We start from the raw sequence: 114,743 nt of genomic DNA, 5'->3' as shown, positions 1-114,743 counted from the left end.
TCGTCGTTGACCCATTCTTGGAAGGGATCGATACGGTCCAGAGCAGCGTCACGTATTCGATCGACAGGACCTTCATCGATCGCCTGACGCTCACGGGAACGGCCGCCATCGATGGCTTCGGCAACGGGCTGAACAATACCCTCACCGGCAACAGTGCCACCAACCTGCTCTGGGGTCTGGCAGGGAACGACACCCTCAACGGTGGGGGTGGCACCGACCAGCTCTTCGGCGGTCTCGGTAACGACGTGCTGAACGGTGGGACCGGCGCCGACATCATGAACGGTGACGCCGGTAACGATATCTATATCGTGGATCATGTGGGCGATAAGACGGTGGAGTTCTTTGCAGAAGATGGCGTGGATACCGTTCAAGCCTCGGTGACCCACACCCTGAACCGGTCGATCGAACATCTCACGCTGACCGGCTCCTCGGCCATCAACGGGACCGGCAACGCCCTGGACAATGAGCTCACCGGCAACAGCGCCAATAACGTGCTTTCGGGTCTGGATGGGGACGACTTCCTCATCGGCATGGATGGGAACGACCAGCTCGTTGGCGGCAACGGCAATGATGATCTCACCGGCGGTTTGGGCACTGATCTACTGAACGGAGGGGGTGGAATTGATACGGCCATGTACAGCGGCCTCGAGATCCTTACTGCGGGCTTCCCCGGTGCGACAGCCGGCGTCACGGTCAACCTCAATCTGGCGGGCGCACAGAACACCGGAGGAGCTGGAATCGACACGCTCGTGAGCATTGAGAATATTACTGGCTCAAAATTCAATGATACCCTCATTGGTAATGGCGCCGACAACGTGCTCTTTGGGCAGTTTGGAAACGATTCCTTGTTGGGCAACGCGGGAAACGACACACTCCTCGGCGGCGAGGGGAACGACCAGCTTATCGGTGGCAGCGGCAACGACCTACTCGTCGGCGGAATCGGAATCGATACCGCCGACTACGGCACGGCAACGGCAGGAGTTACAGTCTACCTCCCTATACCAGAGGCACAGAACACCGGAGGTGCCGGGATCGATACGTTGGTAGGGATTGAGAATCTCATCGGCAGCAATTTCAACGACTCCTTAACCGGCGACTTCGGCAACAACGTGCTGTCCGGTCTGGCAGGGAATGATACCCTTTCCGGCAATGATGGAGATGATGTGCTCACGGGTGGCGCGGGCAACGACACGTTACTGGGCGGCAATGGGAACGACGTGCTCACGGGCGGCAGCGGGCGCGACCAGCTGAACGGAGGCACAGGCAACGATCGCTTTGACTACAACGCAGTCAGCGAGAGTCCCACCAGCACAGGCCGCGATGTCATCACCGGGTTTGCCGGAGCGGGGACAGCGCTGGGCGATCAGATCGATCTGCGAGACATCGATGCCAATACCCTCGTGTCCGGTAACCAGGCCTTTACCTGGAAAGGAGCCACACCCGGCGGCGCAGGTACGCTTTGGTATACCGGTGGCGTGCTGTACGGCAACATTGATGGGGACTCGACCCCAGAGTTCCAGATTCAGCTGGTTGGCAGCCCGGCCCTCTCCGTCGGCGGAGCGGGCACGGATATCTTGCTGTAAAGAGCACGCTTCACGAAAGAAACTGATCCTGTATCGAAAGACTGGGAACGGGTGCCACGTGAGCCGCTCCAACCAAGACGAAGACCCGGGCCGGGATGAGCCGGCCCAGAATACCAGACACATCAAGGAGATTCCATCATGGCAAACATAATCGGCACGAACAGCAACAATACCCTCAACGGCACCGCCAGTGCGGACACCATCATTGGCCGGGCGGGCAACGATACGTTGAATGGCTCGGGCGGAAACGACCGACTGAATGGAGGTACAGGCACCGACATCCTGAACGGCGGCACGGGGATCGACACCGCCGACTACAGCAACGTGGTGATCAACGGCACGACATACATCGGCGCCACCGCCGGCGTGACCGTCAACCTTGGACTGACGGGAGCACAGAACACGGGCGGCGCTGGGACCGACAAGCTCGTCAGCATCGAGAACGTGATCGGGACGAATTTCTCCGACCGCCTCACCGGCAACAGTGCGAACAACGTGCTCTCGGGCTTGGCGGGCAACGATACATTAATCGGAGGTAGTGGAAACGACCACCTGACAGGCGGCAACGGCAATAATCGGTTGGATGGCGGTACCGGAACCGATACTGCCTCGTACAGCACCGCCTCAGCGGGAGTCAGCATTGACCTCAAATATTCGGGTACGCAGAACAACGGCAGTGGCGGCCTCGATACCCTGGTAAACATTGAGAACCTCATTGGCACCAATTTCAACGACAGCCTGTCCGGCAATGGGCTCAACAACATGCTGTCCGGCTTAGCAGGGGATGACGTGCTCCGCGCTTGGGATGGTGGCGAGAATGTGCTAGACGGCGGAGCCGGGGACGACGAGCTTTTCGGAGCTAAGGGGAATGATGTACTCAATGGCGGAGCCGGAACCGATGTCATGAGTGGTGGCAACGGCCATGACCAACTAGACGGTGGGGCCGGAGCCGATATCATGGGCGGCGGGGCCGGCCATGACCGACTCACAGGTGGCAGCGGCATCGATCAGCTCGACGGCAATGAGGGGAACGATGTCCTGCTAGGGGGACTGGGAGCCGATATGCTAAACGGCGGCTCGGGAAACGACATCTTTGATTACAATGCAGCCAGCGACAGCCCCGTTGGAGCGGGCAGAGACGTCATCCAAGACTTTCGCGGAAGCTTTTACTTCGAAGCAGACCGCATCGATCTGCGGGATATCGACGCGAATAGCTTGGTGGCCGGCAACCAGGCCTTTAGCTACATCGGCTTCGATGCCTTTACGGCAGCGGGCCAGCTGCGGTATAGCAGTATTACGGGAATCTTGCAGGGCAATACCGATGCAGATGCGGCGCCTGAATTTGAGATTCAACTCATCGGCGGCCCCGTACTCACCGTTAACAGCGTCGTCACCGACATCCTGCTGTAAGTTCGTGACTCCTCTGCCGGGCGCCTCTGTATAGGGGCGCCCGGCAGCAGGCCGATTCCCTAGCCTCGACATGTCGTGTACGAGCGCCGACGGCACCGGCACGTCCCGTAGGCTGTTTGACCTTCCCTCTTTTTACTTCTTACTTTTTACTTCGCACTCTCCACTTTCCCCTTCTCACCTCCCACGTCTCACTTTTAATTTTTCCCTTCTCACTTTTTACTTCTCCTTTCCCCGTATCCTTTTCGATAGGTCACTTATCCTTTCCGATAAGTCTTTTGAACGCAGTGAGGAACAGATCCGCGAAGGATCACGGGCTCGTAATCATCACATCGTCTTGAAGTAATGCATGCTTTTGCACGTATTGCCTCATTGACTTATCGCGAGATCTCGCATGGCACCGATGTTGCCATACAGATCTGCATCCGGCTGTTGGAGCACACCTGAATCGGAGCGACTCGTCGGTCGACACTCAACCCGGGATGTGGTCGGCCCAGAGGAGCGGGACTCAGGTGAACCAGAGAAGGCTGGAATGAAGTAGGAGTCGAGCGCTGGATGCGCTGGACTCACGAGAATCACCATTACACATCAGCATATGGAGGAGACCATGAACACGTATGGAATGTTAGGAGCGGCGCTCTGCGTTGCCGTAGGCGTGGCCGGTTGTTCAGGCGAGGATCCCACGCCGCCCGTTGCGATCACTCCGGCGGCCGTCACGTTTGATGTGACGGACGAAGCAGGCCACTGGTTCGATCTTGGTGAGGCCAACAAGGTGGGCGGCACCCGATCACTGGCCATTGTGAAACCAGGGGACAAGGTGGCGTTTCTTCAAACGAAGTCGATCCATGGCCCTGGTGGGGCGAACGGCCCGTCCCGTGTGGAGAGTTTTCACACGGTCACCAGCCTGATTTGGCCGGCCGACGCGACGGCTGCGGAACGCATCGATCAAGATAAAGCGAACAGGGACGATCATGAGGTCACCTTGAACGCCAAGGGGCTCTATGTGTTCGTGTGTAAACTGCACCCCTACATGTTGGCCGGCGTGATCGTTGATGATCCTGCGACGACCAAACCCAACTCATCCGTTCCGGCCTTCGACATCGGTGACAAGCTCCATCTCCTAGGCGTCACGCATACCACGGGTGTGAAGGAAGCCGCCGACGCCGGCGCGGCCTTTACCAGCAACTCCGACCTCGGACTCAGGCTGTTGCGGGCGTTCTTCATCGTCACCAGCCCCTCGAACTGGAAGGACTACACCAAGGTGGGACAAGCGTATAGGCCGAGCTATCCGCCGGTGGCGGTGAAAGTGAATCCCGTCGGGGCGCTTCCACTGCCGGACGGGATCGTTCCCGATTTGAATGCAGCTCTGCAATCCTTCTTCGACGGCGACACGATCCCGGCAGCCACCGCCGGCATCCCGGCAAAAGACGGGGTGGGCGAGGTGTGGGTCGACACGCAGTACGAAGTCAGTACGAAAAAAGGCGAGGCCTATCCCAGCACCGTGACCGTCGTGGATGTCGAGGGAACGAAGAAATGGACGGTGACACGGAAACTCGCGTTACCGAACCAAAAGATGAATAACGCCCATAATCTCTGGGCCAGCGAGGATCAGAAGCACATCTATAACACCGAGTGGCACGGCAAGAGCCTGTACGTCCATAACCGGGAAGACGGAAAACTCTTACAGGAGATCGAACTCGGCAACGACCCCGCTCACGTGATGACCCGCGTCGGAAATGCGACCAGGAGGGAGCAGGTCCACGTCGGGATGAACGGGGAAGATGTGGTGGTGGAACTGAACAAGGACACCAACGGGACGCTTTCCATCAACCGGCGGATTCCCGTGCAGCATCCCGGGGAGCACCAGGCTCAGCCTCATGCCCATTGGATGGGCCATGACGGTGAAACGATGGTGACGCCGAACTCCAATACGAACGACTCGACGTTCTGGGATTTCATCACGGACAAGATCAAGGCGAAACCGAAGACCGGAGCCTTGCCGATCGCGGCAGGAATCAACCCGGACTCGACGACCTACTATGTGTCTAACTATCTCGGCCATAGCACGTCCGTGATCAGGATGTCGGATGGCGTCAATATCAACACCATCAACTTGCTTCAGCATTACGATCCTCTGACCGGAGCCAAAAAGGATGCGAATGGGAAGCCGCTTCCGATCGGGGGACTCCCGATCCAGACTCCGGTGAGCCCGGACGGAAAATTCGTGGTGACCGGGAACACCTTGACCGGCACGATCACGATCATTGACACCGCGGCGGACGGCGGGAAAGGGGCCCTCGTTGCGAGCGTCGAGTGCGATCCAGGCTGTCACGGGGTCAACTTTGGCGCCAAGAAGGGCGGCGGGTACTATGCCTATGTCACCAGCAAGTTCTCCAACCGCTTGATCGTGTTGGACTACGATGCGGACAACGACGGCGTGGTGACCCACACCGGCCCTGACGCACCGGTGATCGCCGGCTGGGTCGTGCTGGCGGATGCGACCGCGCCGCTTGATGATCCAGCGGATAGCATTTCCAAGAACCAGGGCATGGGTGGACAGGGATTGCTACCGGTCCCCAATGTCTACAACGGGTGGGTGCAAAAGCTGCCGAAGGGCTGGTGCGATCAACTCAGCGATGCACAGCGAAATCCGGTCGGCGCACCGCTGAGTGCCTGTCCGGAATCTTGATCGGGTGGTCGGGATACCGGAGTCGACCGATTCCGATAATCTGATGATGCGGCGGACCGATGGGCCCGGTGCGGTGGTGAAAACCACCGCACCGGGCCTGCTCATGCCGCCATCTCCCTGATGCTCGTTCCACATCACCCATCACAACTCCGCTGATCGTCTGGCGTTCACCCAGGGATCGTTTCATGTTTCACGTCTCGCCTCCCACGTCCCATCTTTCCATTTTTACCTCTCACTTCTCCCCTTTCACCTCCCACTTCTCACTCCCGGCTTTTTCCTCTTCACGCTTCACTTTTCACTTCTTACCTCTCACTTTTCACTTCCCCCTTCCCCCGTATCCTTTTCGATAGGACCCTTATCTTTTTGGATAGGTCCGGCGTGAGTCGCTGGACAGGAATCGGCGAGAGATTATAGACGCGCATGCTCATATCGTATTGAAGTGACGGATGATTTCGCCCGCAGCAGACTGCCGGCCCCATTGCGGCACCGATGTTGCCATAGACAGCTGCACCGGGTTGCGGGAGACCACCGGAATCGAAGCCGCTCCTCGGGAGCCACTCACTCCGGGATGGGGTCGGTCTAGAGAAGCGGGACTCATGTGAAACAGAGAATGCTGGAATGAACCAGGGGGAACAGCCGGAAAGAAAGCCGATCCCCCTCAACCAAACAAATAACGTGGCCGGAAGATCCTGGTCACCAACACACACTAAAGGAGACGACCATGGCAACCATAAACGGAACACCGTTCAATGACAAACTAAATGGAACGGCGGGAGACGATGTGATTAATGGACTTGCGGGGGACGACATACTCAACGGCCTGGACGGCATCGACCAACTGTTTGGTGGTGACGGAGGCGATGCTCTGAATGGCGGTGCCGGCAACGACATTCTGCGAGGCGAGGGCGGGGGCGACGGACTGTTCGGTGACGGCGGCCAGGACTATCTCATCGGGGGTGATGGTGATGACTACTTGTCCGGTGGGCTCGGGGCCGACGTGCTGAGCGGCGAGAGCGGAAATGACATCCTCGAAGGTGACGATGGTGATGACGACTTGTCCGGTGGGCTCGGGGCAGACATTCTCTTCGGTGGCAACGGCAACGATTTCTATGACGTAGAAGAGGGCGACGTGGTGGAAGAGTTCTCCAACAATGCGGCAGGCGGAGTGGACCATGTGCAGGCACATATAAATCATACCCTGGGTTTCGGGTTTGAGCACCTCACCCTTATTGGGAGCGGCACCATCGGCACGGGTAATGGGAATGCCAATATCATCACCGGCAACGTTTCCAACAATGTTTTGTCCGGTCTCGACGGCGACGATAGCCTCCTCGGCGGCGGTGGAAATGACGTGCTGAATGGAGGGGCTGGTGTCGACACGATGGACGGGGGGAACGGCAGCGATACCTATGTGGTCGACCACCTCATGGATAGCGTCATCGACTTGGGCTCGACCAGTGACATCGATACCGTCCAGAGCAGCATCAGCTATACCCTGGGCGGGACCATCGAACGCCTGACTCTGACCGGGCCAGCCTCAATCGATGGTACAGGCAACGCACAAGACAATCTTCTCACCGGCAACGGAGCCAATAACATCCTCTTTGGGCTATTGGGCGACGACCAGCTATTCGGTGGGGCTGGGACAGACACTTTGATCGGTGGGGTTGGCAACGACCTGCTGAATGGGGGAACCGGTGCCGACAACATGAATGGGGGCGATGGCAACGATACCTATGTCGTGGACCATGTCAATGATGTGGCAGCGGAAACCTTTGCCGAACAAGGGGTAGATACTGTCCAGGCATCGGTGACCCACACGCTGAACAACGCGATTGAACATCTCACCCTGACGGGCTCCTCGGCCATCAATGGCACCGGCAATGGGCTGAACAATACCCTCAGCGGCAACAGCGCCAACAACGTACTTTCCGGCCTGAATGGCAATGACACCCTAAGCGGTGGCACGGGGAACGACACCCTCAATGGCGGCAACGGCAACGACGTCCTCAGAGGTGGCAGTGGGCGCGATCAGCTGAACGGAGGTGCGGGGAACGATCGTTTTGACTACAACGCCGTCAGCGAGAGTCCGACCAGTACGGGCCGCGATGTGATCACCGGATTTTCCGGCGCAGGGACAGCGCTTGGGGACCAAATCGATCTACGGGATATCGACGCCAATGTGTTGGTCACAGGCAACCAAGCGTTCACCTGGAAAGGGTCGACGCCCGGCGGCGCGGGCACACTCTGGTATACCGGCGGTGTGCTGTACGGCAACGTCGATGGCGATGCGACGCCGGAGTTCCAGATTCAGCTTGTTGGGACCCCGGCACTCACCGTCGGCGGAACTGGCACCGACATTCTGCTGTAAACCACCTGCCTTCACCGGAGGCGCTCGTGAAGCAGAGCGCTCTCGGTGGGCCGCAACAGAGATTGAGAATAGCCATGTTACTGAATCCAATACATCCAAATCCGTCTCCTCAGCCGATAAGTCACTCGTCCGATCTGCGCCGAGCCTTGATCGCCTGTCGTGGATCCTTTCTGACCACGGCCTTCTTTAGCCTGTTCGTGAATCTGCTGATGCTGGTGCCGACCCTCTATATGCTGGCAGTGTATGACCGCGTGCTGATGAGCGGGAGTGCCTCGACGTTGCTGATGCTTTCGCTCATCACCGTCTTTCTCTTCCTGGTCCTGGGTGGACTTGAATGGATCCGCACCAGACTCTTGGTGGCAACGAGTGTTCGACTCGACGAACAGCTGGGGGACCGGGTCTTTGACGCGGTCTTCTCCCACTCCCTCAGGAGCAGCGGCGCCGTCTCCACCGCTCAGCCCCTAAACGATCTTCTGCAGATCCGGCAGTGCTTGACCGGCCCGGGATTACTGGCCTTGTTCGATGTGCCCTGGATGCCGATCTATGTCGGACTCATGTTCCTGTTTCATGTGTATTTCGGAACAGTGGCAGTCCTCTCCATCCTCCTGTTAACGGGGCTTGCGATCTGGAATGAACTGGCGACCCGCAGCGATCTGGCAGACGCGAACCGGGACTCGATCGACGCCACCCAGTGTACCCAACGCCAGCTCCGCAATGCCGAAGTCGTCGAGGCCATGGGCCTGCTGCCGCACCTGCGAGCCCGCTGGCGCGCGAAACAGTGCCGCGTCCTCACGCTGCAGAGTCGGGCCAGCACCACGGCCGGCTTGATCAACGCCCTGTCGCGGACGTTCCGGCTGACGATTCAATCCCTGGTGTTGGGACTCGGGGCGTATCTGGCCGTTCAGAAGCAGATCACACCGGGACTCGTCATCTCCGGATCGATTCTGCTGGGACGCGCCCTCGCCCCGCTGGATCACTTGATCGCAGGGTGGCGCGGCGTGCTCGGCGCACGCGAAGCCTATCACCGTCTCGACCACCTGCTCCACACCATTCCGGAACGAATCACCCGCATGCCGCTGCCGCCGTTGCGCGGACACCTCACCCTGCAGGATCTCGTCCTCACGACGCCAGGTCGGAGTGAACCCATTCTCAACGGGATCAGCCTGACGATCGAACCGGGAACGACAGTGGCGTTGGTCGGCCCGAGCGCCGCCGGCAAATCCACCCTGGCCCGGGCGATCCTCGGGTTGTGCCCTCCGGCGCGTGGGCGGGTCTGCCTGGATGGTGCGGACGTCTCCAACTGGGATCGGACACAACTGGGCCCGTCCATCGGCTACCTGCCGCAAGATGTCGAATTACTGGATGGCACGGTGGCCGAGAACATCGCTCGTTTCGGTCCGGTTGAGACGGATCGGGTAGTGGAAGCGGCGCGATGGGCGGGCATCCACGAGATGATCGTGACCTTGCCGCAGGCGTACGACACGCCGCTGATCGGAAACGGTGTCGCCCTCTCGGCGGGACAACGGCAACGGATCGGGATTGCCCGGGCGATCTATGGACGCCCACGCCTGGTGGTGCTCGATGAACCCAATGCGAACCTCGACCAGGCCGGAGAAGCCGCGCTGCTGACCACGCTCCGGCACTTACAACAAGACGGCTGTACGGTGGTACTGGTCACACATCGCCCGCATGTGCTTCAGGCGGTGCACAAGGTCGCGCTGCTCGCCGGTGGCACACTGGTTCGGTACGGGCCTCGTGAAGCGGTGCTGGCCGCGCTTGCTCCGCCGGCTGTCCCACCGCAACAGGCAGGACCAGCACCCGTACCCCGTACGAGGCCGGTCGTCTCAGGCCCTGACAGGGTCACAAGTCTGTTGCGATCAAGTGAGGAGGTGCTCCATGGCTGAACAGGCCCTTGCGGTTTCACACCCAGTCTTGAGCGACGACCGTGCCATCCGCTGGCAAGGCTTGGCCCTGGTGCTGGTGGTCTTCGGCGGATTCGGGACCTGGGCCTCGCTGGCTCCGCTCCACAGTGCCGCCTTAGCCCCCGGCGTCATCACCGTCGAGCACTATCGGAAAACTGTGCAGCATCTCGAAGGCGGGATCATCCGCACGCTGGCGGTGCATGACGGAGACGCCGTGCAGCAAGGCCAGGTGCTGGCCACGCTGGATGAGACCCACGCGCGGGCCCAGTTGGAGGTCTTGCGCGGGCAGCTCTATAGCCGTGTTGCGCAGGAAGCCCGACTCACCGCACAGCGCGATCGACTGCCGGTTGTCCAATATCCTCACGACTTACTCGCGCACCACACGGATCCACGCGCTCAGGACGCCATGCGGGTACAAGATCTCACCTTTCAGGCTCGCCGGACGGCACAGGAGGGGGAGCGCGCGGTGTATCGCCGACAGATCGAGCAACTACGAGCCAAAGTAACAGGCCTCCAGGCACAGCGGTACAGCAAAGACCGCCTGGTGGAGTCCTATCGCAGTGACGTGGCGGACTTCACGATGCTTTTGAAGGAAGGCTTTACCGAGAAACAGAAGGTCGAGGAGCTGAACCGGGCCCTGGCGCAGAGTGAAGGGCACCGTGGCCAACTGGTCTCCGAGATGGCGGCAAGCGAATTACAGATCGCCGAAATCGAACTAAAAATTCTCCAGTTACACAAAGACCTGCAGCGAGAGGTGGCAAAAGAACTGAGCGAGGTCCAGGCAGACCTGTTCGGCCTGCGCGAAAAAGTACAGGCGCTGGAGCGGACGGTCGACCGAACAGTCATCACGGCGCCCGTCTCAGGGATGGTCCTGGGGCTGACGCTGCATACCATTGGGGCCGTCATTCCACCGGGGGGACGGCTGCTCGACATCGTGCCCCACCATCAGAAACTGATCATCGAAGCCCAAGTGGCGCCCATCGATATTGATCGGGTCACGGTGGGTCAGGTGGCGGAGGTGCGCTTCAGCGCCTTCAAGACCCGGGATCTTCCCATGATCGAGGGCAGGCTAATCAGTGTGTCGGCGGATCGGCTGGTGCGAGACCTCAAAGAAAACAATGGCGGCGACAGCGCGTACTACCTGGCCCGTGTGGAGGTCTCTCCCGACGGTCTTCAGGCCTTGCGCGCCGCCGATCTTGCCTTGGTGCCGGGGATGCCGGCGGAGGTCCTCATCCAGACCGGCTCACGGACCCTGCTGCAATATGTGATGAAGCCCCTGACCGATACCTTCAAACGGGCCTTGATTGAGGAGTAAGCCGTGACACAAGACCATCGCTCATACCCACACAGCGGCTGTGCTGACGGCCCGTGCCACCACGAATCTACGACGATGACACCCCTGCTGGTGTGTGTGCTGATCTGTTCGTTCCTCTCTCCGGTGGCCACGGCCGCCGAAGAACCAGCCGCGACGTTGCTGCACCTCTACGATCTCGCGTTGAAGACCAATCCGGTCCTGGAGGGCCGGAAGTATTCTATCGTCCAGGCCGAAGCGCTGCACGATCAGGCGCGAAGCAAGCTCTTGCCGCAAGTATCGGCCACCGGCAATGTGACATGGAACGAATTGACGCAGGACACGTCTAACCTGTTCACCGGGCAGACAAGGGAGCTCACCACGCAGTATGAAGGGTTGCGCGGCGTGGTGCAGGCTCGGCAAGCCCTGTTCGACCTTGCGTCATACCGGGCTTATGAAGGCGCCGGGTTCTCCATCAAACAGGCAGAGCAGGACTTGGCGGATGCTCGCCTGAGCCTCGCCACCGAGCTGGTCGATCGGTACTTGGAATACTTGGAAGCCCAGGATGAAGCCAGCTACGTGCAGAGTGAGCTGGAACTGACCGATGGGGAGACACAACGGATCCGCCGACTGTACGAGCGCACGATGGCCAAGGTGACTGATCTCTATGAGGTGGAGGCATTCTCCCACACGCTCAGAACGCGCGAACTGGAGATCCTCAATGCGAAAGCCGTCGCGTTGGAAAAGGTACGGGAGGTAGTTGGGATTCCGGTCACCGATCTGGCGAGATTCACGAGAGCAGAGTTGCCGCCGGTACCCGGACAGACCGATCAGTGGGTGGCCAACGCCGTCGAGCATCATCCAGCAATCCAGGCCTTGCGGTATGCGCTGGACGCAACCGCCAAGAGCATGGCCAGTCAGTGGGCCAACCATCTGCCGCAAGTGTCCCTCCAGATGTCCGGCATATATGCGAAGAACGGCGGATTCGACAATCGGCAACTGGACCCCTACACGGTCGGAAGCTTAGGCGTGCAGGTCACAGTCCCCCTCTTCTCCGGGGGCAGCATGAAGGCGGGGGAGCGCGAAGCTCTTGCTCGATTTGAAATGACCAGGTACAAGCACCTCCAAAAACAACGCGAGATCGAACGGGAGACGAAGACCGCCTATCTGAATGCGCAGACGGGGTATGCGCGGATGGCCTCAACGGCGCGTGAGGTGGAGGCGCGCATCAAGGCCCGGGATGGCCAGCAACGGGGTTATGAATTGGGCGCGGCGACGATCATCGCGCTGCTGGAGGCGAAAAAGAATCTCCTAAAATCCCGGTTCGCCCATGCCCGGGCCCGTTATGACTACATCCGGTCTTTGGTGGCCTTACGGGTCTGGGGTGGAACGCTCTCGCGAAACGATATCGAAGAAATCAACGGCTGGCTGGCACGGGGCTGACCGCGCTCTCACGAAGGTCAACGCTGTTCACGATCGCATCAATCCTGAATTTGCCCATGAGACCTTCTTACGAAATATTCAGCTGCTTACAGAGGCGGGACAGATAGGTCGGTTGCAGCTGCAACGCCTGAGCCGCCTTGGTCTTGTTGCCCCCGGATTGCCCGATCGCCTCCAGCACGCGCTGACGTTTGAACTCTTCCACCGACGCGTGAAAGGGCAAGTCCATCAGCGGGACCGTCCAGGGCTCACTCGGCTCTCTGTGCTCGAGGGAGAGATCGTCCACGGTAATCACGTCGTCATGGGCCAACACCACGGCGCGCTCGATAATGTTCGCCAGTTCACGCACATTGCCGGGCCAGGCGTAGTGCTGGACTGCTGCGACTGCATTCTGGTGGATGCTCATCCGAGGCCGCTTCAGCTCTTTCGCATACCGGGCGACAAAGAAGGTGACCAGCGCCGGGATGTCTTCTCTCCGCTCCCGGAGGGGTGGGATCATCAGGCTAATGACGTTCAGCCGAAAGTAGAGATCGTTGCGAAATCGTCCATCGGCGATGGCACTGACCAAGTCTTGGTTGGTCGCGGCGATCACACGAATGTCGACCTTGATCGCTTGCGTCCCCCCGACCCGATCAAATTCCCGATCTTGCAGCACCCGGAGCAATTTCGCCTGTAACGCCGGCTTCATGTCGCCGATCTCATCGAGAAACAGGGTGCCGCCCTGCGCGATTTCCAACAACCCCTTCTTCTGTTGATGAGCTCCTGTGAACGCCCCTTTTTCATGCCCAAACAGTTCGCTCTCGAGCAGATGGTCGGACAGCGCCGCGCAATTGACTGCGACGAAGGGTTTGGCCGCGCGCGGACTCCAATTGTGAATCGACCGGGCCAAAATTTCTTTCCCGACGCCGCTCTCTCCGAGGAGGAGCACGGTGCTGTCGCTCTGCGCTGCCCGTTTCGACATCTCCACGACCCGCTGCATCGACGGGCTTTCAGCAATCAACGTACGGTACCGTTCTTCTAGAGAGACTTTCAGCACCTCGCGCTCTTCCTGCATTGACGCCACCAGATTGGCGTTTCGTACTGCCACGGCGGCATAGGAACTGAATGCGGTCAACAGCTCCAGATCGGTCTGATCAAATTGTTTCACCTTGGCCGTATTGAGCGTTTCCAGCACGCCGACGACCTGCTGGCGATCGACAAGCGGCACAGCCAGCACCGACCGGGTCTCAAACCCTGTCGCCTGATCGACCGAGGCCGCAAAACGCGGATCGTGCTGGGCATCGTTCACAATCAACCCCTTCTGATGTGTGGCGACCCAGCCGGCGATGCCTTCCCCCATCTTCAATCGCAGCTCTTTCACCTCGCCGCTCACGGGTCCGGTCGCCACTTTGAGCACTAACTGTTCCCCTGTCGGATCGACCAGAAACAGACTGCTGGCTTCACAGGCCAGCAATTCTCCGGCGGAGTTGACGATCAGGTTCAACAGCGCAGGCAGATCCATCGACGAGGTGAGTAGCCGACTCACAGAAAGGAGCGCCGCCAGTTGTTCCCGAGTGGGTTGAAAAGATAAATCGAGCATCGAGATGCGGTGACACGTTATTGCGGAACATCAAACTAGCGGCTCATCCTATGCCATGGGCCTGGAGGGAGTAAATAGGGTCTCTGGGGTATGAATCTGGATTGGGGTTTCGCTTACACCCACTCGATGAGGGCGATTTCTGGCCGGCAGTTCCATCGAAAGGGGAGAAAGGACCACCCGAGTCCTCGATTGACGTACAGCCTGTGGACACCAGACCGATGCCAGCCTGCAACCCGGCCGCCACATCCCGGCGGGAGCCAGAAGGCCGGAACTCCCGGCACCCGCCACTGCCCACCGTGACTGTGCCCGCACAAGATCAAATCGATGGCATGGTGCGGCTCCACTTGATCCAGAATATTCGGTGCATGGGCCAGCAACAGCGTAAAGCGATGGTCCGCGCGAGGTGGCAGACATCGCAGATCGGCCCGATGGAGCGAAGGATCATCGACACCGACAATCACCAACTCTCCCCCTGCTACTGAGACAACCGCACTCTGGTTCACCAACAAGGTGATCTTGTGCCGATCGGCCAGTTCGGCATACTCTGTCACCGAGACCCCGCTGTAATGATCGTGATTGCCCAGGGTCACATACACTGGCGCAATGTCGCGAAGACGGCTGAGAAACCGGAACAGATGCGGCAGCCCTTCTGGTACATTGAGCAGGTCGCCGGTGATGACAATCCAGTCTGGTCTGAGATCGCCGGTGTTTTGGACAATACGATCATGACGCGGATAATATCGATCGATGTGTAGATCGGTGAGATGGACGGCACGATGCCCGGCAAGCAACCCATGCATATGGGTATATCGTGTCACCTCATAGTCGGAGAGACCAAATTCCCAGTCTGGAGCAAGGCTGAACAGCTGATAGAGAGACTGGCCCATGGCATGGCCGATGGAAGCTCGCAAAAGATCGGGCCATGACGACGTACGTCCCATACTCACCCTATCCTCAATCCTTTTCCCTCCATGGATCAGAAAAAGTATAGCATGCGGTTACTGAGTCGATGCCGTACGGAGAACCGATGGAACCACTGAACGAACCATTTCTGACGAGTGATCTTCCCGGAATCGGTGGACGAATGCGTTCTGTGCCTGAGGACTTTCAGGTTGAAGAGCGCCCCCTCTACCTGCCCTGCGGCGAAGGAGAACACCTCTACATCACGATCACGAAGCGTGGTCTTTCCACGCCCGATCTCGTCCGACGGCTCTCCTCGACATTGGGGATCAAGGCGCAAGCCATCGGGGTCGCAGGCCTGAAAGACGCGCGAGCCGTCACGACGCAAATGATCTCTTTGCAAGGTGTGCCTCCTGAGCAGGTCGCCAGCCTCTCCATCGATGACACCATCCTGAATGTGACCGTCCTCGGACGCCATCGCAATCGGCTTCGCACCGGTCACCATGCGGGCAATCGTTTCCATCTGACCATTCGCGAAGTTACCGGCCACGCCAAGGACACCGTCCCAGTGATTCTTGAGCAGCTCACCAGACGCGGAGTCCCGAACTACTTCGGTCCTCAACGGCAAGGAAAGGATGGGACCAACTACCAAACCGGCGCGGCCTTACTCCACGATGCCCGTCGACGCGAGAAGATGAATCGTAACCAGCGTATCTGGTATCTCAATACCTATCAGTCCTTTCTGTTCAATCGGATCCTTGCCCGCCGGATCGACCAGATTGATCGTCTGTTCATCGGCGACTGGGCAATGAAACAGGACAACGGCGCCTGCTTCCAGGTTGACGATGCGGAGAAGGAGCAACCACGCGCCGATCGCTTTGAGATCAGCCCGACCGGGATTCTCTTTGGGTCACGCGTATCTTGGGCCGGAGGTGAACCCGGTGTGATCGAAGAGACGGTCATCACCGAAGCAGGCGCTACCAAAGACGTCCTCATTACCGCCGCCAAGGCCTGCGGATTTCGAGGAGAACGTCGTGCACTTCGCGTCCCGCTGACCGAACTAGTCTGGTCGTTGAACCAGAATATCCTCACTCTCTCATTTAGCCTGCCTCCAGGTGCTTATGCGACAAGCGTGTTACGAGAATTGATGAAACCATCTCAGCCCACCCCATAGCGGTCAATTCTCATTTTCTTTCTCCTCCTCCTCCGAGTGATACAATACGGCCAGCTGTAACACACGAGGCTATGAGCACGTATCACGAAACTGTCGTTCTGCAAGGACACATCATCGACTCGCTCGTGCTGGCGAAGGTACTGGACCTCATCGTGATGATGGGTGGGACCTTCGACCTTGAAGACGTCTGCATCGGAAAGACGCGTGAAGAACCCTCCAGTGCTCACATCGTTATCCGAGCGACCTCGCGCAGTCTTCTGGATGACATTCTGAACGCGATTCAGCCGCATGGAGCCTTAGTTGAAGGTGAGGCTGACTGTCGGACTGATCAAGCGCCAGCCGATGGCCTGTTACCCGACGATTTCTACGCCACGACCCACTTACCCACTCAGATTCGGCTCAATGGCCGGTGGCTGGATGTCGATCGCATCGAGATGGACCTTGCGATCCTCGTGGATGAACAAGGCATGGCAGCGTGCGCGGTTCCGATGGGCGAGGTTCGCCGTGGCAATCGAGTCGTCGTCGGCCGTACTGGCGTGCGGGTCATTCCCTTGCAGCGTCCGCAAGAGCGGGATGTGTTTGGATTCATGGAGTCGCATGTCTCGGCGGAGCGACCCCATGGGCACGTCATCGCTGATGTCGCGGCTCGGATGAGACGATTGCGCGCTCAATACCAGAAAGGGCAACCTGACTCCAAAGTGTTGCTTGCCGGCGGACCGGCCATCATTCATGCCGGTGGCCGGGAGCCGCTCACGTGGCTGATCGAACAGGGTTTTGTCCAGGTGCTCTTCTGCGGTAACGCACTGGCTGCGCATGACATGGAAGCCGACCTGTATGGCACTTCGCTCGGGTACGGACTCACAGCCGGGCGTGCAGTTCCCCATGGCCACGAACACCATTTACGGACCATCAATCGCATTCGTACTATCGGCAGTATTCAGGCAGCCGTGACTTCCGGTGTGATCACGCAAGGGATAATGGCAGCCTGTGTCCGTCAAGAGGTATCGGTCGTCATCGCTGGGACAATCCGTGACGATGGCCCCTTGCCTGGGGTGATCACGGATTCTGTCGAAGCACAAAGCGCCATGCGAGCTATGATTCCCGGTGTGGGATTGGCGCTGTTGGTTGCGTCCACGCTGCATGCCATTGCCACCGGCAATCTGCTCCCGGCGACCATCCCGACAGTCTGTGTCGACGTGAATCCCTCAGTCCCTACCAAATTAGCCGATCGCGGCAGCTTTCAAGCCGTCGGTCTTGTCATGGACGCAGCATCGTTTCTCACAGAACTGGCTCGGGCTCTGGGAAGGCAAGCATGAGTCGCCTCCTGGTCTGCCCACCTGATTTTTTCGGTATCGAGTATGAGATCAATCCCTGGATGCGCCTCAGCAACCGAGTCGACCACGAGCGAGCCGTCTCACAGTGGCATACCTTGATGGAGATTCTTGAACAGGAATTGGGTGTGATGCTCGAACGAATGCCCCCCATTCCAGGACTACCGGATCTTGTGTTTACGGCGAATGCCGGACTGGTTGTCGGACGCACGGCCGTCGTGAGTCACTTCCGACATCCTGAGCGCCAGCGAGAGGAGGCGCATGTCGAGCGTTGGTTTCGCCGGCAGGGGTATGACGTCATGACGGTGCAGACCGGCCTTCACTTTGAGGGCGCGGGCGATCTCCTGGGATTGTCCGATACCTGGTTCGGTGGGTATCGGCAGCGATCGGATATCGGTGTCTACCCGATCCTCAGCGAGCACTTCCATCGAGAAATCATTCCGCTCGAACTCGTCGACAATCGCTTCTACCATCTCGATACCTGTTTCTGCCCATTAAGCGGCGGCGAGCTGCTGTATTTCCCCGCCGCATTCGATCTGGAAGGTCAAGAAGTACTGGCTACCCGAGTCCCCACCGAGCAGCGTCTGGTGGTCCCTGAACACGAAGCGCTGAGGTTCGCCTGCAACGCCGTCTGTGTGGGGAAGCATGTGGTTCTTCCCGCCGGATGTCCCACGACAGAAGGGTTGCTACGGGAACGGCGATATGACACCCATGCAGTTCAGCTCGATGAGTTCATGAAATCTGGTGGGTCAGCTAAATGCCTGACTTTGGCGTTGGATTGATTGGGCTGCACCCAAGCGGATCCTCATCTCTTTCGATATCTCATCACAATGCTCTTCCCGGACTTTCGGCTTGAGGACGTGACGTTTCGACTGATGAACTTCGTCACACCTTCTTCATGACTTTTTCCGGAACAGAAACGCCCCGTACATCCCGGCAATCGCAACTGTCACCAATTCAATCGTCAGGAGCATGCGACTCATCACGGCATCGGGAGCTGGGGGAGAGAGAATGAAATGCATCCCGAGAAATTCAGGAGTCTGACTTGGCGGCGTTTCCCACGGTGGAAACAGCAGCGCCAGTATCAAAACCACGACCATGCCATAGAGAATGGAAAGGTTGAGCTGATCGGGAGGGGTCACGCGAGATTCAGCGCCCGATGTACGCACTGCGGTCCCATCAAGCCGCCGACCGCACTGAGTACAGAACCGATTGATCTCTGGTTGTGACCGGTCACAAAAAGGGCAGGCTTGCATGTTTGGTCATTCCCGGTATGCCACCTACATACATGGGAATGCCCCGGAGATGCTAGCCCTCCGGACAGCTAGAAATGGTACCCGACGCCAAAGGAAAAAATGATCGGATTATAGGTTGCATCAAAGCCGAACGATCCGGATTCGGTCGCGTCAAAACTGAACCTCGTGTAGTTGTACCGCACTTCTCCATATCCCGTGATATGTTCCGTAAAGAAGTATTCGGCACCAAGCTTTACATTCAGACCCACCTTCGTTGAACTCTGAGTTCCTGCAAACGTCACCTCGGTCGTGTTGATTCGAGACAGAAATATCCCCGGCCCGACCCCGACATAGGGTTGAAAGCGTGCCTTGTTGTAGCGAAACATGAGGTTGAGCGGCGCAATAGTGATGACTCGAAAATAGTCACCTGGAAATACGTTCGTCACACTCCCACTCGCGACTGAACCTCCAACGACGACGGTTCCCGGAAGAATGGTAACCCTTGTCGGTCCTTGTTCGATGTGCGGGGTGGTGTAGTAGGCCTCCAGTTCTACACCGAACCAGCTCATACTTGGGAAGTAGTAGCCGATCTTCCCGCCCCAGACAGGAGAGCTGGCCAGATCGCGACCTGATATTGATCCTCGAGGAGTGAGTAGAGATCCGGGAGGGCCCCCGAGATCGGTCAGATCGACTCTCGTGAGCTTGTTATTATCGCCGAAGAATGTCGTTCCAACTTGTCCGCCAATGTACATTTCTGAATAGGCGCTGGAGACGCTCAGAGACATCAGAACAGCCGTAAGCCACAGGGCTCGCATCCCGATTCCTGATCCATTTCCTTTCACAACCCTTGGTTTCATCACTACTTCCTCCTCCTCACCGTGTTCATTGCTATGCCCCATCCTATGACCTAATTCGGGCCGACCAATACGCTCTTCAAGTCCTCACCAACCAGCACAGCAGATTCCATGCCACGTCACAAGAGATTGATTTCAATGCCCCTCTAGCGGATCTTGAGAATAGGAGCCCCTACCCATTCGTTGACAGGTTCTTGAGCGCGTTCCTATAATCGGCTCCCACAGGTGTTGTTGGTGATCATGTGGAGATCAAACTGATTGTTTATGCCTGGTGCTATCAGCAAGATGTGTGTGATCGGTGCCGGGGCTTGGGGTACGGCTCTGGCCAAACACCTGGCCGAGAAGGGGCTGGAGGTACGTCTCTGGGCCTATGAACGGGATGTCGTTCACGCCATCAACACCTCTCAGGAAAACCCGATTTTTCTCAAAGGCGTTGCTCTCCCGCGTGCATTGATTGCCACTTCATCTTTGGAAGAGGCGTCGAGTTCGTGTGATGGGCTGGTGTTTGCCGTGCCCTCCCATGCCACGCGGCTAGTGCTTCAGAAGCTGAGGCCCTTCTTATCCGACCCCATCCCATTGATCTGCGCGACCAAGGGTATTGAAGAAGAGACGGCCAAATTGATGACCCAAGTGATGGAGGATGAATTACTCCCCTCCATGCACGACGCCCTGATGGTGCTCTCCGGACCCAGCTTCGCCGCTGAGCTTAGCGCGGGTCAGCCCACAGCCGTTTGCCTCGCAGGCAGAAACGCACCGCTGGTCCAGCGCTTTCAGAACGCCTTGATGACGCCGGTGTTGCGCGTCTATGCCGACAGCGACCTACTGGGTGTCCAGCTGGGAGGGGCGTTGAAGAATGTAATGGCGTTGGCTGCGGGCGTTATCGATGGGCTCGAACTCGGGCTGAATGCTCGCGCTGCCCTCATCACCCGTGGGTTGGCAGAAATCATCCGGCTTGGTGTCGCGATGGGAGCGGATCCTCGCACATTTTATGGACTCTCCGGCGTTGGTGATTTGGTCTTGACCTGTACCGGAACACTCAGCCGAAATCATTCTGTGGGTGTACGACTCGGTAAAGGTGAGCGGCTCGAGACAATTGTAACCGGAATGCAGGCCGTCGCCGAAGGTGTCAGAACAGCTCGCGCCGCGCTCACATTGGCCTTGCGTCACCAGGTTGAGATGCCCATCATTCAGGAGATCAACGCCGTCCTCCATGAGAACAAGTCCTGTCGCCAGGCGGTCAGTGATCTCATGGAGCGGGATGCCAAACTGGAAAAGGGTTGAATATGATTACCGAAGGGCTTGAACGATTACTTCAACAGGTTCATATGGGACAACTGACCGTAGAACAAGGGCTCCAGCGCCTGCGATCTCTCCCGTATGAAGATCTCGGCTTTGCCTCGCTCGACCACCATCGGTCGCTGCGGCAAGGATTTCCCGAAGTCGTCCTCTGCGAGGGGAAAACTACGGAACAGGTCGTCGCGATCGCTCGAGCCTTGATTAAAAAAGGAGGCCCATTCCTCGCCACCCGTGCGGAACCGACGGTCGCCCGAGCAATTCGCCGTCTTGATCGTCGCGCGCGGTACTATTCTGACGCACGCCTTGTCGCGATCCATCCGGCACGGCAGAAGGCGCAAGGCCAGATTCTGGTGGTGACTGCCGGTACAGCTGATGTCCCGGTAGCGGAAGAGGCTCGCATCACGGCTGAAGTGATGGGAAGTCGTGTCGAGCGACTGTACGACGTTGGAGTCGCGGGGATCCATCGCCTGCTTGGAAAGAAAGATCGCTTGTTTGATGCACAAGTTATTATCGTGGTGGCTGGAATGGACGGGGTCTTGCCAAGCGTCGTAGGGGGACTCGTTCACTGTCCGGTCATCGCGGTCCCAACGAGCCGAGGGTATGGAGCCAGTTTCGGAGGAGTAGCGGCGTTATTGACGATGCTCAATTCCTGTGCAGCTGGTGTGGGCGTCATGAATATTGATAACGGCTTCGGCGCCGCCTGTCTCGCACATCGGATCAACATGTTAGGTGTGAAAGGTGAGAGGTAAAGGTAGGAAAAATCCCTCGTTTCCCCACTTCACCGTTGACGACATCACTTCACTTCCAGCGTCCCTCGCTTCGGCCAGGCCACCATCATGGTGCGTAGTCCTCGTTCTCCGTTGGCCAGCAACTTTGTCCGAACTTCGTAGGAGTAGGTACCAACGCCCGCAACCTGCTTGCGGTGATCCTGACCGTCCCACACGAGTTCCACCACCACCTTACGACGCTCCTGTTCCCCATTCCGAGTCGAATCGATCTGAACAGGCTGTCGATGCGTGAGAAACCGAAGTGAGGTCTTTGACGGAGAACTGATCAGGGAGGTCACTTCAAGAATCCTCGTTGGATCCACTTCTCTCGGAAGCTGAACCGTCACTGAAAACTGAAGCGGCCCATTGCCTTGCGTGTACGGCATCGGGGCGATATCGAGATCAACAATCTTGAGCTCCGGTTCAGGCCTTGGAACACGAGCTGGCTTTTCCTTTGCGAAACTCTCAGCCGCAGGAAAACCAACCAAACAACTGTATAGGCAGAGAAGCCCGAGCGTCAGTCTTTTACATCGTTGCTGGTGTAATCTCATAAACAACAGAACACCTACCTTCATAGAGATATAGTGACGTAGCCACAGTGACTCACAGTCACCGCAAGTAACTCATCTTTTATGGGGGATAACATAGCCTCCAGGGGCTGTCAACGAAGCAGCAACAATGAACCAATGATTGCCGTTCGGCCAGACCTTCGGTAAGATGTGCGGTCTTTTTCACTGCTGAATAAGGAGAGCCGTGGGCCGACATCTGCATTTCGATTGTTTTTCTGGCGTGAGCGGGGACATGGTCTTGGGCGCATTGGTCAGTGCCGGTCTGCCATGGACAGACCTCGTCAATGGCCTTAATCGGCTGAAACTATCCGGCTACACATTACGCAAGCGAGCGGTGCATCGTGGCGCACTCCATGCCGTGAAAGTAGACGTTCTGATCCAACAGGGATTTCAGCGACCTCTCACGCTCTCCCGGATTCGAAGCATTATTATCCGCAGCACGCTCCCAGAGCCGGTCAAAGCACGCAGTCTGTCAGTCTTCGACCTATTAGCCGACGCGGAAGGACTCGCCCATCAGGTGCCGACGAAAGACGTGCACTTCCATGAAGTCGGCGTCATCGATTCATTCATCGACGTGGTGGGAGGAATCCTGGGCTGCTATCTCCTGAATGTGACTCGTGCGACTTCCTCCCCGATCAATGTGGGAGCTGGTTCGATTCAAACCTCCCATGGTCGTTTACCTGTGCCGGGGCCGGCTGTGACGGCACTGGCCAAAGGTATTCCGGTCTATTCCGAGGGCCCACGGCATGAACTCGCCACACCGACCGGCGTGGCACTCGTGCGGACCCTGGCATCGGGATTCGGCCCCTTGCCGGTCATGCGTAGTCTCGCGGTCGGCTATGGAGCCGGAGACCGCGATCCAGAAGACTGGCCAAATGTGCTGCGCGTCTTTCTTCAGGACGACTCGACACCGGAGACCTATCACACCGAACGCATCATGCAAATTGAGACGAATCTCGACGACCTCAATCCACAAATCTATGAGCACATCATGGATCGACTCTTCGATCTCGGCGCCCTCGATGTTGCCCTGGGTCCTGTTGTCATGAAAAAAAGTCGCCCAGGTGTGTTACTGACCTGTCTCACTCCAAAGGAACAGACCAACGCGGTTCTTGAGATCCTCTTCCAGGAAACGCCCACGCTCGGCGTGCGACTGCAAGAAATCACTCGCCAGATCCTCCCGCGCCGTATCGTCCCGGTCTCAATACAGGGAGGAACCGTTCGCATGAAGGTGGCTGATCTGGGTGCGGGCTGGGACAAGGCAGCACCAGAATATATCGACTGTCAATCTATCGCCAAACGATCCGGTCGTCCGCTGAAGACCGTCATGGAGGAAGCCTTGCACGCCTATCGACAAGCGACCCAGAAGAAACTGCGGGGTCGCGCATGAGCACCCTGTACTATATTCTCCTGTTCCTCGTTTCTGTTGTCGTCACACTGGGTGGATGTGCGCTGTTCACTAATGCGATCGAATGGCTGGGCAAACGGCTCGGGATTTCTGAAGGCGCGGTCGGGAGTATCTTCGCGGCCATCGGCACAACGCTCCCTGAAACCTCGATTCCGATCATTGCCATTTTCTTCGGCGAAAGCGACGAAGAGATCGACGTCGGATTAGGCGCCATCCTCGGTGCGCCGTTTATGCTCAGCACGCTCGTACTGCCGCTCTTGGCTCTGTTGGTGGTGCTGTACGCACGAGCGGGCAAGCGCACCGCGCAATTTCATCTCAATTACCGCGATGTCCTCACGGACCTGACGTTTTTCATGATTGGTTACCTCGTGGCACTGGGGTGCGCCTTTGAACGATCGAGACTGATCCATCTGATTGCCGCCGGAGGGTTGATCTGCTTGTACATTTACTACATGAAACTGAAGTTTGCACCGACTGCTGGAGAGGGCGAAGGCGGTGAGCTGGACCCCCTCATCTTCGACAAAACCGCGACGACGCCCTCGCATCCGATGATTGCATTTCAAGCCCTGTTAGGGCTTGGTGGCTTGATCATGGGTGCTCATTTGTTCGTGTTGGCGGCAGAATCGATGGCGGGATTGTTCTCAATGTCGCCTTTGATCTTGACCCTCCTCATCGCACCATTGGCCACGGAATTACCGGAGATGTCCAACAGCTTTCTATGGTTGTATCGGAAAAAGGACAAGCTCGCCGTGGCCAATGTGACGGGTGCCATGGTGTTTCAAGGCACGCTCCCCGTCTCACTCGGATTGATCGGAACGGAGTGGGTCATCGCCCCCACTGCCTTGACCACCATGGTCTTGGCTGTACAGGCGGTAGGACTCTGCCTCCTCCAGATCCTGATTGGAGGGCGCTGGCGACCGTGGTTACTGGCGGCTGGTGCGCTCTTCTATATCGGCTATACTGTGTACCTCTATGCCAGCTAGAACCCGCCCAATCCGAAAAGCCTCCGCATCGCCATTGCTTCCGTTGCTCGGGATCACGATGGGAGACCCGGCGGGGATCGGCCCGGAAGTGATCGCCAAAGCTCTGTCCGGAGGACGGCTGCACAAGATTTGCCGACCGCTGGTGATTGGAGCGCTTCCCATCATGGCTCGTACCATCAAGGCTCTGCGACTCAAGCTGACGGTGCTCCCCGTGGATGGCCATGACGCAGCAGTACCACGCCCGGGGACTGTGGCCGTACTGGATCCGCTGAGTACCCCATTGGGCCGATTTGCACCAGGCCTCGCAGCAGCAGAAACAGGCGCGGCATCGGTCACCTTCATTGAGAAAGCCGTTGAACTCGCCCAATTGGGTTGTCTCGATGGGATCGTGACGGCTCCGATTAATAAAGAAGCCATCAACATGGCCGGCTGTCGATACCCTGGACACACAGAATTGTTGGCTGACCTGACCCAGGCGAAAGAATCCGGCATGATGATTGTGGGCGGCCCATTACGGATCATGTTTGTCACGACACATGTCGCCATCAAAGACCTTCCAATGCTGCTCACCCAAGCAAAGATTGAAAAAGCGATCCGGTTGGCCCACATGGCACTCACCACTTTATTTGGAATCAAACGACCGAAGATCGGAGTGGCCGCACTCAATCCGCACGCAGGCGAACATGGCCTGTTCGGAAATGAGGAGGCTCGCGTCATTCTTCCGGCAGCTCGGACCGCCCAGGCACGGGGCATTCTTGCCAGTGATCCATTGCCCGCCGACACACTGTTTGGGAAGGCGGCTAAGGGACACTATGACGGAATTGTGGCCTTGTACCATGACCAAGGCTTGATTCCACTGAAGCTGGTGGCGTTCGGCACATGCGTGAATCTTACCGTTGGCTTGCCCATCATTCGCACCTCCGTCGATCATGGAACGGCCTTTGACATTGTGGGTAAAGGGATTGCCGACCCAGGAAGTCTCATCGAAGCAGTCACCTTGGCCGCACGGATCGCTCAGCGAGGTATCAAGAAGGGACGTCCCAGCCATGCCGATTGATAACTCCAAGCAGGTGACTGCCATTCGGCAACAGATTGCGGAACTGGATGCGCTAGCTCAACAGACCTGTCAGGACCTGAATACTGTTGCGGGAACGGAGCGCATAGCCAAATGGAAATCACGCACCGTCACACTCATTACCACCGCTGTCAGCCGTGAAGATGGGGAAAGGTTCGCCCAGATCCAGCCAGGCCCCTCCTTCACCAACGATTTGCTTGAAGAATTTTCCGATCTCGTGGAATGTTACCGTACACCGCTGGTCCGCCTCGCCGACACACTCTCTCGTTTCTCTTCATCCGGGAGTTGAGGGTGGACTCATCACCTCCCCCTGCGGCAATCAAACGGCTGGGCCAAAATTTTCTGATCGATCCGAACATCGTTCGCAAGATCGTCGCACTCGCGGAACTTTCACCCGCTGATACGGTTTTGGAGATCGGCCCAGGCCGAGGCATCCTGACGGAGGCCCTGTGCCGAGCTGTCGGTCACGTGACGGCAATTGAAATTGACCCTCGCCTTTACACGTTCCTCTCCGAACGAGCCGAACGCCTTCCTAATGTCACTCTCGTGCTCGGCGATGCCCTGACTTGTCCCATCGAATATTTACCGATCGGAACCATCGTTGTTGCCAATCTCCCCTATTACATTTCTACTCCGCTCCTCTTTCGGCTCCTTGCTCAGGGCAATCGTTTTGCCCGAATGGTTTTGATGCTGCAAAACGAAGTTGCGGATCGTCTTATCGCAAAGCCTGGGACGTCCGATTACGGTGTCCTGTCTGTCATGGCTCAATACTCCGCGCATATTTCAAAAGCTTTCAAAGTCTCACCACAATGTTTCCGCCCTCGACCAGAGGTTGACTCTTCTGTGGTTCTGCTGCGGGCCTGCGAGCCGAGAGCACGACGGCTTGAAGAAGAACAACGATTCACTGCGCTTGTGCGAGCTGCCTTCGCCCACCGACGCAAGACACTCGTTAACTCGCTCAAGAACGAAGGCTATGATTCGAGACCTGTTGAAACTGCCTTGACGAGACTCCATCTCTCACCCTCGCTTCGTGCTGAAACTCTGACGCTTGAGCAGTTTCTTGAATTGGACCACCTCATGCAAGAACTGACATAACCAGGGGTCATGGCTCATTGAGGTGATGACGTACCAAGGAAGGAAGTATTCTTCTGGGGTAAGACACCTAATCGGGACGATCCAAAGAGTCACATCTGATCTTTCCCATCAGCTACTGAGGGCGCAGATGTATTTTAAACATCACCCGACGGCTCCGCTCACGATCCGGATCTCCTACAGCGTCCCGTAGAAGATTCTGTCTCCCACGACCATTCGCCGTCGCCTTTTGCAGAAAGCATTCATAGGCCCAGGGAAGCCTCTCACGGACCACCTCCACGCTCTTGGCCAATACGGCGAACGAACGCTCCTGGCTCAATCGCAAATTGCGAATGTCGTCTCCAAGATCATCGGTGTATCCCTCTATGACAAAGGCTTCCACCTCTTTGCCCCCTTGCCCACACACCATGGCTGCATAGTGTGGCATCGTCTCCGACAAATAGGCCTCCGCAGGAGGAAGTAATCTGCTTTCCCCAAAGTCAAAGGTGAGCGCAACATCCGGTATATTAACCGCTAAAACCTCTGGCTTACCGTCTTCATGCTTGAGTAGCGAGCGATTGAGTTGTTGTCCTTCTTCCCTTGGAGATGGAGGATCCTGCGCATGACTTTCGGGGCTTTCGTGAACCCGGTTTACATACGCGGCAAACAGAAGGATGAAGATCACGGCGAGCGAGGTCATGAGATCGGTCACCCCACTGGATACAGCAGAAGGTGAAACGGAAGGGTCCTGTGCAATTGGCAATGTGCGATGTCTCATCTGACCACTCTCGCGTTACTCGTGATGAGGCGTGCCGTTCCCACTGCTCCCTGTCTTGACGGAAAGAGTAGTTTGTATAGCCGCTCCATGGGTCTTTAGCTCATGAAATATGGTTTCCATTTCTGATTTCGAGAGCTGGACCGGAAGCGCCTGTCCTTTCATGGTTTGATTGAGGTCCTGAATCGCATCCGCCAACGGCTGAACCGCCCGCTTCAATGCTTTTTGAACCTCATGACCAATCTCTCCTGGAAGATCGTTCACTGTTGAACCATGGTGGGTCGCACTCATAGCTGTGAGCGACTCTGACGCTTTTGTTAAGGCAGCCACTGCCGTACCGAGTCGATGGTGAACGACCTCAGCCAATTGTTTGTCACCGTCGTTTCGAGTGGGACTGACGATGGTTGACACAGGCCTAGTCTGCCCCGCTGAAGACTGAGCATGTTGATCGACAATCCTTTGAGGAAAGACTTCATCGAGCAACGAGAGACATCGCCGATGTCGGTTGCTCAGACGATACCAAACAGAGTTTTCCAGAAGGGTAAACGCATTCGAACAGGCCAAACCGGCAATAGATGTGACAAACTTTCCGGAGAGCCCGTTAATGAGACCTGCGATTCCTTCAACCTGCGAGCCGTTTGCGTGAAGTTTGCTCAGACCGATCAGAATCGCCAGAAATGTGAACATCAGTCCCATACCAGTCAGAAAAGACGGAAGTTGCCGATAGAACCCGACGTTGAGGTATTCCGCCATGGAGGCTTCAAACGAAAAGAATTCCGCAGCCGATTTCTGTGCAGATACCGTCGGCTCAGCAAACCAGGTTGACTGTTCAATCGCGAAGGTCTTTCGGTAAGACAGCCAATCTACGGCAAACGCCCGTTCAACGCGCATGGCCCGATCCAACACGTGGAGATCATCGAGATCGCGTCGTGACTCCTGCGACTCATCCGGACGCGGCCTCGTTCTACCCAACGTCGGTGTGACAATCCAGTCCGTTGACCATTGTCGGCGTGTAAAGAGAAGGCTCGACACCTGTGAATGAACTCGACACAACGCCTGTCGAATCCGCCAGGCTCCATGAAGGAGTACGGCTCCATGCCACACGCACATGGCAAGAATCCCCGCCATGCCGATCCAGCTCAGCATGGGACTGGACAACCCGCCCACGATTGCTACATCCTGAGTGAGGAATTCCCATAGGCCATTCACCGCATTCCACCCATTTGTCGCATCCATCTCGCCGCACCTCTATCCAGACACAGAACAGGGATATACCCCGTCCACTGAGCTCAACTTTCATGCCAGTGCGAAACCACCGTTTATCAGGCATTCTCGTCATAACCTTACAAAACAGTCGGCATTTCCTGCCGAACGGATCGGCACATTCTTCCATGATGCGGCATCTGGTTGAACATCGGGAAGGAGAGTACTCCTCTGCTTCCAGGCAGAGCGACCTTCGTGTATGATTAGCCAGTCGCCTGAGATGAGTGGAGATCAACTATGCATTTTGTCCGTATCGGAAACCGCGCCATCAACCTGGACCTGGTTTCTCATTGTGAGGTTCAAGCCTGGCACGATACGGTTTCCGTCAAGGTATTTATGACTGGCACTGCGAATAATACTCCAGTGGTGCTGAACGAAGACGAAGCGACGCTGTTCTGGAAGTACATGGAATACGTCGCGGAGAAACCGGTCTAACCCGTTGTACCTTTGTTTCGCTGCTCCCGTTTTTCCCTCCTGCCACAAGCATGCAGATTGAGTTTTTCTATCCTTTTCAGCGTTATGAGGAACAGTCGTTGCCCATAAGCGTATTCGTAACATTTCGGAAAGAAACTGATCATGCCCCAAATCGCGCCTGCTCGCAGCTTCATAATTCACAAGTAGGGCAATTCCACTGCATCAAAGATTGACAGGCCTATCTGGTCGCTTGGGACCCTATTTTCGTGGTATGGTTAGACATGAGCGTTGATTTGACCTCTTGTAGAACACGAAGGGACAGCGGATCTCATCGCACGATGGCCTCAGGAACAGTGGTCATTCGCTTCGCTGGTCTTCTCTGTCTCCTTTTTGGTCTGAGCGGATGCATCAACGAATATTCTGTGCTCAGCGGTTCTGGATCCCCATTGCTGATTTCTCGCCGCGGCTACTCCGCGCAGGAATGCACTGAGAAGGTGAAGGACGAAGCGGCTCGTATGGGTACAACGTTGCGATATATTCACATACGAGGAAATGTCTTCGGTCGTTCACTCCTCTGGCCGTTTCAGCCAGGGTATGCCTGTGAAGCGGCATTAGGTCCTGAACAACCCCCGATCGGAGCATACCCCGCAACGATGCCCAGCGGTTCTCATGGATCATGATCGCGCGACTGATCCCTGCGTCTCTATCTCTCTCCAATGCAGCGGTGCTAGCACGGTTGCCAAGTTAATTCACAACTCTGCCTCCTAAGCACCTCCTACCCTCAATCTCTCTTCCATTTCCACGGTCATCTGTGGCCCGTTAGTTCCCACTCTCTAACCAGCTGTTGTGATTGACCAGCTTCCTGTTGCGACAGCCCGATCTCCTGATCATCATGGCGAGTGCTCATTCCTAGAAGCTCCCGCTCGTTCCTGAATCCCGCCCGAAGCGGATCTCCTACTTGAAGAGTCCTGTCGGTCTGAGGCAGGCAATACGATCTGCTCCGTCACCACTTCAACCATTTGCTTGTTGTATCAGAGCCTTACGCTATACTTGATACATATCCACAAAAGAGGGTGTCTTCGATGAGCGACGAGGCTAACCGGACCGGATATGATCAAGATTCTCTTAGTTGAAGACAATGCTGTCGATGCTCGTCTGACGCAGGATATCCTTGCAGAGTGGCAGCTGGAAGAATTCGATATCACTCATGTGACGCGTCTGAGTGAGGCCTTCCGCTATCTCGCTCGCGCTCGATTTGATGCGGTACTCTTGGACCTTTCGCTCCCGGACGGGTATGGGCTCTCAACGGTACGTCAGATTCACGCAGCCAATCCGACCATCGCGATCATTGTACTGAGCGGACTCAGTGATCAGGCGCTGGCTTTGCAAGCCGTCCAAAATGGAGCTCAGGATTATCTCGTGAAGGGAGAAGGTCCGTCGGAATTATTGGCCCGTTCAATCCATTATGGAATTGAGCGGAAACGTGCGGAGGAACGACTCACCTACCTCGCCCAGTACGATCAGCTCACCGGACTCGTAAACCGCAGCCTGTTCCGCGATCGGCTCGTACAAGCCATGGCACGAAGTAAGCGTCTCCAGCAGCCGCTTGGGTTGATGTTGCTTGACCTCGATCGATTCAAACCGGTGAACGATACACTCGGCCACCGTGTCGGTGATCAGCTGTTGAAAGTAGTGGCCGAGCGGCTCTACGAATGTGTGCGCGAGGTGGACACCGTTGCGCGCATGGGAGGAGATGAGTTTACTATCATTCTCGAAGGGTTGATGTGTGAGGAGGATATCTCATCGGTAGCCCAACGAATCACCACCTCTCTCTCGGAACCGTTCATACTTGGAGAACACCATGCCGTGATCAGTGTCAGTATCGGAATCACCATCTATCCGACCGACGACCATGACATCGATGAATTATTAACACATGCGGATGCCGCGATGTACCGCGCCAAACAGCAAGGCGGTAACTCGTTTCAGTTTCACATCCCAAATGATTCACCATCCCCAGCCCGTCAGAATTGAGGGGTTGCCGGCTCTTCCTGGCTCCCGGTCATTCAGGCTCGCTATGGCTCAAACGGTCGTCGCCAAGGGAAGCGGGAGAGGAGTTGAGATCAATCGGGCTCTTAATGGGGAGGCTTGTTGATTGGATCACATACAGGTCAACCCATTCGGAATTAGGAGAAGACAGGAGACCGTTCAGCATGGTGCATGTGCAGTGAGCATGATCCCCTCCAGCCTTTACACTCATAATGAATTGTTGTCACTCGTGCATGCATACCATTCTTGTACAATTCTGTGTCCTGCATAACACGTTGTCCGCAAGGTCCGAGGTTCCCCATGCATGGCCCCCACGTAAGGCCCTGTTATTCCAATGCTTTCCTCTCGCACTTCTCCATACACTTGGCACACTGATTGCGTTACAACCCACTCAACTTCGGTTGAACCGATGGAGGCCTGATATGGTTGGAAGACAGGGTATTGGAATCCTTCTGCTGCTTTTTATTCTTCTCTCTGCGGGTCAGCCATTTGCCGCCCCTGCGCAGCGTCAGGATACAACCCGTCATCTCTATGACCGTATCATGGAGGAGTTTAAACACCGCGACTACGAAGCGGCGATGGCCGGCTTTCGCCTTTTCATTGAGATTCACGGTCAATCGGCACTGGCGGCCAACGCACAATACTGGATTGGAGAATGCCAGTTTCGTACGCGACGGTATCAAGACGCCTTACAGTCGTTCTATGACGTCGTGTCCAATTATCCGCTCAGCCCAAAGTTGGCCGCCTCAACCCTAAAACTCGGTCAGACCTACATTAAACTGAAAGATCAGGATAAGGCCAGGCTGATGTTTGATCGCGTGATCGATCAATATCCAGACAGTCCCGAAGCAGAGGCGGCGCACAAAGCGATCGAGACGATGTCCCCCAGCGAAGAGCCCTCCACTACGACCCCTTAGTTCCAATCTGATGGATCAAAACTTTGGTGCTTCGGAAGTAGGAGTGACCCGCATAGCGATCAAGGCAATACGTACCGGTGAAGATACCTCCCCACCATCACGGTAGCGCCCACCGAGTGGCCTTACTCGATTCATCCAGGTGTTACTGGTCTGCGGTAATTTCTAGTCGAGTGGCAAGATGCGCGAGAGGGTAAGTCCTCTTGGCCTGAAGCTTTCTCAGTTTGATCCCTGCCGTATCAAGCAAGGACTCGATGATTTGTTGTGACTCCTCCTGATGGAGTTCCGGAGATTGAGGCTCAATTTGCACCACCTGCTCAACCTGGCGTGACCCTGGGTGCACCAACGCAAAGTCGACCCGCTTAAGGGCAAGATGACGGAGAACTTGGACCCGTTCCTTCCCCCCCGCATCAACCGTGAGAAATGAGCCGAGCGGCACCTTTGCAAAGACAAGATAGCGCTCTTGGACCACCATTCGCAGGAGGTTATAGAGCGCCACTTCGTCTTCAGCCAAGAGCGGTGTGGGGCTGAGCGTGACGCCAGAAGGCATGACCCTGCGCGATACGTGTTTCTTGCTTCGGCGCGATCGCCGTCGATACCACCAGATGCTGAAGATGATCAGAGTGACGATCGTTACAAGCAGTAGAAGCTTCATTGTTGTTTACTTTCTCCGTCGCCTTGGATGTAATCGCTCATACCAGCCTGGCCCACTTGGAACAATGCACCCCAACAGCCTGGGAGCTGTTGCTCCTGTCACCGCCGGAACGTTCCCACACTGCTCCATCATAGTTTGATAGGCCAGAATCGCGAACGCCACAGACTCCAGCGCCTTACTCTCCCAGCCGTGCGCTTCAAAGGTGGTGACCGGAATTGGAGCAAACACGCCTTTCAGATGTTCCATAATCGCCCGGTTTTTCACTCCCCCGCCACCGACGATCACTTCGTCGATTCCACCCTTGACCCAACGCCGTGCCGTACCAACAGCCTCTGCCGTCCATCTGGTACAGGTGGCCAATAGATCCTCGAGTGATAGTTTGCGCGCCTGTGGCCAGCTAAGTAAATCCCTCTGCATGACTTCGCCAAACATTTCTCGACCGGTCGATTTGGGTGGCGCCTGAGAGAGAAAGGGGTGGGCCAACAGTTTGGCCAATAATCGTGAATCGACCCGCCCCTTTGCCGCGAGGCGTCCATCGCGATCCATGGTAAAACGGCCACTCGTACTCCGAAACATCAGACCATCAAGGACCATATTGGCCGGACCCGTGTCAAATGCGATCACGCCTTCCCCTCCGGCTCCACGCGGCAAGTAGGTGACATTGCTGATCCCTCCAAGATTGACAATGAGTCGCCCTCGACGGTGATGCTGAAACAACAACGCATGGATCCCCGGCGTCAGCGGCGCGCCTTGTCCTCCAGCAGCAATGTCACGGGGGCGAAAATTTGCCACCGTCGTAATTCCGGTCCTCTCAGCGATCACCGCCGGCTCGGCAATTTGGAGGGTGGAGCGAATCGCGCCAACCCGCGTATCCTTAATCCCATTCGGTAGATGCTGGACAGTCTGACCATGTGATCCAATAAGATCAACCTCTTCCGGAGTTAACTGCGCCGCCCGAATCGCTCCCAACGCGGCATCGGCGAACCATTCCCCCAGAAGCGCGTTCAAATGACAGAGATCTGTGACCGTCCCCGATACGGAGGCCGAGAGAAGTCGCTGTTGGAGTGAGCGAGGATAGGGCAGCGAATAGAACGCCACCATCTCTACTTCAAGGCGACTGGCTTTCTGCACAATGGACACCAGTGCCGCATCGACGCCATCAGCCGATGTTCCCGACATAAGCCCAACGACCTTCATCAGCAGTATCCTTTCGTCACCACATTTTGTCTCATGGAGGGGATGTCCGCTACGCTAATCGAACTAGCGCCCATGGTCAAGGAGACGAATGGACAGGGCCGATCAAGAAACTGCAAAAGTCTGTACGGTTGGTTCTCATCTCGCTCGGCTGGTTCCTTCATAACCAGACCATCGCATCATACCTACCTGGCCGACTCTCTACCTGATGGACAGTCCCAAGATAGCGTTGACAGCGCGAAAACATGGATGATACGGTCGCCGCCAATGTTTCCTCTCACCTACAAAGGCATGCGGCATATGAGGTTTCCACTCCTGGCCCTTACCCTATCGTCTCTCTTCTTCACGGCGGCCGCAGAAGCTCGTGAACCGATCCCTATTGTCGTCACCATTCCAGTTTTAAAAGACCTGACCGAGCAGGTTGGTGGGCCATGGGTAGAGGTGAAGTCTTTGCTGAGCGGCTACGAGAACGAGCATACCTACTCCCCGAAGCCCAGTGATCTGATTGCAGTACGGAAGGCTAAGCTGTTATTCGAAGTCGGCCTTGGCCTCGAGGTCTGGGTGGGATCATTGGTGAGAAATGCCGGGAGTGCCAAATTGCGTGTGGTCACAACCTCCCAAGGCGTAGTGCTGCTCCAAGATAGTGGGGATGCCCATGACGACATGCACCACGGTGCACATACGGACGAGTCTCCGGGAAACCCCCATATTTGGCTGGACCCCATGAATGTCGCCATCATGCTGGGCCACATTACCCGTGCGCTCAGCGAGATCGATCCGGTCCACACGGCTGACTTTCAGGCTAAGCAAGAGACATATCTGCAACAGCTCGAGCAAGTACAGCAACAGCTGATGACTCGTACTCAACGCCTTTCGGATCGGCGTTTCATCGCCCATCATCCGGCTTGGCCATACTTGGCCAAGCGATTTGGCCTTGAGATCGTCGACACAATCCATACCCAGTCAGGCACAGAGGCCTCCGCCCTTCACCTTCAGCATTTGATCGCAAAAATCAAGAGCCAGCACATTCGAGTGATCGCCTCAGAAATCCAGTTGAGCCAACGCCTCCCGGAGCTACTGGCACGGGATACGAAAGCACGTGTCGTTGTGCTGACCACCATGCCGGGTGGAATTCCGGGAACTGACAGTTACCTCGACATGCTTCGTTACAATGTGCTCCAATTGGTTGACGCATTGGAGTCCACCTAGCAGCCGCTCAGGAAATCCATTCATGTCTCCGGAAGGAACAAGGGAATCCGTCTCCACAGGTCGCAGTCCGATCATCCGTTTTGATCATGCGTCCTTTGGTTTCCCCGGGCTTATTGCGCTCAAGGATATCACCCTGCCGATCTATGACGGCGAGTTCGTCGGTGTGATTGGTCCAAACGGATCAGGTAAAACGACACTCTGCCGTGCCGTCCTAGGATTGCTTCCTCCGGTAGAAGGTCACCTTCATATTTTTGATTGTGCCTGCAGTGAACTCCGCTGTCACCATCGAGCCCGGATCGGGTACCTCCCGCAAAAAGGCGTGGTCGATCGCAACTTTCCGGTGACGGTCCTCGAGACAGTCATGATGGGGCGTTATGGCGCGCTCGGGCTACTGAAGCGGCCAGGGAAGAAGGACCGCCAGATCGCGATGGAGGCCCTCACCCAGGTTGGAATGGAGTCGCACAAAGATACAGCGCTTGGACATCTATCCGGCGGGCAACAACAACGAGTCTTTATCGCCAGAGCGTTGGCACAGCAGCCCAAAGTCCTGATCCTTGATGAACCCACCACTGGACTGGATATCGCCATGCAACACAACGTCATCGAGCTCGTCCAGCACCTTCATGACGACCTCAAACTGACCGTGCTGTTGATTACCCATGACATCAATATGATCCGTTCTCGAGTAGATCGATTGGTCCTTCTTAAGACCAAGCTCTACGCCGCCGGTCCTCCAGCCGATGTCCTCCAGCCGGAAATCCTTCACCAGGTGTATGGGAAAGAGCTTGTTATCACTGAAAAGGACCTCGTGATCGTCGAAGATTACCATCATCACCACTAATGGCAATAACGGATTATGCTCGATCTCCTCGCTTATGATTTCATGCAACGCTCTCTCCTCGCCGCGGCGATGGTGGGCGGGCTCTGCTCTGTGATCGGCGTGTTTGTTGTCCTACGGGGACTAGCCTTCGTTGGTGCAGGAACGTCCCACGCTGCCTTTGCAGGCGTCGCACTCGGCTATTTGATGGGATGGCCGCCTCTGTTGCTGGCTATTCTATTTGGTCTGGCTACGGTCTGGATTACGGGCTGGGTTGAAGAGCGCGGCAGGATGAAGCTGGACGTCTCGATCGGCATTCTCTATACCACCACCATGGCACTGGGCATCCTCTTTATTGGACTGATGAAGACCTACAATGCCGAGGTATACGGCTATCTCTTCGGCAGCGTGCTTTCGGTCACGCCTGAGGAGCTCCGTATTATCGGGGCATTGAGTGTGCTGGTGTTGAGCCTGCTGCTCTTGTTTGCCAAAGAACTCTATTTCATCGCGTTCGATCAAGAAATGGCTGAAGCATCCGGAGTTCCGGCTCGACAAATGTTTTTTCTATTACTGACCCTCGTTGCACTTACCGTTGTGGTCTCACTCAAGACCGTGGGGGCCATTCTCGTCTTTGCCATGATTCTGATTCCGGCTTCGACCGCCTATCAACTCACCCATAGCCTGAGAACCTTGACCGTGTATTCGGCACTCATCGGAATTACGACCTCGGTATGTGGAGTCTTGATTTCCGCCATCTGGGACATCCCCTCTGGGCCGGCGATTGTGTTGTTAGCGACCGCGATATTTTTTACTGCGATCCTGCTCTCTCCCAAGCGCGTAAAACGTACTGGAGTTGTTCACACTCATTAGCCACCTTGTCATTCTCTTTCACACGATGCCATAAACAATGGGTGAACACAGTCATTCACCTACGGTATTGCGCAGTGGTCTTGTTGGTAGTGTTAGATTGCCGATACTGAAGAATCTTCTTGGGGTAATAGCTCAACGGCTTTCCTCCCAAGAAGGGAACGGAGGTGTTGAATGCGCCAACAACGGTGCAAGGGATTCGCGGCTGGCATGCTGTTTTCTGTGCTTGTCTCGGCCTTCCCCTTTTCAACTCTCACATCTGCACAAGAGTTCGGAGGGATTGAACCTAGCAGGTGGATAGTTGGATTTCGAGCCGGATTTTCGCCACTGACCCAACAGCTGTCGGAAGGGACGTCTACTTCGATTGGTCCGCTGGTAAATTTCCAAGCAATGTACAGCCTCAATACGTGGTTCTTGGTGGGGATGATGCTCGAGTGGGAACGCCATGGGGTGAGTGTGGAACAACCAGACGCAGACCTTGGACAGCAGGATACGGTATCGGTCCTACCGACGTTCGAAATACGTCCAGGCAGATCAGGCCCACTCAGCCCCTATGTGAATATGAGTTTTGGTGTGAACGTCAACAGCTTTGGTGAGGATACCACCCTTCGGATCAGCCCGAGTAATACCTTCGCCTGGCGATTAGGATGGGGGACTGATTATCAGCTCAACGAACGGTTCGCCCTCAATCTGGAGTTGGCCTATAAGCGTAACGACGGGCATACGACCGGCACTGGTGGCCGGAACAACGACTGGAACGCCTCTTCGTTCGGTTTCTTATTTGGTGGAAAGATGTTCTTTTGAGCCTCACCTAGGACGGACAGGACGGCACTGTCTTGGCGTATAGCATGCTCATCTTTTTTCCTACTCACGTCGGCTATTCTTGCTCCGATTCCAGACCATCCCTGTCTGTTCCTTGGAACTGAAGCCAAGCCGCTCATAAAAACCAGGACGCCTGGTACAGAGCCAAAAAAGCTCAACCCGTTGCAATTGTGGGTGGTCGAGAATCCTCTTGACGATCTCGGTGCCAATACCCTGCCCTTGATAGGCCCGATCGACGATCACGTCCCAGATGGTCGCACGGTAGATAAAATCAGTGAGGACGCGCCCAAATCCGATCAGCCGCTTGCCCTCCCATGCACAGATGGTGAGATCTGTACGCTGGAGCATTTCTTTGGCATCATCCAGTGAGCGGTCTTTCGCCCATGGAGCCTGCCGAAAGAGTCCTAGGAGCTGCGAGGCTTCAGGAAGTTCATGATGAGAATAGCTGACAGCAGGCTTGAGGGTTGAAGGCATCTTATACTACAGTATCCCTCGGATTGATCTGAAGTTTACGAGGAAACCAATGTCAACGCAAGTCCGTACCTGTTCTAAATGCTTCCAACTCATGTGGTTACGCGCGGATGAGTATGAAATACTCGACGCTGAAACAGTTCGTGCAAAGTGCCCCCACTGTGGGAGCCTTGCGCGATTCAAGCTGGTCACGGCTGGATCCAATGCCTTAGGACCAAAAATGGGGCACTAGCCGCATCCCTGATTTTTGAGTCATGGATGACAAGCGTGCGCTGCCCCCTCCCCTGCCAAACTTTGGGCTCAGCGCACATGGTTCAACACGGCCCCTTACAAGCCTCGCCCTGTCTCTGCCAGCTCCGGCTGGTTCCCGGGAAGCACTTTTCGTAGGACCACGCGGTACTCCGTGAGTCGCTTCTCGTCCATGCGTCCGGCCTTAATCTCTTGATCTCGATGCATGCGTTCCAGCTGGTCGATTACGGTAAGGAGCGCCTGGACGGCCCCGATCAGATTCCCCTGTTCGAAGGCTTCCAATGAGCAGACCAATGATTCATTGAGCGTTTTGTATGGAGTACCGGCACTTTGACGTTGTGCTCGTGAGACAATCGCCTCATAGCTGTCCATCGCCTCCACAGAAGGTTTCATCCCGGACGGCACTGCCTTCAAATGTACGATGGAGGGAAGAGTCGCCGCATAGCTTTTGACGTGGGCCGTGAGGCCGCCTAACGCATCTAACACCTCCGCGGTCAGCATCGCTCCTCCTCGGCTGTTCCTATCGTCGTTGTACCAGTGGGCATCCGATCCCCCGTCGCATTCAGGTGCTCGAGTGCATGAATGACGCGCTCCATATCCGCAGGGAACGGCCTCGTGAATTCCTCTCTCGCGGCTGACGTTGGATGCGTAAACCCTAATGTCCTAGCATGAAGCATCACACGTGGGATCTCGATATCCGCAAGAACCATCACCCTGTTGCCGCCATAGGTGCGATCGCCCAGAATGGGATGGCCCAATGAGGTGAGATGCACCCGCAACTGGTGCGTTCGTCCGGTTTGCGGATAGAGCAAGACATGTGCGGCTACTTTACCATACCGTCGGGTCACCACATATTCGGTCACAGACTCCTTGGGACTTGTCGTTCTTGAGGAGAACTTCTTTCGGTCTTTACTATCTCGCCCAATGGCGAGATCAATCAACCCTCGCCCTTTTTTGGGTACTCCCCAGACCAGTGCTTCATAGACTCTGGTGATCGTGTGGAGTTTGAACTGGGCAGCAAGAGCCCGATGTGCGGTATCGGTCTTGGTAATCACCATGACACCGGAGGTTTCCTTATCCAAACGATGAACCAGCCCCGGACGTTCCTTCCCACCGATTGTTGAAATAGTCCCGCCGGACGTTTGGAAATGATGCAACAGGGCGTTCACCAGCGTCCCGCTCCAATTACCCGGCGCCGGATGGACCACGATACCGGGTGGCTTGTCTAAGACCAGCAGAGAATCATCCTCAAACAAGACCTCGAGCGGGATCGCTTCTCCTTTCATGGAGAGCGGTTCCGGCTTCGGAACATCCATCGTGATCCGGTCGCCTGGTTTAATTTTGTGGCTGGGTTTCACTACCTGGTCATTGACCCGGATACGGCCCAATTCTATCAACCGCTGCAACGAAGACCGGGAGGCATCTCGCTCTCGACCAACGAGAAAGATATCCAACCGCTTAGGCTGCTCTCCGGCTGTGATGTGAAATTCCGTGATCATATCCCCTGCTAGCTTATCGAATATGACAGGCAATTGACCGGAGCAGCGTTGAGGGACAGGACGAAAAGTCGCCCTGAACCATGGCTCGACTGCAGGAAAAGGGTGTAGAAGAAGGGGCGAGGACAAACCGTGAGATTAGGCGTGGCTTGGTTTCTTGGCGCGCTCGGCAATTTTTTTACGGAGGCGAGCTTTTTCGAGACTCACCTGGGCCTCTTTGACTTCAGACGGCAAGCCACCGGCCTGAAGTCGCCGTTCAGCTTCAGCCACTTTGGCGGTTGCGCGCTCCACATCGATGTCTTCCGCTTTTTCAGCGACCTCAGCCATGATCGTGACTTTAGTCGGAGTGACTTCCGCAAAGCCCCAGAGTACCGCCATCGAATGGGTTTCTTGATCGATCCGATAACGGAGTTCGCCGATCCGGAGGGTCGACAGAAAATGGCAATGCCCTACCAACACCCCGAATTCACCCTCGGAGCCAGGTGCAATGACTTCATCGACCTGCTGACTCAAGAGGAGTTTTTCTGGCGTCACAACCTCTAATAAAAACTTCCCTGGCATCTCGCTCTTCCTTCATCCCACCTTAAGGCGGGAACCGATGTGTCCTCAACTGCGCGCATGCAACGGACGCCTTCCGAGACCGCGCGCTGCGCGAGCACGGAGGGCGCTCGGTTCAGCCGCCTATCTACACTTTCACTCCCATCTTCTCCGCTTTTGCGATGGCTTCTTCGATGGGCCCGACCATGTAAAACGCCTGCTCCGGCAGATGGTCGTACTTGCCCTCAAGGATCTCCTTAAAGCTGCGAACGGTATCCTTGAGCTTCACGTACTTACCGGGTGCGCCGGTAAATGCTTCGGCCACGTGGAAGGGTTGCGACAGGAAGCGTTGAATCTTTCTTGCGCGCGCCACAGCCATTTTGTCGTCTTCCGACAATTCGTCCATCCCGAGGATCGCAATGATGTCTTGAAGGTCTTTATACCGCTGCAAGACGGACTGGACCCCACGCGCCACTTTATAGTGTTCCTCCCCGATGATTTGAGGATCAAGAATACGTGAAGTGGAATCCAACGGATCGACCGCCGGGTAAATCCCCAACTCCGCCAACGATCTGGACAACACCGTCGTGGCATCCAAGTGGGCGAACGCCGTGGCCGGCGCCGGATCGGTCAGGTCGTCGGCCGGCACATAGATGGCCTGGACGGACGTAATGGATCCCCGTTTGGTTGACGTGATTCGTTCTTGCAGGGCCCCCATTTCCGTCGAAAGGTTCGGTTGATATCCGACGGCAGAGGGCATACGTCCCAACAACGCGGACACTTCTGAACCGGCCTGAGTGAACCGGAAGATATTGTCCACGAACAGCAACACGTCTTGATTCTCTTCGTCACGGAAATATTCAGCGACGGCTAACCCTGTCAGAGCCACGCGCAAGCGGGCTCCAGGGGGCTCGTTCATCTGTCCATAGACCAATGCGGCTTTTGACTTGGTGAAATCGTCCGGATCAATGACCTTCGACTCCCGCATTTCGTGCCAGAGGTCGTTCCCTTCGCGCGTCCGCTCACCCACACCGGCAAACACAGAAAACCCACCGTGGTGTAACGCGATGTTATTGATCAGCTCCATGATGATGACGGTTTTACCGACACCGGCACCACCGAAGAGACCGACCTTTCCGCCCTTGCTATAGGGCTCAAGGAGGTCGACCACCTTGATGCCCGTCTCCAGCACCTCTGTTTTTGTTTCTTGGTCTTCCAGTTTGGGAGCAGGGCGGTGAATCGGATAGGTCTTCTTTGCCTTGATCGGGCCCCGTTCATCAACCGGCTCGCCGAGCACGTTGATGAGGCGACCGAGCGTTTCACGACCAACCGGCACAGAGATCGCCGCTCCCGTATCGTCCACATCCATTCCCCGTGTCAGACCATCTGTCGTGGACATCGCGATGCTGCGGACTCGGTTTTCGCCCAAATGCGACGCAACTTCAAGAGTGATTTTGACCGCAGGCTTACCCGCAGCCTTGTTCTCTTCCTGCGTCACTTTGAGGGCATTGTAGATATTGGGCAGCTGACCTGGAGGAAATTCCACGTCCACAACCGGTCCGATGACTTGAATCACTTTTCCTGTGCTCACGAGTTCACCCCTTTTTCTCGAGTGCTAAGTTCTGAGTGCCCAGTGCTGAAAACAGACGACCCGTTATGACTCGGCACTCAGTACAACCTACTTATTTCAACGCTTCGGCACCGCCGACGATATCCATCAACTCTTTCGTAATCGCCGCCTGCCTGGTCTTGTTGTAATACAGCGTCACTTTCTTGATGAGCTGGCCGGCGTTCCGCGTGGCGCCGTCCATCGCGGCCATGCGCGCCCCATGCTCGGCCGCCGCAGACTCCAACAAAATCCGATAGGCCTGGATCTGAAAATGTTTCGGGATCAAGGCCGCCAACAGCTCCGCCTCTTCCGGTTCGTAGAGATAGCTCCCACTCAAAAGGCCTTCACTGGAAGCCGCACTGAACTCCTCTTGAGCGTCGATCGGGAAGAGCTTTTCGACAATCACTCGCTGTTGAATGGCCGACTTGAATTCATTGTAGACCACGTAGAGTTCGTCGAATGTGCCTTTGACGAAATTATCCGTGAGATCGCCGCCGATATCGATGGCATGCTCGAATGTTAATTTATCGAAGACACCGGTCCATTCTTGTCGAATCGGCCACGCACGGCGACGAAAGTAGTCCCGTCCCTTCCGACCGATAATGCTGAGATTCACTTGGAGCCCTCGTGCTTCGCACTGTCGAACGAATTCAGAACTCTTGCGGGCGATATTGCCGTTGAAGCCACCACAGAGTCCTCGGTCGCTCGTCACCACGAGCACTTCGACCTTCTTCCCCTCACGCTTCTGCAGAAGGGGATGAGACGAGCGGTTCACGCGCTGGCTCAGGTTGCTCAACACCCCGCGCATTTTATGCGCATAAGGGCGCGCGGCCAGAATGCGGTCCTGCGACCGTTTGAGCTTGGCCGCAGCCACCATCTTCATGGCCTTGGTAATTTTCTGCGTATTCTTAAAGGCTGAAATCTTGCGGCGTAATGATTGAAGACTTGGCATGTTCTTCTCAGCGTTCAGCAGTTAGCGTTCAGCCTTCAGCGCAAAGCTGATAGCCGAATGCTGCTGACTACTTCCCGCCGTATCCCATCTTTTGCTTGAAGGTCGAGATAATCTCTTTCAACCGGCCACCGACCTTGTCGTCGATCTTGCCGATCGTCGTCACTTCCTTCTTCAGATCCGGATGATTCTGTTGAATATAGTGCAGAAGGTCCGCCTCAAACTGCTGAACCTTGTCCACCGCCACGTCATCCAGGAATCCCTGCGTGCCCGCGTAGATGGAGAGCACCTGATCCGCCACCGGCATCGGCTTATACTGTCCCTGCTTGAGCAACTCCACCATGCGCACACCCCGAGCCAACTGTAGCTGAGTTGCCTTGTCGAGCTCGCTACCGAACTGGGCAAATGCCGCCATTTCACGATACTGGGCGAGGTCCAACCGGAGCGTACCGGCCACCTGTTTCATCGTCTTAATCTGCGCAGATCCACCGACGCGGGAGACCGACAATCCGACGTTGATGGCCGGACGAATACCGGAATAGAACAGATCGCTACCGAGATAGATCTGCCCGTCCGTGATCGAGATGACGTTCGTTGGAATATAGGCCGACACGTCACCCGCTTGCGTTTCAATGATGGGCAAAGCCGTGAGACTTCCCCCTCCAAGTTTTTCGCTGAGCTTCGCGGCCCGTTCGAGCAAGCGCGAGTGCAGATAGAACACATCGCCCGGATAGGCTTCGCGTCCCGGTGGCCGACGAAGCAAGAGCGAGAGCTGACGATAGGCCACGGCGTGCTTCGATAAATCGTCGTAGACGATCAGCGCATGCTTGCCGTTATCGCGAAAATATTCTCCGATGGCCGCACCCGCGAAGGGTGCCAGAAACTGCATCGGGGCCGGGTCGCTGGCGCTTGCCGATACGACCATGCTGTACTCCATCGCATGGTTTTCCTCGAGCGTCTTCACCACACGGGCAACCGTCGAGCGCTTCTGACCGACGGCCACGTAAATACAGAAGACACCCAGACCCTTTTGATTAATGATCGTATCCACCGCAATAGCCGTCTTGCCGGTCTGGCGATCGCCGATGATCAACTCGCGCTGACCACGACCGATCGGAATCATGGCGTCGATTGCCTTGATACCGGTCTGCAGCGGTTCGTGAACGGATTGACGGGTATTCACACCAGGAGCCACCACTTCGATTCGGGAATGATGCGGGGACTGGATCGGTCCCTTGCCGTCGATCGGCTGGCCGATGGCATTGACGACGCGACCAACGAGCGCTTCGCCGACCGGAATCTCCGCGATGCGGCCGGTCCGTTTGACTGGATCGCCTTCTTTGATTCCGACGTCGTCACCCATCAACACGGCGCCGACGTTGTCCTCCTCAAGGTTCAGCGCGATGCCATAGAGTCCACCAGGGAACTCCAACATCTCTCCGGCCATGGCTCCATCCAAGCCATAGACCTTGGCAATACCGTCGCCGACCTGAATGACCGAGCCCGTTTCTTTGACATCAACCTGCTTGTCGAACCCCTTGATCTTTTCCTTGATGATCGCACTGATTTCTTCCGCCCTGATCTGCATGACGACTCCTTTATTCTCGTGTCAACACCACGTGCAGGTCGCGCAGGCGACCCTGGACAGTGCTGTCGACCACCGTGCTGCCGATACGGATCTGCAGCCCGGCAAGATGACTCGCGTCGGTCTGAAACGTGACATCCACTTCGCGTTTGAGTGTGTCCCGTAGCCGCGCTTTAATCCGCTCTTGTTCCGTAGTGGGCAGTGCCGTCGCCGACGACACCGTCACCGGCTGAGTGCCCTTTGCCTGATCAACCAGTTTTCCAAACGCCACAGCAATCTCGGGCAAGAAGCCGACTCGGCTCTTCTTCACCAATTGCCCCAGGAAGGCCTGACCAGTTTGTACACATCCCAATCGCTCAGCCAACCCCTGCAGCACTGAGATCTTTTCCTCAACACTAAACGCCGGTGACGCCACGACATGTCGAAGCTGGTCAGACTCCTTCAGAGCCTGTCCCAGGCTATCGAGAGCATTTCGCGTCACTTCGATGCTGGATTGGTCAAGAAGTTCGAAGAGTGCCTGTGCGTAACGTCGCGCAACTGTTGTTTTAATCACCGTTCTCGACTCACCTACATTATTTGGACGGACCTTAAAGTTTCGTGAAAGTCACGAAGCAGAGCTCGCGAACGTAGCATTGGGAATGAGGAACTGTCAATATCACTTTCTCCACAATTTGAATCGCCCGACACCGTCGGATGAACGACCCGGTGTATACTAAAACTGAGCCGACAAACGAGTTCCTATCGAGCCCAGTGAGCGCCTCTTGCCACTTAAATAATGTGGTGGAAGTGGAGTGAGGAGATGCAGTATCTATTCCGTATTGTTGTACCAATACTCCTATCCGCTGTTGTATTGAGCCTGCTTGAGTCTGCGGGATTGGCCTACCGCGAGTACTTTACATCTGAACAACGAACTCAACTGGAGAAGGTTCAGACTGTGCTCGTCGACGTTCTGACCCTCACCGACAAAGGCACAACGGATTCCACCCCCCTCATCGACACCATCGTTCAACGGTTGACTGAAGTGGGCTACTCAGCCGTTCGAAGTGCCGGGCAGGCTCATGACGTCGTCGTTCGCGTGAAATGCGAACAACGCAAGACCTGGGAAGGCACGGCCGTGACGGGTGGGGATGCAGACCTTCCTGATGCCCCATCTCGGCTCTGGAAAGGACCGGCCTGTCAACTGACCTACCTGCTCGGAGGCATGAAGATCAAGTGGCAGAAAGAAGTACGCACTGCATTTGAAGATGCCGTGGTTGCCGCCCAGGCAGCACAGGAACCGGATGCTGGTCGTTACGCGATGACGAAGCTACAGGAAGCCTTGGAGAAGTATGAGTTTCCCCTCTTGCTGGCGGCGGAATGGGGTCACTCGGATCGACTACTCAAGTTGCTTGATTCTCCGGATACCAGCCAAGCCAGGAAGCTGAAAATCATATCGCTGCTTGGCGAAATGCAGGCCGATGACGCGATGCCGAAGTTGAAGGAAGCGCTCAAAGACCGCGATCTGGCCAAACAAGCTCTCGCAGCAATCGGCAACCTCGGCAGAGACGGCATCCCCCTGCTTGTTGAGATGATGAACACCTCACCTCAGCTGGAGGTGCAGGCCGCAGCAGCAAAATCCTTGGGACAGCTCGGCGGCCTTCATGGTGACGCATCGGTCGTCCTGCCCTTACTGGCAAAACTGCAAGATCCAAAGACAGACTGGACGGTCTTGACGGAGGTGGGCTGGGCTCTCGGCAAGATCCCGGACAAACGCTCGATCCAACCGCTCTACGATCTGGACAAAAAGCTCCAGGCCATTCGTGATCCCGACAACGTGACGCTCAAGAGGCTGAAGGAAGCGGTATTCTGGGCGATCAAGCAATGCGACACGTGGGATCAGTACAGCTAAGCCTTCCGACTCCAATTTCTCCAACGGTAACGACGAGAGCCAGCAAACCCATGATGGTTCGGACAGCCGAAGATCTGGGGCACACGCCGTGTTTGCCAGTAGCGGATACCACTAAAACTGACCTCGGCCATACTCCTTAAACAAGAACCTTGCGGCCATGTCATATATGACATATACTAACGCGGATGGCACGCCCCGATAAACCGTTGGCCTGGCTCCACGGAGAGGTCAAAAGCCCGCCCTTCTCTCCGGCCGCTCGTCTTGAGGCTGGTGCGCTGCTCCGTCGTTTGCAACAAGGAGAACGCCTGGGGCTCCCTCATTCGAGACCAATGCCTGGCTTGGGCCAGCGGTGCCATGAACTGAGAATCCGGGACGAACGGGTGACGTGGCGCATTGTCTATCGTGCAGATACCGATGCCATCGTGATCGTGGAGGTATTCAGCAAAAAAACGCGGGCGACGCCTTTTCAAGTGATCGAATCATGTCAGCGACGATTAGCCGCCTACGACCAGGCGGCGCGTGAGGAGACGGGACGATGAACAAGGCAAAACAAAAGCGGCTAGAGGCCAGGGGATGGCGAGTGGGGACCACGAGCGACTTCTTGGGACTGAGCGAAGAAGAAACCGCGCTCGTCGAGATGAAACTGCGGTTAAGCCAGGCGCTGCGCGTGAGGCGAGAGGCCAGTGGACTCTCCCAGGTCGCGCTTGCCAAGCGCCTGCAGTCGAGTCAGTCTCGTGTGGCAAAGATGGAGGCGGCGGACCAGACTGTCTCGCTCGATCTCCTGTTGCGTGGCTTGGTGGCGCTCGGCGCAACCCCCCGTGACATCGCACGGGTCTTAACTCGTAACTCCGGAGTGGCGGCATAAGTCGCGCGAGCCTACAGCCATGTTGGATTGCATGACGCCGCCACCGTGTAGACTCCAACCCCTCGCATACCACGCCAAGAGAGGCCAGAAGGCCACTGAAGCAAAACCCCCCGCAGACACTTCAGGAACGCGGGTGACGGCGATTGCGAACGGAAATACCGACGGGGTCTCGACCGATGTGCTGATTTGGGTCCTGGCCGCAACCGGTCATCGGGCAGAAGTCCGGGTCAAAAAGGCAGCAGCCTAATCCGATAATCTGCCGATGGACGGACGCGACAAGCTCGCCGTCATTCCGGTGGAGCGGACCGAAGAAGTCCTACCGGCGGCCTCAAGCAGGACGTATTCGCAGCCCCACCGGCTGAACGGGATGAATTGTTAGCGCCCTCGGCAGCGTCGCACCTCACCGACCTAAGTGAAAATTTATCGTGGCGACCTCCCCTTGAGCCTCCTCCTTTGTGTAGTCTTGATTTCTACTCACCAGAGGGATAGGACATTGGCCATCAAATTTACTAGCCGGAGTAGGACTTCATGACAGAACCAACGATTACCTGCCCAAACTGCAAAACTGAGATCAAGCTGACAGAGTCCCTGGCGGCTCCCTTGATCGAATCAACCCGTCGCGACTATGAGAAGCGGCTGGCGCTGAAAGACAGGGACATAGCCAAGAAAGAAGAATCGTTGCACGAGCGGGAGGAAGCTGTCGCGAAAGCCAAGCAGGCCATCGACGATCAGGTTGCCGAGAAACTCGTCGCGGAACGCGCAAAGATCGTCAGCGAGGAATCCAAGAAGGCCAAACTCGCGCTTCAGTCGGATATAGATCAAAAGGCACGAGAACTGGCCGAGCTCCAAGAAGTCCTCACTCAGCGCGATATGAAACTCGCCGAGGCTCAGAAGGCACAGGCTGATCTCATTCGACAAAAGCGCGAACTTGATGATGCCAAACGCGAGCTGGAACTCACGGTTGAAAAGCGGGTGCAGGATGGATTGTTGGCGACTCGCGAACAGGCCAAGAAGGAAGCTGAGGAAGGGCTCAAGCTCAAGGTCATGGAGAAGGAGCAAACCATCGCCTCCATGCAAACCCAAATCGAAGAACTCAAGCGCAAAGCAGAACAGGGCTCACAGCAGCTCCAGGGTGAAGTTCAGGAGCTAGAGCTAGAAGCCCTACTCAGAGCGAAGTTCCCGAGGGACACGATCGAGCCTGTACCTAAAGGTGAATTCGGCGGCGATGCCCTACAGCGAGTCATGGGCCCTCTCGGTCAGCAATGCGGAATGATCTTATGGGAGTCCAAACGGACCAAGAATTGGAGTGACGGGTGGTTGGCCAAACTTCGCGACGATCAACGGACTGCCAAGGCTGAAATTGCGATCATCGTCAGTCAGATTCTCCCCAAAGGCGTCGAGTCGTTTGATCTGGTCGATGGCATTTGGGTCACGAACACCAAGTCCGTGTTCTCCTTGGCAGTTGCACTCCGCCATTCCCTAATCGAAGTCGCCTCAGCTCGACAGGCACTGAATGGGCAACAGACCAAAACAGAAATGGTCTATCAGTATCTGACCGGCCCACGCTTCCGTCATCGCGTTGAAGCCATTGTCGAAGCCTTCTCTTCCATGCAGGAAGATCTCGATCGAGAGAAGAAAGCCATTACGAAACAATGGGCAAAACGCGAGGAACAGATCGAGCGTGTGATGCAATCAACTGTTGGCATGTATGGCGACTTACAAGCGATTGCCGGAAAATCGCTTCAAGAAATAGAAGGGCTCGAACTCGCATCATTGGAGGCCAAAAGCCCAATCCAACAATTGCTCCCTGAGTAAAGAATCAGCAGTGATGCATCTGTGGTCCTGCCGCTGCCAGCAAAACTTCAGAATCCAAAAGCTGATTGCACCGTATTGACCGAAGTCGCGTGGTTTCTGGGCAAAATCCAGGACAAACGCTCCATACAACCACTCTAGAACCTACACAAAAGACTCCAGGCCATTCTCGCCCCCACAATGGCGACCGCTGCGCTGATTCGAGCCCTGGCCGCAACCGGTCATTGGGCTGAAGTCCGGGTGAAAAAGGCAGCAGCCTAGCCCGTTCCAAGCACCAAATTTTATTGAGCGGACAGCACCCCTCAGGTACCAAGTCAAGCAAGGATCCCTATTCTCCGACACTTGTGGTGAACCTCCTTTTTGTAATGGGGGACCCGAGCCGAACGGCACGATTCAGCGGCGCGGCTTGTCCGCGTCCGCCGCAAGTGATTGTTGGGCATTTGCAGTTCGATACATATACCATGATCCGACACTGCGATATGGCCTCCAGCGATTGGCTATTTGAACCAATGACTCATGATCGCCGACTTTAACTCCATAGACAGAGGCCATCGCTTTCCTCAAAGCCAAGTCGTGAACAGGGAAGACATCCAATCTGCCGAGGCCAAAAAGCAGAAACATGTCAACAGTCCAATCTCCGATACCTTTCACTGCTGTCAGGCTGTTACGTACCTCTGCATCGGTAAGATCTGGCAGTGTTTCCAAGCGCAACTCCCGTTGGTGAATACGTTGAGCAAGATCAAAGATGTAATCATACTTTCGCTGAGATACTCCAATTGACAGGATATCCGCTTTATGGATTTTCATAAACGCCTTCGGCGTGGGTCTGCGCTCTCTAAACAACTCTCTCAATCTGGAAGAGATTGTGTCGGCAGCTTGCTTCGAGAGTTGCTGGCCAATGATCGCGTCTACAAGAAAGTCAAATTCAGGTGCATGAGGTCTCAGATTACATGGCCCAACGGTGTCGATAATGCCCGCAAGCCGCTTGTCTTTGCAATGAAGTCTGTAGCATGCGGCAGCTAGATTGCCGCCTTCGGACACGACCATTCTGTGCTCATCACGCTTGCTACCATGGTGTTGTATCCACCTACCAACCGCCTTCGAAATCTCTGATTGCGCTGTGTCTCCGACATAGATCGAGAAATCGGTGATAGGTGCATGCGTGGAGTCATGCTGTGGCATTGCCGTTGAGGGAATCTCCTCAAGAGAATCGAACAGCGAGGGCTCAGGATCTGCCTTTATAGACTTGGGCGGTTTTGAAACGTAATCCCCCATGGGGATCAATCCACGTTCGAAACGCTCAAAGATGGTGTTAATTGCTACGGGGCTCCGATCGACACCAATCCAGTGCCGCTGGAGATCATTCGCCACGGCCATCGTCGTGCCTGATCCAGCATAGCAATCCAGAACCAAATCCCCTGGATTGGAAGATGCTTGGATGATGCGCCGGAGAAGGTCTGGGTTCTTTTCTGTAGGATACCCCGTTATCTCGATGTTCTGATTGTGTGCATCTCTGAACTCCAGCCAAATATCTTGAATGCCGACCCCTGGGTGTTCATCCAAATACACCTTTCGTCTCGGATTTCCGTTCTTCGACCAGAAAATCTCGCCCCTCGCATCCATCCCATCAAGGGTCTCTGGTGTGTACTGCCAGTGTTTGCCCGGCGGTGGAAGCTTGCCGCGCCAAGTTCCACCTGTAGCCCCATTGCGCTTCCCGGGAGCATGGACCGGAACCTTCATAAAACGTCGACCCGTCTCGGGTTCCACATAGTGGTATTCTTTAGTGCTCTGTTCGGTGAGCGGCTCAACGGGGCGATTCCATGTGTATCGGTCTGTCTTGGTGTAGAACAAAATGAAATCCGCAACGTTGCCGTATGCTTTTCGAGTGTAATTCTTTGGATTGCATTTCTTCCTGACTATCATGTTGCGGTAGTTCGAGATTCCGAACACCTCGTCCATGACGAGTTTCATTTGGAACACCATGGTTTCGTCGAGATGCAGGTATATCGAGCCAGAAGAGGAGAGAAGTTCCCGAAGAAGAAGGAGGCGTTGTCTGAGACTTTCGACATACACAGCCCCGCATAGGTCATCGTCATAGGCCATTTTTTGTTTGCGAGAAAGAAATGTGCCTTTGGTTGCAAACGGTGGATCAATATAGACAAGTGTGACTTTTTCGCGAATCTCCGGGTCTTCAATCAGTGCCTTTAGTGCCGCAAGATTGTCTCCACAATACAGACGATTTAGTGAGTCGACCTGTTGGGCCGCATAAAATTTCGCAAGGGCCGGCTCGGCAAGAATTTGCGCTTGCGACAACTTTCCAGGATAGGTGAGTTCAAGAGCACCTCCATTGCCGTTGCCATTCTTGTTTGGGATGCCTGTCGCCATGTATATCCTCTACTTCGAAAGAAGCCACTTCATTGTGATCCGCTCTGGAATCATTCTCAGAGTCACAACCTTAATCAAACCAGAATGCGAGCTCTCAATATAGGCATAGTCGCGCCACATTGAGCCAAGAAGAAGGCCGGGACCATCGTTGAGAAAGATCACCTTCAACGGAAGGCCGTGCTTCTTAGCGTAGTTAAGGACCTCTGTGGCACAGTCCCTGTATTGTCCAGTTCGATCGTCTTCCTGTGCTCCACCTCGATCAGAATCGTATCGCGCAAGCCCAATAGCCACGGGCGTTCCCTTATGCGCCATGACGAAATCAACTGGTCTGTCAGGTTTGGGGTAATCGTCAAAAAGTTCGCCAAGCAGAATGTCCTTGCCAGCTCGCTCCGGTCCGGTGATTTCCAGCTGGGGAAACTTCTCTCGGATGATTGTGAAAAGCCGCTCGGTCAGATCGTATCCCTTCTGCCCCCTGTCTTTGTATTCCCATAGCACCGCACAGAGTGCCTCGTCAGGCATAGGACGCTCGTGGAATCGCTGTTGAACTTCCGTTACGGCTCTGAAGCCCTTCCCAAAGCGCTCGCAGATTTTCTGGGCAGCACTCTTCTTCTTCAGCATTTCCACGGGCGTCTCTGGACTTACGTACTTGCGAAACACTCGGCAAAGCTGAATTCGCATCCATTGCGGATTCGTTTCCGCGATAGACATGAAGAGATCCGTTGACGAGTGTGCAGTCTTCAGCAATTGGCCGAAGGTGACAAGCACGGGCTTGTAGAGTTCACAAGCGAGCGGGAGGACGTCCGGGTAGTATTCACCCGTTGAAAGTGTGATCCAGAGATGACCTTCAGAGCGGTAATCACCGAATGCCTTGTCCTTGCGTTTCGTCATAGTGATCTCTTTGTTCTGCTGCCCAACGTGATGCTAACCGGCGCGTACGTCGCCATCGCGCGTCCGGTTAAGCAGCGAGTTAGAGGGCGTGATGCTCAAGTGTACACACAGCAGGCTGTATTCCTCTAAGTGGAATTCTGCTTCAGTAAGTAAGAAGTGTCAGGTCTTGCGGTCAAACATTCCAAGACATGATGTCGTCCTAGTAGATGAATTCTAATTTGAAGTGCAACGCAGGTCGCGACGAAGAGATTTGGGTGGTGCGGTTCGATAGAGTGGGGCAGACATTTCACCTCCAGCAACGAGGAGTCTGCCATGCCCTATCAGCACCTCACCTTGGAAGAACGGTCAATGATGGCCCCGATGCGAATGCTTGGCTGGTCTATTCGGTCCATTGCAGCCCAGCTCGGGCGAGCGCCGAGTACCATCAGCCGGGAACTGCGACGGAACGGTGATGGAAGTGGAGCCTATGCTGGGTACTGGGCCCATTGCGATGCGCAGCGCCGTCGCCGTAACATTCGGCGGTCACATCTGACGAGTGGTATGCTGGCAACTTATGTCCAAGAGAAGCTGCAGTGCCGCTGGTCGCCCGAACAGATTGCTCACCGTGTGCGGGTTGACTATCCCCACGCCACTCAGATGCGGATCAGCCATCAAACGATCTATACATGGTTGGCAGCTGATCACCGCACGGGAGGATCTTGGTCGCGGTACCTCCGCCACCATTGTCGGCGTCGGAAACGCTACGGGAGTGGGCCGCGTGCTCCACGCCTCAAAGGACGCGTGTCTCTCGCCGAGCGACCGGCCATTGCACAACGCCGAGGACGCCTGGGAGATTGGGAAGGGGATCTCGTGGTCGGTCGAGGCCAGCGCGGCTTCGTGGCTACGCACGTGGACCGGCGCAGTCGCTTTCTTCTGGCGGCCAAGGTGTCACGCCGGACTGCTACAGAGGTCACGGTGGCCACGCGGAAACTTCTGCACCCGCTTCCAGCGCATGTACGGCGGACCCTCACCGTGGATAACGGGAGTGAATGGGCGTCGTTTCGCTGTCTTCAACGGACCCTGGGGCTCCAGGTGTACTTTGCCGCTCCCTATGCGGCATGGGAACGTGGGACGAATGAGAACACCAACGGCTTATTACGCGATTATTTCCCGAAACAGACGGATTTCTCCACGATCACGGCACACCGACTTGCGTCGGTCGTGGAGGAATTGAATAATCGACCCCGGAAATGCCTCGCCTATCGGACCCCAGCCGAAGTCTTTGCGCGGGCCGCAGGTGTTGCACTTCAACCTTGAATTCAAGGTATAAATATACCGGCCCGCGCATAGTATATGAGTGATGACTACAACTTACAACGCTTCCTCAGCGCCCAAGCGCCCACCTACGACACAGTCCTTGAAGAGTTACGGGCCGGGAGAAAGGCCAGCCACTGGATCTGGTTCTTCTTTCCGCAGATCGCCAATCTTGGTCACAGTGCAATGGCGTAGCAGTTCGCCATTGGCTCACTCGATGAGGCTAGCCTGCATTATTCATGACGGTTCGTCACGAAACCGCCAAGACGCCAGGCGAGACTGGCGTCCGGAGCACCGAGAAGCCGAGGCATACTTGAAACAGTATGTTGAGGTGACGAGGGGCGAGCCCGCCCGCTGGCCATGCGAAGCTTGCGGCCACGCCTGTTGTAGCAGCGTATCGGCGATTGCAGCAGAAGAGTCATGAATAATGCGGGCTAGGGACAAAACCGTTGAAGCTCCTATAGACAAGAAAGCCCTCACGGGTGCAGCGTCGCATGGAAGCGCCGCACACCTTTGATTTCCTTCTCCCGGCGGCGCGTCTCAGCAATGTCATAGTTGGATTGCATCTTCATCAATGTATCCATTTTGACGCCGAACGCCTTTTCGATCCGCAAAGCCATATCACCGGTCAGGTCGGCCTTGCCGTTCAATAGATTCGAGAGGGCAGGGCGCGACACATCCAGCACGGCGGCGGCGGCGGTCACGGACAGGCCAGCCGGTTGAATAATTTCCGTTCGGATAAAATCGCCGGGGTGGGGGGGGTTCTTCATGGGCATGGTCTGGTACTCCTGTGCTAGTGATAATCCTCGAAATTCACGTCATAAATTTCTTGTTCCGCGGTATCAACGCGGAACGTCAAGCGGCGGTTGCGTGTCACGCTCAAGCTAACCGTGCCTTTACGGTCGCCGGTCAACGTGTGCGCCTTCCATGAGGTGAGGGCGCGCACTTCGTCGGCACTGCTCATCACCTCCAGAAACGCGAACATCTTCCGCAGCTTGTCCACGGTATCTGGCGGTACACCCTTGGCGCTGCCGTCCAGATAAAGTCGTTGCAAGCCTTTATGAATAAAGTTCCGTATCTTCACTGGGAGACTGTAGCTTGTAACGTAACACGTGTCAAAACATAACTCCAGACAGAGCGCATGGCCCAATAGTGGCGGGGGTTGAATTATTTCGCCACAAAGCTGACCACTTGTGAAAACGTGTCATGCCAATTGGGCGGGGCGCGCCAAAAGAGTACTGCGTGTCAGGTCATGCAATCCAACATTGCCAGGCATGATATCGTTCTGGGAAGATCATACTTGACCACGGACAGTGTATGAGCGACGCTTACAATCTCCACCGCTTCCTCGATGCCCAAGAGCTCGTCCACGACACTGTCCTCGCTGAGCTCCGAGCCGGAAGAAAGTCCAGCCACTGGATCTGGTTTATCTTTCCGCAGATCGCCGGTCTTGGTCACAGCAGCATGGCGCAGCAATTCGCCATTGGCTCACTCAATGAGGCCAAGGCATATTTCCAACACCCAATCCTAGGCCCTAGACTCAGAGAATGTACTCAGCTTGTTCTGAATGTGGAAGGACGCAGCGCTGAGGAGATCTTCCCCTACCCGGACAATCTGAAATTCCGCTCCTGCATGACCTTGTTTATGGTAGCTACCACCGACAACGCACTCTTCAAATCCGCCCTACTCAAATACTTCGACGGCCAACCCGACCAAGTCACGCTGGATATCCTGGCGCGGCAAAACATGCCACGGTGCTAGGAAGCATGCGCGCTGCCCGCCGCCACATTCACACCCGTTTCTCCCGAACGTCGCTAAGAGGCTTTGGCGGGTTTGTGATGCAACTCGGCCTGGACACGTTCGAGCACGAAGAGCTTGAGCAGTGTCTGATACGGAACGTCGCGTTTGTTCGCGATCGTCTTGAGTTGATCCAAGAGGGATTTCGGCAGACGAAGCGAGATCGTCTCGGTGGATGGCTTCAACCGGGGAAACACCATCCGACGGCTCTTGGAGTAGTCGACATACTCCGTTGAGTCGTGTGACGCCCAAAACTCAGCTTCCTGTTTCTCACTCTTGAACGTCGGTCTTTTTTTGAGTTTGGTCACGATACATCCTCCGCTCCTTGGGACTCATATCTCTGGCTGAAATAATGCGGATACGCCGTCGACGGATGGTGAAGACGATAAACAAGCGGCGTCCGGCATCAGTCTGTCCCAGCACGTAATATCGAGGCTCCACCATAGAATGAGCGAGGTCATCGGCGACCACCAGCGGCAGATTGAAGAAGACCTGCTCGCATTCCCACGGAGTCACCCGGTGCTTCTCCCAATTCTTGGCAAGATTTGCCTCGTCCCAATTAAACCCTTCCACACCCGGCAGTCGCGTCATCTGATGCCTTATGTTGTATATGGCAACCATATACGCGATGCCGCTGAACTGTCAATCACACACTGGGGATTCGGCCAGGAAAGAGTGCTATCCAGGCCGAGTGGGAGTGTTCGGCTTTGCAATCCTACGGTGCCCGGCATGATATCGCCCTGGAAAGAATATGCTTGACCGCGGATAGTTTATGGCTGACTCCTTCAACCTCCACCGCCTTCTCAACGTCCAAACACCCGTCTACGGCACGATCCTCACCAAACTCCGCGCCGGGGAAAAGTCCACTCACTGGATCTGGTTCATCTTCCCGCAGATCGCCGGTCTTGAATTAGCAATCAAGGTGAGCCCCAAAAGACTCAGCGTGAATCTTTTGTGATTCACACAAGCCACCTTTCGCTAATTTGGTCATCAAACCACGAATCTATATTGTATGCTCATGGGTAGGGATGATTCATTTCTGGTGGCGGCAAGTGATGGGTGTGAGGAAATACTGACGGTCTGCATGCTGGTTTCACTTGCCTGTATCTAATGGGAGGAGTATCGCCCCATGAGTCTTCTTGCTGATCTCCATGCCGGTAGTCATGGTCTGCAGTTCACGCCTCCATCTTCATGGCAGCTCGACGCTGACGAGGATGCGTTTGTCTCTTTTCGCGATGCCACACATCGGGTCGATTGGTATCTGGAGTTTTCACCGCTGATCGTTGATCTCTCAACCAGGCACGATGAGCTGCTACGAGAAGATCTTCGTCACGACACGATTACCGTCTTTGAGTCTTACTTTGCGATGGCGAAAACCGAGTCTCCCATTCCCCCTGTGGAGCAGGGCGTAGATCTAGATGCTGTCACGCGAGAGACTGTGCACAATCTCCTCTCGTTACCACGAACCAAGCGAGATCCGAACTGGTCTCCGGTCGTTTCCATTGAACGAGCGACGATCAGTGATGTGCCGGTACTGGTGGTGATCCATCGACTGACCTACAGCGCCGGAGATGAATTGATCATCGGGCGTATTGTGATCTCGCTTGAACAGGGGACGATCTATCTCAGCGCACTTCGGCGAGCTGATATGACCGGGGTGCGGGAGAGCTTTCTCGTGATCACCCGTCAGCAGCCTGGAGAGGATGGTGACGCTGGACTTTCTGAAATTTCTCAGGCCATGATCGATGATCCCACGCTTGATGAAAGGTTCCCGGATCATCCCTTGAGCGCGATTCGGCGAGCCCTGCATTGGGCTCTGACCACACCACTCAACCTGAGTATTCGGACTCCACTTTCCTCCGAACCAGAAACACCGATGATGCTCCCACGGTCTGGATGTTCCATCACTCCTCCACCTCGGTTCCGTGTCTGTCCAGCGATGGCCGCTAAGATGGATTCTTCCCTCACCCCATTTATCCGTGCGACCGTGCCGCAGGGGGGATCCTATGGTTTTGATGTGTGGCGTGTGCCTTCTCTGTCCATCAAGGGGCGGCAGGCGACACAGCGATTGCGTCGTATCGCTGAAGAGCATATGCGTGAGTGGGGACGCGACGGAGACCCAGCAGTTGAGTTCGAATGGGTAGAGTATTCAATACGTGACGGTCTGCCAGGGGTGAGCACCTATGTCAGTTTCCATGTGCATGGCAGAGAAATCACGCGGTGGCGAATTGGTTTGTGGATCATGACGGCACTGTCTTTCGTGTCTGCATGGCTGGCTCTATTTCCCGTTCCCGTGAAGAGCTCACCACAGCTGTGAACGACAGCACGGGAACTTGGCAGCGACTTCCTGAAGACGTGAGGCCGCGCTCACCGTGGTGGAATCTGTTCGCTTCATAACTGAGTCCATAGACTGAATAGTCAGGGTCACAGTGCGATGGCCAAGAATTCGCCATTGGCTCGCTCGATGAGGCCAAAGCTTATGTGGAACACCCGGTCATGCCCGCAATATCCACGAAGACTTCTACTGCAACCGCCGATACGCCGCTACGACAATCCTAGCAGCGGGCGGGCTTGCCGCTCAGTCAGTCGACATACTGTTTCAAGTATGCCTCCTTTCTTCTCAGCTCCGCGCGCCCGTCTCGCGTGGCGTCTTGGCGGTTTCGTTACGAACCCTCGTGAATAATGCGGGCTTAGGTCCCAGACTTCGAGAATGTACCCAGCTTGTTCTGAACGTGGAAGGACGCAGCGCTGACGAAATCTTCGGCTATCCCGACAATTTGAAATTCCGCTCCTGCATGACCCTGTTTATGAGCGCGACTCCCGACAACACGCTCTTCAAAGATGCCCTGCTCAAGTACTTCGACGGCAGGCCTGACCAGATGACTCTCGATATCCTGGCACAGCAGACATTTTAGGGCAGGTAACCGTGGAAGGAGCCACTCGGTTGGGCGGCCCGTCCATCTGCGCGCATCGCAAATCAGCTGACTGACAATCTTCGGTCCGGGACCTATCGTCCTCCACGCTCTCAAATGCATGGCTCAGAGATCCCGCAATGGACAATCCCGTTTCCCTTCCTTTTCCCAATTCTCACAACGCATTGTGATCACATCGCGCTGCAAATGGCGTCTATACGCAGCGACGTTCATCACGGCAGTGTCTGTCATTCCCGTGAAAGCGAGAATCCAGAGTAGGACTGGATCCCGGGTCAAGCCCGGAATGACGAAGAGAGTAGAAATTCTGTCGTCATGTATAGCTTGGATCCCGAGATAGTGCTGACCACTATGCGCAGGATTCGCTGAGGAAATGAAGTGGATCTAGACGACCCTCACAGTCTCAGCTCATGGAGACTTTCAGAGAGTCTACAGTGAGTAGCAAGAGCAAGGGGAAAGGTTTGCTGGTACGTGAGGTAGGAGGAAGAGTCGGCGCGTTTGCGACGCGCCGACCTAAACCCAGAAGAAATCTCTGCGCACCCTACTTGCCAGTAACGGCATCTTTCAGTTTCTTGCCCTCATCCTTTGCTTCTCCTGCATTCTTCATCGCATCCTGTGCTTTCAGATCCTTGGCGCTTTGTGCGGTTTCGCCACCTTCCTTTTTGACGTTCTCCGCCTGGCCTTTCACGGTCTCAACCTTTTGCTTCATGGCGCCCATGTCGACAGCCCATACTGCCGACCCCAGACCAACCATGACAAGTACTACGGCCGCACCCACTAAGCTCCTTCTCCGCTGCATGATGAATCTCCTTCTACTCGACTCGCAGATGATAGCGAACGGAGCGGCGACATCTCGCCGCTCCTCTAAAACGATACCCGACTACTTGGTCACGCTGATTTCGACGCGGCGATTTTTGGCCCGTCCTTCACTGGTCGCATTGGACACCACCGGTTTGGTATCGGCTGCTCCCATTGAATGGGCACCTGAAAACCCACCGCCTGCTAAGGCTTGCGCGGCGTTCGCTGCACGCGCTTCGGACAATTCCTTATTGGACGGGAATTTCTTTTTCAATGCGCCGAGAATCGGCCGATTGTCGGTGTGACCTTCGACATGCACCTGATACTCCGGAAAATCCTTCAGGATGGAACCAACCTGCTTAAGCGCATCCGCTCCTCCCGGCTTGAGCTGGTCCTCACCGGACCCAAATAAATAGCCTGATGCCAGATTGATGAGCAACCGCTCGTTATTCAGATCGACGGTGATATTCTTTTCATCGATTTGCGGCTTGAGTGCCCGGATCAATCCCCGCTCTGCCTGCTTCAATTTTGCCATTTCCGCAGAGAGGTCACCCCGAAGGCCCGAAAGGTCTTTGTCTCGATCGGCCAGCTGTGCCTCAAGATCCGCCATCCGCTGCTTCGCGGCGGCCAATTCTGCTGCAAGCCTATCCCGTTCACTTTGCAACTGACCGATATCGCCTCTGGCCGACGAAAGCTGGCTCGACAAGGCATCCTGATCACTCGATCCAGAGCGAAGATGGGAAATCTCATGTTCGCGGTCCGCCAGTTGCCGTTCTAACTCACCCACCCGGCGGCTCAGATCTCCATTTTGTCTCCGCGCGGCTTCGAGCTCATCAGCCAACCGTTGACGTTCCCGCTCAAGAGCCGCCAGGCGATCAGCTGTTGGATCGGATGCCACCGCTTGTACCGTAGAAGGGCATCCGCTTCCCAGGTGATAGCCGTACCATTTCTTGTCGATGCACACTTCCGGCTGCTTAATATAAGAACCAGTGTGCTTGGCAGACGAAGAACAGCCGACTAAGGCAACCAGCCCTGTTACGACCACGGCGGTTTCGAACGTTCGCATGGTGTCCTCTCCTCCTCAGTTGCGCGGCATCGCCCCGCAACGCTCCGGTCAGGTTATGCGGCCGACTTATTGACGGTTCTTGAGGAGATCGCGGATCTCTCTCAATAACTTTTCTTCATTGGTTGGTTCCGGCGGCGCAGGTGGTGCTGGTGGTGGAGCTTCATTTTTGAACCGATTCACCTGTTTGACCAACATGAAGATGACAAATGCGATGATAAGGAAATCAAACACACTTTGCAAAAAAACTCCGTAATTCAGCGTGGGAGCTCCAGCCGCTTTTGCCGCAGCTAACGACGGTGGAGACGTCCTGGATAAATCGATGAACAAACTGGAAAAATCAACCTTGCCCATCATTAATCCGATCGGCGGCATGAGGACGTCGCTGACCATGGACGACACAATCTTCCCGAATGCCCCACCGATAATCACACCGATCGCCATATCCAGAACATTGCCCTTCATGGCAAATTCTTTGAATTCCTTTAACATAATGCCCTCCTCCTCAACGAACTCGTTGACCTACGCCCCGCAAGGACGCTAGCGTTTGCGAGTGGTGTCGAATGCATACCCTAGCGTGAATAAGTACAAGTTATCAGTATCGCTCGTTCCTGCAGGCGGCCGATTGTTGTAGCGCGTGGTCACCTGGAACCCGCTCGCCAGACCGGCAATGATCTTCATGCGAACCCCGTTATCCATCGTAAAGAAGAAGTCCGATGCATTCTGGACCGAGGGGAAAATCTCGTTGTAGTGGTAGAGCGTCACTCGACCATCAAACAGCGGCCAATCCCATTTCATTGCGACACGCGCGCGAAAGCTCGCCCGATCCCCGGTGAGGCTATTATTACGGTAGTCCTCGTTGAAATACGTCGGACCGGCCTCGGCGTAAAACGTCATGTCTTTAAAAATACCGTTAAAGTCTCCGCGCTCGATGAATTGATATCCCGGTCCACTGGAGATCGCCGTTCTCAGCTTGAGATTTTGAAGAAAATCGTTCTCGACATAGGCCGACGCGTACCAAAACAATCGCTTGGTAATGAAGAAGTCCAACTTAATGGTTCCGCGACCATTCCTTACCTGTAAACTCCCGTGGTTGTCTCCGTACACGTAGCGGCCCAATAAGGTCAACCGCAATTGTTCACTCCGAGCCACCAAATCTCCGAGTACGCTGACGTTCCGCAGATGGCTGTTTCCCGTGGATTGTGAGTAGCCGGCATTGAGACTCCCGGTGTAAATGACCGGAGATTGGATGACCGGATTGACCTGAGTCACCGCATCCATCGGGACCGTCATGGTACCGCCGGTTGGGCCCGCCTTCACCTTCATCATCCCCGGGTCCCCTTCTTCCACCGTCCCGTTAAGAACGGTCCCATCCTTTAGATGAAAGGGAATTGGATGTGAGACAGCCAGCTTAGTCACCTCAGACCACTTGACCTTGATGAAGTCTGCAGCCAGAACGCTTTTGATCACCAAGAGCCCACCGGTCATTTCGATCACTTCGCCGTGTATCACACTGCCGTCTTTCAGGGTAACCACATCGAAAGCCGGTTCGACCTGTGACACGAGCGCGGCGTCATCGGCAGAAAAGGCAACGTGCTCCATCGTTGTCAGACACCACACCACGATCAACCCAAACATGACTATCGATGGCCTCATCGGTCCTCCTTTATATTGATACGTAATTTCCTAACGCTACTCGGACTTACGGATATACCGTGTTTACAAGATCACTGCAAGAAATCCTTTTGGATTCGGTATGCACAACCCTTCCATATCGCTCGCCCGTGATCCTCTCTTCACCCACTGCGTCCACGACACGACGGACATCGGATCCCGCTTTGCTCTAGAAGAGTGGAACGGGATCATCACTCGCTGCAAAAGGGGCCCGGTCCATTCTGCCTCTTCTGTTCGAGATCGACGTAATACCGAGCCGCTTCAGAGCGCCTGGAAATTCTGAGACGCTTGTAGATCTTCTGTAGACGAGAAGCAATCACCGTATGCGCGACATTCAGCTCCTGTCCGATTTCTTTGTTGGTCTTCCCGGAGGCCACTAAAGAAAGCAAGTGTCGTTCTTCACTTGAGCAGGTCTTTTTCCATTGCTCATGCCCTGACGTACGGCCATCACGGAGCCACTGGATCACTTGCTCGGTTAAGTGCTGATCCATGATGGCCCCTCCACTCGCCACAATCTCAAGACTCTTCGTTATCGATTCGGCTGTCGCACTCTTCAGCAGGTATCCATGCGCTCCAGCCATAATCGCGGCACGCAAGACGTCCTTATCATCCTGCGTGGTAAAGAAGAGAACTCTTACCTGAGGATGAAGCTGCCGAATGGTTTTACAGAGCTCGATCCCGCTGTCCTGTCCCACTTGAGCCTCCACCAAGACCAGGTCGGGTTGTTCGGCATGAATGGCGTGGAGTGCCTCCTGTCGAGTCCCGGCCATACCAATGATTTCGATATGATGGCTTCTGGAGAAAAAGTCTTTGATTCCCTGAAGTGTCAGGATGGAACGATCAATGATGAGCACACGAATCGGCCGCCGCTCTTTGTCTGATTGCTCCATACAACGCTCCCACTTCTGCACGAGACTCATGACTTGACTCCCTGCTGTTTCGATCACCACCGCTTACTCCCCGTAGACACTCCACGAGGCGCCCGTGAGACTCTTCGGCTGAGCCTCTGCAAATCCTACCCCTATGCCGATGTTGTGCGATGCACGGTCTCCGATCCTCTACTCAGTGTTCTCAGAGCGTCCCCGTGACACTCATGGTGCGCTTCGCATGTCGCGGGTACACACCAGTAGACGTTGACGTCTTGATTCGCTCTGCTTGTCGAGCCACAAGATTTCTGAGCATTCTGACGGTGACCATCGCTCCACAATTGACACAACGCAGAGCTCCCCGGCCTGCTTCCTGCTCTTCGCGCTCATCTTCTGCGTAATGCTCCACCAGCATCAAACCATTGCACCGTTTACAGCGCATACGACGATCCTTCGTATTGACCCTCGAGTTTGAGATTGGTAAGGCGCGTCCGCTTGACCATCACGTTCTTCCCTGTGGGAGCACTGCAGGCTCTACTAGCTGGCCGCATCCTATGGATGACCGCTGAATAGAAGCAGTCTCCGATGTCTGTTGATGGCCGGAGGAGTTCAACACTCTGCAGAGATCGACAACATAGTCGACGAACGCACCGATCAACCCCTCACGACAAACCAGCTCCTCAGTGCCCTCCACAGATTTCCACTGGTCATTCACTTTTTTTAACACCACCAGCCGATGAGTGCGCATCCCACGATTGGCTTCGGTCGTGAGCAAGTAGTCCTCACCATGTGTCCCTTTGACAAGAAGGCCTTGAGTCGTCACAGGGATATCCTCTCTCCAGGTATCAGCGTTCATGGTCGTGAACAGCGTTTCGCAGGTGCGATAGCGCTGTCATGCCATGATGCCTCTAACAATCCTTATGCCAGCATCCTGGTGTATGCAGTTGCATTGATTGTCGAGGGATTTTCACATGTCCATGCATTATCGGCCCAGGAAAGGCGTCTCAGCTGATCCAATGTGACTGTCTCATGAGACAGTCACAACAAGAAATGAGACAGGGTTCTGTGTGCGGCAATGACGAATTCTGTCCGGGAGATAGTGGACGCCCCAGTACCACCAGGAGTGGCACAATTGTAGAGTGGTCGCCGGACGAGGAGGGACAGGTTGGGAACGCAGCGAGTCAGTGCGCGTGGATATCGAACTCGACGAGACGACGATAAAACGTTGCTCTGCTGATCCCCAATCGTTTGGCAGCTTCGGTTCGGTTGCCGTTCGCGTCTGAAAGGGCTGTCAATAATCGAGTTTTCTCGTCTTGATTCGACAACGGGATGAAGACGGACGGGCTGGCTGCCAGAGTGGCTCCGGCAATCTCCGGAGGAAGATCAGCGGGGCAGATCTCATTCCCCTTGCAACTGATCACGGCGAACTCAACCGCGCTCTTCAACTCACGCACATTCCCAGGCCAGGAATAGCTCATCAGTACGCGAAGTGTGTCCGGGTGCAGCCGCTCGACCGTCTTCCCGGTCGGAGCACAGATTTTCCCGAGCATCGATTGTGCCAGCAGAGGGATATCTTCACGCCGGTCTCGAAGAGGGGGAAGTTGGACTCGCGCGATTCGTATTCGGTAGAGCAGATCAGCCCGAAACGATCCTCGAAGAACGTCTTCGCTGAGGTTGTGATGGGTAGCCGCCACAACACGAACATTGACGGTACGAGGTTTGGCCTCCCCTAGACGGGTGATTTCCTTCTCCTGCAAGACCCGCAACAGTGCTGTTTGAACCTGAGGCGGAATATCTCCGATTTCGTCCAGAAACAACGTGCCTCCCTCCGCCGCTTCGAACAAGCCCTGCTGATCCTGGATGGCGCCGGTAAAGGCTCCGCGCTTATGCCCGAAGAGCTGGCTGGTCAGAATAGAATCGGTCAAACCCGCACAATTCGCCGCGAGAAACGGTTTGTTCCTTCTGCCGCTGGATGAATGGATCGCTCGAGCAATGAGTTCCTTTCCCGTCCCCGTCTCACCTTCGATCAACACCGTGGTATCAACCTGTGCCACGTCACGCACCAATTGATAGACACGAAGCATGACGGAGCTCTTCCCGACCAGATCATGAAACGACGCTTGTTCATTGAGGGCTTGGCGAAGCGCATGGAGCTCCGTGCGGTCGGAAAGGATCAGAATACGTCGAACGGGATGACGCAAGTCTCTGTGGACCTCCAACTCAATCCATCTGGAGCAAGCCCCCTCCAGACACAATGGTCCGCCGGAACGAGTTTGCGAGGAGCCGTCGAGGAGATGTTGAACCAACCGACGGTCTTCCTTACTGAATGATAAGACCTGATCCCAGGGTTGACCGATAGCCTCCTGAGCGGCAATACCGAGCATCTCGAGCGTGCGATCCGTCGCAAATGCGATCTGTCCGCGCTCGTCCAAGACCATCGCGGCAAGTCCTAGTTGCTGGAGCAACGCCAGCGCATCGTCCTTCGTACGCTCACTCGCTTCTAATCGGCCGATCAAGCGTGTCTCCGTCTTGTGATGCGACTTTGCGGTGATGTCTTCGGCAAGCATCCGTTCACGAGCCCGTTGAACGATGGACCGCATGTTCTCAAAGTCCGAGCCAAGACGCTCTATAAGCACGAGCTTGCGAAGCCCAAGGGACAGCGCCCTGGCTTCCAGTGTCATCGTGCCACCCTGTTGGTCGGACTCCGTCCAGGGACCGGATTTTTCAATCGTACCTGGACCGCCCTGCCACACCGTGTGAATGCCGGTTAGATAATCTTGCAAGAACGGCGAGCATTGGCTAGGATCCAGCGCGCAGCGGATGGCCGGACCAAAGCGCTGGCCCCACCATTCAGGTGGAGCCCCTTGAAGCCGAAATTCTCCCGATTTTTCTTCCCACTCCAACACGACGATATCCAGCGCGGCCAATACATGATCGGACAGCGAGGGGTCGTGAAGATGGGATTGGTCCGTCATGGACAAATCCTTGACGGAGGCGCCGGACTCAGCAGCATCGCGGCAAGACAGCCGAAAAGTTCGTCAACCCCCTGCCCAAGCTTGGCACTCCCGAAGAAGACCGACCACCCTTGTTCACGTAGCTGTTCGATAACCGGCTGATCGATCTCCCACTCCGACCGGAGATCGGACTTGTTAATGATCGCGACAAATGGAAGGGGTCCAACCGTCCGCACAACAGTCTGCTGGAGCAGACGAGCCGTGTCGAGCGTGGCCTTCCTCGTGCCGTCTATGACCAGGATATAACCAGATGATCCGCGCAAATACGATTCCCGGACATGTTGGAATTCATCCTCACCATAGAGGTCCCACAGCATGAGCATCACGTCCTGATGATCGACCGTGACCGTCTTCTTCTCGACGGTTACCCCAATCGTCGTCTGATAGTGCGCTGAAAACACGTTGGTCACGAATCGTCGAACGAGGCTGGTCTTCCCGACGGCAAATCCCCCTAACATGCAAACTTTCTTTTGCATCATGGCTGAGCAGGCTCAGAGTCCTTGGTAGAAGCTTCAAGCGACGCTCGAAATGTCACAATTCGCTCAGCACTTGTGCCTGTTCTCACGGTTGTGAGGATTCTCGGGTGTACTCCTCCCAGAGCAGCCAGCACAGCCTCAGCCCGGTGTCTGCTGAGATTGAGATTGAGGGCCGCCGACCCAGTCTGATCAGCCCACCCAAGTATGTCCACCCGCACGCGTTGATCCGATTGAGAAACAGCGTGATCCAGATCCCGCAACACAACCAAGACCGCATTCACCGCCGAACGTTCCGACGGTTCGATCGTCGCTGAGCCGGAACTGAAATGAATAACGGCATGGTTGAGCCGATTCAGGAGATCGGAGATGGAGACGGTGACGAGTCCCTCGTCACTGTAGTGTGCAATTCCCGGCACAAAAGACGCCAGCCGCTTCGTCTCATTGCCCCATTCAATCGATGCCGACCCAGTGACCACCAGTGTATCCCCATCAACGCGAAACTGGACGGTGCTTGGGGGCTTCAGCATCACCTGCGCTCGTCTCCTAATCAGTTGAGGATCGAGCCCATAAAAAGGAGACCACGAGGCCGTCACGGTTGACTCGTCAAGACCGGCCTCATTGATCAAGGATGACGGGTCTTTGGCCAGAGGATCTCGCAACCCTTCGAGATGATGCCCGCCCCACGTCGAGCGCTCATTCGTTACAACAATCCCCGGCTCAGTCCTAAGTTGCACAAGGAAATGAGTCCATCGGGCATGGGTTTGATAGGCGGTCCATCCCCACCAGAAACACGCCAGCACAACAGCACCTCCAAGAATCCAGAGCTTCAGTGCGCTTCGTGGCTGAGCTGATTCATAATGGGCTTGCAAACAGTCTTCGAGGCGAGGCTGCACTGTTTGAAACGGGGCGGCATCTCCCTCAAAAGACACCAAGGACTCGGCCTGTTCGGCGTGAATACGATCCAGCACATCCCGGAACCTCTCTCTGAGACTAGCCGGGGGGGTTCCTCGAATCACACCGGCCAGATAGGCGCGGGACCCTTGCTCGACCCAGACCGTCCACTCTCCAACTTGGAACTGGTCGAGTGTCTGGTCTTGCGTGGCTCCGAACGAATCACGAACGTAATCTTGAATCGCCGTCAGCATGCCGGATAGGACATGTTGGTCCTGGACGACCACGCCCTCTGCTGCGACGTGATGGAGCAGCAGCCCCGTATCCCGATGGATGAGAAATACTTGGTCCACCCGATATCGCAGTCGATGGAACAGGACTACCTCTGCGAACGTGCGGCCGGTTCGCCAAGCTTCCAGTCTCCACTGGAACCCCCGAAATGAGAGGCTTTCGTCCAGCGAGTGGTTGAAGGCCTCCGTCATGCTTTGCAAGGCACGTGCAATGGCCTGCCGAATGGCCGGACCCATGATGGGTGCGATCGCATCAACGATCGCCTGCGGTGACTTCCGCACGGTCGCAATAAAGCCGTTTTCGACATAGGGAGTCAGGACGGCCGATATCTGCTTGTCGCCCCCTCCGCGTAGAGCAAAGGCTTCGGGAAGGACTCGGCTGACATCCCGAGGTTCCACTGATCGATTGTCGAGTCGATCTCGGAGTTCGTCGAGTTGCGTCTGTTCCGGAGCCAGTAACAGCGTCCGGAGCTGGGTCCAGTCTTCGTCGACCGGCACGCGTGCCGGTGAGGGTTGAGAATGTTGGCGAGGTCTGTGTGGATCAGTCGACATAGCGTCACACTACCGTCTCGCGTAAAACACCACCGAAGAAGCATCCGTGAAACTGACTCTTACAAGCCGCAGTGCGCACGCCTTCAAGTTTGGCCGGGAGCCTGAGCCTGCCTCAGGCTCGACTGGTAGGTGCCTCGCCGTTCGAGAGTCGTTGCGCTGCCTCCATCAAGATGGCTGCGAGTGATGTGCGATCCGTCTTTTCGGCACGGAGGTCCCGAACTGCTCCTTCGAGAGCCGATGTCGTTTCTGCATGACGAGTACGAACATCATCCGCCAGCTCGTTGGTACGCTCCGCCAACTGCTGCAAGACATGAGACTGTGCTTGGCTCGCCTGTTGTTCGAGTCGGTGGGCCTTCTCCTCCAAGGTCGCGGCCAGTTGCGTGAGATCCTGCGTCAGTCTCGTCACAGACTCTCCTCGGAGGTCCTGTTCCGTCGACAGCCTGTTCGTCAGAGACTCAACTTCCTTTTTGATGTAGAGTTCGAGACTCTCAAAGCGTCGTTTGAGATCATGACGGAGATCGGTGGCTTCCCGCAGCAAGTGCTGTTCAAGTTGTGCAAACCGGCGGTCATGCTCCCGGGCCTGTGCGCCGAAGAGAATGTCCCGAATCTTGTCGAGATGACCACTGGCCGATGGATCGTCAGGAGGAGGGAATTCGCCTTTCTGAAGAGGACGCTCCGTTTGACCTTGATGCGCCTCAACAGATTGGTCGGTAGTGGTTAATCGACTCATGACCTCACCTCACGAGATGGCGATGGATGTAAACAACCCCACAACATAGATCTGACCGAAAGATCGGCGTTCTCCTAACATGCTCTCCTGTGGTTCGCGTTCCTTCCCGTTTGCCACGTGGAGGAGATTATCCTAGCACCGGCAAGCCGACGCCAACAAGACAGAATCGATGGGCTTGGGTTGATCCTTCACCTTGAGGGGAGGCCGGACGTTCGTGATCCGGAGGGCACTAGTCTTTCACCAGATGAACCTGATGGCGAGAAGTGGGGAGTTCGATCCCACGCGCCCGAAATCGCTCGAGAATCAGCTTATTCAGCTCGCCTTGTACTGCCCCGTAATCTCCCACTGCAGTCCACGGACTCACAGCGAGCGTCAGAGATGACTCACCCACAGCCGACACTCCTACGCCGGGAGCAGGTTCCTTCAACACCTTAGGATGCTGCTGAAGTATGTCTTGCACCTGCGCCAGCGCATCATCGACATTGGCGCGATGGGACAGCGGGACCGTCACCTGAGCCTGACGGATCACCCCGAAATTGTGCAAAATTTCTCCCACAATTTTGCGATTGGGAATGATGACGCGGGAATGGTCCGCATGCTTCAGTGTCGTCGTAAAGATATCGATGACCTCGACATCCCCATGCACGCCCAACAGCGAGATATGTTCACCGACCTTATAGGGTTTGCTGAAGATAATCGAGAGCCCGGCCATCACATTGCTCAACACGCCTTGCAAGGCCAGTCCGATGCCCACGCCGGCGACACCGACGCCGGCGATCAACGGGGCAATGGGCACACCCATTGTCTGCAAAGCGATCATGGCCGTAAACAGCATCACCACGATCTTGACGATGCGCACCAGGAGCAAACGGACCGGCGGTTCAAGCGTCTGCTTTTCGAGCGCCTGTTGAGCAACATTCCCGGCCCCACGCGAGGCCATCATGCCCGCGACCAAGATACCCAGCCCAACGGCCGCCTGCAGCCCGTACTGCACGGCATACTGCGCGAGCATATCCACAACATTCATTGACGGCATGTGCTTATCTCCCGAAGAGCCCCTTGAGGAGCTCTTGCCCTTCCTTCTTCAAGTCTTCTGGTTTCGTCGTGCCCTTGAGCAATCCACCGACGGCTTCTTCCACCTTCTTTTTCACCTGTTCCTGTACCTTTCCGGTCAGGCCCTTCACATCGACTCCATACGAAGGAGCCTGAGCCGTTCCGGAAATCGTGAGCGGAAGGCTGAGTCGCCCCTCTTTCATAGCGATTTGGACGACGGGCGACGCAGCTGAAATCTTTTGACTCACATCTTGTGACAGATTGAGGTTCACGATCAAGTTCAGTTTTTGGTCAAATCCAATGGTGCCTCCGCCGGTCGCCTGAAAATCATGGCTGTCCATCAAGAGCCGCTGCACATTGATCACCCCTTGCTTGATAGCCAGATCGGTCTCGATCGTCGAAAACGCCGTGGTCTTCGCGTCACCCATCGAAATGCCGGCAACCTTGAGCGCGTCGGCCACTTCTTGGAGGATATTCACTCCTTCGATCTTCCCATCTTTCACAGCCAGATGACCGGTCCCTTCCAAGGCCTTGGTCAGATCCGGCATGGAGAACCCCTTGCCTTGTAGCGACAGGTCGGCCCCGGCAGTACCGCTCACCGACACCGGCGCGTCCGAAACGGCATTCAGCGCCGGGCCGAGTTGTAAGTCTTGAATCGTGACCATACCCTTGAATGGAGGCAGCTCTGCTCCCGCAATCATCTTTCCCTGCCCCTTGACCTGTCCCTCAAACAGTTTGAACGACAAGGAATTCAGCTTAGCCTCTTGCCCTTTTACCTCGGCGGCAAGCTGGAAGTTTTTGACCTCGACTGGCTTCTTCAGAGGAAGCGTCACTGGGAGATTTGCCGTACTGATCATCGGTGAACTGATGTTGATCGTTGCATCATTCCCGGCTGCTTTCCCAGTGATTGTGAAATCCGTTTTCCCTATACCCAGCTGGAAATTGACTGCATCGATGTCCATCGTCTCTCGCAACGGGCCAAACGTCCCATCGAGCTTCACCGGAAGATTGAATGGCTGTACGAGTGTCGCAACATGGAGCTGTGGCGTTTGACCAAGACGAACCTCACGCAAGATCAGCTCCAGATCTTGCAGCACATACTCTGTCGGGTTTGCAGCCGACAGGTCACGGTAGGTCACCTTCCCCCCGTCGAGCGATACGCGGTCCACGGCGAGCAACGCCAGAAGCTTGAGCGGACCTTCCGTCGAAGGAATCGGAGCACGCGAGGGCTTCTCTGGAACCGGCACACCTTTTCGTCCAATCGTCGAGGCGTTGAGGACTCCGTTCTTATTTTTGATCACCGTAATGACCGGATTATGGAGCGTGATCTCTTCGACCTCGACTTTGCCGCTCAGTAACGGCATCAGCTTCACACCCACGTCCAATGACGAAAGGGACGCGAACGAACTTGAGCTGAAGGCCGGATCATCCAGTACCGCAAATCCCGCCACACGCGCGCCGATCCTTGGCCAGACCGTTAAGCGAATGTCTTGCAGCTGAATCTTGCGATTCAGCGCCTCTTCGATGAGCGGTTTGTACTGATCTTGGTACTTATTGAGGTCGACGAGAAAAGGGAGTGCGAGCACCCCGCCGACGAGAAGCACGACGAGGACGAGCAAGCCGATGGCTATTTTCATTTGAGTCGCCTCCGGGTGATTCGTAAGTATATAAACGGGTTTCTCTTGAGTCAACGCTACTGGAGGTAGAAAGCGACCACGAGCCCTTCAGAAGATCAGCCCCTCGGCAACTATTGTGAGGCGCATACGAGGGCAAGGCATACTGCCGGCGGCAATTCCTCGATCGTAAGCACACTTCCTGAGGTAATGCGGTGTCGGCAGAGTCGTCATTTGGCATGCCATTTGACGAGAGAGTCGTCACCTGGCACCTTACCTTCATGATCCGCCTACCAACCATTCCTCGAGTCCTGAACTTAGAACATCTGGCAGAGAAGAAGTCTCACTTCCTGTTAGGGCCCCGCCAAACGGGGAAGAGCTTTCTCATTACCCAAAGCTTCCGGAGTGCTCGCGTGTACGATCTCTTGGACACGTCGGTCTATCTAGCCTTCAGCCAGCGCCCACAGCGACTGGCAGAAGAACTCACTCCCATAGATCGGCTGGTGGTCATCGACGAGATTCAACGGATTCCCGGACTGCTGAACGAAGTCCATCGCCTCATCGAACAACGAGGGATTCGTTTTCTGCTCACAGGGTCAAGCGCCCGCAAGCTTCGCCAAGGAGGGATTAATCTCTTAGGCGGACGTGCACGAACCAAATACCTGCACCCACTCACGCAGGGAGAATTGGGACAACACTTCGACCTCGGCAAGTTTATTTCCTGCGGGGGTCTCCCCTCCATCTATTTCTCCGACGATCCTCGCGCCGATCTTGTCGCTTATATCGGATCCTATCTGCAGCAGGAAATCGTCGCTGAGGGAGCCACACGAAACATTTCGGCCTTCAGCCGGTTCCTGAAGGTAGCGGCCTACTGCAATGCCACCATCATCAATTTCACCAACGTCGCCACCGACGCCCAAGTCCCCCGCACCACCATCTACGAGTACTTTGAGATCTTAAAAGATACACTCATTCTCCATGAACTGCCGGCCTGGCGCGAAACCAAGCAACGCAAACCATTGGCCTCATCCAAATACTATTTTTTTGATATCGGCGTCGTAGCCGCCCTGCAGGAACGGCAATACCGTCGAGGGACCCCGGAGTACGGGCAAGCGGTGGAAACCTATCTCTTCCACGAACTCAAGAGCTATGTGGACTATGTCTCTGGTGAGACTCTCGCCTTTTGGAAATCCAAGTCCGGTTTTGAGGTCGATTTTATCTTGGGAGATCACACCGCGATCGAACTTAAGGCGAGTGAAAACGTCGGCCCCAATGACCTGAAATCCTTAAAAGCGTTGGCAGAGGAGCGAAAACTCAAGCGCTATCTTTGCGTGAGCTTGGAAACACGTCGAAGACAGATGGGAGAAGTGACGATCCTTCCGATCCATGAGTTCGTGAAAGCGCTCTGGGATGAGTCGTATTCGTAGTTCTGTACCGCTGGGAACAATTTCACCATGCCCGTATGAAGGACGATGCACAGTTCACAGTCAGTCTCCACTTTCCATTTTCACTCGCAAACACACCCACATCACCATACGGTGATCAACCACCGACCGTAAACTACTCAAGCGGCGAGCCGCCGAGGTAGGCCTGTTCTATCAAAGCCTGACCACCGACATCGTGCATACTTGCATCAGCCGCTCGGCGCAGCACAGACCCTAATCAGTATGCTTTTGGGGGACAGGCACATTGAGAATCGACTTGGATTTCACAATGCACGATACAAGACCCGACCCCAGTTCATTCATGCAAGCGCGTGACGACTCTTGGTCACTCCATAAGCCAATTCAGCAGCTGTGACACTGGAAATACCGATATCTCCGACCGGATGAGAGAGAAAACGTTCAAGGATGGTGGGAGTTTGTTGTTTGATGAGGTGAATACAGATGTTGGTATCCAGCATCACCTTCGTGCGAAGGAAGAGTTTTGCTTCTGGACCGGCAGTTGCTGCCTCCCCCTTTCCATGAAGTCGTCGGTAAACAGGGCAAGGCTGTCCAGAAGCAGCTGCCACGTCCGCGCCTTCGGACGAATGACGAGCGTATTACCCCTCCGTTCAATCTCGACTTCGTCACCCTCCAGCTGAAATTCTCGGGGGATTCTCACGGCCTGACTGTTACCGCTCATAAAGAGCTTCGTCTTTTTTCGCGTCGCCATTGCAAGCCCCCTTCGACATGGCAGTGTATATGCATCACGATATACGTGGACACGACCTCTGTCAACGGAGCGGCCACGTGAAGGCGAGTCGCGCAAACTGACCTACGCTGTCATGGTCAGCAAACCAAATTTACGGCGGTCAGTCAGCTGGGCTCGATCACCGATTTCGTTGAGGACACCGATGAAGCGCGTCGCCAATGCAGAAGGCTTCTAGGCTTAAGACTCGCAAGTGAGTCAAGCGGCATTGAGCACCACGACTATCTTCCATCAATCCGCTCCGCATCGTATAGCATTGATGTTTGGAGGCTAGAAAAGGTATCCGACCCTGAAACTTCAAACTTCTCCCGATGAATTCTAATTTGAAGTGCAACGCAGGTCGCGACGAAGAGATTTGGGTGGTGCGGTTCGATAGAGTGGGGCAGACATTTCACCTCCAGCAACGAGGAGTCTGCCATGCCCTATCAGCACCTCACCTTGGAAGAACGGTCAATGATGGCCCCGATGCGAATGCTTGGCTGGTCTATTCGGTCCATTGCAGCCCAGCTCGGGCGAGCGCCGAGTACCATCAGCCGGGAACTGCGACGGAACGGTGATGGAAGTGGAGCCTATGCTGGGTACTGGGCCCATTGCGATGCGCAGCGCCGTCGCCGTAACATTCGGCGGTCACATCTGACGAGTGGTATGCTGGCAACTTATGTCCAAGAGAAGCTGCAGTGCCGCTGGTCGCCCGAACAGATTGCTCACCGTGTGCGGGTTGACTATCCCCACGCCACTCAGATGCGGATCAGCCATCAAACGATCTATACATGGTTGGCAGCTGATCACCGCACGGGAGGATCTTGGTCGCGGTACCTCCGCCACCATTGTCGGCGTCGGAAACGCTACGGGAGTGGGACGCGTGTCTCTCGCCGAGCGACCGGCCATTGCACAACGCCGAGGACGCCTGGGAGATTGGGAAGGGGATCTCGTGGTCGGTCGAGGCCAGCGCGGCTTCGTGGCTACGCACGTGGACCGGCGCAGTCGCTTTCTTCTGGCGGCCAAGGTGTCACGCCGGACTGCTACAGAGGTCACGGTGGCCACGCGGAAACTTCTGCACCCGCTTCCAGCGCATGTACGGCGGACCCTCACCGTGGATAACGGGAGTGAATGGGCGTCGTTTCGCTGTCTTCAACGGACCCTGGGGCTCCAGGTGTACTTTGCCGCTCCCTATGCGGCATGGGAACGTGGGACGAATGAGAACACCAACGGCTTATTACGCGATTATTTCCCGAAACAGACGGATTTCTCCACGATCACGGCACACCGACTTGCGTCGGTCGTGGAGGAATTGAATAATCGACCCCGGAAATGCCTCGCCTATCGGACCCCAGCCGAAGTCTTTGCGCGGGCCGCAGGTGTTGCACTTCAACCTTGAATTCAAGCCACCCTCTCAAACCATCGCTCCCGCAGACACAGTGTTGGGCCAATCTCGGGGACCTTGCAATGAGCGGATCAATAGATCCGCGCGCGAAAACCGTTGAATAGCGAAAGTCTGGCTAGAGGCATCAGACAGGCTCGAAATGACTTGGTTCCCAACATTGGAATTGAAAGTCCCTGTCTGCCCAACCACTTGAAAATCGCAGAGCGCACTCGGGGGCAGCCTTGGCTCCAGCATCTCAACGTCGACGGTGCTCAGGTGCCTTCTCGGGGAATAGTCCATTCCACGCACTGCCTTCTTTTCAAAGAATCGTTTGAATCACTTCATGGAGGCCTCCCCGTTCGTTTGCGTTCAGAATACTATGAGGGAGAGGAGGCCTGAATAGCCCCCCCTCCCCAATGATACACGCGTCTACGGCTTGTTGAGGATAACCACCACGTCTTCGCCGACGATGGGTGTCCCATCCAACAAATTACCGGTGAGATGCAGCACCAGCACTTGGCCATTGCTGAGAGCGCCTGCGCCACCCAGCGCGTTGATCACGGCCTGCTTGTTAAACTTCACGGTGAGATCTGGGAAGCCATCAGCCCCCCCGGTGTTGCAATCCGTCGCGTTCTTTTTACCGATGAAGGGTATAAAGGGTGTTGCCACATCCTCAATGGAGGATCGTATCGCTGGAACCCCTTCGAGTCTGACTGTAGCCACATTGATTTTGGTCACATCAAAGGTAACGGTACCCAGGATCGCGGCTGGGATCACGGTCCTCTCACCACCACCCGGCTCTTTCGCATTGAGCGGATTACGGCAGGATGTGGGATGAATATCGAACGGCACCTCTACCGATGGGGGAGCTATCCACGTCTTAGTCGCAGTTGCCGTCTGTGACTGGCCTACAACTGTTGCCATGGCAGTGATGGTATCATTGCCAACCGTGTTCCCCGTATAGGTAAAGGTACACTGGCCATTGGCAACAGTTACACAGGTGCCGTTGGCTGTATTGGCTCCGGTCACGGCGAAGCTTACCGTGACACCAGAAACTGGAGATGTCACTCCACCAGTCGTTTGGCTGACGGCGATCGTAACCGTGTGGGAGGTCCCGACGATGTTGGTGCCTGTCGCAGGGGTGAGCACGAACCCTGGGACAACCACATTAGCGCCGCCAATGGCAGCTACTAACCCCCCGGCGGCAGGATATGTGGCCAAGATATTTAGAAAACTCGGGAAGGTTACATAGTTATCATGCCAGCAGCAAATGTCTAGGGCATCGGAAATACCGACAGCCGTACCAGCAGCCGTTGGGGTGATATCAGATGCATCGAGGGACCCGCAGGTTACCGCCCCTCCTAGATAGCCATAGGGAGTGGTTAAGGCACAGCTTGAAAATCCCAGAAGGCCGCCACCACTGTTGATATGCGCAGCAATGTCACCCGCTCTGGCAGTCAGCAAGTTGTTATCGGCTTCCGTCATCCCGCCAAAGGTGTTCAGATAGTCGCTAGCAATCCCGATCATCTTATAGGAAGTGAAATCCTGTGTGGCGATAGCCGGACCGCTCACAAACGTCACGGTCTGCCCAACCCCGGCTCCCAGCGCCTGCCACCATGGCTGGACCTGGATATTGTCTCCACCGATGACGAGGATGCCCGTGGCACCAGGTTTGGTAACCTGACTCAAAATGCTCGTCGCCACGCTTTGATAGACGCTGATGGGACCATGGCCTCCAACGCCACCATCCTCGGCGTCAATGCCCATTAGTACAACCGGACCTCCTGCGTTGGCTACTGCAGGGATCACCCACGTTAGCGACAGAAGAAACGCGACGATCAGTGTTAGCTTCTTCATCAGTCTTTGCCCTCCGTTGTTCTTAGTTATCTCAACACATTGAGACCAAGGTCACACATTCCATGCTTGAAAGAACCTCCTTCCCATCAACCATGGTTTGCATTTCGACTCAACATGCACACTGCACTGTCTTAATACAGCTTCCTGCATAACGAACAGTGAAACGCTTACCGGGCTTGACGAGCAAATTACGTACCGGAGCGTTAACCCACTCAGCCATATCACTTCTCAAGTAATTTACATCGGCCAGGATGCGTGGATTGCGCCAACCCCACTCGCTGCCACCAGCTGTATCTGTTCCGATCCAGAATCTAAAAGGATACCCTGCGCGGAAAAACTAAAACTTATGCACTCGCAAATCTCCTCTGTAGGTTTTGGTGTGGCACACAACTGCTTTAGCAGCGCACCCTAGGGAAGGTCTGATTATTCCCCGTCGGTGATGGGCTAAGAGGAAGGCCGCACTGAACAGGAGACACGCGCATGCACCAACAGACCTTTGCCGAAGTCCCATTCGAACAATATCGCAAGCTCTCTCGCCGCGAGCAGTTTCTCAACGAGATGAATCGCGTGGTGCCGTGGGCGGAATTGATGACGGGCATCGAGCCGGTGTACCCCAAGACCGACGGCCCTGGGCGTCCGCTGGCGGCGGATCGATCGCATGCTGCGGCTGCAGTATCTACAACAGCGCTTCCACCTGTCCGATCCGGCCGTCGAAGAGGCGCTGTACGACTCGCGCGCCACGCGACAGTTTGTAGGGATTGATCTGGGCCGCGAGTCCGTGCCCGATGAAACCACGATCTGCAAGATTCGGCATCTACTGGAGGCTCACCAGATCGGCGAACAACCTTTTGCGCGGATTGGGCTATATCTGGCGGCCCACGGACTGAAGGTCAGCCGCAGGACGATTGTCGATGCCACCAGCATTGCCGCCCCGCGTTCCACGAAGAATCGTCAGAAGAAGCGGGATCCGGAGATGCATCGGACGAAGCTGATTCATTCCGTCGCCACCACGGCTGCCCATGGGCATGACCGTCAGGTGTTGCCCAAGTACTGCATGGGCAAGAGACGCGGGTGTGGGGTGACTCGGCCTACAGTGGGCAGCGGTAGGTGATTCGACAGCACGCACCCAAAGCCAAGAGTTTCGTGCAACCCAAAGCGCATAGGCATCGACCACTGAGTGAGGCGGCGCGGGCAAGAAACCGCACGAAGTCAACAGTGCGGGCGAACGTGGAGCATGCGTTCTTGGTGATCAAGCGGATCTTCGGGTGGGCCAAAGTACGATATCGTGGGTTAGCGAAAAATACGCACTGGCTCCAGATCAGCTACGGGTTGGCGAATTTGTACGTGGCGCGGCAGCGGCTCATAGCAGAAGCGTAGGGAACGTTGGGCAGGAAACTGGCCCCAGGCCATCAGGCGGTACCCTCCCCCCTATGCACGAGCCCTCAGATGAGTGGATGTCTGCTGAATTTGACCTAGGAATAAACCGAGACAACAAATTTCTAAATGGAACCGTGAATTAATCAGGGGGGGGGCACGAATCAAGACGTTCTCCGCCTATTTCGAGTGGGATCCTGAGACCCACCTGTATGTGAGGGTCATCCCAGATGTGCCGGGCACCCATAGCAAAAGACACACTCTTGATGAACTTCACGGAAATTTGAAGGAAGTGCGCATGCTCTGCCTTGAGGAGTATCCGGACAATCTGGACGAATTACCTCGATTTGTTGGCTTGCAGCAGATTGACGTCGCTGTATGACAAGACTCAAGGCGGTGGATGCCAAGACAATGGAGCGCATCTTGCTCGCGCTCGGCTTCCATGCCGTTCGGTAGAAAGGCAGTCACGTCTTCTATCGGCATCCCGACGGCCGAACTACGACGGTACCTCATCACCCCGGTCGAGATCTTGTTCGGCACTTATCCGAGAGGTTCTCCGTGAGATCGAGCTACGCCCCGATCAATTTTACGCAGTGCTGGGTACGCTCTAGACCACTCACGTCACCCGCTTCCATCACTCTGCTTCGGCAACGCTTTGAGGCACTTGCTGACCCCAAGTGGATGTTGCAGCGGTTAGTGCAGTACTGATCCAGAAGGTGAACCCAGGACAGTCCGACAGGCGGAGACTACCCGCCTGTTGATCGTACAGCCGCGGGTTCTTCTGATGGGTGGGAGCCCGGCTTGTCGAGGAAGGTTAAGAGGCCGATCAACAACACCCCCGAGATCAGCCATGCACAGCCTATGGCCCATCTTCTTTGGGCAAAGGATAACATCCCCATGAGAAACACCACGGTTCCCACGAGCCCGGCTATGCCTGTACCGAAGGAGCTCATCGCCTTCTCCTTATGTGCTTCGCATTCTGGATCCATCAACACTCAGAATGCAACCCGTTTGAACCGGCGTTGCCCGTTACCGACAAGCGAAGTGGCAATATTCAATCGGGCTGGGAGGGGCGCTCATGGCCATTGCGATCGTATCGGGATCATACCCAATATCTTCGAGATCCCTCTGCGCGCGCGCAAGTTCCTCTTCAGTCACATAGGCCACGGTGTCCGGGATACCGGTCTCTTTTAACGAACGCAGAAGCGCCCCAAGAGTCTCCCGCTCTTCCGGTGGAATATTCGTGCCGAGCGGAAATGCGAGCCGACGACGATAGGGGCTTTCGAATGTCTCATCCAGTGCTCGAATGGTCTTCAGAACCAAACGGTCCTGCTCCCAGGCTTGGAGTTTCGGCCCAGCGGACGGATGGGTGGCTAAGAGATCCATCAGGGTGATGACATTCGTGTTCAACGATCGCCCCACAAATTCCCGTTGGGCCTCCAGGGTTGTCTGCTTGAAGCCTAGGTGTTTGGCCACAGCCTCGACCAACGTAAAGTTGATCATAAAGCTATATTGTCCGCCGAATTGGCCGTAGCAGGGCTTCTCAGGATCGTTGAGCACTTTAAGATCGCCCGTCCCGGCATCGAAGACGCTGAGCCCGACCGCGTCAGGAGCCAATAATCGCTTGGCCTCCTTCAGCGTCGCAAAGGCGCCAAGATTCACCGGCACCAATACTTCCGGATCAATGGCGTGGAGAAACTCCACGATCGTCTTTCGGTATGGCACATCCTTCCACTCGATCTTCCGATACTCTTTCTCCCACACGAGCTCATCCAAAAACGGCGGGAACGTCTTGAGCGCCTCGAGATCCTTCTCCTGAAACGCCCGGACAAACCCAGACCAATCCTGGATCTTGGCATGGAGAAACTCACTCAAGTTGGGGCGGATATACTCTTCCTCGATGTCTCCACCATGTTTCGCCAACAATTTTGTGGGCAGATCGTTCCACAACTCATTGCAGAAGATGCGGTCCACGCTCCCCTCAGCCAGACCCGCCACATGCTCAATTGAACCGCAATGACTATCCACGCGATCCCGGTGGGTCGCTAAATCCGGATGGGCCAACGCGCCATCCAACACCGGCTGCTCCCAATCAACCATGACATACCGCACGCGGGGGTAGGTCGTCCCCTGCTTGTCCAGCACTTTGAGATGGGTCAAGAAGCAGGCAGCCAGATTGCCATTGCCGGGACCGAGCTCAAGAATCGTAAGGGGTGAAGAGTGAAGGGTGAGGCGCGACTCCGACGCATTCTCGCGTGACGCCTGACGCCCGACACCTGACGCTTTCTCACGTTTTGTGACCTGCTCGTGGTAGTCAGCTGCCAACGCATGGGCCAGTCTGAAGTCTGCGGAGGCGAAGGTCTGATAGTAGGATCGGAGTTGGTCACCGCGCAACCCATAAAACACCTGGTTGAGATGGGTCTGCCACTGGTCGAGTGGCTTGTATTCGCCAATTAGCTGTGGAAGGGCATCAGCATCTTGCAACATAGCGTTCCATCACCATTCATGCCTATTGTCGGGATATCGGACAAACGATGGGCGAAATCCTAACAGATGGTTCGAAAATGTCGCAATGGGTCGCCGGCCCCCCGTTTCCTTGACAGCACAGCCGCGACGGGTGTAGCAGACAGACATGCTGATGAAACGATCACCCGTAGCCCGCTTGGGGATGGTGGCCGCCGTCCTATGGAGCACGGTGGTGACGGGCGAAGAACTCCCCCTCACAGAAAATGTGCCGATCTCCGAGTTTCAAAACCGCACCGAAGATATAAAGACCTATGATTTTGATGCTCCCCCACAGGGCTTGTTTCGTTCGATTACCTTGGCGGATGATTTTGAGGAGCGGTTGGGTTTCCAGCGTACCCATGAGATCGTGCCGATCCACCCCACGGAACGGTTCTCTCCGGATACGACTGCAATTGTCATCGTCTTTACCCTGCATCAACACTATCAGGCCTTCACGGTGTTTGGCCGTTGCACACCAGAACAGGTGCCAGGGCTTTCTCCGGAAACGCTGGTGAGCGAGGATGCCATGCGCATCGCCTTAGAGGATGAAAGCGGTTACCTCCGATTGCCCCCACCCAGCGGAGGCTGGAAGCCCGGTCGATACAAAATTGAGATCCATACCGGTGAGCAAATCAACGAGATGAGTCTAATGGGCACCATGCGCTTTACCGTCGTGTCTGCCGGCAAGTAATCTCTCTCCTGTCCTGTCACAACCCTGCACCATTATTCTCAAGCGTTTGACCCCCTTTCCCCCTTCCGCTAGAATGCCGAGTCTGATTAAATAATCGTGTCCTCCGGTTTTTGCACACTTATGACCTCACCATCCCCTTGGGCCTCTGTCATCATCCCGATCAAGGATGAACGGGAGAACTTGTCTCCTCTTATTACCAGCCTATTGAAGGTGATGGATTCGTACGAGCCGTCACACTCCCGTCCTTTCGAGATTATTTTCGTGGACGATGGAAGCAGCGACGGCAGCAGTGAAGAGTTGGACCGCTTAGCCGCCCAGCACCAGCAAGTCCGTGTCTTTCATTTTGATCGCAACTACGGCAAAACCTGTGCGCTGGAGGCAGGCTTTCTCCAATCTTCAGGCGAACTCATCATCCAGATCGACGGCGATCTCCAGCAGGATAGTGAGGACATCCTGAAGCTCCTGCCGCATACGACCACCCATGATGTGGTGTGTGGATGGCGGCAACAACGTCAGGATGGGCTCGTGAAAAAATTCTCATCGCTGATCGCCAATCGATTCCGAAACTATTTCACGCACGACGGGGTCCACGATACGGGATGCCCGCTCAAGGTGTTTCGGCGCCAGGTGCTGGAACGAATCCGGCTGTTTGAGGGCATGCATCGATTCTTCCCGGCTCTCGCGTTGATGTACGGATTCACCGTCACCGAAGTCCCCGTTCGTCACTATCCCCGAATCCATGGTGTGTCGAAATATGGCATGGGTAATCGTCTCTTCAAATCGCTGTATGACCTGATTGCTGTACGGTGGATGCAGAACCGCGTCATCCAGTACAAATTTCGTAACCAGCAACCGAACCCCACGAGACTGAAGACACTCCTGCAAGAACAGACCATGAGCATCTCCCTCCAAGCGCCTCATGACCACTGAAGCCATCTGGGTGGGGATCGGTTTCTTCGGCCAAGCCCTGTTTTTTGGTCGCTGGGTGGTGCAATGGCTCGCCTCAGAACGGAAGGCCGAAAGCCGCGTCCCGGTTTCTTTTTGGTATATGAGTCTGATCGGAGGACTGATCACCCTCGCGTACGCCATCTACCGTCAAGATCCGGTCTTCATCTCTGGACAAGGCGTTGGGACGTTCGTGTATGTTCGGAATCTGATCCTCATTCACCGGGCAGACCAAACCAAAAGCCTATCGACACCGCAAACATGATCACCTAGGGAGCTGTAGCTGGTTGCCGCCTGCCATCGCCTATTTCGACTAGCCATCTGACCATGGATCGATCTTCACCTCAACCCATCCCGCTGCTGCTCCTATTCCTTCTGTCCGGCCTGCTCTTTTTTATTGGCCTCGGCAGCATGGGGTTGACCGATCGCGATGAAGGCCGCAATGCCGAAGCGGGCCGCGAGATGTTCGCGTCCGGTGATCTCGTCACCCCCACTTTCAATGGAGAGCTCCGGGTCGCCAAGCCGGTCTTCGTCTATTGGCTCATGACCGCGTCCTACCACGTCTTTGGGGTCAATGAGTTCGCCGCCAGATTCCCATCCGCGCTGTTCGGAGTCGCCCTGATCGTCATGCACTATCTATTTCTGACCAGGCTACGCGGGCCAACCGTCGGGCTCTATGGCGCCCTCATGTTGCTGCTGAACATCGAGATCTTGGCCCTCGGACGTATGGCTATTACCGATAGCGTCTTGATCTTTTTCACCACGCTGTCGCTCTATAGTTTTTGGCTTGGCCTTCATGAACCGGGGTCCGGTCGGCACTGGATCTGGGGATTTTATGTGGGGATGGCCTTGGCCACCTTGACGAAGGGGCCGGTAGGATTTGCCGTTCCATTGATTACGGCACTCCTCTACCTTCTTGCTACAAGACGGTGGCAGCTCTTTTGGGACCGCGGCGCTCCCCTGGCCGGCACTTTGCTTTTTGTTATCCTAGCCGGTCCTTGGTACACAGCCATGTTCCTGATCCATGGGGATGCCTATTCGACGGAAGCCAAGGTCCACACTGTGGGCCGATTTCTCGCCCCCATGGAGGGACATGGGGTGGGCTGGTGGTTCTACTTTCCTGTGTTACTGCTTGGGTTTTATCCCTGGAGTAGCTTCCTGCCTTCCGGACTCTATCGAGCCTACATCAGCTGGCGCGCATTCCGCACAGAGCAGAGCCAGTCCCCAACACCTTCCACGTCAAGAGCACCTGACGATTCTCACGATGAACTGGACTGGTTTATGGGGATTTGGATTGTTGGGGTGTTCATCTTCTTCAGCCTCTCGTCCACTCGATTGCCCCATTATATCGGCCCGTTATTCCCAGCCTGTGCAATCCTCGCAGCCTCCTATTGGACACAGGGATTACAGGATCCGTCGACCAAGGGGTTACGAGCCTCCATCCATTTTTTGATGGGTATCGGGTATCTCCTCGCGATTGGGTTTGCCAGCGCGCCGGCCTTATTCTCAAGATTTTCCGGGAAGATGCTGAAGGAGTTCCCACTCGCCGCCCAGTTCGACCTTGGTCCTGGCCCCTACGTGGGCGCGACGATCGTCGTCGTCGCCATGGGGTTGGTCGGCTATTTCGGACTGAACGACGAGAAACGAGGACTTGCATTCGGCGCGGCTGGGGGCGCACTGGCGAGCGTCTTCCTCGTTGCCATCCTCACCATCGTTCCCGGACTCAACCGCTATGCCATTGCACCACCGCAAGAGCTGGCCTACGCAGCAGGGTTGAACCTCGACCCCAAGGATCAACTCATCGCATTTGGCACTTTGCGCCCCTCCTTTGCCTTCTACGCACGACGCACCGTGAGCTTCATTCCGCACAATGAACTCGACCGCTTGCGTACCACTCTCGGCAAGGGCGGCCGCATCATGATCCTCTTACCGGAATACCTTCAAGAGACCTTGCCACAAGAAGCATCGGGGTTTCAGCCCATCCTCAAGCGATATGGCTTTCTCCTGCTCAGCAATCAGTCGGTCGTCACTGCACCTCACGAAAACGATACCGGTTCTCCTCAACCATCCAAGACCTTGAGCCACTAGCTTTCCGCACAATTTCTGCTGAGGCATGGCCCGTGAGGACTAGCACAGGATGGGAGGATTACTGAAACGGCAGGATTCCTCGCGCAGTCACAAGCAGCACCAAGGCAAGGCAAAGACTCCCGAAGATGGCGACTTCCCGAAGAGAAAGCCATGTGGCATCCCGCACCTCCCGTTCGTAACGGCGCGTGCGATCCCGAAACCAGGTCGCCGCACCGACACAGCCCACAGACGCGACCACGAGTGGTGATGTCGTCATTGCCGCAATCCCAATGGCCATAAGGGGGATGGAGGCTGTGGCCAACCATGAATTTTGAGCGGAATATTCACCTCTCAACCAATTGTCTTTTCTGCCCCACAGCCCTCCGGCAACGAAGATGAGTCCCAGCGTCACATATGCGAGGCCGGCCATTCCCTCTTCCATCCGGTGAGACAAGGTCCACAGCACACCGAACACACCTACGGCGGCGATTGTGGCATAGTGGAATCCCTCCAGCAATGAGGTGCGCCATTGCTTCAACGGGGCCGCCGCGACAAACCCGCAGAGGATCCCAATGATAGCCCCTCCCACCACATCGGTTGGAAAATGTGATCCCCGTAGCACACGGCTGATCCCGACAAACAAGGCGATCCCCAGGCATAGTGGGCTTATGCTGGGAAAACGTTTCGCCAGGACCGTTGCGACGGCGAAACTCGCCGTACTATGACCGGAGGGAAAGGAGTCGAGTCCAGAGACCAAGGAGAGGCTCATCTGCCAGTCGCCCGAGTGCACAAACTTCGGGCGAGGTCTGCCGATGAGATGCTTCAATCCATTGGCCAACAACGCCGCAATTCCATGGGCGATCAACGTCTGAAGCGCCACGGTGGTGATATTTGGCTTTTTGATGGCCCATGCGATGGCGAGGAGCACGATGCTGACGAAGGCCAGACGCCACCCTTGGCCGATCCAGTCTCCCATGTTGCTGGTGAACGCCATCCAGGGAACGGTCAGCTGATCCCCGGGGAGATGACTCGTCACTGAACGGACGTACTTAGTGATCGGCAGATCAAAGTGGGCCAAGCCGAACAGGCTGATGCCCACTGCCATGCAGGAACAACCAACGTGGGTGAGCACTGCAGCCGTAGAACTGGATGGTTGCGACGGGACACTCATCGAGCTGCAATTTGAACTGACGGGCCTGAAATGCTGAGCCCCCCTACCACTCACTTATTACGGATCACCGCGGCTTATGGAACCCAATCAGCTAAAAATACGTTGAACTCACCTGGTGTCGTCGCATTCCGATCGGAGACCCAGACGAGTCGTTTACCATCCGGGGAAAACATCGGGAAGCTATTGAAGTGCCCTTCGGTGGTGAGACGCTCGGCTCCAGTGCCATCATCACGGACAAGATAGAGATGAAAACTGGGACGACCGCCTTCTCCTCTCGTTTCAAGGTTGGAGGAAAAGATGATGCGCTTCCCATCCGGATGGAAGTAGGGGGAAAAATTCGACGCACCGTTCGATGTGACCTGCTGCTTGTGTGAGCCATCGGCATTGATCACAAATATTTCCAGTTGCCCCGGTTCAATCAGCCGCTGGGCTAACAGGTCTTGGTATTTCGCGACCTCGGCTGGATCACTTGGATGGGCTGCGCGATAGACAATTCTTCTGCTGTCCGGAGAAAAGAATGCGCCACCATCGTATCCCACATCATTGGTCAGCCGTTTCGCGTTGGTCCCGTCTAGATTCATCGTATAGAGATCAAGATCCCCATCCTTGATTGACGTCCACACAATGGTTTTCCCATCGGGTGAGATGGTCGCCTCCGCGTCATATCCCGAGGAAGAGGTCAATCGCTGCATCTGCTGCCCATCAAGTCGGACGGAATAGATATCGTAGTCGTCGAGTGCCCAGCGATAGGCGCCGTCTCGCTTCGGCTTGGGTGGGCATTCACTCCCAGCGGCATGCGTTGAGGAATAGAGCACTCGCCGATCACCCGGAAAAAAATATCCGCAGGTCGTCGCCCCCTTGCCAGTGCTGACGAGGCGAACTGTGTCACTCTCCAAGTCCAGCACGTACATCTGATAACACCCGAGGCCACTTTCACTCGGTTTACGCGTGGTGGCTTGCGAATCCTTCAACCAATTGTTAGTCGATTGAAAGATGAGCTTCGTCCCGTCAAAGGAGAAATAGGCTTCGGCATTTTGCCGTCCGACCGTCAACTGCCGAATGTTGGCCAGATGCCGCTCGCTGGAACGAATCTGAGGACTCGAGCCCGGAGACTGATCCCCTGCCAGTGCGAATGACGAGGACCCCATCACGGCACAGATGCCCCAGACACACCATCGTTCGATACTACGACGTCGCATCAACCCGTACCTCCTTCATATCCGGTGTTCCATGCCACATACCGCGTTTCATGACGGTCCCATCCTGGAATAGCACGTAACTATGCCACCCATAGTAGAACAGAAAGCGTGAGAGTTTCTCGACTGCGCCTGGAGTGACACCATACAGAACCGTGATGACGCTGCCTGGTACCTGTGCGCGAGGACAGGAGAAGAGAACGGCCATCTTTGGTCCTTCATACAATTGGCCATCAATCTGGAAACCAGTCTCTCGGAGATCAACGTCCCCTCCACACGACTCTCGCACGAGCTTGGACACAGACTGGGGATGACCCGCGCCACTCAGGACCAGAACCGATCCTTCTTGAGAAAGCGTGGACTCCTCCGACACGATGGCCGTCGCACGTTTGGATTCCGGCAGTTCGTGATCGGCAAGACGCGAGACGATCTGTTCCAACGGAGAGGCAGGATCTGAGAAGGCCCGAAGGACGGTCTTGTGTGGATCCGTGACATAGCCGTTCAACATCGGCGGCAACTGATGTCTTGCTAAGCGGCGAAACGTCATCAGGTCAGGGTCGATCTCCACCCGCAACGGCTGATCAGGAAGAACAAAATCCGCAACACTCGCTTGTGAGAGACTAAGTCTGATCGACCTGCTCTCGGTCGATTCCTTCATAATGATGCGGATGGGGACCGTTACCCGAAAGGGCCCCTCACTCTGCTGAATCTGGACCGTCAACTGCCATGCTTCTTTACTCGTATCTCCGTTCACTCGACGAGCACGGACATCCCCCAATGAGATAACCGGCGCGCCGGACTGCTCGATCCATTGCCCGAAAAACCATCGTAGAGGTCGCCCACTCTCTCGAGAAAATACCCTTTCGATGGCTACCCAATCCGCCGGCTGATTGCGATATTCACTGACGAATGTCTTGAGGCCTCGCCAGAAGGACTCTTCCCCTATCTCTTGACGGAGCAGATGAAACACAAACGCGGACTTTTGGTACCCGATGGCATTATCCTTCTCGTCATGTTTTCTTACAAATTGCGAGACCGCATAGTCGTCTTCTGGCTTGACGTAAAGATTGTAGCTCTGCAGCATTAAGCGACGCTGCTCCAATGCTTGCCGATCGTCATGCACCAATTCATGCCAGTAATAATTCGCCAGATACGTAGTCAACCCTTCGACCCAATTCCCAGAATCATCCTTATTAAACAAGGAGTTTCCAATCCAGGAATGCACGATTTCGTGGCCTAAGGCATAGGGCTGTACATAGTGCCGCTTGATGCTACCGCTGCCAAGGAGGGTGAAGGTAGGCATTCCAAGACCGCTGGCGAAAAAATTTTCCACCACGGCAAATGCGTCAAAGGGATAGTCTCCCAAGACCTTGGTATAGGCATCAAGATACTGCCCGGTTGCGTCCAGATACTCATCAGCTAGCGCCGCATTGTCTGGGAAAAAATATGTCCGGAGGTCGATCCGCTGCCCGGTGCTACTGTGCCAGACTCGTGACTTCGTCACAAAGTGATTGGCCACCAGGGTGAAGGCTTCCGATCGGTCCGGCACAACCCACGTTGAAGAAACCTTTCCCGCAATCGTCACCTCGCCTTCCTTCCGTCCAGACGCAACGGCTGTCCATCCCTGTGGAACGTGAGCGACCATGTGATAGGTTCCAAATGAGCCGGGAAGATCGGGGTACCATTGGCTTTCCCCGCTCAAGTACACCCCTTCCTCTCCGATATGTCCCGCCGTTTCACTCGGCGTAACGAATCGCAAATGACGTGGTTCCTTTGGTGGATCGTTGATGGCACCTCGGTAAACCCAGGTCAGTGTCATCTTCCGGCTATAATCCCGTGGTAGGGTCACGACGACCTGGTGACCGGACGCCTCTCTGGAACTCATCCTGGTAAATGGTACGGCTATCCCTGCCGCCCCTTCGCTACCTACCGCCGATGATGTTCCCATCCTGATTGAATCGATCCTCAACGTCGGTGCCAGGGTAAACGTAAGCGATGGATGGTTCGGCTCAATCTCCAATTCGATCTGATCGGTTGCTGTAATTTCATGTGTGCCTGGGGTCAACTCGACGGAGAGATGATGATGAAGGAGTGGACTCTCTTGACCGGCTGAGGAGACCGCAGCCCATGCTTCAACGGCACCGGCCAAGAACAGCATGATGAGGTAGAGGGGGAACGCTTGTGTCCTGATGTACATCAGGAAGCGTTTTAACACTCGCGGCAGACGAGTACAAGCTGGATCGCCATCAAAAGACGATCGAGGTCAACCGGTTTAACCAGAAGCTCATGAGGACCTAGACTCCACGCCTCTCCCAACAACTCCTCGTTATGACTTCCAGTCATGATGATAATGCCCCCCGGGTATTCCCGGTCTCGCAGGGCTCGAAGCACATCGATCCCCCCCATTTCCGGCATGACCATGTCGAGCAACAGCGCATCCGGATGCACCTCATCGACCATCCTGAGTGCGTCCTGTCCGTTTCTCACACCGTATGCACGATATCCACGGAGGCTTAAAAACCGAACGAACAGATCACAGACAAGCGGTTCATCATCTACCACCAGAACCGACTCCCCGCTCTGCTGCCCGACCTCTCCGTCTCGACATGGGGGCTGTGTGGCCATCGAGGGCCCCGGAAGCTTCGAGACTCGATTGACCGCCTCAACAAGAATGTCCAGCGACAAGCCTTTCCGTATAAAATCGGTTGCCCGCAGAGCACGTGCTTGGTTTTCATGGACGTCGGTTGCGCCACCGCCTAAGATGATCACAGCCGCATGAGGATCGATTGCGCGGATCTCCTTCAACACGGTCAATCCATCCATCTCCGGCATACGAAGGTCCAAAAGCGTGACTTTTGGGTTGGACATTCGGAACTGATCGAGTCCCTCCCTCCCGCTCGTCGCAAGGATGACGTCATATCCCTGTCGGCTGAACAAATCTTGTAACAGATCACAGTTCATGCGATCGTCGTCGACGATTAGCAGCTTGGTCATTGTTTACCCTCGTCCTCAGGAAAGGATGATTGCTAGAAACAAGCGTAGCATGAGATGTGGAAATGAGAGAAGATAATGCGTGGTTTACGAGCGGTTTTCTGTCTGCCCAAACAATGCCGCGACAAAGGCCTCGGCATTGAAGTCCTGCAGATCCTCGACGCCCTCTCCCACACCGATTAGGCGAATGGGAATCTTCAGCTCTTCGGCAATAGCCACGAGGATCCCACCACGGGCTGTTCCGTCGAGCTTCGTAAGCACAAGGCCACTGACTCCCACCGCCTCGTGAAACTGGCGGGCCTGTGCCAACGCATTCTGCCCGAGCGTAGCATCCAACACCAGCAGCACTTCATGAGGCGCCCCAGGCAACTCCTGACCGATCACTCGTCTCACTTTCCGCAACTCATCCATCAAGTTGGATTTCGTGTGCAGTCGTCCAGCAGTATCGATCAGCACCACATCGACCTTGCGCGCCTTTGCCGCGACAACTCCATCAAAAGCCACGGCTGCAGGATCAGCGCCATGTCGCTGACGCACGACTTCCACCCCGATACGATCGCCCCACACTTGCAGTTGTTCGATCGCAGCCGCCCGAAAGGTGTCGCCCGCAACCAATAGCGGCCTCCGCCCAGACTGCACCATCCGCTGTGCCATTTTGGCGATGGTGGTGGTTTTACCAACTCCATTCACGCCGACGACTAAGAAGACAAACGGGGTGGAGCCCTCGGCAATGAGACGATCGAGCGTAACGTCCGCAACCGGTTTCAAAATTCCGTAGAGTGCTCGGCTCAAGACCCCCTGAAGCCCCTCCGTCGTTTTCGCCTCAGCTCCACGCGTTTCCTCATTGATCTTTTGCATCAAGCGGTCGACGACTCGAGCTCCGAGATCAGCCGCCAACAGTGAGGCTTCCAGGTCTTCCAGTAATTCTTGGTCAGGAGTGCGCCCAAGGAAACGATCCAATGATTGCTGGACCGCATGCCGTGTCTTGCCAAGCCCGTCACTTAGTCGCTGAAACCAACCCATGGTCAGTCGTCCTTTATCCGTCGTCGCGTACGGGAGGTCACAATGTGAGGGATCGGAGCAATGCGACGCAGAACGGCCTGTTCCCGACGCGACATCCGCTCTGCTTCGCGCACGCTTCGTTCATGGTCATAGCCGCATAGATGAAGCACCCCGTGCACTAAGAGTATCGCCAGCTCCTGATCGATCGATCGGCCCGCCGACATGGCCTGGCGAATGGCCGTTGGCAGCGAGATCACGACATCGCCGAGTAGGCTTGTCGGACATGATAGCCCCTTAGGCACAACGGCCTCACGTGTAGGAAATGCCAGGACATCGGTCGTACGATCCCGCTTGCGATATTCGTAATTGAGCCGTTGCATACGACGATCCCCTATGAGTTCTAGACTTAGTTCGGATTGCCCTTCGCCGGCAGCCGACAGTACCCGTTGAGCCAATTCGACCAACCGCACCTGCCGTACGAGATGCCGTGTCAGGCTCACACGAAGATATATAGCCATCAACCCGAACTTTCTGCGTCATCTGAGGCCGACGGTCCAGTGGTAGGGGAGGTACGTGAGCGAGGATTATGGCGTTGGGAGGATGAACGCTGTTCTCGTGACTCTCGCAGATCAGCGGTCTGGTGACGGTCGTATGCCTTAATAATCTCCTGTACCAGCCGATGCCGTACGACATCCTTCTCATCAAAGTAGACAAAGGCTATTCCTTCGATGCCACGAAGGATGTCCTTGACTTGAATGAGTCCGGACACTCGGTCATTCGGCAGATCCACCTGCGTGATATCGCCGGTGACGACAACCTTCGATTGAAATCCGAGTCGCGTCAGAAACATCTTCATTTGTTCAGCGGTTGCGTTTTGTGCCTCATCCAATATTACGAATGAGTCGTTCAGCGTTCGCCCCCGCATGAAGGCTAGCGGCGCTATTTCAATATCGCCTCGCTCAATCAATCGATTTGCCCGCTCCATCTCCATCATGTCAAAGAGAGCGTCGTACAACGGCCGCAGATAGGGGTTCACCTTTTCATAGATATCACCGGGCAGAAAACCGAGTTTTTCTCCTGCTTCAACCGCAGGCCGGGCGAGGATGATCCGACTAACTTCCTTGTTCAGAAGCGCACTTACGGCCATAGCCATGGCGAGATAGGTCTTCCCGGTCCCGGCCGGTCCAATCGCGATCACGATATCGTGCTGCTCGATTGCTTCAATATAGGCTTTTTGAGTCGGAGACTTTGGACCGACGAACCGTTTTTTGGTGACGATCATCGCTGACTTATCGAGCAGCGCTCGCAGGGACGCCTCAGGTGTCCCGCGCAACGCAGTAAGGGCATGGGTGACATCTTCGGCTTGGAGGGTAATGCCTTCGTTTGTCAGGGAAGCAAGTTCGAGGAGGATGCGCTCGGCTTGGCGGACAGCCTCAGGCTGGCCATCGAGTGTCAGCTCTTCACCGCGCGCAGAGAGCCGTACACCCAATTCGTCTTCGATCAGCTTGAGATGACGGTCGTGATAACCGAACAGGACGGCAGTATTGGTGCCTTCTCGTAGTTTGAGTTTACGCACGCCCGGTCTTCATATCCTCTCGTACTCACTCTATCAAAATATACCTTGCACGAACAAGTGAATGAGTGACGTGCACGTAGAGGGGTATTGCGTCGCTATAAATAGCAGGCAGCGCTTACGGAGATTGTGGCGTCGTCGGCACGGATACATCAAACTCTTGCCATGCCCGTGCTCCCTTCCCATCGGCTGCGATGATCTTGACATGATGTGTTCCGCTGATGCCGACGCCAGGCCTCCAGATAACTTGGCCGGCGGCGCGATCGATCGTCATCCCACTCGGTGCACCCTCCAATTCAAACGACACCGGGTCCCCGTCGGGATCTTCCGCGCGAACGGCATATTCATATATTTCCGCGCTAGACATCATCATCGGGACGGAAAGAATTTTGGGAGGGTTATTGCCGACAACCAGCGGGGCTGCGCGGAGAGGTTTCCCGGCGCCGTCAGCGTCATAGGGTGTCGCTTCCACGGTCACAATGTCGCTCTGCGCAAGCTCCGATAGGACAACTGTATTTCCTGATCCCTCCGATACAACTTTGTCGTTGCGCAACCAGCGAAACTGAAATTGGATGTCATCCAGATCGGCATCAAATGCCTCTACCTTCGCTAGAAGGCGGCTGCCGGCCGGCGTGACCTCCTGTTCAATCGCGACGCTCCGAATGACGGGTGGAGCATTCGGAACCGTCACAGGTGACGCTTGGAGAGACCCACCTTCGACCTTAACATCGGAACGCGTCACGACCACGTGGACCCTATCACCCCGATGAAGGGTGGACGTATCGAACGAGGGCGCAGTTGCGCCTTGCACAGCAATCTTGTTCACGAACCATTGATACCGATAGGAGGACGCCTCTCCTTGGGCCCCATCTTTCTCGATCAAAACGGTCAGTGGTGTGGTTCGAACCATTGGGTTTGGAACGATCCCAACGCGGTTGATTCCGGCTAAAGACAGCTGATTAGAAGCTCGCTGACTGACAGACGTAGAGTTTCCGTCATCAGTCCGTGAACAACCGACGAAGACGGTCAACGCGACCAGGAGGATAAGCACCATGGGAGAGGTATCCAGCGAGGCAGGGTGGGGGAAACCCCTCCCTGCCTCATGCAATCCATTTTGTTCGGTTACATATTGATCCATGAAGCGAAATGCGCTCTTGGATCGATTGCCAAGTTCACATCCCTTCCATCCAACGCACCGGTGCTGGTATTGATGAACAGCTTGTATGGACTGGTTCCATCGGCACCTGAACCGACGTGTGGAACTGCTCCAAATGCCAAGCCATTCCCGAGGGATGTCGACCGATTCACATTGACGATCCCCCCGGCTCCGGCTGTCGATCCGACGATCGGCGATGTATGGGGGCCGCCCGTCCTGTAGAAGAGCGCATACAAGCTGCTGCTTCCGGTTGAGGCACAGATATCGTCCGTCGGCGTGAAGGTGGGGAAAAACACGATGCCCCCAAAGACTGTGGCAGCGCTCAATACCCGTTCGCCCACTCCAGGCCCTGTCGCCGGCAGAAGTTTGGTGACCCATCCCTCTTTCGTCCCGACCAGGGTAATGAGTTGTTCCATTGTGGTCGCACCAGTCACCCCGGTCACCTGGGTTGTTCCTGCCGTTTGTCCGCAGTTTCCAGAGCCCACGACACAAATCGTTGCGGTCGTCACGTCGACCAGATCGTTCTCTTGACATGCTGTGTCACTCGTCTGCACACATTTCCCATTGATGACTGAATCCTTTATCCCGACAAAATATTGTGTCGACTTATCGGTTTTGTCTCCAGCCCCGAAGTACCGCCCACTACCGACAAAGACCCAGGCCTGTGCGGCATCATCGACGCTGATACTCGGTGCGGCCATGACCGGGCCCATCTCAACCGGTGATGAAACCCCGATCGTGTCGAGCATCTCTGTCGGCACTTGGTTACCTCCCTGTGAGATTCCCCAGGATGCCGGTGCTGTCGCTCCACCGAAGGGAAGAGTCGCCCCCATCGTCAATCGATAGACCTTGCCCCTCCAGGGGAGGCCCCCATCGTTGATGGTACGCCCGAAATATACGACATCTGTACGATAATCGAGATTTCGATCGAATGCGGTCATATCTCCAAGAAATGAATTCCACGTCCCGGTTGGAAAACTGCTGACCAGACTGTTGGCACTCCCTGGCCCTGTCTTCATGTCGATCGCAAACGCTTTGGCGCTTTGCGTGGCACGGCCATCGTATCCGGTCGGTCCAGACCCGGCGAGCAGATACCACTTGGCATTAGTATTGTCAGCGTGAAAGTCGGTCAATGGGCTGACTCGCACGACTGTTGGCACGCTTGACGTCAATCCGAGACTGCTATCCGAGAACGACCACAGAAGCTTTGGCTGGACTTCCGGATTGGTAATGTCCAAGACGAAATAGGCACTATAGAAATACCGGTCGGTCCCGCTGACGGTTACGCCCATGGGCGCTCCGCCTCCTCCTGGCGTACAGGCCCCGCAGCTCCCTCCTAACCGGAACCCACCGATCAACACAGTGCCCCACCCATTTGGATGGTCCGCATCATTGGCGAAGATCCTGACATCCTTGACCACGGGTGGCATATCGACATAGTACACATGCTGGTAGTCCGACCGCGTTAACCACTGCAGATGAGGCAAGAGCTCGTAGGGGATGAACCCCCAGAGCTCTTCACCCAACAATGGGCCACTACTGTTATTCGTCGGCGTGCGAGTAAACCAACCGTGTTCGGTTACAGTCGTCGTGCTCGGGTCATCACCTGGATGGTAAAACCCCGCATTGAAAGCGTGGAGCATCCCGTCATTAGCACCCACATAAACTACCTGCCGGCGCGTTCGATATTGGATGAAAAAATTCGTGTAGCTTGGATCCCCCTCAATAATGTCATAGCGATCCCTTGGGGCGGCTACGATCGTGGGAGGAGCATTAATGACATCCCCGAGTTTCCATGTCTTGAGCGTGCTGGTGCCAACCGTGAGGCGCCGATCTCTCAAGCTTGTCTGCTCAGTACAAGTCGCTGGCTCGCATCCTCGGACAAAATTGATGATGGCATCGGCTGTATAGGGAGCGGCTCCGGCCCGAAGATAGGGACTCAGCGTCGCGGAGTTGGCCGTAGTAAAGTCGACCTGCTCCGCAGCATCAACGACCTTGTCGTTGTCTAAATCGACCCATGTCAGAATTGTTCTCGTACCCGCATCCTTCAACGCCAGCTGTTTCCCCGCCTCCCAAATTGGCTTCATATCACTGAGCAGCTTGCCGCACTCGTAGCAATCCGTCTGGGTGATGACCCCATCTGAGTTCGTATCGTCCGCGATCCCATTGCCATCAGTGTCTCTATATTTATCAACATACACAATATTGGTTGCTGGATCGAGGCGCGTCTTTATGATGAGATCGACCTTGTAGTCCTGTTTCCCATCTCCGTTTGTATCCTCACGCATATTTCCGAACGTATCCACCCAGAGACTCTGGGTGTACCCGGTCCATGTCACATCCTTATTCGTTGCGACCTCAAGTGTGCTTGGGTAAAAATAGGCTTGATAAAGCGCGCCCTCTCCGGTACTAGAGGTGGCCAAGACGGAGACCGCCGCACCGGACGAACTCTTCCTGACAATGCTGGAGAGTGTGGCCAGCATCTTGTCCTGGATGTCGTCGACATCGGACGACTCAAAATAGGCATCGGGGATTCCGTCCGCGCCGGTCGCCCCGGTGTAGTTGTTCTCCTTGTCCCATTCTCCGGTATCCGGAATTCCGTTTGCATTCGCATCATCAAATGCACCCAACCTGGCCGCTTGCGCCAATATTCCGCGTCCATTAATGTTCCCGAATGCAAAGAAGGTATAAACCGTGACGTTCTGCGTACCAGGCAAGCAGTGACCAGTCACACCAATGATCGCAATCGTCCCGTCGCCAGTCCCACTGCAGGGACGCATGTCGTTGGTGTGCGCCCAAAAGGCAACAGAATCCAGATACCCACTACCACTGCTGGCGTAATCGGTCTTATGTTCTCCTAACAAGTCAGTGAAGGGCGTCAATGAATGGGTATTGCACGTCCCATCCAACGGACGGGGCGGTGCAGCACCATCACTGTTAATACAGTCGACACCGTTGTAGGCATTATCCCGCAACCCGGTCGGAATGGTTTGATCCTGTGTGGGCTCTCCATCCGTGAAGATGAGAATGAAGGTCTTACAGCAATTGACGACTTGAGAGGTGCTCGCCCAGGCCGGCGTGTGATTGGCCCCAAAGAAGTAGGGATCACGACCGCAGGCGCTGGTGATGTAGCCCGACGGACAGGTCTCGCCGGATATCAATGCAGAAACTTCACTGCTGCCGATCGACCCGGCGCCTGTGCCTTGGAACGCGACGCCATTTGAACTCCCTCCAGAAAACGCAATGGGATACGTATAAGCCGTTGGATAATAGGCGGAGTTGATTTGAGCCACGTATCGAACCGCGTCATAAAGACTCTCCGCCAGTGGCGTCCAGGTCGTCGGATAGGCTTCATCCACTGAATCAATCATAGCCGCTGTGTTCGTGTTGAACGTTTCCACCGTAGTCCCAGAGAAATTGATCGATTGCCGGGAACCGATTCCGGTCAAGACTTGGATCCCATTATCGGAACTCGAACCGTTGAAAACGGCGAGGCCGAAGCGGGCCTTGTCTCCGATCTGCTGAATCACCCCTGTGGGTTCGCTATACATGGCGAAGGCAATCTCGTTCAGCTCAATTTCAGCAAAACCATCGCTATCCGGACAGCTCCCGCTACTATCGTCGTTGATGCACAGATCTCCATCGGCTTCGAATCTCACGTAAAGATTCGCTGGACTCCCCGGATGCGCTGCAAGGGGGATTCGACCGACATATGTTGTATTGCCCGTTCCGCCGGCATAGGGAATTGCCGGTGTGGTCTCATCGCCGGTACCAAGGTTTTGCACTTTAACAGTCGGCAATGAGGGGGTGCCGGACGGTTTACAGGTCCCATCTGCATTGCGAACCGGCGAAGCAGTCGGGTGCCAACAGTTGCCTCCTGTCATGGCCTTCTTGACGGCATCGAAGCGTCGGAATGTGGCCCAATTGATGAAATTGCCGTCCCATTCTGTTCCGGCGCAGGCGGTATTGAGCGCGGCTTTTCCACCACCGATCTCAAATCTGTTATCGGTGGAGTCCCAGACATAGCAGCGCAAGGGATCGGCGTAGCCGTTGTATCGAGTCGTCGCCACGAAGGTCGTGACGGTCGACGTCGTCCCGTCCGACAGTGTTCCGCAGCTCGCCGATTCGCAGGCTCGGTTCGCCATACTTCCCGAATTGTCCATCACGATCAGGATGTTCGGTGTGGCAATGTTTGAGACGAAGGGCGGCGATGCTGTATAGTCGGAGTTGACGCGCACAGGCACGACCGCGTGGACAACGTTCGGCACGAACCATCCTCCAATGACGACGCATGTCACGGCCGCAAACATCTTCATGGTCCATCGGTTCGTCATGTCGTCCTCCTACCGCTCAGCCGCACACCTTGTGCCAACGCTGTACGCGCAAGGTTGTGAGAATCCTGTTTCCAACTCACATCGCGCTCCTCGCCTCTACTGAGGTCTCATAACGACCATCATGTCGATCTCGCCGATCTTATTGAGATGAAACTTTGCCTCAGACCGCAGAAATACTTCCTCCAGGGAGATCTCATTCTCCTTGTGATCCATGATCTTCGCGTCTGACTGAACTCGATAATCGGTCCCGCTAATCCTGATCGATGACACATAAATGGCATCAACCGTTCCCATCTTGTCGGTTGCCAGCTTCATCGCGGGTAACATCTCGCCCCTCACAGACGGCGTGACGAGGGGTGATGCAATCCCCAGAATGAACGCTGCGATCGCGTAGCCTCTGAGCCGTCTTGCCCTGTTCATCAGCTCACCTCCTAGGACGCTCCAATTTGTTTCATGCAGGTTTCGCCGACGGTGCAGCTGTACACGGACGTGACTGTGCTCTTCGTTCCCGCCGCTGTGTTGGAAGCGATACAGGTGATGCGATAGACAATCTCTTTGAGCTCCCCCGCACCTTCTTTGCGGCGCTTGAACAAGCGATCAATATCCCCGTTGACTGTCACCCCTGGAATGCTCGTGATGGTCAGATTCGGCACAGAGTCGGCATTGTCCCCGTAGTTTTCTCCAATTGTGTTCGCAGCCGCAGGAGGGGGGAGTGGTTGACCAGAAATCTCGCTGTAGAGGGTGGCACTATTGGATGCTGGAATCGGTCCCTGGGGGGTTGCGGTGCTGAGAAACTGAGGCTGTATTTCTGAGTAATACAACGTTTGCTGAATAATGTTCACCGCGGTCCCCTCGCAAGATTCTGCGGCGGTCGCCATCGCTTCCTTTGTGCTGACGAATCCGGACATTCTGGTCTCCAGCCCAGTGACGGTAATCGCGGAAATCGCCAATACCACCATCAAGAGCATAACGATCATGACGGTCAGCAACGCGACCCCTCGCTCCCCCTCCCTATCTCGATTGGCGAGCCGCACTCCTACTTCCTTCCTGAATCCCATCGTGCATGTCCTCACATGTTCCTTGGCTGAATCACTCTGGTCACAACCCGACGTCTCAGCTTCGAGTAGGTCGAGGCATCATACCCGGCATCGGCTGATGGGTTGTGATCGCTCATGATAACCGGTCCGCTCGTATTGACCCCCGACGTATAGCGTTCACTAAATCCTTGGTCTGGCGTCATTTGCCTGCCGACCACACTAATCTGTACTTGCTTGATCGTCTCAGGCGACATCGGGGGCACATTCCATGCACTGTTGGTCACAAAGTCAGTAATCGCTGGCGGGCTCGTCGTATTGACCCCATCTATTTCATCGAGCACACCGTCCGGCGACAGGGGATTCGGCGCGGCAGTACTGCAGCCATCACAGCCGTACGAGAATTGGATGTCCTCGATTCCATCGACCAGAGGTACTCCGTTTCTGGTGAGGCATGCGGTGCTCCCCGTTCCGCATGTCGCCGTCGTGGTCCCAACTGCGTACGTCACACATTGGAGTAAATAGACCGGTGTCCCGGCAGGAAATTTCCCGTCGATGCTACTGGAGAGCGTGAGGGAGGTTGCGCTGACTGTAGCAACCGCCCTCACCACACTTCCACCGATGGAGACTACAGACCCGGCGGCTAACCCTTGACTGACCATATCCGTGATAACCGCCGCGGCAATAGGGAGGGCATTGAACGGGACCGGATCAATTGCTGTTCCTCCGACATTGGCTGAGAGAGCCCAGGGAGTAACGACATCCGTGAGGAGCGGCACGACCATCGAAATACTATCAGGACCGGTATCGGCACCCGTTGGATTTTGATCCCTTGGACGAAGACCGACGGGACGAGAGAAGGTCCCATTGGTCACACTGCATGTCCCGACAGTTGGCGCGCCTGGCACATTCCCCACATAGTTATAGCTGGCCAGCCGCATATCACGAGCCAGCATTTCCATCGCCACTCTGACATTCTGCTGAGTCTCAACCACCTGCTCGTTGGCCGTGGTGGCTTTCTGGCTCATGACCAGCATGGACAACGCTGCACCAATGACGCCAAGTCCCACGGCGGCGGCAATCATCAACTCGATCAACGTCATGCCGGCTTCACAATTTCGGTGGCACCTGGTGGCCTGTTCAGTTTTCATCTCTTCAATTTCCCCGCACCATCATTCTGGAGCGACCACTGTCCGAAAGGTCATAGTCTTGGACTGCATGGACGTCCCACTCCCGGCTGACGTGTTCCACGTGACTGTGATGACGACGTTGGTACGATTTAGACTCGGCACACCAAGAGTCGGGGCGGGGTCGCCTAGGATAGCCGTGACAGTTCCCCGCACACCGCTTACGTTGGAAGCTATTAGAGCGGCTCGCCACTGCTGACAATCCGCAAGCGCCTGTCGCTGCTGAGCCGTTGTTTGCGGACAGGGCGTGGTGGCGGTCGTATCGATGTTATGGTAGTCCAATACCCGTTGACGATTACTCTGTATGCGTTCAAGCATTTCGACGCCAAAGTTCGTCACCACCGTGTTGTCTTTTGACTGGGCGTTCCTTGCAAGGGATGCCCCTTGGAAGCCAGCAACTCCTAACAGGGTGATGGCTAGAATCGTTCCAGCCATCACGGATTCAATCAGCGTAAAGCCACCTTCATTTCTGATCGCTTGCTGATGATTCATAAAGACGGGATTCCCCTATCGTCACTCTATGGACAGGTTGCCATTGCACACCAGTCAACCTTGCCTGAGGGAGTCACAACAACCGAATAAGGACTGCCTTGTTGTGGGGTCAAGGTAATCAATGCGTTAGCCGTACCGCCACCAGCCCGTAGACCGAACATGTTGAACCCAATGGTTGCCGCTGTAATATTTGCGACGCCCTCGTTGAGGGTAAGCGGGGGGAATACGCCGCCGAACGTGACTGTGGCTCGCCCACTCGTCACCGCGGTCGTCACCGTGATACCAGTCCCTCTGCTCATTGCTGCTGCACGAGCCAGGTTCATATTTCCTGCTAACTCAGTGGCGGCTTGCTTCATTTGATACCTTGCCTTCCACTGCGTAAAAGACGGGATGGCAATCATGGTGGTGATGCCTACGATGGCACCAACAAGTGCCATCTCAATCAACGTAAACCCTTTGGCATCGCGCAACTGGCCACTCATCATCTTAAAATTACCCTTAAGAGACACCCTGTTACCTGTGAAGCCAAAGCAAGGCGCATGCCGGTCCAAATGCCTGCTGTATGGCATGTAACCTCTTGAATTGACAGTATTCTCTTTCTATTAAGCACACCTAGACTTGGTCACTTTTCGTGCTCAGGGACAACAATTTTCGGCCGAGACGTTGTACAGTTTTGCACATGCCGATTTGAGGACTTTGTGGAGTGGTGCCAGGAGCATGATGACTGTACCTGCTATGATCATGGAGGAAGGCCTACTCCTAATATGGTTCGATGGAACGATCCATGATGTCTAGAAACAATCGAAAGCTTCGGCGGTTTGCCATCCAACTTCCATGCACACTCGACGACCACACCTACAGATCGGAAGGAACGATTCTGAATCTCTCCGTACAGGGCTGTGCCGTGATGACAGCACTACCACCATCGGTCTCGTCCCATCTTGCGCTATGGATCGATTTACCGGACAGCACCACGCCCGTTGAAATTGAACTTGCTGGAGTTCGGTGGGTTTCTGAGCAGCGATGTGGATTCGAGTTTATCCGAATCTCGCCAGAGATGCTGAATCGGTTAGATTCATTTGTTTCCGTACTCGATCGCACTCCCTAGCTAAAGCTTGCAGAGTGCTGCTACTTAACTGCCACGGCCCGGACTTGTCGGTACGTCGTCAGTCCCTTGAGTACTTTCTGAATACCATCTTGCAGGAGGGTGACCATCCCATCCCGCATGGCGACCGCGAGAATTTCTGAGGTGCGCGCCCGGCTTTGAATGAGATTCTTGATCTCTTCTGAACCGACCAGGAGTTCATGTAGTGCCACCCTGCCCTTAAATCCTGTCTGGTTGCAGACTTCGCACCCTTTCCCGTGACAGAGCCTGAGATCCTCGGCGTACGAGATTCCCAGCTTTTCCCAATGTCTTGCCCCATACCCCTGCACAAGCTCGTCAAATTCCTGTTGTGTCGGATGGTACTCTTCTTTGCAGTGGGAACAGATCCGTTTACAGAGCCGCATGGCGAGAATGCCCAACATCGCATCAGCAAAGTTAAATGAATCACACCCCATATCAAGCAATCGCGTCACGGTTTCTACCGCACTATTGGTGTGCAGCGTGCTCATCACGAGATGTCCGGTGAGCGACGCTTCGATCGCAATGTCCGCGGTTTCCTTGTCGCGCATCTCGCCGATCATGATGACATCCGGGTCAGCCCGTAGGAATGCGCGCATCGCCGAAGCAAAGGTAAAGCCGATCTTTGGATGCACTTGTACCTGTCGCAACCCTTCCTGTGTCACTTCGATGGGATCTTCCGCCGTCCAAATTTTCCGTTCATCCGTATTGATATGTTTCAACACAGCGTGAAGCGTCGTGGTCTTCCCTGATCCAGTCGGCCCCACACACAGAAAAATTCCATAGGGATGCTCAGAAAGCTCCTTCACGGTCTGTAACACACCGGGAGGGAAATCCATCGCTTCCAACGGCATGGTTTCCTTGGCGGTCAAGAGCCGTAGCACGACATCTTCATTGTTTCCTGCCGTCGGCAACGTCGCCACCCGCAATTCAATTTCACGGTCCTTCGCCAGCTTGTAGCGGATCTTTCCATCTTGAGGCTTTCGCCGCTCCGCAATGTCCAAATTGGCCATAATTTTCAACCGTGAGACGATGGCTCGCCGATAGGCGGCCGGAATCCGCATATAGGTAAAGCAGGTCCCATCGACTCGGAACCGTACCGCGGTCTCTTTACGGTCTGAATAGGGTTCGATGTGGACGTCCGAGGCCGCTAAACGATACGCTTCGGCAATAATCTGGTTTGCCAGCCGTACGATGGCGGAGTCATTTTCATCGATCTCTCTCCGCTCCGCTTCAGCATTCCGCTCGCTCCCAGCTTCATCAACCAGTTCTCCAAGGATATCCGTAATTGAACCACCGGTTGCTTGACCTGTTGCCACAAGCAAGTATTGTTCAATGTCCCGCCGAAGCCCGACTGCGAATCGAATCGTTGTGCCTGGAAATGCACGGCGAATATCCAAGCCTTTTTCGAGATCATGTGGATCGTTGGTGACGATATCGAGCACTGTGCCCTGACGCTTCATGGGAATCCATGAATTTCTTCTGAGGTAATCGAAGCTGAGGTTTTTCAAGAGTTCCGGATCAAGAATGGTCCGTTCGTCGTACGGAACATAGGGGCATTGATAGAACTCACTCAATGCTGACCCAAGCGCTGGTTTTGGGACGCGATACTTATCGATGAGGACAGTCTCGAGATCGACTTCTCGAGAGAGAGATTCTTCCACTGCCGAATCCAATTCGGCCGGGCTGACAAGACCCCGATAGGCGATACAATCCAGGAGACTCCGTTCCATGGTCTTTTTTCGAGGGGCCTTGTTCATCGGAGGTCTCTTCAGCGTCGCAACGGAAAGGACTTCTCGTTTGTTCTGTGTTCCAGCTGCTTGTGCAATCATTGTAGCGATTCCTTATGTCTCGACAACTAGAATGTATTTTTGGATTTATACCAATCGGCGAAGTACGTGGTCGCAGTTCAATATTTGGCGACCCATGTCCCAGGAGCACGATGGACTACCGGCAGACCTCGGAACCACCCCTGTCCGATATCGTGGTCGTACCAGACCTCAAGGGTATCGCGTGCATCTGTTCCTGTAATTGTTCCTCCACTGACCACTGCCCCATGCACCTTTGCTTTTCCAGTCACCGTGATATTGCCCGCGGCATACACCACACCGTTGAGCTGAATCCCTGAGAGCTGAACGGGCGTCCGTGCCAGGGTACCATTGAGATCGCTTCTCGGTGGGCTAAGTGCCTGGATGGTGGCCCCAGATCCAGAGGGATTGAGGTGGATATGGCCCTGCATGACAACCGTCGCTTCGAGATAGGAGGCCTGCAACCGGAGAACTCCGAGGTTGTCCAAGCGTGGCGGCAGTTGGTCCAGCGTATCGATAAAGAGCAACCCTTGTTGATCACCCGGTACCTGAGACTTCAACACCTCATCTGGAGAAACTCCTCGACCCGGTTCTACCACACCTTGCGGATATAACAACCCCTCTCGGTCAATCGCGAAGTAGCGCCCGAAGCGCTTCGCCATGTGCTTCAGTTCTTCGTAGGTCCATTGGTCCAGCCGCACCCCCGGGATCGGCGATTGGCTTTCGTGAATATTCGAAAGAAGCCCCGCTGCCTGCTCTGAATCCGGTTGAGTCACCAGGACCTGTCCCCCAACCCACGCTTCCATCCAGCGATCTTCTCGCTGCGCCGTCTCGTCATAAGTCTGCCCCGTTACCATGGCCGTCACGCTCTTGGTCGGGATATCGTTCTCATGGCTGAGGACAAGAGTTTCCCCTACTCGCAAATCTCCCCAATGCACTCTGACCGGTGATTCATGTCCTTGACGGAATTCCCCCAGATGCCGTGTCACTTGCACTGCAGCCTTCAGCGGGCGAAGATTCAAGGCACCCAGCTGTAGCAAGACGGACTGCCTGACCGATGGAGTTGTACCTGTGGCAATCGTGGCATCAACAGTACACAACAGGCCAGGATTCGATGGTGCATAGACCTTGACCGCTTCAACATGTCCTAAATGGCGCATCGCGCGGAAAACGCCGACTTCCGGATCGTTTAAGAGCCGTTCGTCCGCAGGATTCTCTGCAAGGAGGGCGACATCTGGCTGTTCACTTGTACCGGTAAACTGCGAACGCCCATTAAGATCAAAGAAAGACGGTCCTCCTTCACCGTCATAATGCCGCTTTTCCCGAAGAAGCTTGAGCTGTGGATGATCAGCGGTCGACTGTGGGTCATGAAACCATGCCAGGATCAGTTCACCCGCCGCATCGGCAAGCTGTTGAGCGACGACCCCTTGATTTCCAGCACGAGCACTGACGACCTCCTGCCCGGACAGATTGAAGAGGGTTGATGCTAAGAGCGATACCAGCAGAACGATGACCATCGCGCCGAGGAGTGCAATCCCTTGTTGATTTCCAGTGAGAGCTCGTTGAAGCATGGCGTTCTTCCTTGTTTATGATTGAATAGAGACATCCCGCAGCATCCGGCCTCGGAATTGATCAGAATCAATTTCTAATTCGATCCGTTTCACGCGGGAGATCGCGTTCGTTCTTTTCCCCATCTCGTCCCAATACGACAGCTGGACATCCATGAGACGCCCGATCATCACACTCGCCCCTCCATCGACCATGCGCATAAGTTGCGTGACTCCGTCCTCATCCCGTTTGGCGTAGTAAATGACCCGATTACGAACTTCCACACTCGCCCCCGCAGGGAACATTGCTCCAAGCGGCTCGAGCAATGTCAATTGGTTCCGTTGCCCTGCCCGTGCGAGCCGATGTGACTCGCAATTCGATAGACCACAAATCATGATGGTCTTTCCGACGCCCCATCCACTACCATCCTGCACGGCAATCACGGACTGCCCTGGGAGAAGAGCGCCGGTCGTATTGGTCCGAAGTGCGCCGAGATTCGCATGGAACAGAATCCGATCTGAGTCGGCGATCTCGATCGATTCGGGAGTTGCGAGCCGAACCTCCTGCTCGAAGACTTCCAGGCCTAGTCGCATATCTTGCTGTTGTCTGATTGCCGCGAACTGATTGTCTGCATGGGTTTTGGCCACAGTGAAGATGTCTAAGGTGGCCGCCATTACTGCGACCCCGATCGCCAAACTGAGTATCACCTCAATCATGGTGAACCCAGACTGGGCAAGTGCCATCTCAGGAGCAGACTGCCGTTGTATCGGATTAAGGATGGGCCTACCGTGACTCATCGGTACCCCACATAACTGGGATTCGCCCGCATTGTCGCCATCTGGACCTCCCGTTTCTCCTTGTTCCGCCCGAGATACGATGCCACCGCCTGAATCCTGACCATACTGGTTTCACCCAATGGTCCGGGGCGATCCGTCTCGACCGTCCAGACCACAGTTATTCCATCCCGCTCGTACATGGCGGTATAGATGCCATCGCCTGGGGCAATGTCGAAGCCGGTGCCATCATCGATCATGTGGGTTTCGGGAATACCATCTCGATCAAGATCATCTTCCAGCAGTAACTGCCACCGAACAGAACGCTTCGCTTCCAGCCTCCCATGAACCAACTCTAGCGCCTGGCTGTTCATCACACTCTGCCGAGCGTATCTGGAAGAGATCTCCACCGCGCCCAGTGTCCCCATTAGGGCGATACCAGAGATCATCATCGCCACCATGACCTCCACCAAACTGATGCCGGTACTATTCATTATCTGTCTCATAGAATGGATACTCGACCTGTGATACTCACGGTAAGCTTCTGACTCGAACCCGCTTGGCCATGGAGATGGATCGTCGTGGCCGTTGCAGACCGTCCACTCGGGTGAAACAGGATCTCCGACCCTGCACTCGGCTCTTCGATCACAAGTTGCTTGTCGCTGTAACGATAGACGTGATGCGTGAGCCCAGTGTTGACAAACTGTGTGACTAGTTCTCGCTGGTCTAGGTCGATGAGCACCCGCACACGGTCGTGGTTCGTAAGGGCCAGTTGCTTGGCAAGACGGAGTTCCGATGCGATCTCTTCGGCTGCACAGCGAACCTGGGTCCGGGAGTTGAGATGCATGAAGTTTGGTAGCGCCATACCCGCCACGATAGCGACAATGCCGACCACGACCAGGAGTTCTGTGACCGTCTTTCCTTCTTCCGTCATGTCTTCCTCTCCAGTTCTTTCTCCACTCGATTGACGTAGCGGTATCTCAAGAGTCGTGCCGCTCCGAATTCGATCCCCCATGGGCTGTGCCGTTGACTAAGTCCGCATGAATGGGAGTGATGCAACCTACTGAAAAAATGAGGACAACTTGCGGTTTCAGAGTGTGAGACTGTGGAGAATTACGTGTGCGGAGGAGTCGCCGGAAGAATGCGAATTACCTAACCGAAGAGATACAGTGCTCGACAGAAAAGATACAGTCGAATCGCTTGGAATCGGCCAGCAGAGCCATTATCCTGCCAATAGGCTCTGGTACCAATCAAGGAGTGACTGCCCAAAGAAGAGGGAAACCAGCGCGCCACAAACAAGAAACGGTCCAAAGGGGATATAGTCTTCCCGTCTAATTATCTTTGAAGCGATGAGGGTCACCCCGACGACCGATCCAAGAAATGACCCCAGCATGATGGTCATGACGGCAGGCTTCCACCCCATAAACGCTCCGATCATAGCGAGCAGCTTAATATCTCCCCCACCCATTCCCTCTTTACCAAAAAGATATGGGCTGGCCCAAGCAAGCAACCAGAGAATCCCCCCACCAACGAACAACCCGATGATGCCGTTGACAAGGCCCAGCGGCAGGATCGTACCTGCACTGATCAGGCCGAGTACAATTCCTGGGAATGTAATGGCATTTGGGATGATTTTATGACTCAGATCGGTTCCCGCGACTACGAGGAGCGAGGAATAGAGCCCCCAATAGACCACCGTGGTCCAGGTGAGTCCAAAAAACCATAGAATACCCACATAACCGAGCCCGTTTAGTATTTCTACCGCTGGGTATTGCAACGGAATGCGTACTGCGCACTGTCGGCACCGTCCGGCCAATGCCACATAACTCAGGATCGGGATATTGTCGTACCACGCAATGGCATGAGAGCAGGTGGGACAATGCGACCCGGGCCAGGCTACTGATTGGTGTCGCGGCAATCGATAAATGCAGACATTGAGAAAACTTCCAACGATAGCCCCAAAGAAACCACTAAATAGCAGCAGCAAAACGTTGTGACTGTCATGCATAATTGCTCAGAGTGCTTTCCCTACCTAGCATCCCCACTAGGGCCGAATTGCCTTTCTTTACTTTTTTCTGGCAACGTCCCATAATTGCCGCATTGCAAAACGACTGCAATCGAGTATACCTGAAACTGCGTACGATAAAAGGAGAACTCAACATCATGGCGAAGATAGCTGCAAAGACTCGTCCTCGGAAATCCCTTGCTGATCTTCAACCTCCGCCCCGTCCCCGCCGACCGGAATCCCTGACCTCACGAGAGCAGGAAATTCTTGAGTTGATTTGGGCTGGGTTCAAGAATAAAGAAATCGGTCAGCGCTTGAAGATCAGCGTCAAGACCGTAGAAGCCCACCGTGCCAATATGATGAAGAAGTTGCGCGTGTCGAATACGGCTCAACTGCTAAAGACCGCTATCCAGGGAGGGTCGCTCCGAGTCCGTTGAACTGCCTGCCGCGTGGTTGGCCTGCTCCCGTTGTCGCAGGACCTCGTACAAGACGATTGCCGCAGAAGCTGACACATTGAGGGATTGGACTTGGCCCCGGAGCGGGATACGAACACACTCGTCACAGTGCTGGACCACGCCTGATCGAATTCCAGTCCCCTCGGCCCCGAGAACGAATCCGACTGGTCCTCGATAGTCAATGTCGGTATATATTTTCTGAGCCGAGGGCGTCACGCCGTAGATCCATACCCCGGCTGCTTTGAGGGAATCCATCAGCCTGCTCAGGTTTGTCACACGCGCGACTGGGATATGGTCAATAGCGCCAGCCGAGGCTTTCGCAACCACGGAAGTCAGTCCCGCCGCCCTTCGCTCCGGGATAAAGACACCATGCACACCAGCCCCCTCCGCCGTCCGAAGAATAGCCCCCAGATTGTGCGGGTCTTCGACCCCATCGAGGATCACCAATAAGGGAGGCTCCTGTCGTTGGGCTGCACGATCCAGAATTTCCTCTTGAGTCCCATAGGCTTTTGCCGCAGTAAAGGCGACGATGCCTTGGTGCTTGCCATTGGGAACTAGCCGGTCGAGGGAAGCGAGGGGCTGAATATGAACGGGGATCCGGCGAGATCGGGCTAAGTGGACAAGATCAGTGAACTGTTTGTCGACACGGAGAACCAGGATTCGCTGAAGCTGTCTGTTACCAGCCTTCAGCGCTTCACGTACCGCATGGAGCCCATACAGAAGCTCTTCAGGATTAGCGCTTCCAGCGGCTGGTGCCATCGGGCTTGTCCTCGATGATAATTCCTAGAGATCTGAGTTCTTCTCTGATTCCATCGGCCTGTTTAAAGTTTTTTCGTTTCTTGGCTTCGATGCGCTCGGCTAATTTCGTCTCGATCTGAGCATCCGTCATTGCAGGTTTTATCAGTACAGTTGGTGCGAAGGTTGTAATAGTAAGGTGAGCGGTGCCTGGTATCGCGGTGATGCTGAATTCCCACCGATCCAACTGAAATAGTCCAAGCGTCGCCCCAAGTTTCCGGAACTCTTCTCCGGCTATCTTGCGTCCGGCCGTCGAGAGCCCCTTAACAAGGAGCTTATTGATATCGCTTTTAAACCCATGAAACGAGGCGATTGCACCAGAGGTGTTCAGATCATCATCCATTGCTATTTGAAAGGCAATCCGGCACCGATCAATCACCTCCCTAAGTTCTTCGTCAGCTACAGAAATTTCCTCCGGTTCATCCAATCGGTTTAGCAGAAGATCGTAGATTCCATTCAGTGCGTTCTTCGCCTCGTTCACTGCTTGGTCTGAGAAATCAAGTGGCCCATGGTAATGGGTCGACAGCAGAAAGTACCGCAGGGTCTCGCCCATGACTTCTGCCGACCACTTTGACTTCTCAAAGATTTCACGGATCGTGAAGAAGTTCCCCAGCGATTTGGACATCTTCTCTTTGTTGATCTGGACGAACCCGTTGTGCACCCAATAGCGTGCAAACTCTCTTCCCGTTGCGCCACATGATTGAGCAATTTCATTCTCATGGTGTGGAAAAATAAGATCCATCCCACCACCATGAATATCGAACGTTTCCCCCAGATGACGGATCGACATGGCGGAACATTCGATGTGCCACCCCGGACGACCGGGCCCCCAGGGACTCTCCCAGGACGGCTCACCTGGCTTACTACTCTTCCACAGGGCAAAATCCATCGGATGACGTTTCCGCTCATCCACGTCCACCCGCGCACCGGCTTGTAAGTCCTCAAGTCGTCGTTTTGACAGTCGTCCGTATTCTGGATATTTCACGACTTCAAAATACACATCTCCGTCCACGATATACGCCAACCCTTTGGCGACTAATCGCTCAGTCAGCTGGATGATGTCGGCAATATGTTCCGTAGCTTTTGGCTCTTCCGTCGCAACTCTGATTCCCAATTTACCCATGTCTTCGTGATACGCCTGAATGTATTTGGTCGTAACGGCGTCACAGGAAACACCCTGTTCTTGTGCTCTCTTAATGATCTTGTCGTCGACATCCGTGAAATTCTTCACGAAAGTCACGGCGTAGCCACAAGACTCCAGGTAACGACGGAGCACGTCAAAGACCAAGGCGCTGCGCGCATGGCCGATGTGACAATAGTCATAGACCGTCACACCACAGACGTACATGCGGACCTTCTTCGGTTCTATCGGCTGGAATACTTCTTGTCGCCCGGTCAGGGTATTGAAGAGTGTAAGCATGAGGGTTATGCCCCAGGACTTGTTCGTCGTCTCGGCCAGTGCGACCAGAGGAAGTAGCCGATCGCGACGGCGAGGACGAGCCCAATGACGATGTCAAATTGATGAAAGTAGTCTCGCAGATGTTCCCACTGTTCGCCCATCCGAAGCCCGATGTATGCCAAGAGATAGCACCACGGCAAGGCTCCGACAAAGGTGAAGACGACGAAGCGCGGGAAATTCATCCTCGCGATGCCGGCCGGGAGGGAAATGAAGGTGCGCACCACGGGAAGCATTCTTCCGAAAAACACGGCCGCCTCTCCATATTTGGCAAACCACCGATCGGCGACATCGAGATCATGGTGAGAGACCAAGAAATAGGGGCCAAAGCGTTCCGCGAACGGTCGCCCTCCCCACACTCCCACATAGTAAGCGACTATCGAGCCAAGCACATTGCCGACTGCACCAGCCAGGGTTACACCCCATATCGTAAACTCCCCGGTCATAACGAGGTACCCGGAGAAAGGCATGATGATTTCGCTCGGGAGAGGAATGCAGGCACTCTCAACCGCCATCGTAAAGAGAATCCCTCCATACCCAAACCTCGAAATGCAGGCGATGATGAATCGGCTCAGTTCACCAATAATCGACTCAATCAAGCTTCCGATCATTTCCCCACCGCCTTAGCCGAACGGCGGAAGGACGCTTGGACAGACCCTTTGCCGGCACTTCGCGCAATAACGGGTTCCCATGCTCTGAAGTGATCCACCACTGCATGGTTGGTAGTATCCAAGAGGATTGGTGTAATGGACACGTATCCGTCTTCAAGCGCCTCGTGATCCGCATCCTTACTACGACTCCACGAGACCCGCTTCCCGGCAATCCAATAGTAGGCTCGACCATGAGGATCGACTTTTTCGATGATTGGATTGTGGAACCGTCGTCGGCTCAGACAGGTAATCCGTACTCCTCGAATCTTGGACTGAGCCCGATCCGGGATGTTGACGTTCAAGAGGGTTTCGTCGGGAAGACCTTGGGCCAGCACAAGTCTGGCAACTCGAGTGGCATAGGTTGCGCCGATATTGAAGCGAAATGCCCCCTGCCCTTCCTGCGAAACGGCAAGAGAAGGTACACCAAGAATGGTGCCTTCCATCGCCGCTGATACCGTCCCCGAGTACATGACATCGTCGCCAAGGTTGACACCTTTGTTGATGCCAGATACGACGATGGCCGGAGGTTTGGGCATGACCTTGAGCAGGGCCAGATTCACACAGTCGACCGGCGTCCCGTTGACCGTATAGGTCCGCGGCGCCACGCGATGAACACGTAATGGCTTATGTAGGGTTACGGCGTGAGCGACGGCTGTGCGCTCCCGATCCGGAGCCACAACCCACACCTCCCCAATGGCCGCCAAGGCTTGTGCCAAGGCTGTAAGCCCAGGGGACTGGATGCCGTCGTCGTTGGTCACTAGGATACGCATGGAAGGACTACAATAAAAAAGCTGCCCGAGGCAGCTTCGACGGAACTACGAGATCCGTTTTCTTCCCTCATCTCTTCAAGACTCTGCAAACTGGTCGGGGCGGCGGGATTTGAACCCACGACCACTCGCACCCCAAGCGAGTGCGCTACCGGGCTGCGCTACGCCCCGACATGTTCTCGACTCTTGAGCCGGTCATTGTCGCAGATTCTCTCGTGATTGTCTCCGGTGAAATGCACCGTCTCTTTTGGTTTATGATGAATGCGAATCGATGATCTTCAGAATGACTTGGAGGTCGCCTCTCAGCTTTTTGGCGATCTCCCTCGGCCTCAGACGGCGGGTAGCAGCCCTCCCACGACGGACCCAATATCGCTTCACGCCCTCAAGCGTATGCCCTTCTTCATACAGCATGCGCTTGATGTGCAAGACGGTTTCGATATCGCGTTGAACGTACAGCCGTTGATTACCTCGACTCTTCTTAGGTTTTAAAAATGTAAATTGAGATTCCCAGAAACGGAGTACGTACGAGGGAAGCCTTGTCAGCCGACTCACCTCGCCGATCTTGTAGAAAACCTTGCTGCCCAGCCTGGGCTCAGTTCCCATGACCGGCCTCACGGTTCGGTCGACAATGTGGGTGAAGTCGCCTTACGAATTGACGTACTTCTTGAATACCTGGCTCGGACGAAATGTAACGACTCGCCGGGGGGTAATCCCAATCTCTTCTCCGGTCCGTGGGTTGCGCCCCTTCCGGGCGCCTTTGCTCCGCACGACAAAATTGCCAAACCCTGCGATTTTAACCGATTCTCCCTTCTGCAGTACCGACTTGAGGAGATTCAGCACGAACTCGACGATATCAGCCGCTTCATTTTTTGAAATCCCAACCTGCTTAAAAATTTCCTCAGCGATATCCGCCTTTCTCATGCCATCCCCCCCTACATGACGACGACCCACCGCATTCCCTGTCAGAACCATCCACCCAGTGCGGTAAGTTTGTCTTAAGTTACGTGAGGTTATGACACCTGTCAAGAATAAATTTGGAGAATGCTTACGAAAATACTCTAGTTTTTTGACAGCAGTTTATATTCGATACTATCGACGAGAGCCTGCCACGTCGCTTCAATGATATTTTCAGAGACCCCCACCGTTCCCCATTTGTCTTTGTGATCGCCCGACTCGATTAAGACACGCACTTTTGATTCGGTCCCACGATTCGCCGCCAACACCCGGACCTTGTAGTCGAGCAGTTTCACCTCTCGAAGCTGCGGATAGAACTTCTCCAGGGCTTTGCGCAATGCATGATCCAACGCATTGACCGGCCCCGCCCCGACCGCCGCCGTGTGCTCGACCACCTCCCCAACCTTGACCATCACCGTCGCCTCCGAGAGCAGGGAACCATCCTCCTGCTTCTTCTCGACGATCACACGAAAGCCAAGCAATCGAAATGACGACTTGTGACTCCCCATCGCCTTTCGCATCAACAACTCAAATGAGCCCTCGGCCCCTTCGAATTGATAGCCCTGACTTTCTCGTTCCTTCAGGGTATGGACCAGCTCATCAACTTTGGCGTGGTTCTTCGAAAGCCTGATTCCATAGGCTTCGATTTTGTCGAGCAGACCGCTGCGTCCTCCGTAGTCGGAGATCAACATCCGCTGCCGATTGCCGACACGAGCCGGATCGATATGTTCATAGGTCGCCGAGTTCTTCAACACTGCGTGAATGTGCACCCCGCCTTTATGGGCGAACGCGGAATCTCCGACGTAGGGCTGATGCTTATTGGGCATCAGATTGGCGATCTCCGTGACAAATCCGGATACATCCTTGAGATGGCTCAGGGTATTGCTCAGGGCCTGGCGTTTCATTTTCAGCTCGAGATTCGGAATAATGGAGCAGAGGTTGGCGTTTCCACAGCGTTCTCCAATGCCATTGATCGTCCCCTGTACCTGCTGAATGCCCATCTCGATCGCCACAAGGGAATTCGCCACGGCCATTTCACAGTCGTTATGTGCGTGGATACCGAGCGGCACCCCGCATTCCCGCTGCACGACCCCGCAGATCTCACGGATTTCCCAAGGCATCGTGCCCCCGTTGGTGTCACAAAGAATCACTCGCTCCGCACCGGCTTGCACCGCTTGCCTGATCGTATTCAACGCATAGTCCGGATTGGTCTTATAGCCATCGAAGAAATGCTCCGCATCGTAGAAGACACGGCGTCCTTTTCCTCGGAGATAGCCGATGGAGTCACCGATCAACTCAAGGTTTTTGTGCAGGGAGATACCGAGCGCGTCGGTCACATGGAGCGACCAGGTCTTCCCAAAGAGCGTGATAATCTTTGTGTCTGCACCGAGTAACGCCTGTAGATTCGGATCCTTGCGAACCGTATTGCTGGCTTTCCTGGTCGACCCGAACGCGATGACGTCCGCACGTTTCAGCGGAATCGTCTTGATCATCCGAAAGAATTCAATATCTTTTGGATTCGCGCCGGGCCATCCACCTTCAATAAAATGCACGCCCAGGCTATCCAACTTCTGTGCAATCAA

The 114,743-nt window shown here is 55.4% G+C and carries 109 protein-coding genes, 1 tRNA gene and 3 pseudogenes (2 of these 113 cut by a window edge); 44 read left to right on the top strand and 69 right to left on the bottom strand.

The genetic code is table 11. The features are described 5' to 3' along the window. From COMA1_RS06250 to COMA1_RS06210, 7 genes are all read left to right on the top strand, one after another. Window positions 1–1,583, top strand: the 3' portion of a protein-coding gene (locus tag COMA1_RS06250; RefSeq protein WP_141654238.1) for a calcium-binding protein. It extends 250 nt beyond the left edge of the window; only the last 1,583 of its 1,833 coding nucleotides appear in the window; its start codon lies off the left edge, out of view; its stop codon occupies window positions 1,581–1,583. Between the two features lie 138 nt (window positions 1,584–1,721). Continuing rightward, window positions 1,722–2,993: a calcium-binding protein gene (locus COMA1_RS06245; RefSeq protein WP_090745311.1), complete on the top strand. Its 1,272-nt coding sequence runs from the start codon at window positions 1,722–1,724 to the stop codon at window positions 2,991–2,993. 604 nt (window positions 2,994–3,597) lie between these two features. Further along, window positions 3,598–5,679: a beta-propeller fold lactonase family protein gene (locus COMA1_RS06240; protein ID WP_090745308.1), complete on the top strand. Its 2,082-nt coding sequence runs from the start codon at window positions 3,598–3,600 to the stop codon at window positions 5,677–5,679. Window positions 5,680–6,400: 721 nt separating this feature from the next. After that, window positions 6,401–8,050: a calcium-binding protein gene (locus COMA1_RS21790; RefSeq protein ID WP_141654236.1), complete on the top strand. Its 1,650-nt coding sequence runs from the start codon at window positions 6,401–6,403 to the stop codon at window positions 8,048–8,050. Between the two features lie 74 nt (window positions 8,051–8,124). After that, window positions 8,125–9,954 (top strand): type I secretion system permease/ATPase, encoded by a 1,830-nt coding sequence (locus tag COMA1_RS06220; protein ID WP_090745297.1) that lies wholly within the window; start codon window positions 8,125–8,127, stop codon window positions 9,952–9,954. Further along, on the top strand, window positions 9,947–11,287 hold the full coding sequence (locus COMA1_RS06215; protein ID WP_090745294.1) for an HlyD family type I secretion periplasmic adaptor subunit: 1,341 nt from the start codon (window positions 9,947–9,949) through the stop codon (window positions 11,285–11,287). Before COMA1_RS06220 ends, COMA1_RS06215 begins: the two co-directional genes overlap by 8 nt. Before the next feature lie 75 nt (window positions 11,288–11,362). Further along, window positions 11,363–12,706 (top strand): TolC family protein, encoded by a 1,344-nt coding sequence (locus COMA1_RS06210; RefSeq protein ID WP_090745291.1) that lies wholly within the window; start codon window positions 11,363–11,365, stop codon window positions 12,704–12,706. Window positions 12,707–12,773: 67 nt separating this feature from the next. Here COMA1_RS06210 and COMA1_RS06205 read toward each other — a convergent pair whose 3' ends face one another. Together COMA1_RS06205 and COMA1_RS06200 are read right to left on the bottom strand one after the other, a co-directional pair. Continuing rightward, complete coding sequence (locus COMA1_RS06205; RefSeq protein WP_090745288.1) at window positions 12,774–14,282, bottom strand: sigma-54-dependent Fis family transcriptional regulator; 1,509 nt, start codon at window positions 14,280–14,282, stop codon at window positions 12,774–12,776. A gap of 113 nt (window positions 14,283–14,395) precedes the next feature. Then, window positions 14,396–15,223, bottom strand: coding sequence for a metallophosphoesterase (locus COMA1_RS06200; RefSeq protein ID WP_090745285.1), 828 nt, complete (start codon window positions 15,221–15,223; stop codon window positions 14,396–14,398). A gap of 86 nt (window positions 15,224–15,309) precedes the next feature. Between COMA1_RS06200 and truD the strand changes: the two genes are divergently transcribed. The 3 genes from truD to COMA1_RS06185 all read left to right on the top strand — a co-directional run bounded on the left by truD (window position 15,310) and on the right by COMA1_RS06185 (window position 18,469). Further along, the gene (truD, locus tag COMA1_RS06195) at window positions 15,310–16,356 is read left to right on the top strand and encodes a tRNA pseudouridine(13) synthase TruD (protein WP_176697887.1); all 1,047 of its coding nucleotides are present in this window, start codon (window positions 15,310–15,312) and stop codon (window positions 16,354–16,356) included. A 71-nt stretch (window positions 16,357–16,427) separates the two neighbouring features. After that, complete coding sequence (locus tag COMA1_RS06190; RefSeq protein WP_090745279.1) at window positions 16,428–17,672, top strand: ornithine cyclodeaminase, nickel-pincer nucleotide-dependent; 1,245 nt, start codon at window positions 16,428–16,430, stop codon at window positions 17,670–17,672. Further along, window positions 17,669–18,469, top strand: a complete 801-nt coding sequence (locus COMA1_RS06185) for a dimethylarginine dimethylaminohydrolase family protein (RefSeq protein ID WP_090745276.1) — start codon at window positions 17,669–17,671, stop codon at window positions 18,467–18,469. The genes COMA1_RS06190 and COMA1_RS06185 overlap by 4 nt, the downstream gene beginning before the upstream one ends. Window positions 18,470–18,583: 114 nt before the next feature. Here the strand turns inward: COMA1_RS06185 and COMA1_RS06180 are convergent, their stop codons facing one another. Together COMA1_RS06180 and COMA1_RS06175 are read right to left on the bottom strand one after the other, a co-directional pair. Beyond that, the gene (locus COMA1_RS06180; protein ID WP_090745273.1) at window positions 18,584–18,943 is read right to left on the bottom strand and encodes a zinc ribbon domain-containing protein; all 360 of its coding nucleotides are present in this window, start codon (window positions 18,941–18,943) and stop codon (window positions 18,584–18,586) included. Window positions 18,944–19,011: 68 nt separating this feature from the next. After that, entirely contained in the window at window positions 19,012–19,779 is a 768-nt protein-coding gene (locus COMA1_RS06175; RefSeq protein WP_176697886.1) for an outer membrane protein, read from the bottom strand. A gap of 261 nt (window positions 19,780–20,040) precedes the next feature. Here COMA1_RS06175 and COMA1_RS06170 point away from each other — a divergent pair, with 261 nt between their 5' ends. After that, window positions 20,041–21,057, top strand: coding sequence for an NAD(P)H-dependent glycerol-3-phosphate dehydrogenase (locus tag COMA1_RS06170; protein ID WP_090745267.1), 1,017 nt, complete (start codon window positions 20,041–20,043; stop codon window positions 21,055–21,057). Between the two features lie 2 nt (window positions 21,058–21,059). After that, on the top strand, window positions 21,060–21,821 hold the full coding sequence (larB, locus tag COMA1_RS06165) for a nickel pincer cofactor biosynthesis protein LarB (protein ID WP_090745265.1): 762 nt from the start codon (window positions 21,060–21,062) through the stop codon (window positions 21,819–21,821). Between the two features lie 44 nt (window positions 21,822–21,865). Here larB and COMA1_RS06160 read toward each other — a convergent pair whose 3' ends face one another. Then, window positions 21,866–22,390: a hypothetical protein gene (locus COMA1_RS06160; RefSeq protein ID WP_141654235.1), complete on the bottom strand. Its 525-nt coding sequence runs from the start codon at window positions 22,388–22,390 to the stop codon at window positions 21,866–21,868. Window positions 22,391–22,592: 202 nt separating this feature from the next. On the opposite strand from COMA1_RS06160, the gene larC reads away from it, so the two are divergent. Genes larC through rsmA form a run of 5 tightly spaced genes read left to right on the top strand, consistent with a single transcriptional unit; the run spans window position 22,593 to window position 26,969 of the window. After that, entirely contained in the window at window positions 22,593–23,798 is a 1,206-nt protein-coding gene (gene larC / locus COMA1_RS06155; RefSeq protein WP_090745259.1) for a nickel pincer cofactor biosynthesis protein LarC, read from the top strand. After that, on the top strand, window positions 23,795–24,799 hold the full coding sequence (locus COMA1_RS06150; RefSeq protein ID WP_090745256.1) for a sodium:calcium antiporter: 1,005 nt from the start codon (window positions 23,795–23,797) through the stop codon (window positions 24,797–24,799). The genes larC and COMA1_RS06150 overlap by 4 nt, the downstream gene beginning before the upstream one ends. Beyond that, entirely contained in the window at window positions 24,789–25,856 is a 1,068-nt protein-coding gene (pdxA, locus tag COMA1_RS06145) for a 4-hydroxythreonine-4-phosphate dehydrogenase PdxA (protein ID WP_090745253.1), read from the top strand. The genes COMA1_RS06150 and pdxA overlap by 11 nt, the downstream gene beginning before the upstream one ends. Next, on the top strand, window positions 25,846–26,163 hold the full coding sequence (locus COMA1_RS06140; protein WP_090745250.1) for a hypothetical protein: 318 nt from the start codon (window positions 25,846–25,848) through the stop codon (window positions 26,161–26,163). Before pdxA ends, COMA1_RS06140 begins: the two co-directional genes overlap by 11 nt. A 2-nt stretch (window positions 26,164–26,165) precedes the next feature. Further along, window positions 26,166–26,969 (top strand): 16S rRNA (adenine(1518)-N(6)/adenine(1519)-N(6))-dimethyltransferase RsmA, encoded by an 804-nt coding sequence (rsmA, locus tag COMA1_RS06135; protein ID WP_218055314.1) that lies wholly within the window; start codon window positions 26,166–26,168, stop codon window positions 26,967–26,969. A 112-nt stretch (window positions 26,970–27,081) separates the two neighbouring features. On the opposite strand, the gene COMA1_RS06130 is transcribed toward rsmA, so the two are convergent. Both COMA1_RS06130 and COMA1_RS06125 read right to left on the bottom strand, forming a co-directional pair. Next, window positions 27,082–27,723 (bottom strand): OmpA family protein, encoded by a 642-nt coding sequence (locus COMA1_RS06130; protein WP_090745243.1) that lies wholly within the window; start codon window positions 27,721–27,723, stop codon window positions 27,082–27,084. A 15-nt stretch (window positions 27,724–27,738) separates the two neighbouring features. Continuing rightward, on the bottom strand, window positions 27,739–28,956 hold the full coding sequence (locus COMA1_RS06125) for a hypothetical protein (protein ID WP_090745240.1): 1,218 nt from the start codon (window positions 28,954–28,956) through the stop codon (window positions 27,739–27,741). Window positions 28,957–29,220: 264 nt separating this feature from the next. Here COMA1_RS06125 and COMA1_RS06120 point away from each other — a divergent pair, with 264 nt between their 5' ends. The 3 genes from COMA1_RS06120 to ybgF all read left to right on the top strand — a co-directional run bounded on the left by COMA1_RS06120 (window position 29,221) and on the right by ybgF (window position 32,363). Continuing rightward, a complete protein-coding gene (locus COMA1_RS06120) occupies window positions 29,221–29,418 on the top strand; it encodes a hypothetical protein (RefSeq protein ID WP_090745237.1) in 198 nt (65 codons plus the stop codon). A 1,089-nt stretch (window positions 29,419–30,507) separates the two neighbouring features. Further along, window positions 30,508–31,431, top strand: coding sequence for a GGDEF domain-containing response regulator (locus tag COMA1_RS06110; protein ID WP_090745232.1), 924 nt, complete (start codon window positions 30,508–30,510; stop codon window positions 31,429–31,431). 437 nt (window positions 31,432–31,868) lie between these two features. Beyond that, a complete protein-coding gene (gene ybgF, locus COMA1_RS06105; protein ID WP_176697885.1) occupies window positions 31,869–32,363 on the top strand; it encodes a tol-pal system protein YbgF in 495 nt (164 codons plus the stop codon). A gap of 142 nt (window positions 32,364–32,505) precedes the next feature. Here the strand turns inward: ybgF and COMA1_RS06100 are convergent, their stop codons facing one another. Both COMA1_RS06100 and COMA1_RS06095 read right to left on the bottom strand, forming a co-directional pair. After that, window positions 32,506–33,015, bottom strand: coding sequence for a DUF2726 domain-containing protein (locus COMA1_RS06100; protein WP_090745226.1), 510 nt, complete (start codon window positions 33,013–33,015; stop codon window positions 32,506–32,508). Window positions 33,016–33,021: 6 nt separating this feature from the next. Continuing rightward, window positions 33,022–34,212 (bottom strand): anhydro-N-acetylmuramic acid kinase, encoded by a 1,191-nt coding sequence (locus tag COMA1_RS06095; RefSeq protein ID WP_090745223.1) that lies wholly within the window; start codon window positions 34,210–34,212, stop codon window positions 33,022–33,024. A gap of 297 nt (window positions 34,213–34,509) precedes the next feature. Here COMA1_RS06095 and COMA1_RS06090 point away from each other — a divergent pair, with 297 nt between their 5' ends. The 4 genes from COMA1_RS06090 (at window position 34,510) to COMA1_RS06075 (ending at window position 37,906) form a co-directional block, all read left to right on the top strand. Continuing rightward, window positions 34,510–35,418, top strand: coding sequence for a metal ABC transporter substrate-binding protein (locus COMA1_RS06090; RefSeq protein ID WP_176697884.1), 909 nt, complete (start codon window positions 34,510–34,512; stop codon window positions 35,416–35,418). A 22-nt stretch (window positions 35,419–35,440) separates the two neighbouring features. Continuing rightward, window positions 35,441–36,259 (top strand): metal ABC transporter ATP-binding protein, encoded by an 819-nt coding sequence (locus COMA1_RS06085; RefSeq protein ID WP_176697883.1) that lies wholly within the window; start codon window positions 35,441–35,443, stop codon window positions 36,257–36,259. Window positions 36,260–36,301: 42 nt separating this feature from the next. Further along, window positions 36,302–37,105, top strand: coding sequence for a metal ABC transporter permease (locus COMA1_RS06080; RefSeq protein WP_245630874.1), 804 nt, complete (start codon window positions 36,302–36,304; stop codon window positions 37,103–37,105). 171 nt (window positions 37,106–37,276) lie between these two features. Further along, window positions 37,277–37,906 carry an outer membrane beta-barrel protein gene (locus tag COMA1_RS06075; RefSeq protein WP_090745211.1) on the top strand — a complete coding sequence of 210 codons (630 nt, stop codon included), beginning with the start codon at window positions 37,277–37,279 and terminating at the stop codon, window positions 37,904–37,906. A gap of 60 nt (window positions 37,907–37,966) precedes the next feature. Here COMA1_RS06075 and COMA1_RS06070 read toward each other — a convergent pair whose 3' ends face one another. The 8 genes from COMA1_RS06070 to atpH all read right to left on the bottom strand — a co-directional run bounded on the left by COMA1_RS06070 (window position 37,967) and on the right by atpH (window position 45,373). Continuing rightward, window positions 37,967–38,398, bottom strand: a complete 432-nt coding sequence (locus COMA1_RS06070) for a GNAT family N-acetyltransferase (RefSeq protein ID WP_090745208.1) — start codon at window positions 38,396–38,398, stop codon at window positions 37,967–37,969. A 324-nt stretch (window positions 38,399–38,722) separates the two neighbouring features. Further along, window positions 38,723–39,145 carry a hypothetical protein gene (locus COMA1_RS06065; RefSeq protein ID WP_090745205.1) on the bottom strand — a complete coding sequence of 141 codons (423 nt, stop codon included), beginning with the start codon at window positions 39,143–39,145 and terminating at the stop codon, window positions 38,723–38,725. After that, window positions 39,139–40,143, bottom strand: coding sequence for an RluA family pseudouridine synthase (locus COMA1_RS06060; protein WP_090745202.1), 1,005 nt, complete (start codon window positions 40,141–40,143; stop codon window positions 39,139–39,141). The genes COMA1_RS06065 and COMA1_RS06060 overlap by 7 nt, the downstream gene beginning before the upstream one ends. 135 nt (window positions 40,144–40,278) lie before the next feature. Further along, window positions 40,279–40,701 (bottom strand): F0F1 ATP synthase subunit epsilon, encoded by a 423-nt coding sequence (locus tag COMA1_RS06055; RefSeq protein ID WP_090745199.1) that lies wholly within the window; start codon window positions 40,699–40,701, stop codon window positions 40,279–40,281. Between the two features lie 124 nt (window positions 40,702–40,825). Next, on the bottom strand, window positions 40,826–42,268 hold the full coding sequence (gene atpD, locus COMA1_RS06050; RefSeq protein ID WP_090745196.1) for a F0F1 ATP synthase subunit beta: 1,443 nt from the start codon (window positions 42,266–42,268) through the stop codon (window positions 40,826–40,828). A 91-nt stretch (window positions 42,269–42,359) separates the two neighbouring features. Then, window positions 42,360–43,238 carry an ATP synthase F1 subunit gamma gene (gene atpG / locus COMA1_RS06045; protein ID WP_090745193.1) on the bottom strand — a complete coding sequence of 293 codons (879 nt, stop codon included), beginning with the start codon at window positions 43,236–43,238 and terminating at the stop codon, window positions 42,360–42,362. A gap of 67 nt (window positions 43,239–43,305) precedes the next feature. After that, window positions 43,306–44,823: a F0F1 ATP synthase subunit alpha gene (gene atpA, locus COMA1_RS06040; protein ID WP_090745190.1), complete on the bottom strand. Its 1,518-nt coding sequence runs from the start codon at window positions 44,821–44,823 to the stop codon at window positions 43,306–43,308. 10 nt (window positions 44,824–44,833) lie between these two features. Further along, window positions 44,834–45,373 (bottom strand): ATP synthase F1 subunit delta, encoded by a 540-nt coding sequence (atpH, locus tag COMA1_RS06035; protein ID WP_090745186.1) that lies wholly within the window; start codon window positions 45,371–45,373, stop codon window positions 44,834–44,836. Window positions 45,374–45,619: 246 nt separating this feature from the next. On the opposite strand from atpH, the gene COMA1_RS06030 reads away from it, so the two are divergent. The 4 genes from COMA1_RS06030 (at window position 45,620) to COMA1_RS06015 (ending at window position 49,388) form a co-directional block, all read left to right on the top strand. After that, window positions 45,620–46,708: a HEAT repeat domain-containing protein gene (locus COMA1_RS06030; RefSeq protein WP_090745183.1), complete on the top strand. Its 1,089-nt coding sequence runs from the start codon at window positions 45,620–45,622 to the stop codon at window positions 46,706–46,708. Window positions 46,709–46,893: 185 nt separating this feature from the next. Then, a complete protein-coding gene (locus COMA1_RS06025) occupies window positions 46,894–47,247 on the top strand; it encodes a type II toxin-antitoxin system RelE/ParE family toxin (RefSeq protein WP_090745180.1) in 354 nt (117 codons plus the stop codon). Beyond that, window positions 47,244–47,573 (top strand): helix-turn-helix transcriptional regulator, encoded by a 330-nt coding sequence (locus COMA1_RS06020; protein ID WP_090745176.1) that lies wholly within the window; start codon window positions 47,244–47,246, stop codon window positions 47,571–47,573. Before COMA1_RS06025 ends, COMA1_RS06020 begins: the two co-directional genes overlap by 4 nt. A 528-nt stretch (window positions 47,574–48,101) precedes the next feature. After that, window positions 48,102–49,388: a DUF2130 domain-containing protein gene (locus COMA1_RS06015; protein ID WP_090745173.1), complete on the top strand. Its 1,287-nt coding sequence runs from the start codon at window positions 48,102–48,104 to the stop codon at window positions 49,386–49,388. Window positions 49,389–49,778: 390 nt separating this feature from the next. On the opposite strand, the gene COMA1_RS22130 is transcribed toward COMA1_RS06015, so the two are convergent. Beyond that, the gene (locus COMA1_RS22130; RefSeq protein ID WP_176697882.1) at window positions 49,779–51,770 is read right to left on the bottom strand and encodes a DNA methyltransferase; all 1,992 of its coding nucleotides are present in this window, start codon (window positions 51,768–51,770) and stop codon (window positions 49,779–49,781) included. A 9-nt stretch (window positions 51,771–51,779) separates the two neighbouring features. After that, window positions 51,780–52,658, bottom strand: coding sequence for a hypothetical protein (locus COMA1_RS06005; RefSeq protein ID WP_090745171.1), 879 nt, complete (start codon window positions 52,656–52,658; stop codon window positions 51,780–51,782). A gap of 312 nt (window positions 52,659–52,970) precedes the next feature. On the opposite strand from COMA1_RS06005, the gene COMA1_RS06000 reads away from it, so the two are divergent. After that, on the top strand, window positions 52,971–53,954 hold the full coding sequence (locus tag COMA1_RS06000) for an IS30 family transposase (protein WP_090743169.1): 984 nt from the start codon (window positions 52,971–52,973) through the stop codon (window positions 53,952–53,954). 36 nt (window positions 53,955–53,990) lie between these two features. Further along, window positions 53,991–54,146, top strand: coding sequence for a DUF1810 family protein (locus COMA1_RS21965; protein ID WP_090745169.1), 156 nt, complete (start codon window positions 53,991–53,993; stop codon window positions 54,144–54,146). Window positions 54,147–54,427: 281 nt separating this feature from the next. On the opposite strand, the gene COMA1_RS05990 is transcribed toward COMA1_RS21965, so the two are convergent. Then, window positions 54,428–54,727 (bottom strand): HigA family addiction module antitoxin, encoded by a 300-nt coding sequence (locus tag COMA1_RS05990; protein ID WP_090745166.1) that lies wholly within the window; start codon window positions 54,725–54,727, stop codon window positions 54,428–54,430. Window positions 54,728–54,744: 17 nt separating this feature from the next. After that, window positions 54,745–55,035: a type II toxin-antitoxin system RelE/ParE family toxin gene (locus COMA1_RS05985; protein WP_090745163.1), complete on the bottom strand. Its 291-nt coding sequence runs from the start codon at window positions 55,033–55,035 to the stop codon at window positions 54,745–54,747. Window positions 55,036–55,268: 233 nt separating this feature from the next. On the opposite strand from COMA1_RS05985, the gene COMA1_RS05980 reads away from it, so the two are divergent. After that, window positions 55,269–55,712, top strand: a complete 444-nt coding sequence (locus tag COMA1_RS05980; protein ID WP_090745160.1) for a DUF1810 domain-containing protein — start codon at window positions 55,269–55,271, stop codon at window positions 55,710–55,712. 53 nt (window positions 55,713–55,765) lie between these two features. Here the strand turns inward: COMA1_RS05980 and COMA1_RS05975 are convergent, their stop codons facing one another. Continuing rightward, entirely contained in the window at window positions 55,766–56,056 is a 291-nt protein-coding gene (locus COMA1_RS05975) for a BrnA antitoxin family protein (protein WP_086417635.1), read from the bottom strand. After that, window positions 56,019–56,339, bottom strand: coding sequence for a BrnT family toxin (locus COMA1_RS05970; RefSeq protein ID WP_090745157.1), 321 nt, complete (start codon window positions 56,337–56,339; stop codon window positions 56,019–56,021). The genes COMA1_RS05975 and COMA1_RS05970 overlap by 38 nt, the downstream gene beginning before the upstream one ends. A gap of 181 nt (window positions 56,340–56,520) precedes the next feature. Here COMA1_RS05970 and COMA1_RS05965 point away from each other — a divergent pair, with 181 nt between their 5' ends. The 3 genes from COMA1_RS05965 to COMA1_RS21360 all read left to right on the top strand — a co-directional run bounded on the left by COMA1_RS05965 (window position 56,521) and on the right by COMA1_RS21360 (window position 58,663). Further along, the gene (locus COMA1_RS05965; protein ID WP_090745154.1) at window positions 56,521–56,706 is read left to right on the top strand and encodes a DUF1810 family protein; all 186 of its coding nucleotides are present in this window, start codon (window positions 56,521–56,523) and stop codon (window positions 56,704–56,706) included. A 171-nt stretch (window positions 56,707–56,877) separates the two neighbouring features. Then, the gene (locus COMA1_RS05960) at window positions 56,878–58,065 is read left to right on the top strand and encodes a hypothetical protein (RefSeq protein ID WP_090745151.1); all 1,188 of its coding nucleotides are present in this window, start codon (window positions 56,878–56,880) and stop codon (window positions 58,063–58,065) included. 358 nt (window positions 58,066–58,423) lie between these two features. Next, window positions 58,424–58,663: a DUF1810 family protein gene (locus COMA1_RS21360; protein WP_218055313.1), complete on the top strand. Its 240-nt coding sequence runs from the start codon at window positions 58,424–58,426 to the stop codon at window positions 58,661–58,663. Window positions 58,664–59,219: 556 nt separating this feature from the next. On the opposite strand, the gene COMA1_RS05950 is transcribed toward COMA1_RS21360, so the two are convergent. The 13 genes from COMA1_RS05950 to COMA1_RS05890 form a co-directional block, all read right to left on the bottom strand. Beyond that, window positions 59,220–59,477, bottom strand: a complete 258-nt coding sequence (locus tag COMA1_RS05950; protein ID WP_090745145.1) for a hypothetical protein — start codon at window positions 59,475–59,477, stop codon at window positions 59,220–59,222. 81 nt (window positions 59,478–59,558) lie between these two features. Further along, window positions 59,559–60,542 (bottom strand): OmpA family protein, encoded by a 984-nt coding sequence (locus tag COMA1_RS05945; RefSeq protein WP_090745142.1) that lies wholly within the window; start codon window positions 60,540–60,542, stop codon window positions 59,559–59,561. 66 nt (window positions 60,543–60,608) lie between these two features. Beyond that, the gene (gene mscL / locus COMA1_RS05940; RefSeq protein WP_090745139.1) at window positions 60,609–61,031 is read right to left on the bottom strand and encodes a large-conductance mechanosensitive channel protein MscL; all 423 of its coding nucleotides are present in this window, start codon (window positions 61,029–61,031) and stop codon (window positions 60,609–60,611) included. A 48-nt stretch (window positions 61,032–61,079) separates the two neighbouring features. Beyond that, window positions 61,080–62,195: a DUF481 domain-containing protein gene (locus COMA1_RS05935; RefSeq protein WP_090745137.1), complete on the bottom strand. Its 1,116-nt coding sequence runs from the start codon at window positions 62,193–62,195 to the stop codon at window positions 61,080–61,082. Window positions 62,196–62,404: 209 nt separating this feature from the next. Continuing rightward, window positions 62,405–63,133 (bottom strand): response regulator transcription factor, encoded by a 729-nt coding sequence (locus tag COMA1_RS05930; protein ID WP_090745135.1) that lies wholly within the window; start codon window positions 63,131–63,133, stop codon window positions 62,405–62,407. A 151-nt stretch (window positions 63,134–63,284) separates the two neighbouring features. Then, window positions 63,285–63,521, bottom strand: a complete 237-nt coding sequence (locus tag COMA1_RS05925; protein ID WP_090745133.1) for a hypothetical protein — start codon at window positions 63,519–63,521, stop codon at window positions 63,285–63,287. Between the two features lie 60 nt (window positions 63,522–63,581). Then, entirely contained in the window at window positions 63,582–63,902 is a 321-nt protein-coding gene (locus tag COMA1_RS05920) for a hypothetical protein (RefSeq protein WP_141654234.1), read from the bottom strand. A 358-nt stretch (window positions 63,903–64,260) separates the two neighbouring features. Further along, window positions 64,261–66,054: a sigma-54 interaction domain-containing protein gene (locus tag COMA1_RS05915; RefSeq protein WP_090745127.1), complete on the bottom strand. Its 1,794-nt coding sequence runs from the start codon at window positions 66,052–66,054 to the stop codon at window positions 64,261–64,263. Beyond that, window positions 66,051–66,569 carry a Rab family GTPase gene (locus COMA1_RS05910; RefSeq protein ID WP_281176238.1) on the bottom strand — a complete coding sequence of 173 codons (519 nt, stop codon included), beginning with the start codon at window positions 66,567–66,569 and terminating at the stop codon, window positions 66,051–66,053. The genes COMA1_RS05915 and COMA1_RS05910 overlap by 4 nt, the downstream gene beginning before the upstream one ends. Beyond that, window positions 66,569–68,302 (bottom strand): OmpA family protein, encoded by a 1,734-nt coding sequence (locus tag COMA1_RS05905; protein ID WP_090745120.1) that lies wholly within the window; start codon window positions 68,300–68,302, stop codon window positions 66,569–66,571. The genes COMA1_RS05910 and COMA1_RS05905 overlap by 1 nt, the downstream gene beginning before the upstream one ends. A 112-nt stretch (window positions 68,303–68,414) precedes the next feature. Continuing rightward, entirely contained in the window at window positions 68,415–69,032 is a 618-nt protein-coding gene (locus COMA1_RS05900) for a hypothetical protein (RefSeq protein WP_090745117.1), read from the bottom strand. Between the two features lie 229 nt (window positions 69,033–69,261). Then, window positions 69,262–70,068: a mechanosensitive ion channel family protein gene (locus COMA1_RS05895; protein ID WP_245630870.1), complete on the bottom strand. Its 807-nt coding sequence runs from the start codon at window positions 70,066–70,068 to the stop codon at window positions 69,262–69,264. A gap of 4 nt (window positions 70,069–70,072) precedes the next feature. Then, entirely contained in the window at window positions 70,073–71,722 is a 1,650-nt protein-coding gene (locus COMA1_RS05890; protein WP_090745113.1) for an AsmA family protein, read from the bottom strand. Between the two features lie 215 nt (window positions 71,723–71,937). Here COMA1_RS05890 and COMA1_RS05885 point away from each other — a divergent pair, with 215 nt between their 5' ends. Further along, window positions 71,938–73,125: an ATP-binding protein gene (locus COMA1_RS05885; RefSeq protein WP_090745110.1), complete on the top strand. Its 1,188-nt coding sequence runs from the start codon at window positions 71,938–71,940 to the stop codon at window positions 73,123–73,125. 317 nt (window positions 73,126–73,442) lie between these two features. Here COMA1_RS05885 and COMA1_RS21960 read toward each other — a convergent pair whose 3' ends face one another. Together COMA1_RS21960 and COMA1_RS05880 are read right to left on the bottom strand one after the other, a co-directional pair. Continuing rightward, window positions 73,443–73,601 (bottom strand): PIN domain-containing protein, encoded by a 159-nt coding sequence (locus tag COMA1_RS21960; RefSeq protein ID WP_342672677.1) that lies wholly within the window; start codon window positions 73,599–73,601, stop codon window positions 73,443–73,445. Continuing rightward, complete coding sequence (locus tag COMA1_RS05880; protein WP_090745107.1) at window positions 73,601–73,852, bottom strand: antitoxin; 252 nt, start codon at window positions 73,850–73,852, stop codon at window positions 73,601–73,603. The genes COMA1_RS21960 and COMA1_RS05880 overlap by 1 nt, the downstream gene beginning before the upstream one ends. A 453-nt stretch (window positions 73,853–74,305) precedes the next feature. Here COMA1_RS05880 and COMA1_RS21515 point away from each other — a divergent pair. Further along, window positions 74,306–75,266 (top strand): annotated as a pseudogene (locus tag COMA1_RS21515) (IS30 family transposase). A 414-nt stretch (window positions 75,267–75,680) separates the two neighbouring features. Here COMA1_RS21515 and COMA1_RS05865 read toward each other — a convergent pair. Next, window positions 75,681–77,108, bottom strand: coding sequence for an Ig-like domain-containing protein (locus COMA1_RS05865; RefSeq protein ID WP_141654233.1), 1,428 nt, complete (start codon window positions 77,106–77,108; stop codon window positions 75,681–75,683). A gap of 480 nt (window positions 77,109–77,588) precedes the next feature. Between COMA1_RS05865 and COMA1_RS05860 the strand changes: the two are divergent. Both COMA1_RS05860 and COMA1_RS21955 read left to right on the top strand, forming a co-directional pair. Continuing rightward, a pseudogene (locus COMA1_RS05860) lies at window positions 77,589–78,485 on the top strand (IS5 family transposase). A gap of 486 nt (window positions 78,486–78,971) precedes the next feature. Further along, a pseudogene (locus tag COMA1_RS21955) lies at window positions 78,972–79,190 on the top strand (hypothetical protein); the annotation flags it as partial. Window positions 79,191–79,228: 38 nt separating this feature from the next. Here the strand turns inward: COMA1_RS21955 and COMA1_RS05845 are convergent. Continuing rightward, the gene (locus tag COMA1_RS05845; RefSeq protein ID WP_090745094.1) at window positions 79,229–79,435 is read right to left on the bottom strand and encodes a hypothetical protein; all 207 of its coding nucleotides are present in this window, start codon (window positions 79,433–79,435) and stop codon (window positions 79,229–79,231) included. Window positions 79,436–79,511: 76 nt separating this feature from the next. After that, window positions 79,512–80,969: a class I SAM-dependent methyltransferase gene (locus COMA1_RS05840; RefSeq protein WP_090745091.1), complete on the bottom strand. Its 1,458-nt coding sequence runs from the start codon at window positions 80,967–80,969 to the stop codon at window positions 79,512–79,514. A gap of 145 nt (window positions 80,970–81,114) precedes the next feature. Between COMA1_RS05840 and COMA1_RS05835 the strand changes: the two genes are divergently transcribed. The 4 genes from COMA1_RS05835 to COMA1_RS05820 all read left to right on the top strand — a co-directional run bounded on the left by COMA1_RS05835 (window position 81,115) and on the right by COMA1_RS05820 (window position 84,711). Further along, window positions 81,115–81,678, top strand: coding sequence for a hypothetical protein (locus COMA1_RS05835; RefSeq protein ID WP_090745088.1), 564 nt, complete (start codon window positions 81,115–81,117; stop codon window positions 81,676–81,678). Between the two features lie 120 nt (window positions 81,679–81,798). After that, the gene (locus tag COMA1_RS05830) at window positions 81,799–82,608 is read left to right on the top strand and encodes a glycosyltransferase family 2 protein (protein ID WP_090745085.1); all 810 of its coding nucleotides are present in this window, start codon (window positions 81,799–81,801) and stop codon (window positions 82,606–82,608) included. Beyond that, window positions 82,598–82,888 carry a lipid-A-disaccharide synthase N-terminal domain-containing protein gene (locus COMA1_RS05825; RefSeq protein WP_090745081.1) on the top strand — a complete coding sequence of 97 codons (291 nt, stop codon included), beginning with the start codon at window positions 82,598–82,600 and terminating at the stop codon, window positions 82,886–82,888. The genes COMA1_RS05830 and COMA1_RS05825 overlap by 11 nt, the downstream gene beginning before the upstream one ends. Before the next feature lie 62 nt (window positions 82,889–82,950). Beyond that, window positions 82,951–84,711: an ArnT family glycosyltransferase gene (locus COMA1_RS05820; protein WP_090745078.1), complete on the top strand. Its 1,761-nt coding sequence runs from the start codon at window positions 82,951–82,953 to the stop codon at window positions 84,709–84,711. A 58-nt stretch (window positions 84,712–84,769) separates the two neighbouring features. Here COMA1_RS05820 and COMA1_RS05815 read toward each other — a convergent pair whose 3' ends face one another. The 14 genes from COMA1_RS05815 to COMA1_RS05750 all read right to left on the bottom strand — a co-directional run bounded on the left by COMA1_RS05815 (window position 84,770) and on the right by COMA1_RS05750 (window position 101,311). Further along, window positions 84,770–85,795, bottom strand: coding sequence for a phosphatase PAP2 family protein (locus COMA1_RS05815; protein ID WP_176697880.1), 1,026 nt, complete (start codon window positions 85,793–85,795; stop codon window positions 84,770–84,772). A 140-nt stretch (window positions 85,796–85,935) separates the two neighbouring features. Continuing rightward, complete coding sequence (locus COMA1_RS05810; protein ID WP_090745072.1) at window positions 85,936–87,060, bottom strand: TolB family protein; 1,125 nt, start codon at window positions 87,058–87,060, stop codon at window positions 85,936–85,938. Beyond that, window positions 87,047–89,254: a M1 family metallopeptidase gene (locus COMA1_RS05805; protein WP_090745069.1), complete on the bottom strand. Its 2,208-nt coding sequence runs from the start codon at window positions 89,252–89,254 to the stop codon at window positions 87,047–87,049. The genes COMA1_RS05810 and COMA1_RS05805 overlap by 14 nt, the downstream gene beginning before the upstream one ends. An 11-nt stretch (window positions 89,255–89,265) precedes the next feature. After that, a complete protein-coding gene (locus tag COMA1_RS05800; protein ID WP_090745066.1) occupies window positions 89,266–90,051 on the bottom strand; it encodes a response regulator in 786 nt (261 codons plus the stop codon). An 84-nt stretch (window positions 90,052–90,135) separates the two neighbouring features. Continuing rightward, window positions 90,136–91,071: a signal recognition particle-docking protein FtsY gene (gene ftsY, locus COMA1_RS05795; protein WP_218055312.1), complete on the bottom strand. Its 936-nt coding sequence runs from the start codon at window positions 91,069–91,071 to the stop codon at window positions 90,136–90,138. Window positions 91,072–91,073: 2 nt separating this feature from the next. Next, window positions 91,074–91,568: an rRNA maturation RNase YbeY gene (gene ybeY, locus COMA1_RS05790; RefSeq protein WP_090745060.1), complete on the bottom strand. Its 495-nt coding sequence runs from the start codon at window positions 91,566–91,568 to the stop codon at window positions 91,074–91,076. Then, window positions 91,568–92,626: a PhoH family protein gene (locus COMA1_RS05785; RefSeq protein WP_090745057.1), complete on the bottom strand. Its 1,059-nt coding sequence runs from the start codon at window positions 92,624–92,626 to the stop codon at window positions 91,568–91,570. Before COMA1_RS05785 ends, ybeY begins: the two co-directional genes overlap by 1 nt. A gap of 115 nt (window positions 92,627–92,741) precedes the next feature. Next, window positions 92,742–93,761 (bottom strand): putative Ig domain-containing protein, encoded by a 1,020-nt coding sequence (locus tag COMA1_RS05780; RefSeq protein WP_176697879.1) that lies wholly within the window; start codon window positions 93,759–93,761, stop codon window positions 92,742–92,744. Continuing rightward, the gene (locus COMA1_RS05775) at window positions 93,746–98,113 is read right to left on the bottom strand and encodes a pilus assembly protein (RefSeq protein WP_090745052.1); all 4,368 of its coding nucleotides are present in this window, start codon (window positions 98,111–98,113) and stop codon (window positions 93,746–93,748) included. The genes COMA1_RS05780 and COMA1_RS05775 overlap by 16 nt, the downstream gene beginning before the upstream one ends. Before the next feature lie 96 nt (window positions 98,114–98,209). Continuing rightward, on the bottom strand, window positions 98,210–98,533 hold the full coding sequence (locus COMA1_RS05770; RefSeq protein WP_090745049.1) for a hypothetical protein: 324 nt from the start codon (window positions 98,531–98,533) through the stop codon (window positions 98,210–98,212). Between the two features lie 11 nt (window positions 98,534–98,544). After that, complete coding sequence (locus tag COMA1_RS05765) at window positions 98,545–99,171, bottom strand: pilus assembly PilX family protein (RefSeq protein WP_090745046.1); 627 nt, start codon at window positions 99,169–99,171, stop codon at window positions 98,545–98,547. Between the two features lie 11 nt (window positions 99,172–99,182). After that, window positions 99,183–100,298 carry a PilW family protein gene (locus COMA1_RS05760; RefSeq protein WP_090745042.1) on the bottom strand — a complete coding sequence of 372 codons (1,116 nt, stop codon included), beginning with the start codon at window positions 100,296–100,298 and terminating at the stop codon, window positions 99,183–99,185. A gap of 21 nt (window positions 100,299–100,319) precedes the next feature. Further along, window positions 100,320–100,826: a type IV pilus modification PilV family protein gene (locus COMA1_RS05755; RefSeq protein ID WP_090745039.1), complete on the bottom strand. Its 507-nt coding sequence runs from the start codon at window positions 100,824–100,826 to the stop codon at window positions 100,320–100,322. Window positions 100,827–100,852: 26 nt separating this feature from the next. After that, window positions 100,853–101,311, bottom strand: coding sequence for a prepilin-type N-terminal cleavage/methylation domain-containing protein (locus COMA1_RS05750; protein ID WP_176697878.1), 459 nt, complete (start codon window positions 101,309–101,311; stop codon window positions 100,853–100,855). A 299-nt stretch (window positions 101,312–101,610) separates the two neighbouring features. Between COMA1_RS05750 and COMA1_RS05745 the strand changes: the two genes are divergently transcribed. Further along, complete coding sequence (locus COMA1_RS05745; protein ID WP_176697877.1) at window positions 101,611–101,934, top strand: PilZ domain-containing protein; 324 nt, start codon at window positions 101,611–101,613, stop codon at window positions 101,932–101,934. Between the two features lie 20 nt (window positions 101,935–101,954). Here the strand turns inward: COMA1_RS05745 and COMA1_RS05740 are convergent, their stop codons facing one another. The 6 genes from COMA1_RS05740 to COMA1_RS05715 all read right to left on the bottom strand — a co-directional run bounded on the left by COMA1_RS05740 (window position 101,955) and on the right by COMA1_RS05715 (window position 108,086). After that, entirely contained in the window at window positions 101,955–103,781 is a 1,827-nt protein-coding gene (locus tag COMA1_RS05740) for a GspE/PulE family protein (protein WP_245630868.1), read from the bottom strand. 77 nt (window positions 103,782–103,858) lie between these two features. Then, the gene (locus tag COMA1_RS05735) at window positions 103,859–105,328 is read right to left on the bottom strand and encodes a pilus assembly PilX N-terminal domain-containing protein (RefSeq protein ID WP_090745030.1); all 1,470 of its coding nucleotides are present in this window, start codon (window positions 105,326–105,328) and stop codon (window positions 103,859–103,861) included. Between the two features lie 15 nt (window positions 105,329–105,343). Further along, window positions 105,344–106,102 (bottom strand): PilW family protein, encoded by a 759-nt coding sequence (locus tag COMA1_RS05730; protein WP_090745027.1) that lies wholly within the window; start codon window positions 106,100–106,102, stop codon window positions 105,344–105,346. Next, window positions 106,099–106,572: a type IV pilus modification PilV family protein gene (locus COMA1_RS05725; RefSeq protein WP_090745024.1), complete on the bottom strand. Its 474-nt coding sequence runs from the start codon at window positions 106,570–106,572 to the stop codon at window positions 106,099–106,101. The genes COMA1_RS05730 and COMA1_RS05725 overlap by 4 nt, the downstream gene beginning before the upstream one ends. Window positions 106,573–106,580: 8 nt before the next feature. After that, window positions 106,581–107,012 carry a GspH/FimT family pseudopilin gene (locus COMA1_RS05720; protein ID WP_090745022.1) on the bottom strand — a complete coding sequence of 144 codons (432 nt, stop codon included), beginning with the start codon at window positions 107,010–107,012 and terminating at the stop codon, window positions 106,581–106,583. A 288-nt stretch (window positions 107,013–107,300) separates the two neighbouring features. Continuing rightward, on the bottom strand, window positions 107,301–108,086 hold the full coding sequence (locus COMA1_RS05715; protein WP_090745019.1) for a prepilin peptidase: 786 nt from the start codon (window positions 108,084–108,086) through the stop codon (window positions 107,301–107,303). Window positions 108,087–108,241: 155 nt separating this feature from the next. On the opposite strand from COMA1_RS05715, the gene COMA1_RS05710 reads away from it, so the two are divergent. Then, entirely contained in the window at window positions 108,242–108,520 is a 279-nt protein-coding gene (locus COMA1_RS05710; RefSeq protein WP_090745016.1) for a LuxR C-terminal-related transcriptional regulator, read from the top strand. On the opposite strand, the gene rlmB is transcribed toward COMA1_RS05710, so the two are convergent. The 8 genes from rlmB to cimA form a co-directional block, all read right to left on the bottom strand. Then, window positions 108,479–109,297, bottom strand: coding sequence for a 23S rRNA (guanosine(2251)-2'-O)-methyltransferase RlmB (gene rlmB / locus COMA1_RS05705; RefSeq protein ID WP_090745013.1), 819 nt, complete (start codon window positions 109,295–109,297; stop codon window positions 108,479–108,481). The two genes, COMA1_RS05710 and rlmB, sit on opposite strands and share 42 nt — an antisense overlap. Next, entirely contained in the window at window positions 109,272–110,753 is a 1,482-nt protein-coding gene (gene cysS / locus COMA1_RS05700; protein ID WP_090745010.1) for a cysteine--tRNA ligase, read from the bottom strand. The genes rlmB and cysS overlap by 26 nt, the downstream gene beginning before the upstream one ends. A gap of 5 nt (window positions 110,754–110,758) precedes the next feature. Continuing rightward, window positions 110,759–111,400 carry a DedA family protein gene (locus COMA1_RS05695; protein WP_218055311.1) on the bottom strand — a complete coding sequence of 214 codons (642 nt, stop codon included), beginning with the start codon at window positions 111,398–111,400 and terminating at the stop codon, window positions 110,759–110,761. After that, window positions 111,397–112,209 (bottom strand): 5'/3'-nucleotidase SurE, encoded by an 813-nt coding sequence (gene surE / locus COMA1_RS05690; RefSeq protein ID WP_090745007.1) that lies wholly within the window; start codon window positions 112,207–112,209, stop codon window positions 111,397–111,399. The genes COMA1_RS05695 and surE overlap by 4 nt, the downstream gene beginning before the upstream one ends. A 91-nt stretch (window positions 112,210–112,300) precedes the next feature. After that, window positions 112,301–112,377, bottom strand: a tRNA-Pro gene (locus COMA1_RS05685). 81 nt (window positions 112,378–112,458) lie between these two features. Next, window positions 112,459–112,809 (bottom strand): MerR family transcriptional regulator, encoded by a 351-nt coding sequence (locus COMA1_RS05680; protein WP_090745004.1) that lies wholly within the window; start codon window positions 112,807–112,809, stop codon window positions 112,459–112,461. A 42-nt stretch (window positions 112,810–112,851) separates the two neighbouring features. Then, window positions 112,852–113,127, bottom strand: a complete 276-nt coding sequence (locus tag COMA1_RS05675) for an integration host factor subunit alpha (protein WP_086426756.1) — start codon at window positions 113,125–113,127, stop codon at window positions 112,852–112,854. A gap of 137 nt (window positions 113,128–113,264) precedes the next feature. Further along, a protein-coding gene (gene cimA / locus COMA1_RS05670) for a citramalate synthase (RefSeq protein WP_090745001.1) crosses the window boundary here: on the bottom strand, window positions 113,265–114,743 show its 3' portion. 171 nt of this gene lie beyond the right edge of the window; only the last 1,479 of its 1,650 coding nucleotides appear in the window; its start codon lies off the right edge, out of view — the gene reads right to left on this strand; it ends in the stop codon at window positions 113,265–113,267.

The sequence above is a fragment of the Candidatus Nitrospira nitrosa genome (assembly GCF_001458735.1).
Lineage (GTDB): Bacteria > Nitrospirota > Nitrospiria > Nitrospirales > Nitrospiraceae > Nitrospira_D > Nitrospira_D nitrosa.
This window is presented reverse-complemented; position numbering and strand designations above follow the sequence as displayed.

Bases quoted from the DNA above. Each gene is read 5' to 3' on its own strand.
- COMA1_RS06245 (WP_090745311.1), top strand. From the start codon at position 1,722: ATGGCAAACATAATCGGCACGAACAGCAACAATACCCTCAACGGCACC.
- COMA1_RS06240 (WP_090745308.1), top strand. From the start codon at position 3,598: ATGAACACGTATGGAATGTTAGGAGCGGCGCTCTGCGTTGCCGTAGGC.
- COMA1_RS21790 (WP_141654236.1), top strand. From the start codon at position 6,401: ATGGCAACCATAAACGGAACACCGTTCAATGACAAACTAAATGGAACG.
- COMA1_RS06220 (WP_090745297.1), top strand. From the start codon at position 8,125: ATGTTACTGAATCCAATACATCCAAATCCGTCTCCTCAGCCGATAAGT.
- COMA1_RS06215 (WP_090745294.1), top strand. From the start codon at position 9,947: ATGGCTGAACAGGCCCTTGCGGTTTCACACCCAGTCTTGAGCGACGAC.
- COMA1_RS06210 (WP_090745291.1), top strand. From the start codon at position 11,363: ATGACACCCCTGCTGGTGTGTGTGCTGATCTGTTCGTTCCTCTCTCCG.
- COMA1_RS06205 (WP_090745288.1), bottom strand. From the start codon at position 14,282: ATGCTCGATTTATCTTTTCAACCCACTCGGGAACAACTGGCGGCGCTC.
- COMA1_RS06200 (WP_090745285.1), bottom strand. From the start codon at position 15,223: ATGGGACGTACGTCGTCATGGCCCGATCTTTTGCGAGCTTCCATCGGC.
- truD (WP_176697887.1), top strand. From the start codon at position 15,310: ATGGAACCACTGAACGAACCATTTCTGACGAGTGATCTTCCCGGAATC.
- COMA1_RS06190 (WP_090745279.1), top strand. From the start codon at position 16,428: ATGAGCACGTATCACGAAACTGTCGTTCTGCAAGGACACATCATCGAC.
- COMA1_RS06185 (WP_090745276.1), top strand. From the start codon at position 17,669: ATGAGTCGCCTCCTGGTCTGCCCACCTGATTTTTTCGGTATCGAGTAT.
- COMA1_RS06180 (WP_090745273.1), bottom strand. From the start codon at position 18,943: ATGCAAGCCTGCCCTTTTTGTGACCGGTCACAACCAGAGATCAATCGG.
- COMA1_RS06175 (WP_176697886.1), bottom strand. From the start codon at position 19,779: ATGAAACCAAGGGTTGTGAAAGGAAATGGATCAGGAATCGGGATGCGA.
- COMA1_RS06170 (WP_090745267.1), top strand. From the start codon at position 20,041: ATGCCTGGTGCTATCAGCAAGATGTGTGTGATCGGTGCCGGGGCTTGG.
- larB (WP_090745265.1), top strand. From the start codon at position 21,060: ATGATTACCGAAGGGCTTGAACGATTACTTCAACAGGTTCATATGGGA.
- COMA1_RS06160 (WP_141654235.1), bottom strand. From the start codon at position 22,390: ATGAGATTACACCAGCAACGATGTAAAAGACTGACGCTCGGGCTTCTC.
- COMA1_RS06150 (WP_090745256.1), top strand. From the start codon at position 23,795: ATGAGCACCCTGTACTATATTCTCCTGTTCCTCGTTTCTGTTGTCGTC.
- pdxA (WP_090745253.1), top strand. From the start codon at position 24,789: ATGCCAGCTAGAACCCGCCCAATCCGAAAAGCCTCCGCATCGCCATTG.
- COMA1_RS06140 (WP_090745250.1), top strand. From the start codon at position 25,846: ATGCCGATTGATAACTCCAAGCAGGTGACTGCCATTCGGCAACAGATT.
- COMA1_RS06130 (WP_090745243.1), bottom strand. From the start codon at position 27,723: ATGAGACATCGCACATTGCCAATTGCACAGGACCCTTCCGTTTCACCT.
- COMA1_RS06125 (WP_090745240.1), bottom strand. From the start codon at position 28,956: ATGGATGCGACAAATGGGTGGAATGCGGTGAATGGCCTATGGGAATTC.
- COMA1_RS06120 (WP_090745237.1), top strand. From the start codon at position 29,221: ATGCATTTTGTCCGTATCGGAAACCGCGCCATCAACCTGGACCTGGTT.
- COMA1_RS06110 (WP_090745232.1), top strand. From the start codon at position 30,508: ATGATCAAGATTCTCTTAGTTGAAGACAATGCTGTCGATGCTCGTCTG.
- ybgF (WP_176697885.1), top strand. From the start codon at position 31,869: ATGGTTGGAAGACAGGGTATTGGAATCCTTCTGCTGCTTTTTATTCTT.
- COMA1_RS06100 (WP_090745226.1), bottom strand. From the start codon at position 33,015: ATGAAGCTTCTACTGCTTGTAACGATCGTCACTCTGATCATCTTCAGC.
- COMA1_RS06095 (WP_090745223.1), bottom strand. From the start codon at position 34,212: ATGAAGGTCGTTGGGCTTATGTCGGGAACATCGGCTGATGGCGTCGAT.
- COMA1_RS06090 (WP_176697884.1), top strand. From the start codon at position 34,510: ATGAGGTTTCCACTCCTGGCCCTTACCCTATCGTCTCTCTTCTTCACG.
- COMA1_RS06085 (WP_176697883.1), top strand. From the start codon at position 35,441: ATGTCTCCGGAAGGAACAAGGGAATCCGTCTCCACAGGTCGCAGTCCG.
- COMA1_RS06080 (WP_245630874.1), top strand. From the start codon at position 36,302: ATGCAACGCTCTCTCCTCGCCGCGGCGATGGTGGGCGGGCTCTGCTCT.
- COMA1_RS06075 (WP_090745211.1), top strand. From the start codon at position 37,277: ATGCGCCAACAACGGTGCAAGGGATTCGCGGCTGGCATGCTGTTTTCT.
- COMA1_RS06070 (WP_090745208.1), bottom strand. From the start codon at position 38,398: ATGCCTTCAACCCTCAAGCCTGCTGTCAGCTATTCTCATCATGAACTT.
- COMA1_RS06065 (WP_090745205.1), bottom strand. From the start codon at position 39,145: ATGCTGACCGCGGAGGTGTTAGATGCGTTAGGCGGCCTCACGGCCCAC.
- COMA1_RS06060 (WP_090745202.1), bottom strand. From the start codon at position 40,143: ATGATCACGGAATTTCACATCACAGCCGGAGAGCAGCCTAAGCGGTTG.
- COMA1_RS06055 (WP_090745199.1), bottom strand. From the start codon at position 40,701: ATGCCAGGGAAGTTTTTATTAGAGGTTGTGACGCCAGAAAAACTCCTC.
- atpG (WP_090745193.1), bottom strand. From the start codon at position 43,238: ATGCCAAGTCTTCAATCATTACGCCGCAAGATTTCAGCCTTTAAGAAT.
- atpA (WP_090745190.1), bottom strand. From the start codon at position 44,823: ATGCAGATCAGGGCGGAAGAAATCAGTGCGATCATCAAGGAAAAGATC.
- COMA1_RS06030 (WP_090745183.1), top strand. From the start codon at position 45,620: ATGCAGTATCTATTCCGTATTGTTGTACCAATACTCCTATCCGCTGTT.
- COMA1_RS06025 (WP_090745180.1), top strand. From the start codon at position 46,894: ATGGCACGCCCCGATAAACCGTTGGCCTGGCTCCACGGAGAGGTCAAA.
- COMA1_RS06020 (WP_090745176.1), top strand. From the start codon at position 47,244: ATGAACAAGGCAAAACAAAAGCGGCTAGAGGCCAGGGGATGGCGAGTG.
- COMA1_RS06015 (WP_090745173.1), top strand. From the start codon at position 48,102: ATGACAGAACCAACGATTACCTGCCCAAACTGCAAAACTGAGATCAAG.
- COMA1_RS22130 (WP_176697882.1), bottom strand. From the start codon at position 51,770: ATGGCGACAGGCATCCCAAACAAGAATGGCAACGGCAATGGAGGTGCT.
- COMA1_RS06005 (WP_090745171.1), bottom strand. From the start codon at position 52,658: ATGACGAAACGCAAGGACAAGGCATTCGGTGATTACCGCTCTGAAGGT.
- COMA1_RS06000 (WP_090743169.1), top strand. From the start codon at position 52,971: ATGCCCTATCAGCACCTCACCTTGGAAGAACGGTCAATGATGGCCCCG.
- COMA1_RS21965 (WP_090745169.1), top strand. From the start codon at position 53,991: ATGAGTGATGACTACAACTTACAACGCTTCCTCAGCGCCCAAGCGCCC.
- COMA1_RS05990 (WP_090745166.1), bottom strand. From the start codon at position 54,727: ATGCCCATGAAGAACCCCCCCCACCCCGGCGATTTTATCCGAACGGAA.
- COMA1_RS05980 (WP_090745160.1), top strand. From the start codon at position 55,269: ATGAGCGACGCTTACAATCTCCACCGCTTCCTCGATGCCCAAGAGCTC.
- COMA1_RS05970 (WP_090745157.1), bottom strand. From the start codon at position 56,339: ATGACGCGACTGCCGGGTGTGGAAGGGTTTAATTGGGACGAGGCAAAT.
- COMA1_RS05965 (WP_090745154.1), top strand. From the start codon at position 56,521: ATGGCTGACTCCTTCAACCTCCACCGCCTTCTCAACGTCCAAACACCC.
- COMA1_RS05960 (WP_090745151.1), top strand. From the start codon at position 56,878: ATGAGTCTTCTTGCTGATCTCCATGCCGGTAGTCATGGTCTGCAGTTC.
- COMA1_RS05950 (WP_090745145.1), bottom strand. From the start codon at position 59,477: ATGCAGCGGAGAAGGAGCTTAGTGGGTGCGGCCGTAGTACTTGTCATG.
- COMA1_RS05945 (WP_090745142.1), bottom strand. From the start codon at position 60,542: ATGCGAACGTTCGAAACCGCCGTGGTCGTAACAGGGCTGGTTGCCTTA.
- mscL (WP_090745139.1), bottom strand. From the start codon at position 61,031: ATGTTAAAGGAATTCAAAGAATTTGCCATGAAGGGCAATGTTCTGGAT.
- COMA1_RS05935 (WP_090745137.1), bottom strand. From the start codon at position 62,195: ATGAGGCCATCGATAGTCATGTTTGGGTTGATCGTGGTGTGGTGTCTG.
- COMA1_RS05930 (WP_090745135.1), bottom strand. From the start codon at position 63,133: ATGAGTCTCGTGCAGAAGTGGGAGCGTTGTATGGAGCAATCAGACAAA.
- COMA1_RS05925 (WP_090745133.1), bottom strand. From the start codon at position 63,521: ATGCGCTGTAAACGGTGCAATGGTTTGATGCTGGTGGAGCATTACGCA.
- COMA1_RS05915 (WP_090745127.1), bottom strand. From the start codon at position 66,054: ATGACGGACCAATCCCATCTTCACGACCCCTCGCTGTCCGATCATGTA.
- COMA1_RS05910 (WP_281176238.1), bottom strand. From the start codon at position 66,569: ATGCAAAAGAAAGTTTGCATGTTAGGGGGATTTGCCGTCGGGAAGACC.
- COMA1_RS05905 (WP_090745120.1), bottom strand. From the start codon at position 68,302: ATGTCGACTGATCCACACAGACCTCGCCAACATTCTCAACCCTCACCG.
- COMA1_RS05900 (WP_090745117.1), bottom strand. From the start codon at position 69,032: ATGAGTCGATTAACCACTACCGACCAATCTGTTGAGGCGCATCAAGGT.
- COMA1_RS05895 (WP_245630870.1), bottom strand. From the start codon at position 70,068: ATGCCGTCAATGAATGTTGTGGATATGCTCGCGCAGTATGCCGTGCAG.
- COMA1_RS05890 (WP_090745113.1), bottom strand. From the start codon at position 71,722: ATGAAAATAGCCATCGGCTTGCTCGTCCTCGTCGTGCTTCTCGTCGGC.
- COMA1_RS05885 (WP_090745110.1), top strand. From the start codon at position 71,938: ATGCCATTTGACGAGAGAGTCGTCACCTGGCACCTTACCTTCATGATC.
- COMA1_RS21960 (WP_342672677.1), bottom strand. From the start codon at position 73,601: ATGCTGGATACCAACATCTGTATTCACCTCATCAAACAACAAACTCCC.
- COMA1_RS05880 (WP_090745107.1), bottom strand. From the start codon at position 73,852: ATGGCGACGCGAAAAAAGACGAAGCTCTTTATGAGCGGTAACAGTCAG.
- COMA1_RS05865 (WP_141654233.1), bottom strand. From the start codon at position 77,108: ATGAAGAAGCTAACACTGATCGTCGCGTTTCTTCTGTCGCTAACGTGG.
- COMA1_RS05845 (WP_090745094.1), bottom strand. From the start codon at position 79,435: ATGAGCTCCTTCGGTACAGGCATAGCCGGGCTCGTGGGAACCGTGGTG.
- COMA1_RS05840 (WP_090745091.1), bottom strand. From the start codon at position 80,969: ATGTTGCAAGATGCTGATGCCCTTCCACAGCTAATTGGCGAATACAAG.
- COMA1_RS05835 (WP_090745088.1), top strand. From the start codon at position 81,115: ATGCTGATGAAACGATCACCCGTAGCCCGCTTGGGGATGGTGGCCGCC.
- COMA1_RS05830 (WP_090745085.1), top strand. From the start codon at position 81,799: ATGACCTCACCATCCCCTTGGGCCTCTGTCATCATCCCGATCAAGGAT.
- COMA1_RS05825 (WP_090745081.1), top strand. From the start codon at position 82,598: ATGACCACTGAAGCCATCTGGGTGGGGATCGGTTTCTTCGGCCAAGCC.
- COMA1_RS05820 (WP_090745078.1), top strand. From the start codon at position 82,951: ATGGATCGATCTTCACCTCAACCCATCCCGCTGCTGCTCCTATTCCTT.
- COMA1_RS05815 (WP_176697880.1), bottom strand. From the start codon at position 85,795: ATGGCAGTGGGCATCAGCCTGTTCGGCTTGGCCCACTTTGATCTGCCG.
- COMA1_RS05810 (WP_090745072.1), bottom strand. From the start codon at position 87,060: ATGCGACGTCGTAGTATCGAACGATGGTGTGTCTGGGGCATCTGTGCC.
- COMA1_RS05805 (WP_090745069.1), bottom strand. From the start codon at position 89,254: ATGTACATCAGGACACAAGCGTTCCCCCTCTACCTCATCATGCTGTTC.
- COMA1_RS05800 (WP_090745066.1), bottom strand. From the start codon at position 90,051: ATGACCAAGCTGCTAATCGTCGACGACGATCGCATGAACTGTGATCTG.
- ftsY (WP_218055312.1), bottom strand. From the start codon at position 91,071: ATGGGTTGGTTTCAGCGACTAAGTGACGGGCTTGGCAAGACACGGCAT.
- ybeY (WP_090745060.1), bottom strand. From the start codon at position 91,568: ATGGCTATATATCTTCGTGTGAGCCTGACACGGCATCTCGTACGGCAG.
- COMA1_RS05780 (WP_176697879.1), bottom strand. From the start codon at position 93,761: ATGGATCAATATGTAACCGAACAAAATGGATTGCATGAGGCAGGGAGG.
- COMA1_RS05775 (WP_090745052.1), bottom strand. From the start codon at position 98,113: ATGACGAACCGATGGACCATGAAGATGTTTGCGGCCGTGACATGCGTC.
- COMA1_RS05770 (WP_090745049.1), bottom strand. From the start codon at position 98,533: ATGAACAGGGCAAGACGGCTCAGAGGCTACGCGATCGCAGCGTTCATT.
- COMA1_RS05765 (WP_090745046.1), bottom strand. From the start codon at position 99,171: ATGGGATTCAGGAAGGAAGTAGGAGTGCGGCTCGCCAATCGAGATAGG.
- COMA1_RS05760 (WP_090745042.1), bottom strand. From the start codon at position 100,298: ATGAAAACTGAACAGGCCACCAGGTGCCACCGAAATTGTGAAGCCGGC.
- COMA1_RS05755 (WP_090745039.1), bottom strand. From the start codon at position 100,826: ATGAATCATCAGCAAGCGATCAGAAATGAAGGTGGCTTTACGCTGATT.
- COMA1_RS05750 (WP_176697878.1), bottom strand. From the start codon at position 101,311: ATGATGAGTGGCCAGTTGCGCGATGCCAAAGGGTTTACGTTGATTGAG.
- COMA1_RS05745 (WP_176697877.1), top strand. From the start codon at position 101,611: ATGATGTCTAGAAACAATCGAAAGCTTCGGCGGTTTGCCATCCAACTT.
- COMA1_RS05740 (WP_245630868.1), bottom strand. From the start codon at position 103,781: ATGATTGCACAAGCAGCTGGAACACAGAACAAACGAGAAGTCCTTTCC.
- COMA1_RS05735 (WP_090745030.1), bottom strand. From the start codon at position 105,328: ATGCTTCAACGAGCTCTCACTGGAAATCAACAAGGGATTGCACTCCTC.
- COMA1_RS05730 (WP_090745027.1), bottom strand. From the start codon at position 106,102: ATGAGTCACGGTAGGCCCATCCTTAATCCGATACAACGGCAGTCTGCT.
- COMA1_RS05725 (WP_090745024.1), bottom strand. From the start codon at position 106,572: ATGAATAGTACCGGCATCAGTTTGGTGGAGGTCATGGTGGCGATGATG.
- COMA1_RS05720 (WP_090745022.1), bottom strand. From the start codon at position 107,012: ATGACGGAAGAAGGAAAGACGGTCACAGAACTCCTGGTCGTGGTCGGC.
- COMA1_RS05715 (WP_090745019.1), bottom strand. From the start codon at position 108,086: ATGCATGACAGTCACAACGTTTTGCTGCTGCTATTTAGTGGTTTCTTT.
- COMA1_RS05710 (WP_090745016.1), top strand. From the start codon at position 108,242: ATGGCGAAGATAGCTGCAAAGACTCGTCCTCGGAAATCCCTTGCTGAT.
- rlmB (WP_090745013.1), bottom strand. From the start codon at position 109,297: ATGGCACCAGCCGCTGGAAGCGCTAATCCTGAAGAGCTTCTGTATGGG.
- cysS (WP_090745010.1), bottom strand. From the start codon at position 110,753: ATGCTTACACTCTTCAATACCCTGACCGGGCGACAAGAAGTATTCCAG.
- COMA1_RS05695 (WP_218055311.1), bottom strand. From the start codon at position 111,400: ATGATCGGAAGCTTGATTGAGTCGATTATTGGTGAACTGAGCCGATTC.
- surE (WP_090745007.1), bottom strand. From the start codon at position 112,209: ATGCGTATCCTAGTGACCAACGACGACGGCATCCAGTCCCCTGGGCTT.
- COMA1_RS05680 (WP_090745004.1), bottom strand. From the start codon at position 112,809: ATGGGAACTGAGCCCAGGCTGGGCAGCAAGGTTTTCTACAAGATCGGC.
- COMA1_RS05675 (WP_086426756.1), bottom strand. From the start codon at position 113,127: ATGAGAAAGGCGGATATCGCTGAGGAAATTTTTAAGCAGGTTGGGATT.